The sequence below is a fragment of the Flavivirga rizhaonensis genome (genome assembly GCF_004791695.1).
Classification (GTDB): Bacteria; Bacteroidota; Bacteroidia; order Flavobacteriales; family Flavobacteriaceae; genus Flavivirga; species Flavivirga rizhaonensis.
Window position 1 is genome coordinate 1 of record NZ_SRSO01000009.1, and the last position, 115,343, is coordinate 115,343.

At 32.0% G+C, this 115,343-nt stretch carries 93 protein-coding genes, 2 tRNA genes, 1 rRNA gene and 1 pseudogene; 48 read left to right on the forward strand and 49 right to left on the reverse strand.

Annotation, left to right across the window (positions count from 1 at the left end; translation table 11 throughout):
* Positions 1-126, reverse strand: a 16S ribosomal RNA gene (locus tag EM932_RS08125); the annotation flags it as partial.
* A gap of 1,132 nt (positions 127-1,258) precedes the next feature.
* Here EM932_RS08125 and thrS point away from each other — a divergent pair.
* The 4 genes from thrS (at position 1,259) to rplT (ending at position 4,551) form a co-directional block, all read left to right on the forward strand.
* On the forward strand, positions 1,259-3,193 hold the full coding sequence (thrS, locus tag EM932_RS08130) for a threonine--tRNA ligase (RefSeq protein ID WP_135876692.1): 1,935 nt from the start codon (positions 1,259-1,261) through the stop codon (positions 3,191-3,193).
* A 71-nt stretch (positions 3,194-3,264) separates the two neighbouring features.
* Positions 3,265-3,774 (forward strand): translation initiation factor IF-3, encoded by a 510-nt coding sequence (gene infC, locus EM932_RS08135; protein WP_135876693.1) that lies wholly within the window; start codon positions 3,265-3,267, stop codon positions 3,772-3,774.
* A 93-nt stretch (positions 3,775-3,867) separates the two neighbouring features.
* Positions 3,868-4,065, forward strand: a complete 198-nt coding sequence (rpmI, locus tag EM932_RS08140) for a 50S ribosomal protein L35 (RefSeq protein ID WP_019388182.1) — start codon at positions 3,868-3,870, stop codon at positions 4,063-4,065.
* A 141-nt stretch (positions 4,066-4,206) separates the two neighbouring features.
* On the forward strand, positions 4,207-4,551 hold the full coding sequence (gene rplT / locus EM932_RS08145) for a 50S ribosomal protein L20 (protein WP_109308747.1): 345 nt from the start codon (positions 4,207-4,209) through the stop codon (positions 4,549-4,551).
* Positions 4,552-4,664: 113 nt separating this feature from the next.
* Here the strand turns inward: rplT and EM932_RS08150 are convergent, their stop codons facing one another.
* The gene (locus tag EM932_RS08150) at positions 4,665-5,087 is read right to left on the reverse strand and encodes a secondary thiamine-phosphate synthase enzyme YjbQ (protein ID WP_135876694.1); all 423 of its coding nucleotides are present in this window, start codon (positions 5,085-5,087) and stop codon (positions 4,665-4,667) included.
* A 280-nt stretch (positions 5,088-5,367) separates the two neighbouring features.
* Between EM932_RS08150 and EM932_RS08155 the strand changes: the two genes are divergently transcribed.
* Positions 5,368-5,811, forward strand: a complete 444-nt coding sequence (locus EM932_RS08155) for a hypothetical protein (RefSeq protein ID WP_135876695.1) — start codon at positions 5,368-5,370, stop codon at positions 5,809-5,811.
* A 6-nt stretch (positions 5,812-5,817) separates the two neighbouring features.
* Here EM932_RS08155 and EM932_RS08160 read toward each other — a convergent pair whose 3' ends face one another.
* The 6 genes from EM932_RS08160 to tgt form a co-directional block, all read right to left on the reverse strand.
* Positions 5,818-7,002, reverse strand: coding sequence for an asparagine synthetase B (locus EM932_RS08160; protein ID WP_135876802.1), 1,185 nt, complete (start codon positions 7,000-7,002; stop codon positions 5,818-5,820).
* Between the two features lie 415 nt (positions 7,003-7,417).
* Complete coding sequence (gene dnaB, locus EM932_RS08165) at positions 7,418-8,956, reverse strand: replicative DNA helicase (protein WP_135876696.1); 1,539 nt, start codon at positions 8,954-8,956, stop codon at positions 7,418-7,420.
* Positions 8,957-9,124: 168 nt separating this feature from the next.
* The gene (locus EM932_RS08170) at positions 9,125-10,078 is read right to left on the reverse strand and encodes an acetyl-CoA carboxylase carboxyltransferase subunit alpha (RefSeq protein WP_135876697.1); all 954 of its coding nucleotides are present in this window, start codon (positions 10,076-10,078) and stop codon (positions 9,125-9,127) included.
* A gap of 71 nt (positions 10,079-10,149) precedes the next feature.
* The gene (locus tag EM932_RS08175) at positions 10,150-11,046 is read right to left on the reverse strand and encodes a DMT family transporter (protein ID WP_135876698.1); all 897 of its coding nucleotides are present in this window, start codon (positions 11,044-11,046) and stop codon (positions 10,150-10,152) included.
* Positions 11,033-12,109, reverse strand: coding sequence for an LptF/LptG family permease (locus tag EM932_RS08180; protein WP_135876699.1), 1,077 nt, complete (start codon positions 12,107-12,109; stop codon positions 11,033-11,035). The genes EM932_RS08175 and EM932_RS08180 overlap by 14 nt, the downstream gene beginning before the upstream one ends.
* A 5-nt stretch (positions 12,110-12,114) precedes the next feature.
* Positions 12,115-13,245: a tRNA guanosine(34) transglycosylase Tgt gene (gene tgt, locus EM932_RS08185; RefSeq protein WP_135876700.1), complete on the reverse strand. Its 1,131-nt coding sequence runs from the start codon at positions 13,243-13,245 to the stop codon at positions 12,115-12,117.
* Positions 13,246-13,579: 334 nt separating this feature from the next.
* On the opposite strand from tgt, the gene EM932_RS08190 reads away from it, so the two are divergent.
* Entirely contained in the window at positions 13,580-14,104 is a 525-nt protein-coding gene (locus EM932_RS08190; protein WP_456236430.1) for a hypothetical protein, read from the forward strand.
* 48 nt (positions 14,105-14,152) lie between these two features.
* On the opposite strand, the gene EM932_RS08195 is transcribed toward EM932_RS08190, so the two are convergent.
* A complete protein-coding gene (locus tag EM932_RS08195; RefSeq protein ID WP_135876702.1) occupies positions 14,153-15,223 on the reverse strand; it encodes an FKBP-type peptidyl-prolyl cis-trans isomerase in 1,071 nt (356 codons plus the stop codon).
* Between the two features lie 191 nt (positions 15,224-15,414).
* Here EM932_RS08195 and EM932_RS08200 point away from each other — a divergent pair, with 191 nt between their 5' ends.
* Positions 15,415-15,798: an RNA-binding S4 domain-containing protein gene (locus tag EM932_RS08200; protein ID WP_135876703.1), complete on the forward strand. Its 384-nt coding sequence runs from the start codon at positions 15,415-15,417 to the stop codon at positions 15,796-15,798.
* A 108-nt stretch (positions 15,799-15,906) separates the two neighbouring features.
* Positions 15,907-16,410, forward strand: coding sequence for a phosphoribosyltransferase domain-containing protein (locus tag EM932_RS08205; protein WP_135876704.1), 504 nt, complete (start codon positions 15,907-15,909; stop codon positions 16,408-16,410).
* Here the strand turns inward: EM932_RS08205 and EM932_RS08210 are convergent.
* Positions 16,402-16,923, reverse strand: coding sequence for a shikimate kinase (locus tag EM932_RS08210; protein ID WP_135876705.1), 522 nt, complete (start codon positions 16,921-16,923; stop codon positions 16,402-16,404). The genes EM932_RS08205 and EM932_RS08210 overlap by 9 nt on opposite strands.
* 149 nt (positions 16,924-17,072) lie before the next feature.
* Here EM932_RS08210 and EM932_RS08215 point away from each other — a divergent pair.
* Both EM932_RS08215 and EM932_RS08220 read left to right on the forward strand, forming a co-directional pair.
* Positions 17,073-17,145 (forward strand) — tRNA-Lys (locus EM932_RS08215).
* 164 nt (positions 17,146-17,309) lie between these two features.
* Positions 17,310-18,830, forward strand: coding sequence for a sulfatase (locus tag EM932_RS08220; protein ID WP_135876706.1), 1,521 nt, complete (start codon positions 17,310-17,312; stop codon positions 18,828-18,830).
* A 44-nt stretch (positions 18,831-18,874) separates the two neighbouring features.
* Here the strand turns inward: EM932_RS08220 and EM932_RS08225 are convergent, their stop codons facing one another.
* The 7 genes from EM932_RS08225 to EM932_RS08255 all read right to left on the reverse strand — a co-directional run bounded on the left by EM932_RS08225 (position 18,875) and on the right by EM932_RS08255 (position 32,817).
* Positions 18,875-20,197, reverse strand: a complete 1,323-nt coding sequence (locus EM932_RS08225) for a DUF4185 domain-containing protein (protein ID WP_135876707.1) — start codon at positions 20,195-20,197, stop codon at positions 18,875-18,877.
* Between the two features lie 18 nt (positions 20,198-20,215).
* Positions 20,216-22,294, reverse strand: coding sequence for a glycoside hydrolase family 2 protein (locus EM932_RS08230; protein ID WP_135876708.1), 2,079 nt, complete (start codon positions 22,292-22,294; stop codon positions 20,216-20,218).
* A gap of 42 nt (positions 22,295-22,336) precedes the next feature.
* Complete coding sequence (locus tag EM932_RS08235; protein WP_135876709.1) at positions 22,337-23,029, reverse strand: hypothetical protein; 693 nt, start codon at positions 23,027-23,029, stop codon at positions 22,337-22,339.
* Positions 23,030-23,033: 4 nt separating this feature from the next.
* A complete protein-coding gene (locus EM932_RS08240; RefSeq protein ID WP_135876710.1) occupies positions 23,034-26,024 on the reverse strand; it encodes a beta-galactosidase in 2,991 nt (996 codons plus the stop codon).
* 209 nt (positions 26,025-26,233) lie between these two features.
* Positions 26,234-27,898, reverse strand: coding sequence for a hypothetical protein (locus EM932_RS08245; RefSeq protein WP_135876711.1), 1,665 nt, complete (start codon positions 27,896-27,898; stop codon positions 26,234-26,236).
* 8 nt (positions 27,899-27,906) lie between these two features.
* The gene (locus tag EM932_RS08250) at positions 27,907-29,688 is read right to left on the reverse strand and encodes a RagB/SusD family nutrient uptake outer membrane protein (protein WP_135876712.1); all 1,782 of its coding nucleotides are present in this window, start codon (positions 29,686-29,688) and stop codon (positions 27,907-27,909) included.
* A gap of 6 nt (positions 29,689-29,694) precedes the next feature.
* Positions 29,695-32,817, reverse strand: coding sequence for a SusC/RagA family TonB-linked outer membrane protein (locus tag EM932_RS08255; protein ID WP_135876713.1), 3,123 nt, complete (start codon positions 32,815-32,817; stop codon positions 29,695-29,697).
* Between the two features lie 294 nt (positions 32,818-33,111).
* On the opposite strand from EM932_RS08255, the gene EM932_RS08260 reads away from it, so the two are divergent.
* The gene (locus tag EM932_RS08260; protein WP_135876714.1) at positions 33,112-34,263 is read left to right on the forward strand and encodes a helix-turn-helix domain-containing protein; all 1,152 of its coding nucleotides are present in this window, start codon (positions 33,112-33,114) and stop codon (positions 34,261-34,263) included.
* A gap of 17 nt (positions 34,264-34,280) precedes the next feature.
* Here EM932_RS08260 and EM932_RS08265 read toward each other — a convergent pair whose 3' ends face one another.
* Entirely contained in the window at positions 34,281-36,926 is a 2,646-nt protein-coding gene (locus tag EM932_RS08265; RefSeq protein WP_135876715.1) for a glycoside hydrolase family 2 protein, read from the reverse strand.
* A gap of 163 nt (positions 36,927-37,089) precedes the next feature.
* On the opposite strand from EM932_RS08265, the gene EM932_RS08270 reads away from it, so the two are divergent.
* The 9 genes from EM932_RS08270 to EM932_RS08310 all read left to right on the forward strand — a co-directional run bounded on the left by EM932_RS08270 (position 37,090) and on the right by EM932_RS08310 (position 44,175).
* Positions 37,090-37,174: transfer RNA gene (locus EM932_RS08270), tRNA-Leu, on the forward strand.
* A 212-nt stretch (positions 37,175-37,386) separates the two neighbouring features.
* Positions 37,387-38,214 (forward strand): sigma-70 family RNA polymerase sigma factor, encoded by an 828-nt coding sequence (locus EM932_RS08275; RefSeq protein ID WP_170179760.1) that lies wholly within the window; start codon positions 37,387-37,389, stop codon positions 38,212-38,214.
* 61 nt (positions 38,215-38,275) lie between these two features.
* Positions 38,276-38,893: an FMN-dependent NADH-azoreductase gene (locus tag EM932_RS08280; RefSeq protein ID WP_135876717.1), complete on the forward strand. Its 618-nt coding sequence runs from the start codon at positions 38,276-38,278 to the stop codon at positions 38,891-38,893.
* 165 nt (positions 38,894-39,058) lie between these two features.
* Complete coding sequence (locus EM932_RS08285) at positions 39,059-39,574, forward strand: cupin domain-containing protein (protein ID WP_211344267.1); 516 nt, start codon at positions 39,059-39,061, stop codon at positions 39,572-39,574.
* A 178-nt stretch (positions 39,575-39,752) separates the two neighbouring features.
* The gene (locus EM932_RS08290; RefSeq protein ID WP_135876718.1) at positions 39,753-40,652 is read left to right on the forward strand and encodes a MerR family transcriptional regulator; all 900 of its coding nucleotides are present in this window, start codon (positions 39,753-39,755) and stop codon (positions 40,650-40,652) included.
* Between the two features lie 44 nt (positions 40,653-40,696).
* Complete coding sequence (locus tag EM932_RS08295; RefSeq protein ID WP_135876719.1) at positions 40,697-42,166, forward strand: phytoene desaturase family protein; 1,470 nt, start codon at positions 40,697-40,699, stop codon at positions 42,164-42,166.
* Positions 42,163-43,002, forward strand: coding sequence for a phytoene/squalene synthase family protein (locus EM932_RS08300; RefSeq protein WP_135876720.1), 840 nt, complete (start codon positions 42,163-42,165; stop codon positions 43,000-43,002). The genes EM932_RS08295 and EM932_RS08300 overlap by 4 nt, the downstream gene beginning before the upstream one ends.
* A gap of 9 nt (positions 43,003-43,011) precedes the next feature.
* Positions 43,012-43,461, forward strand: coding sequence for a sterol desaturase family protein (locus tag EM932_RS08305; RefSeq protein WP_135876721.1), 450 nt, complete (start codon positions 43,012-43,014; stop codon positions 43,459-43,461).
* A gap of 3 nt (positions 43,462-43,464) precedes the next feature.
* The gene (locus EM932_RS08310; RefSeq protein WP_135876722.1) at positions 43,465-44,175 is read left to right on the forward strand and encodes a lycopene cyclase domain-containing protein; all 711 of its coding nucleotides are present in this window, start codon (positions 43,465-43,467) and stop codon (positions 44,173-44,175) included.
* Here EM932_RS08310 and EM932_RS08315 read toward each other — a convergent pair.
* The 7 genes from EM932_RS08315 to EM932_RS08345 form a co-directional block, all read right to left on the reverse strand.
* Positions 44,153-44,737 (reverse strand): TlpA family protein disulfide reductase, encoded by a 585-nt coding sequence (locus EM932_RS08315; RefSeq protein WP_246040972.1) that lies wholly within the window; start codon positions 44,735-44,737, stop codon positions 44,153-44,155. The genes EM932_RS08310 and EM932_RS08315 overlap by 23 nt on opposite strands.
* A gap of 60 nt (positions 44,738-44,797) precedes the next feature.
* Entirely contained in the window at positions 44,798-45,694 is an 897-nt protein-coding gene (locus EM932_RS08320) for an anti-sigma factor (RefSeq protein ID WP_135876724.1), read from the reverse strand.
* Between the two features lie 73 nt (positions 45,695-45,767).
* Positions 45,768-46,439 (reverse strand): Crp/Fnr family transcriptional regulator, encoded by a 672-nt coding sequence (locus EM932_RS08325; protein ID WP_135876725.1) that lies wholly within the window; start codon positions 46,437-46,439, stop codon positions 45,768-45,770.
* 97 nt (positions 46,440-46,536) lie between these two features.
* Positions 46,537-46,968, reverse strand: coding sequence for a DUF5606 family protein (locus EM932_RS08330; RefSeq protein WP_135876726.1), 432 nt, complete (start codon positions 46,966-46,968; stop codon positions 46,537-46,539).
* Positions 46,969-47,025: 57 nt separating this feature from the next.
* Positions 47,026-47,616: a peptide deformylase gene (def, locus tag EM932_RS08335; protein WP_135876727.1), complete on the reverse strand. Its 591-nt coding sequence runs from the start codon at positions 47,614-47,616 to the stop codon at positions 47,026-47,028.
* A gap of 90 nt (positions 47,617-47,706) precedes the next feature.
* On the reverse strand, positions 47,707-48,117 hold the full coding sequence (gene ruvX, locus EM932_RS08340; protein WP_135876728.1) for a Holliday junction resolvase RuvX: 411 nt from the start codon (positions 48,115-48,117) through the stop codon (positions 47,707-47,709).
* Positions 48,118-48,318: 201 nt separating this feature from the next.
* Positions 48,319-48,627 carry a hypothetical protein gene (locus EM932_RS08345; RefSeq protein ID WP_135876729.1) on the reverse strand — a complete coding sequence of 103 codons (309 nt, stop codon included), beginning with the start codon at positions 48,625-48,627 and terminating at the stop codon, positions 48,319-48,321.
* Positions 48,628-48,958: 331 nt separating this feature from the next.
* Here EM932_RS08345 and EM932_RS08350 point away from each other — a divergent pair, with 331 nt between their 5' ends.
* Both EM932_RS08350 and EM932_RS08355 read left to right on the forward strand, forming a co-directional pair.
* Positions 48,959-49,774, forward strand: coding sequence for a 2,3,4,5-tetrahydropyridine-2,6-dicarboxylate N-succinyltransferase (locus EM932_RS08350; RefSeq protein ID WP_135876730.1), 816 nt, complete (start codon positions 48,959-48,961; stop codon positions 49,772-49,774).
* 78 nt (positions 49,775-49,852) lie between these two features.
* On the forward strand, positions 49,853-50,899 hold the full coding sequence (locus EM932_RS08355) for a glycosyltransferase family 9 protein (RefSeq protein ID WP_135876731.1): 1,047 nt from the start codon (positions 49,853-49,855) through the stop codon (positions 50,897-50,899).
* 3 nt (positions 50,900-50,902) lie between these two features.
* Here EM932_RS08355 and EM932_RS08360 read toward each other — a convergent pair whose 3' ends face one another.
* Positions 50,903-51,946, reverse strand: coding sequence for a beta-1,6-galactofuranosyltransferase (locus EM932_RS08360; RefSeq protein WP_135876732.1), 1,044 nt, complete (start codon positions 51,944-51,946; stop codon positions 50,903-50,905).
* Positions 51,947-52,013: 67 nt separating this feature from the next.
* On the opposite strand from EM932_RS08360, the gene glf reads away from it, so the two are divergent.
* On the forward strand, positions 52,014-53,111 hold the full coding sequence (gene glf / locus EM932_RS08365) for a UDP-galactopyranose mutase (protein WP_211344268.1): 1,098 nt from the start codon (positions 52,014-52,016) through the stop codon (positions 53,109-53,111).
* A gap of 30 nt (positions 53,112-53,141) precedes the next feature.
* The gene (locus EM932_RS08370; protein ID WP_135876733.1) at positions 53,142-53,897 is read left to right on the forward strand and encodes a glycosyltransferase family 2 protein; all 756 of its coding nucleotides are present in this window, start codon (positions 53,142-53,144) and stop codon (positions 53,895-53,897) included.
* 7 nt (positions 53,898-53,904) lie between these two features.
* Here the strand turns inward: EM932_RS08370 and EM932_RS08375 are convergent, their stop codons facing one another.
* Complete coding sequence (locus EM932_RS08375; protein ID WP_246040974.1) at positions 53,905-54,723, reverse strand: glycosyltransferase family 2 protein; 819 nt, start codon at positions 54,721-54,723, stop codon at positions 53,905-53,907.
* A gap of 129 nt (positions 54,724-54,852) precedes the next feature.
* Positions 54,853-55,617: a lipopolysaccharide kinase InaA family protein gene (locus EM932_RS08380; RefSeq protein WP_135876734.1), complete on the reverse strand. Its 765-nt coding sequence runs from the start codon at positions 55,615-55,617 to the stop codon at positions 54,853-54,855.
* 84 nt (positions 55,618-55,701) lie between these two features.
* Between EM932_RS08380 and EM932_RS08385 the strand changes: the two genes are divergently transcribed.
* Positions 55,702-56,778 (forward strand): glycosyltransferase family 4 protein, encoded by a 1,077-nt coding sequence (locus EM932_RS08385; RefSeq protein ID WP_135876735.1) that lies wholly within the window; start codon positions 55,702-55,704, stop codon positions 56,776-56,778.
* Here the strand turns inward: EM932_RS08385 and EM932_RS08390 are convergent.
* Positions 56,764-57,612 (reverse strand): FkbM family methyltransferase, encoded by an 849-nt coding sequence (locus EM932_RS08390; RefSeq protein ID WP_135876736.1) that lies wholly within the window; start codon positions 57,610-57,612, stop codon positions 56,764-56,766. The two genes, EM932_RS08385 and EM932_RS08390, sit on opposite strands and share 15 nt — an antisense overlap.
* A 272-nt stretch (positions 57,613-57,884) precedes the next feature.
* Here EM932_RS08390 and EM932_RS08395 point away from each other — a divergent pair, with 272 nt between their 5' ends.
* The 5 genes from EM932_RS08395 (at position 57,885) to EM932_RS08415 (ending at position 62,094) form a co-directional block, all read left to right on the forward strand.
* Positions 57,885-58,445 carry an L-threonylcarbamoyladenylate synthase gene (locus EM932_RS08395; protein WP_135876737.1) on the forward strand — a complete coding sequence of 187 codons (561 nt, stop codon included), beginning with the start codon at positions 57,885-57,887 and terminating at the stop codon, positions 58,443-58,445.
* Positions 58,446-58,583: 138 nt separating this feature from the next.
* Positions 58,584-60,002, forward strand: a complete 1,419-nt coding sequence (locus tag EM932_RS08400; RefSeq protein WP_135876738.1) for a CCA tRNA nucleotidyltransferase — start codon at positions 58,584-58,586, stop codon at positions 60,000-60,002.
* 1 nt (position 60,003) lies between these two features.
* Positions 60,004-60,456, forward strand: a complete 453-nt coding sequence (locus EM932_RS08405; protein WP_135876739.1) for a GNAT family N-acetyltransferase — start codon at positions 60,004-60,006, stop codon at positions 60,454-60,456.
* A gap of 83 nt (positions 60,457-60,539) precedes the next feature.
* Entirely contained in the window at positions 60,540-61,556 is a 1,017-nt protein-coding gene (locus tag EM932_RS08410) for a COX15/CtaA family protein (RefSeq protein ID WP_135876740.1), read from the forward strand.
* 25 nt (positions 61,557-61,581) lie between these two features.
* The gene (locus EM932_RS08415) at positions 61,582-62,094 is read left to right on the forward strand and encodes an IS1096 element passenger TnpR family protein (protein WP_135876741.1); all 513 of its coding nucleotides are present in this window, start codon (positions 61,582-61,584) and stop codon (positions 62,092-62,094) included.
* Between the two features lie 6 nt (positions 62,095-62,100).
* Here the strand turns inward: EM932_RS08415 and EM932_RS08420 are convergent, their stop codons facing one another.
* Positions 62,101-63,177 carry a hypothetical protein gene (locus EM932_RS08420; RefSeq protein WP_135876742.1) on the reverse strand — a complete coding sequence of 359 codons (1,077 nt, stop codon included), beginning with the start codon at positions 63,175-63,177 and terminating at the stop codon, positions 62,101-62,103.
* A 126-nt stretch (positions 63,178-63,303) separates the two neighbouring features.
* On the opposite strand from EM932_RS08420, the gene EM932_RS08425 reads away from it, so the two are divergent.
* The 6 genes from EM932_RS08425 (at position 63,304) to uvrB (ending at position 80,303) form a co-directional block, all read left to right on the forward strand.
* Positions 63,304-64,200, forward strand: coding sequence for an ABC transporter ATP-binding protein (locus tag EM932_RS08425; protein ID WP_135876743.1), 897 nt, complete (start codon positions 63,304-63,306; stop codon positions 64,198-64,200).
* Positions 64,201-64,219: 19 nt separating this feature from the next.
* Positions 64,220-65,044: an ABC transporter permease gene (locus EM932_RS08430; RefSeq protein ID WP_135876744.1), complete on the forward strand. Its 825-nt coding sequence runs from the start codon at positions 64,220-64,222 to the stop codon at positions 65,042-65,044.
* A gap of 27 nt (positions 65,045-65,071) precedes the next feature.
* The gene (locus tag EM932_RS08435; protein ID WP_135876745.1) at positions 65,072-67,840 is read left to right on the forward strand and encodes a T9SS type B sorting domain-containing protein; all 2,769 of its coding nucleotides are present in this window, start codon (positions 65,072-65,074) and stop codon (positions 67,838-67,840) included.
* Between the two features lie 143 nt (positions 67,841-67,983).
* Positions 67,984-72,933, forward strand: a complete 4,950-nt coding sequence (locus EM932_RS08440; protein ID WP_135876806.1) for a T9SS type B sorting domain-containing protein — start codon at positions 67,984-67,986, stop codon at positions 72,931-72,933.
* 191 nt (positions 72,934-73,124) lie between these two features.
* Positions 73,125-78,272 carry a T9SS type B sorting domain-containing protein gene (locus EM932_RS08445; RefSeq protein WP_135876746.1) on the forward strand — a complete coding sequence of 1,716 codons (5,148 nt, stop codon included), beginning with the start codon at positions 73,125-73,127 and terminating at the stop codon, positions 78,270-78,272.
* Positions 78,273-78,299: 27 nt separating this feature from the next.
* Positions 78,300-80,303, forward strand: a complete 2,004-nt coding sequence (gene uvrB / locus EM932_RS08450; RefSeq protein ID WP_135876747.1) for an excinuclease ABC subunit UvrB — start codon at positions 78,300-78,302, stop codon at positions 80,301-80,303.
* 75 nt (positions 80,304-80,378) lie between these two features.
* On the opposite strand, the gene EM932_RS08455 is transcribed toward uvrB, so the two are convergent.
* Positions 80,379-80,786, reverse strand: coding sequence for a TerB family tellurite resistance protein (locus EM932_RS08455; RefSeq protein ID WP_135876748.1), 408 nt, complete (start codon positions 80,784-80,786; stop codon positions 80,379-80,381).
* A gap of 368 nt (positions 80,787-81,154) precedes the next feature.
* Between EM932_RS08455 and EM932_RS08460 the strand changes: the two genes are divergently transcribed.
* Positions 81,155-81,469, forward strand: coding sequence for a DUF1456 family protein (locus EM932_RS08460; RefSeq protein ID WP_135876749.1), 315 nt, complete (start codon positions 81,155-81,157; stop codon positions 81,467-81,469).
* Positions 81,470-81,502: 33 nt separating this feature from the next.
* Here EM932_RS08460 and sucC read toward each other — a convergent pair whose 3' ends face one another.
* The gene (sucC, locus tag EM932_RS08465) at positions 81,503-82,693 is read right to left on the reverse strand and encodes an ADP-forming succinate--CoA ligase subunit beta (protein WP_135876750.1); all 1,191 of its coding nucleotides are present in this window, start codon (positions 82,691-82,693) and stop codon (positions 81,503-81,505) included.
* 204 nt (positions 82,694-82,897) lie between these two features.
* On the opposite strand from sucC, the gene lysA reads away from it, so the two are divergent.
* From lysA to EM932_RS08485, 4 genes are all read left to right on the forward strand, one after another.
* Complete coding sequence (gene lysA / locus EM932_RS08470) at positions 82,898-84,133, forward strand: diaminopimelate decarboxylase (protein WP_135876807.1); 1,236 nt, start codon at positions 82,898-82,900, stop codon at positions 84,131-84,133.
* Between the two features lie 294 nt (positions 84,134-84,427).
* The gene (locus EM932_RS08475) at positions 84,428-85,612 is read left to right on the forward strand and encodes a DUF1624 domain-containing protein (protein ID WP_135876751.1); all 1,185 of its coding nucleotides are present in this window, start codon (positions 84,428-84,430) and stop codon (positions 85,610-85,612) included.
* 1 nt (position 85,613) lies between these two features.
* Positions 85,614-86,912: an APC family permease gene (locus EM932_RS08480; RefSeq protein ID WP_135876752.1), complete on the forward strand. Its 1,299-nt coding sequence runs from the start codon at positions 85,614-85,616 to the stop codon at positions 86,910-86,912.
* 121 nt (positions 86,913-87,033) lie between these two features.
* The gene (locus tag EM932_RS08485) at positions 87,034-90,309 is read left to right on the forward strand and encodes a S41 family peptidase (RefSeq protein WP_135876753.1); all 3,276 of its coding nucleotides are present in this window, start codon (positions 87,034-87,036) and stop codon (positions 90,307-90,309) included.
* Positions 90,310-90,369: 60 nt separating this feature from the next.
* On the opposite strand, the gene EM932_RS08490 is transcribed toward EM932_RS08485, so the two are convergent.
* The 4 genes from EM932_RS08490 to EM932_RS08505 all read right to left on the reverse strand — a co-directional run bounded on the left by EM932_RS08490 (position 90,370) and on the right by EM932_RS08505 (position 93,617).
* Positions 90,370-90,927 carry a hypothetical protein gene (locus EM932_RS08490; protein ID WP_211344269.1) on the reverse strand — a complete coding sequence of 186 codons (558 nt, stop codon included), beginning with the start codon at positions 90,925-90,927 and terminating at the stop codon, positions 90,370-90,372.
* 2 nt (positions 90,928-90,929) lie between these two features.
* The gene (locus EM932_RS08495; protein WP_246040976.1) at positions 90,930-91,178 is read right to left on the reverse strand and encodes a hypothetical protein; all 249 of its coding nucleotides are present in this window, start codon (positions 91,176-91,178) and stop codon (positions 90,930-90,932) included.
* Positions 91,179-91,263: 85 nt separating this feature from the next.
* The gene (locus tag EM932_RS08500) at positions 91,264-92,676 is read right to left on the reverse strand and encodes a M20/M25/M40 family metallo-hydrolase (RefSeq protein WP_135876755.1); all 1,413 of its coding nucleotides are present in this window, start codon (positions 92,674-92,676) and stop codon (positions 91,264-91,266) included.
* Positions 92,677-92,765: 89 nt separating this feature from the next.
* A complete protein-coding gene (locus EM932_RS08505) occupies positions 92,766-93,617 on the reverse strand; it encodes a PPK2 family polyphosphate kinase (protein ID WP_135876756.1) in 852 nt (283 codons plus the stop codon).
* Positions 93,618-93,750: 133 nt separating this feature from the next.
* Between EM932_RS08505 and EM932_RS08510 the strand changes: the two genes are divergently transcribed.
* Together EM932_RS08510 and EM932_RS08515 are read left to right on the forward strand one after the other, a co-directional pair.
* Positions 93,751-94,266, forward strand: a complete 516-nt coding sequence (locus EM932_RS08510; RefSeq protein ID WP_135876757.1) for a flavodoxin family protein — start codon at positions 93,751-93,753, stop codon at positions 94,264-94,266.
* Positions 94,267-94,425: 159 nt separating this feature from the next.
* Entirely contained in the window at positions 94,426-95,196 is a 771-nt protein-coding gene (locus EM932_RS08515; RefSeq protein ID WP_135876758.1) for a hypothetical protein, read from the forward strand.
* 74 nt (positions 95,197-95,270) lie between these two features.
* Here the strand turns inward: EM932_RS08515 and EM932_RS08520 are convergent, their stop codons facing one another.
* The 9 genes from EM932_RS08520 to EM932_RS08560 form a co-directional block, all read right to left on the reverse strand.
* A complete protein-coding gene (locus EM932_RS08520) occupies positions 95,271-96,434 on the reverse strand; it encodes a sigma-54-dependent transcriptional regulator (protein ID WP_135876759.1) in 1,164 nt (387 codons plus the stop codon).
* Positions 96,435-96,518: 84 nt separating this feature from the next.
* Positions 96,519-97,454: a mechanosensitive ion channel family protein gene (locus EM932_RS08525; protein ID WP_135876760.1), complete on the reverse strand. Its 936-nt coding sequence runs from the start codon at positions 97,452-97,454 to the stop codon at positions 96,519-96,521.
* A 1-nt stretch (position 97,455) separates the two neighbouring features.
* On the reverse strand, positions 97,456-98,769 hold the full coding sequence (locus tag EM932_RS08530; protein WP_135876761.1) for an ABC transporter permease: 1,314 nt from the start codon (positions 98,767-98,769) through the stop codon (positions 97,456-97,458).
* Between the two features lie 5 nt (positions 98,770-98,774).
* On the reverse strand, positions 98,775-99,701 hold the full coding sequence (locus EM932_RS08535) for an ABC transporter ATP-binding protein (RefSeq protein WP_135876762.1): 927 nt from the start codon (positions 99,699-99,701) through the stop codon (positions 98,775-98,777).
* Between the two features lie 309 nt (positions 99,702-100,010).
* Positions 100,011-101,132 carry a molecular chaperone DnaJ gene (gene dnaJ / locus EM932_RS08540; protein WP_135876763.1) on the reverse strand — a complete coding sequence of 374 codons (1,122 nt, stop codon included), beginning with the start codon at positions 101,130-101,132 and terminating at the stop codon, positions 100,011-100,013.
* 9 nt (positions 101,133-101,141) lie between these two features.
* Positions 101,142-101,693 (reverse strand): nucleotide exchange factor GrpE, encoded by a 552-nt coding sequence (locus EM932_RS08545; protein WP_135876764.1) that lies wholly within the window; start codon positions 101,691-101,693, stop codon positions 101,142-101,144.
* 382 nt (positions 101,694-102,075) lie between these two features.
* The gene (locus tag EM932_RS08550; RefSeq protein ID WP_135876765.1) at positions 102,076-102,981 is read right to left on the reverse strand and encodes a TIGR01777 family oxidoreductase; all 906 of its coding nucleotides are present in this window, start codon (positions 102,979-102,981) and stop codon (positions 102,076-102,078) included.
* 211 nt (positions 102,982-103,192) lie between these two features.
* Positions 103,193-103,882, reverse strand: a complete 690-nt coding sequence (gene mnmD / locus EM932_RS08555; protein ID WP_135876766.1) for a tRNA (5-methylaminomethyl-2-thiouridine)(34)-methyltransferase MnmD — start codon at positions 103,880-103,882, stop codon at positions 103,193-103,195.
* Between the two features lie 2 nt (positions 103,883-103,884).
* Entirely contained in the window at positions 103,885-104,388 is a 504-nt protein-coding gene (locus EM932_RS08560; RefSeq protein ID WP_135876767.1) for a DUF4920 domain-containing protein, read from the reverse strand.
* Positions 104,389-104,482: 94 nt separating this feature from the next.
* Between EM932_RS08560 and EM932_RS08565 the strand changes: the two genes are divergently transcribed.
* A complete protein-coding gene (locus EM932_RS08565) occupies positions 104,483-105,550 on the forward strand; it encodes a branched-chain amino acid aminotransferase (protein WP_211344270.1) in 1,068 nt (355 codons plus the stop codon).
* Between the two features lie 162 nt (positions 105,551-105,712).
* Here the strand turns inward: EM932_RS08565 and EM932_RS08570 are convergent, their stop codons facing one another.
* Positions 105,713-106,099, reverse strand: coding sequence for a pyrophosphohydrolase domain-containing protein (locus tag EM932_RS08570; RefSeq protein WP_135876768.1), 387 nt, complete (start codon positions 106,097-106,099; stop codon positions 105,713-105,715).
* A 423-nt stretch (positions 106,100-106,522) separates the two neighbouring features.
* On the opposite strand from EM932_RS08570, the gene EM932_RS08580 reads away from it, so the two are divergent.
* Together EM932_RS08580 and EM932_RS21490 are read left to right on the forward strand one after the other, a co-directional pair.
* Complete coding sequence (locus EM932_RS08580; RefSeq protein WP_135876770.1) at positions 106,523-107,605, forward strand: hypothetical protein; 1,083 nt, start codon at positions 106,523-106,525, stop codon at positions 107,603-107,605.
* A gap of 696 nt (positions 107,606-108,301) precedes the next feature.
* A pseudogene (locus EM932_RS21490) lies at positions 108,302-108,406 on the forward strand (IS982 family transposase); the annotation flags it as partial.
* Between the two features lie 409 nt (positions 108,407-108,815).
* On the opposite strand, the gene EM932_RS08585 reads toward EM932_RS21490, so the two are convergent.
* A complete protein-coding gene (locus EM932_RS08585) occupies positions 108,816-110,855 on the reverse strand; it encodes a dipeptidyl-peptidase 3 family protein (protein ID WP_135876771.1) in 2,040 nt (679 codons plus the stop codon).
* 183 nt (positions 110,856-111,038) lie between these two features.
* On the opposite strand from EM932_RS08585, the gene EM932_RS08590 reads away from it, so the two are divergent.
* Both EM932_RS08590 and crcB read left to right on the forward strand, forming a co-directional pair.
* Positions 111,039-112,061 (forward strand): SRPBCC family protein, encoded by a 1,023-nt coding sequence (locus EM932_RS08590; protein ID WP_135876772.1) that lies wholly within the window; start codon positions 111,039-111,041, stop codon positions 112,059-112,061.
* Between the two features lie 91 nt (positions 112,062-112,152).
* Positions 112,153-112,518, forward strand: a complete 366-nt coding sequence (crcB, locus tag EM932_RS08595; protein ID WP_135876773.1) for a fluoride efflux transporter CrcB — start codon at positions 112,153-112,155, stop codon at positions 112,516-112,518.
* 114 nt (positions 112,519-112,632) lie between these two features.
* Here crcB and EM932_RS08600 read toward each other — a convergent pair whose 3' ends face one another.
* Positions 112,633-113,280 (reverse strand): DUF1684 domain-containing protein, encoded by a 648-nt coding sequence (locus EM932_RS08600; protein WP_135876774.1) that lies wholly within the window; start codon positions 113,278-113,280, stop codon positions 112,633-112,635.
* Between the two features lie 298 nt (positions 113,281-113,578).
* Positions 113,579-114,985, reverse strand: a complete 1,407-nt coding sequence (locus tag EM932_RS08605) for a cytochrome P450 (RefSeq protein WP_135876775.1) — start codon at positions 114,983-114,985, stop codon at positions 113,579-113,581.
* Between the last annotated feature and the right edge of the window lie 358 nt (positions 114,986-115,343).

Sequence of the window (115,343 nt, forward strand, 5' to 3'; positions counted from 1 at the left end):
TGTATACGCGTTACGCACCCGTGCGCCGGTCGTCATCTGGTGCAAGCACCAATGTTACCCCTCGACTTGCATGTGTTAGGCCTGCCGCTAGCGTTCATCCTGAGCCAGGATCAAACTCTTCATCGTTGTTTTTTGTGCGTCTTCTATATTTGATATAAAAAACAGCTCTTAACAACCAATAGGAATCTCTAATGCTCAAAATGGTCTATTCTCTTTGTTTGATTAATACCGTTTCCAGTATCAATCTTACGCTGTCAATTCAATATGTTTATGAACTTCTTTTTTACTTCTCTAAGCTCGTTTCCTCGCTTAGCGGGTGCAAATATAAAACCCTTTTTTTAGTTCCGCAATACTTTTTTGATCTTTTTTTAGAAAAAATCTTCAGGCCTTTTCTAATATCCGAAAATCATTGATTTTTAATGGACCCTGCCCAACAAGCTACTGCCCGTTTTGGCGGCTGCAAACATACAACCTTTTTTATTCTCACAATACCTTTTTTGATCTTTTTTTGAAAAAAAATTTTAAGCCTTTTTCTTTGTATAAATCGCAATGTTTTTATGAACGTTTTGCCTCTGAGCTAATGCCCGTTTTAGCGGCTGCAAACATACAACCTTTTTTATTCTTTAAAAGCTTTTTTTAAACTTTTTTAATTTTGTCTTTTATGACCTTTAAGGAACGTCGCATAACTGCCGATTCTTTCAATCTTAGCCGCTAAGCGGGTGCAAAGATACTCCCCATTTTTACATATCCTAACCTTTTTTTAATATTCTTTTTATATTCTTTTTTATACCCTGAATTACAAGCCGTTATAAACACCCTTTTTTTACCACACCTTTAGCTTTTTTATATCAAATGAAACATACTCCCTTTTTATTCCCTTCTCCTTATTATTATACCTAATCTTTTAAATCACTTACTTGGATTAATTTTTATTAAACATTATTAAAATATTACCTCTTTTCTTCCCTCCTACCTAAAACCGAATAACCTTATATGAAGCACATAAGAAAACTGTTTTTGGAACCTTTACAATATACTTTGAAATACCTACTTCAGAACAACTAAATACTATATATCTCTTTTATTAATATTCTATAGGCTTTTAATTACTTATCAAAAAAGTACAATGGATTTCAGCTGGGCTATGCAAAATACGGAGTAACACCAAAAATTTAATCACATATTAAATTATACATATATATATATTGTGTGGATTTGTTTATACTATTATCTTTGCATTCTGATTTTAAATTATTTTATGATAGATATAACATTACCCGATGGAAGTGTAAAGCAGTTTGAAAAAAATGCTACACCTATGGATGTTGCTAAAAGCATTAGTGAAGGATTTGCAAGAAATGTCATTTCGGCTAGTTTTAATGGTACAACTGTTGAAACTGTTACTCCATTAACCACTGATGGCTCTTTAGTTTTATATACTTGGAATAACGACGAGGGTAAAACTGCTTTTTGGCATTCTTCTGCGCATGTATTAGCACAAGCTATTGAAGAATTATATTCTGGTGCAAAACTTACTATCGGTCCTGCGATTGAAAATGGGTTTTATTATGATGTAGACTTTGGTGATCATGTAGTTTCTGAGAAAGACTTCAAAGCTATTGAAACTAAAATGATAGAAATTGCACGTGGGAAACATGAGTTTAAAATGCGTTCTGCAACAAAAGCTGAGGCTTTATCATTATATAGTGATAACGAGTTTAAAACTGAACTGATTGAAAACCTAGAGGATGGTACAATCACTTTTTGTGATCATGCTACTTTTACAGATTTATGTCGTGGGGGTCATATTCCTAATACAGGTATTATTAAAGCTGTAAAAATTTTATCGGTTGCTGGAGCTTATTGGAGAGGTAATGAAAACAACCCACAATTAACACGGGTGTATGGCATATCTTTCCCAAAACAAAAAGAGCTTACTGCTCATTTAGAATTATTAGAAGAAGCAAAAAAGCGTGATCATAGAAAATTAGGGAAGGAACTAGAATTATTTACGTTCTCTAGAAAAGTTGGTCAAGGTTTACCATTATGGCTACCAAAAGGCGCTGCTTTACGCGAACGTTTAGAAAACTTTTTAAAAGCAGCCCAAAAGAAAGCGGGTTATGAAATGGTTGTTACGCCTCATATTGGACAGAAAGAACTATATGTAACTTCGGGACATTATGCAAAATATGGTGAGGATAGTTTTCAACCAATACATACACCTAAAGAAGACGAAGAGTTTTTATTAAAACCTATGAACTGCCCGCATCACTGTGAAATATATAATAGTGCACAATGGAGTTATAAAGATTTACCTAAACGTTACGCGGAATTCGGAACGGTTTACAGATATGAACAAAGTGGTGAATTACATGGTTTAACAAGAGTTAGAGGTTTTACACAAGATGATGCGCATTTATTTTGTACACCAGACCAGTTAGATGAAGAATTTAAAAATGTTATAGATTTAGTTCTTTATGTTTTTGGTTCTTTAGGATTTGAAAACTTTACTGCTCAGGTTTCATTAAGAGATCCTGATAATTTAGAAAAATATATAGGTAGTAACGAAAATTGGGAAAAGGCAGAAAAAGCCATTTTGAATGCTGCTATCGATAAAGGGTTAAATTATGTTGTAGAAACTGGGGAAGCTGCTTTTTACGGTCCTAAGTTGGACTTTATGGTAAAAGATGCCTTAGGGAGACGTTGGCAACTTGGTACTATTCAAGTAGATTACACGTTACCTGAGCGCTTTGATTTGACTTACAAAGGCAGTGATAATGAGCTACACAGACCAATAATGATACATCGTGCTCCTTTTGGAAGTATGGAACGTTTTATTGCTATTTTGTTAGAACATACGGCTGGTAATTTTCCACTTTGGTTGATGCCAACACAGGCTGTTATATTATCAATTAGCGAGAAATACGAAAAATACTCTGAAAAAGTTTTAAATTTGCTAGAAAATCACGAAATTCGCGCCCTTGTAGACCATAGAAATGAAACTATTGGGAAGAAGATTCGGGAATCCGAAATGCAGAAACACCCATATATGATTATCATTGGGGAGCAAGAAGAGAAAGAAAACAAAATAACTGTGCGTAAGCATGGTGGAGAGGATTTAGGAATGATTACCATTGAAAGATTCTCTGAAATTATAAAAGAAGAAGTAAGTAAAACGTTAAAATCGTTCTAAAAAATAAAAGTTTAATTTAAAACCATAACGTCATAGCAATTCGAAGAAGAAATCAACCCAATAGAAGGGTTATACAAGAGGATAAACATAAAATAAACTCTAAGATTAGTGCACCTAACGTACGTCTTGTTGGAGACAACGTAGAAATTGGTGTTTATTCTACCAGAGATGCTTTAAAAATAGCTGATGAGCAAGGATTAGATCTTGTTGAGATTTCACCAAATGCTGATCCTCCTGTTTGTAAGGTTATGGATTATAAAAAGTTTCTTTATGAACAAAAGAAACGGGATAAGGCTTTAAAATCTAAAGCTACTAAAGTTATCATTAAAGAAATTCGTTTCGGACCTCAAACAGATGACCACGATTATGAATTTAAAAAGAAACATGCTGAGAAGTTCTTAAAAGAAGGTGCTAAGCTTAAAGCTTTTGTGTTTTTTAAAGGACGATCCATTATATTTAAAGAACAAGGTCAGATCTTATTACTGCGTTTAGCGCAGGATTTAGAAGAGCTTGGTAAAGTAGAGCAAATGCCACGTTTAGAAGGTAAACGTATGACCATGTTTATCGCTCCAAAAAAATAAGAAGAATATATATAAGTTATATTAAAGATATGATGCTGAAACGAGTTCAGCACTAAAGTAATTAAGCGAGATAATTAAAACTAGGAAAAGAAAATGCCTAAAATGAAAACAAAATCTAGTGCCAAGAAACGTTTTAAGTTAACGGGTACTGGAAAGATTAAAAGAAAGCACGCTTTTAAAAGTCACATCTTAACAAAGAAGTCTAAAAAGCGTAAACTTGCTCTGACTCATGATACATTAGTACATAAGGCAGACGAGGACAATATTAAAACGATGTTACGTTTAAAGTAATATTGTTTTAATCGGTTAAACAAATTTATAAACCCTGGAGTTAGGCTTATTGATTAACGATTGTAGATTTTAAATTTACGGTTTTAAAAAATAAAAAAAGTGTCGATTATCGACCGCCTACTACAAAAAACAATTAAAATTATGCCAAGATCAGTAAATTCTGTAGCAAAAAGAGCCAGAAGAAAAAAGGTTCTTAAACAAGCAAAAGGTTACTTTGGAAGACGTAAAAACGTTTGGACAGTAGCAAAAAATGCGGTTGATAAAGCGATGCAATACTCGTATAGAGATCGTAGAAACAAAAAAAGAACATTCCGTGCTTTATGGATTACGCGTATTAACGCAGGAGCCAGAGAACATGGTTTATCTTATTCTCAATTTATGGGGAAATTAAAAGCTAATGATATTGAATTAAACCGTAAGGTTTTAGCAGATTTAGCTATGAATAATCCTGAAGCTTTTAAAGCTGTTATAGAGAAAGTAAAATAAGGCGTTTTGCCTATTGTAAAAACATATTATTCGCTTAATAAAAAATCTGATTCTTAATTGAATTGGATTTTTTTGTTTTTAGCAGTTTAACAAATGTTTGGATACTGTCAACTTTATACTCCAAAAGCTGTGATAACAATGTTTCTTGAGCTTCCATAATCTCTATGTTCACATAAATAAATACCTTGCCAAATTCCTAAATTTAATTGCCCCTTTGTAATAGGTATATTAACCGATGCTCCAAGTAATGATGTCTTAATATGTGCTGGCATATCATCAGCCCCTTCATTGGTATGTTTATAATAAGATACGTTTTCGGGAACCATGACATTAAAATGGGATTCAAAATCTAATCTCACAGTAGCATCTGCATTTTCATTTATAGTTAAACTTGCCGATGTATGCTTAATAAATACTTGTAATTGTCCAATGTTTATTTGCCCTATTTCTGGAATAGCATCTAGAATGCTATTGGTAATTAAGTGAAATCCTCTTGAACAGGGTTGTAATTTTATTTCCTTTTGAAAAAACTTCATGTTAAATAATTTCTACGCTTAACTATTTATAGCCAAATTATATATTATAGTACTTTTAATAAAATTATAACGCAACCATTTTAGTTTTTTTTCATCTACATATATAAACCCTATATGTAATTAATCATAAAATGTTTGCCACCCTGAACTTATTTCTGGGTCATATTTTGATAAATCGTTGATTTTCAAAAATTATGAGATACTGAAACAAGTTCAGCATGATGTGTAAATATGCAATATGATACAAAACGGATATTCATTATCCTAAATTAAAAAAATCATGAAAAAGTATTTTGTAACCATAATATTTAGTCTGTTATTATTAACTGCTTGTTCTGTAAAAAATGATATTGATATTCCAGAACCTCAAACTGTAATTGCGCATTGGAATTTGATTAAGACCACAGGTGGTGTAGCAGGTGTTAATGATACTTTTCCTTTAGAAACTGTAGTCTGGACTTTTAATGAAGTAGACTTTGAAATTGAAATTGAGAACAGTAATACTGATGATACAAAACAAGATGCTCTGGATTCAGGAACTTATGCTTATTCTGTAATAGAAGCTAATGGAGATACTTTTCTTAGTATTGATGGTGTTGAATTTGGTTCGTTTACAATTTCTTCAACAGCTGTGCTTACCATAGATCAAAATAATCTATCAGATAGTAGCGGTGCAGACGGCTTTATATACACATTCGAAAGAACTCTTGAAGTCATTGAATAGCAGCTTTTAAGTTTTCTGTTTCTTTTTCCTTGCAGCCGGAAATAGTACATTATTTAAAATAAGTCTATACCCAGGAGATGTTGGATGCAAATCTAATTCTGTTTTTGCGTCCCCTACTCTATGTTGATAATCTTCAGGGTCATGTCCTCCATAAAAAGTAAAGAATCCTTTTCCTTTTATACCATGAATATATTTGGCTTCACCATTAGATTTTGTCTCCCCCATTACTAATACATTCGATTTTATTTCATCTCTGGTAAAAGATGTTGTCTGCCCCATAAAACCTTTCACTAAAGCTGTATGATTTTGGCATAACATCGTTGGAATGGGATCCCATTTTGCAGAAAATTCCATTAATGAAAAATAATCGATTGTTTTAGGAACCCTACGTTTACTGGTCATATCTATTGAGGAAAACTCATATACAATAGGGCTTCGTTCTAACGTGAAATTAGAAAATGCAAAGGTTTTGTTATAATCTATCTTATTTTGATAGGCCGGATCGCTTCCATCGCCATCAAACATAGGCTCACAGATATCTACCCCTTCAGCAGATAAAGCAATATCAAAACTATCTGTTGCACTACACATAGCAAACATAAACCCGCCACCAACAACATAGTCTCTAATCTTTAAAGCGACATCAGATTTTTCTTGAGACACTTTATTATAACCCAATTTTGTTGCTAACGCTTCTGCAGCCTTTTTTTCTTGAATGTACCAGGAAGCAGCTCTATAAGCTCCATAAAATTTGCCATACTGTCCTGTAAAATCCTCATGATGTAAATGTAGCCAGTCAAAGAGTAACAAGCCATCATTTAACACTTCTTCATCGTAAACAGTTTCATAAGGAATTTCAGCATATTTCAACACCATTGTTACAGCATCATCCCATGGTAGCTTTCCCTTTGGAGTATATACAGCTATTTTAGGCGCTTTTTCTAAAATGACTGCTTCCATATTTTTACTAGGACTGCTTATCTCTTCTAAAATACTTTCCACTTTAGAATTTGAAATGACTTCGAAAGAAATTCCACGAATTTGACATTCTCTTTGAATTTCATCGGTATCTGGTAGCAAAAATGAACCTCCCCTATAATTTAAAAGCCATTTTACTTTTAATTCCTTATTGAGTGTCCAATAGGTAATACCATATGCTTTTAGATGATTTTTTTGACTTTCTGCATCCATGGGTATAAGAATATAGGATGCATAGGTATTAATACCGAGTAATATAAAGAGTAAACTTATAAATAACTTTTTCAAAAATAGATTTGTTTAGAACCAAGAATAAAGACCACTTCACTTTTAGAATATAGACTTTTAACTATGACTTCATTTCAAATTGAAAGATACTTAAATTTTCTTCCGGTTAAAATGATTTAACATTTTGTTCGAACAATATTTTATAAAACTTATATTTCTCTTTCCAATGTAAATCTTCCATGTTCCTTATCTTATAATATGATGATAATGAGTATTAATTTTACTTTAAAACCATTTTCGCCTTTTCTATTTATGCATGTTCCAGCTTCTTGAACGTTTAGTAAATCAAAGGTTAAAGTAGAAGTAGATTCCTGCCTACGCAGGAATGACAGATTAATTTTTAAAATGGTACGTCATTGTCATCATCATTAAACGAACTTCCAAAAGCTTGATCTGGGCTTGCTTTAAAGTTATCTGCTTTAAAAGTATCATCATTCGCAGCTGCATTCATTTTAGAGTGAAACTCGAAAGGTGAATCAAAATCATCTAGATTATCAAACTTACCTAAGTGACCAACGAACTTTAATCGTATGTTTTCTAAACCACCATTTCTATGTTTTGCTATAATAAACTCAGCTTGCCCTTCTGTTGGAGAACGTTCTTCATCATCCCATTCATCAATTTTATAATACTCTGGTCTGTAAATAAACGATACAATATCGGCATCTTGCTCAATCGCACCAGATTCACGTAAATCTGATAATAACGGACGTTTACTCCCTCCACGTGTTTCAACAGCACGAGATAACTGTGATAAGGCTATTACAGGTACCATTAATTCTTTAGCTAATGCCTTAAGGTTTCTGGAAATCATAGAAATTTCTTGCTCACGATTTCCTCCATGACTATTACCCCCAGTCATTAACTGTAAATAATCAATCATGATTAATTTTATACCATGTTGCGATGATAAACGACGTGCTTTCGCCCTTAAATCAAAAATTGAAAGTGATGGCGTATCATCAATAAAAAGTGGTGCCTTTTCTAAGCCTTTTACTTTTACATTAAGTTGCTCCCACTCGTGTTTTTCAAGCTTACCTGTACGTAATTTTTCAGAAGATAAACCTGTTTCACTGGAAATTAAACGGGTAATTAATTGTACTGAAGCCATCTCTAAAGAAAAGAATGCTACAGGTATATTTTGATCTACAGCAATATTTCTTGCCATAGAAAGTGTTAAAGCCGTTTTACCCATACCTGGACGAGCTGCTACAATAATTAAATCAGATGGTTGCCAACCAGATGTTAGTTTATCTAATTTATTAAAACCTGTTGGTATACCACTAAGTCCTTCTTTATTCGAAATTTCTTCAATTTTCTTTTTGGCTTGAATAACTAAATCTTGAGCTGTTTCACTCGATTTTTTAATATTTCCTTGGGTAACTTCATATAATTTTGCTTCTGCTTTATCTAATAAATCGAAAACGTCTTTAGTTTCATCATAAGAGTCTTCAATAATTTCGTTAGAAATTTTAATCAAGCTACGTTGAATAAACTTTTGCAAAATAATACGCGCATGAAACTCAATATGTGCAGAAGAAGATACTTTTTGTGTTAAAGAAATAAGGTAAAAATCGCCACCAGCAAGTTCTAGCTTTGAGTTTTTCTTTAACTGCGTGGAAACGGTTAATAAGTCTACAGGTTCACTGTTTTCAAATAACAGAAAAATAGCTTCAAAAATATATTGATGTGCCTCTTTGTAAAATGCTTCGGGGCTTAAAATATCGATCACTTCGTCAACCCCTTTTTTATCAATCATCATCGCCCCAAGCACAACCTCTTCTAAATCAAGTGCTTGCGGAGGTATTTTGCCTTTTTCAAGACTAATAATGGTACTTTTATCTACTTTATATCCTTGAATTTGGTTAGGTTGCTTCATGCTTACGAAAGTAATTAAAAAGAAAGATTTTTAAATCAAAAAATGAATTAGGATTACTCACTAGTCATTAACAATTTAACTGTTAACAACTTAAAAATATTGTTGATAAGCATAAAAAAATCCAAAACTTTAAGTTTTGGATTTTTTTATGTTATGGTTTTAAAAGGCTTACCCTTTATACACTCCCATATTTGCATATTTTTCCATACGCTGGGATATTAATTCTGTTGGTGATAAGTTTTTTAATGACTCATAAGATTTCACGATAGCATTACTTACTGCCAAAAATGTTTTTTCACGATCTCTGTGTGCTCCTCCAAGTGGTTCTTTAATAACACCATCCACTACTTTTATCTTCATAGCATCAGTTGCAGTTAATTTTAAAGCTTCTGCAGCTTGTTCTTTATATTCCCAACTGCGCCATAGAATTGAGGAACAGTTTTCTGGTGATATTACAGAATACCAAGAATTTTCTAACATTAATACGTTATCTCCAACACCTATGCCTAAAGCACCTCCAGATGCTCCTTCTCCAATTACTATGGCTATGATAGGAACTTTTAAACGTGTCATTTCTAAAATATTTCTAGCTATAGCTTCTCCTTGTCCACGCTCTTCAGCTTCCAAACCAGGGTAAGCTCCAGGTGTGTCAATTAAAGTAACAACTGGAATACCGAATTTTTCAGCAGACTTAATTAAACGTAATGCTTTACGATACCCTTCGGGATTAGCCATTCCGAAATTTCTATATTGTCTGGTTTTTGTATTGTATCCTTTTTGCTGGCCAATAAACATAAAACTCTGATCGCCAATTTTTCCCAAACCACCAATCATCGCTTTATCATCTTTTATATTACGATCTCCATGTAATTCTAAAAATGAATCACCACAAATAGCTTTAATATGATCTAATGTATATGGTCTATTTGGATGACGAGATAACTGTACCCTTTGCCAAGGCGATAGGTTTTTATAAATATCTTTTTGGGCTGCTTTTAACTTCTTTTCAATTTGAGAACACGTTTCAGTAACATCTACTTCACTTTCTTCTCCAATCACTCTACACTTTTGTAGTTGATCTTCTAGCTCTTTAATAGGGAGTTCAAATTCTAAGTATTCCATAAGAATTTTGTTTTAGCTATTTAATTTTAAGGTTAGCCTACAAATATAAAAACTTTAATTTTCTTAAACTGTTAAGTATGCTTTCTTTTTAATTTTCTTGAGTTTTTTAAAACTCCATTCAAAATGACTGTAACTATAATAACTATAGCTCCATAATAGAATGATGTACTCATCTTTTCTTTTTCTGGAAACAATATAATGGCCATAATAATACCGTAAATAGGCTCTAAATTATACGTTAACACAACTGTATATGGACTAATCAGTTTCATAACATAAACTGATGCAATAAAAGCATAGGCTGTACAAATAGATGCTAATATAAAAAGGTATCCAAAATCGGAGGTTTTTAAATTGAAAAAGTCTAAAGAGAATCCTTCACCAAAAAATAACATATAAATAGAAATGAATATGACACCGCTAATAAACTCATAAAATGAAATAACTGTTGCTGTATGCTTTGTTAAAAATTTCCCATTTAATACTGCAAATAGTGAAGAAAAAAATGCTGAAGAAATTCCAAGAAGAATCCCTGTTAGATATTTTATTTCACTTTGTGTAATTATAAAAACGCCTATTATTACTATAATTCCAAAAAGGATTTCATACCAGATGATGGTTCGCTTGTAAATAATAGGTTCTATAAAAGAAGCAAAAAAGGCTCCTGTAGAAAACATAGCTAATGCTATGGATATATTAGCTGCATCTATCGCTCCAAAAAAAGTTATCCAATGCAATGCTATTATAATTCCTGCTATGGAAAGCCTAAGAAGAGATTTTAGTGTGATTTTTAGTTTGACTTTGGCAATTTTAATGTAAATAAACATTAAAATAGAAGCCATCACCATTCTATACCAAACTAAAGGAACTGCTTTTATTGTAATTAACTCACCAAGAATAGCGGTAAAACCTGCTATAAAAACTAAAAAATGTAAGTGTAAATAGTTTTTAATTTTAGCGTTTGGCATTGTATAATAAATAAGCTGCTAAAATACCGAAAATGATATTAGGAAACCATACTGCAACTAACGGTGGAAAATCGGACTGTTCTGCCATAACACCAAAGATCTTATCGAAGAACACAAAGACCATAGCAATACAAATACCGACGGCTAAATTAACTCCCATACCTCCTCGCCTTTTTATTGAAGACACTGCCACTGCTATTATTGTTAAAATAAATACTGAAACGGGCAAACTCCATTTTCTGTATAAAACCAATTGAAAACGACCAACATTGGAAGAACCACGGGCTTCTTCTTTTTCTATAAACCGTTTTAAATCACCGTACATTTTTGTTTCGGCAGCATATATAACAGGAATCAAGTGGTCTACATGAAAAGTAAAAAGGGTATCTTTTTTTTTGATTTTTTCTATTTTATCTTCATCTATTCCAATATCTCTTCTAACATAATCAGTTAGTTGATACATGGTATCTTTTTCTATGTATTTTATTTTATTGGCCGTTATTCTAGAAACAAGTTTGTTACCTTCAAAATGTTCAAAAGTAAAATATCTTCCTTCCTTATTTTTTACATCAAAATCACTTACATAAATAATGTCATTATCGTTTATTTGCCTAAACACATTTTTGTTGTCTACAGCACTCCTACCCTTTTTTAAATATTTATAACTAAAATTATTAAAACCTTCACTTGCTTTGGGTGCTAGAAATAACCCCAGAACAATTGCCAATACAGCAACTACAGAAGCGCCTATCATATAAGGTCTTAAAAAACGTGTAAATGAAACACCGGAACTTAAAAAAGCAATAACTTCTGTGTTATTAGCAAGTTTGGACGTAAACCAAATAACCGATAGGAATAAAAATAATGGAAAAAGTAGGTGAGCAAAATAGATTGTAAAGTCCAAAAAATAAACCATGACTTCCCAAAAAGGGACTTCATTTTCTAATATTTTACCAATTTTTTCAGCAAGGTGTACTGTTATTCCAATAGGAACAAACAGTAGTAACATCATTAAAAATGTAAACAGATAACGTTTTAATATATACCAATCAAGAATTTTCATAAATACTATAAACGATTATCCATTTGTTTTACCATTTTGGCTTTCCATGTTTTAAAATCTCCTGCTAATATATGTTTTCTTGCTTCTCGAACCAACCATAAATAAAAACCTAAATTATGTATGGTTGCTATTTGCTTACCTAGCAATTCATTAACTGTGAATAAATGTCTCAGATAAGCTTTACTATATTCGGTATCTACAAATGTTATGCCCATATCGTCTATTGGCGAAAAATCGTCTGCCCATTTTAAATTTTTAATATTTATGGTGCCATGTGCTGTAAATAACATGCCATTTCTAGCATTCCTTGTGGGCATCACACAATCAAACATATCTACTCCTAACGCAATATTTTCTAAAATATTGATTGGTGTTCCTACTCCCATCAAATAACGTGGTTTATCTTCTGGCAAAATAGCACAAACAACATCCGTCATTGCATACATTTCTTCAGCTGGTTCACCAACTGATAAACCTCCAATAGCATTGCCAACTGCTCCAGAATTCGCAATATATTCTGCAGATTGCTTGCGTAAATCTTTATAGGTACTCCCTTGTACAATTGGAAAAAACGCTTGGTTATACCCATATTTTAAAGGTGCCTTTTCTAAATGATTGATGCATCTATCTAACCAGCGATGCGTCATATGCATAGAACGTTTTGCATAGTTATAGTCACATGGGTAAGGGGTACACTCATCAAAAGCCATAATAATGTCTGCTCCTATAGTTCGCTGAATTTCCATGACATTCTCTGGTGTAAAGGTATGGTAGCTACCATCAATATGTGATTTAAACTTAACACCTTCTTCTTTAATTTTTCTATTTGCAGATAAAGAATATACTTGGTATCCTCCTGAATCTGTTAAGATATTTCTATCCCAATTCATAAACTTATGAAGTCCACCTGCTTTTTCTAGAATAGGTGTTTGAGGTCGTAAATATAAATGATAGGTATTACCTAAAATAATGTCGGGATTTATATCCTCTTTTAGCTCACGTTGGTGCACTCCTTTTACAGTGGCAACTGTTCCTACAGGCATAAAAATAGGCGTTTCTATAACACCATGATCGGTAGTTATTTTACCTGCTCTTGCTTTACTTTGAGCATCTTTCGCTTTTAATTCAAATTTCATCTCTACAACATTATTAAGTTGACAAACCTACATATTTTTTTAATTTTAAATTAGTTTTATCAAGTTAATGTAGGTTCATTGATTCCAATTTATTGAAATAAAGATGGGGATTAAAGATAAATAACCAAAAATCTATAACAATAGTTACAAAAAGAAAATAATATCCTTTTGGCAACGTTTTTGATATAATAAATCAAATCTAAAAACGAATATTATGAAAAGTTTAAAAAACTTTCACGAATACCTTAAAAACAAAAGTGACGTGAGTAAAAATCTATTTTTTATTTTGGCAATTGCCTTAATCATTCCAGCTTCAACAATAGCACAAAGTCAAATGGTAACCGGTTTAGGAATTAAAGCCGGATTAAATTACAATGCTAATGGTCATTATATTGAATCTATTAATACAAACGCAGATAATCCAGATAGAAATATTGGGTACCATATTGGTTTATTTGGAAAAATTGGAAACAGTAGACTTTATTTCAAACCGGAATTAGTTTATACTGCTACAAAAAGTGATTATAGTGACGATAGTTTTGAAATGCAAAAAATTGATGCCCCTTTATTAGTTGGCACAAGAATAATAGGGCCTATTAGTGTATTTGGCGGTCCATCTCTTCAATATATTTTAGACTCTGAATTTGACGGTATTTCTATTAATGATATTGAAAATGATTTTTCTGTTGGTCTTAATTTTGGTGTCGGGTTTACTCTTAAAAAAATAGGCATAGACTTACGTTATGAGAGAGGCTTTAGCAAGAATGAAGCTACTTTTTTGAATAATAACAATGTTAATACTAGTAGACTTGATACAAGACCTGATCAATTAATTTTAAGTTTATCTGTTATTTTGTAAACTAAAACAATAAAAAAGAGCCATTTTTTAAGTGGCTCTTTTTTTTATTTATTTGTTATAATTAGTGGTTATATCTTTATCTAAATAATCACCATCACCATTATTATCAGAATCTACGATCTTTAATGTTTTAATAGTAATCACACCTGCATCATCAGATCTTTCTATTTCAAACTCATTTTTTTCATCGAGTACAGGTTCCTCTTCTCCCAGATTTGTATTTACCGTATAAGTTATTCGTTCCAGTTCATTAATGGTTAAAACACCATCACCATCATCATCATTATCTAAGTAATCAGGCAAAGAATCACCATCTGTGTTATCATCTATGGACAACAATATTCCGTCTTTATTTAAGTCTTCTAAATAGGAAGGAACACCATCATTATCATGATCATTCTGTGACATTTGTAATAATTCAAATTTAAAAATTATTGGTGAGTAAGCTGGAATTCCTGTTCGAGAGGAAGAAAAATACGCTAAACCAGACGGCATAAACATAACTCCTATACCTTGATTATAAAAACTAATAGTTCCATCGTCATTTTCATCAAAACCTTCTGCCACATTAAAGTTTGGTAGTGCTAGCTTCCACCCTTCTATTGTTCCTGGGTTTATATTAGTTCCATCACCTATAAGATCAAAACCAGTTGGATTTACTGCACTATCAAACACTGCATCATCTAAAGTAAACCCCTCATAAACCACAACTACGTTATCTGCAAAAGTCGGTGATTCATTTCCTGTTCCATTTTTTAACCTGAGTATGTAGTACTCATAATTTGTATCTGCAAAAACTACTGTTTTTGTTTCTAGCATAGGAGCATCGCCTTCAAGTAATTTTTCAAGCAATGTACCATCAGCAGGAGGCGTTGTTCCTTCTACAAGTTTAGTAATTTTTAAATCATTAATTGTTGGATTTGTAAGTGCTTCAAATTCGCTTGAATTATAGTAATGTGTAGCAAAATATTCCAACAGATCAGCTTTATCCTCAACCTGTTGTTCGTCCCTATCCCTATCTTCAACAGGAGCAGGTATGTCATTATCGTCATCTTTATTACAAGATAAAAAACATGTAGCTGAACATAATGCAATTAAAGCTATTTTTCTTAGTTTCATATTTATTTTTATTTGCTTTTTGAACGACCTCAATTAGTAATGCGTCGTACATAGGTGTAACATCCATTTAATTAGCTTTCATTTAAAATTTTAAGCCCAGAATGTTTCTTTATTGCCTATTTTTGGCATGCAAGATACAATTTTAAAATAATTTTGCACAAGAACATTAACGTAGTTTTTAGAATAATTGTATGCGAATTGATAAGTATTTATGGTGTATTAGATATTACAAAACAAGAACCCTAGCAACAACTGCTTGTAAAAAAGGACAAGTACGTGTAAATCAGGAAATTGTTAAGCCTAGTAGAGAAATTTACCCACTGGATACCATTGAGTTAAGAAAGAATCAAATAAACTATAAGATTACTGTAAATGACATCCCTGAAAGCAGGGTTGGTGCTAAACTGGTTGATATTTATAGAACAGACATGACACCTAAAGAACAATTTCAAGCCCAAGAGCTTTTAAAGTATTCTAAAGATTATTATAGAAAAAAAGGTGTTGGTAGACCTACAAAAAAAGATAGAAGAGATATTGATGATTTTACTGATGAAACATCCATGACGGAAATTTAGTCGAACTGAAAATGGTTTTTATTGGTATTAAATCTGACCTTTGAAAAAAAATAAAATAAACAGATAAAAATGAGTAATTTTATCGTTTAATTTTAGAATTAAACAATTATGACTGTTAAGAATAATATCATCCTTAATCATAACGAGATCAATCATAAAATTAGGCGTATTGCTTTTCAGATATATGAAAACAATGTGAATGAAAAAGAAGTCATTCTTGCAGGTATTGATAAGAATGGTTATGTATTTGCAAAAAAATTAAAAACGGTACTTCAAAAAATCTCTGATATAAACCCTATTCTTTGTAAAGTTTCTATTGACAAAAAGCATCCTCACTCTGATATTGAAACCTCAATTTCATCAGACGATTATAAAAATAAGTCTTTGGTACTTGTAGACGATGTTTTAAATTCTGGTACAACTTTGATTTACGGTGTAAGACATTTTTTAAACGTACCTCTTAAGCAATTTAAAACAGCCGTTTTGGTAAATAGAAATCATAAAAAATATCCTGTAAAAGCAGACTTTAAAGGTATTTCTTTATCTACTTCCTTGCATGAACACGTCAATGTAGTTCTAGAAGGTAAAACTTTTGAAGCTGTTTTAGAATAGTTTCAAAACTAATTCTTCGATTATATCTTCTTCTTTTTTATTATCGGTTGTTATAGTGATTTCTGATAAATTATAAAACTGAGAACGCTCAAAAAGGTGCTTTCCAATAAACTCTGCCAGTAATTCATCTGTTTCAATATGAGCAATTAATGGGCGTTTACTTTTTTCATTTTTTAACCTTGTTACTAAAGTAGGTATTGAAGCTTTTAAATAAATGCTTTTTACATTGGGATTGTTTGTGAGTAAATCCATGTTATTGCTGTAGCATGGTGTCCCTCCTCCTAATGATAAAATTAAATTAGTTTTATTATCTAAAAGTTCTTTTAGGTAGAACGTTTCCTTCTTTCTAAAATATATTTCTCCTTTAGATTTAAAAATATCGCTTACTGATAATTGTTCTTTTTCTTCTATATAATCATCCAGATCTATAAAATCATAGTTTAGTTTCTTTCCCAAAATTCTTCCTAAAGTCGACTTTCCCGAAGCCATATACCCAATTAAAACTAAAATCATTTTCTCTCTATAAATTGATTATTAAAAACATACGTTTTAGTGACGCAAAAAAACAAAAAAATCTTTTAAAAAAGTATTGTTTTATTAATAAAACATTCTATATTTGCACCCGCTAACAACAAACAAAGCAACGTTAGTGTTGAAATAATGACCTGGTAGCTCAGTTGGTAGAGCATCTCCCTTTTAAGGAGAGGGTCCTGGGTTCGAGCCCCAGCCCGGTCACTAAGAAAAGCCTGAAACTTTTGTTTTGGGCTTTTTTTGTGATCTATTTTTAGTTTATTCCTTTTCTATAATTTAGAGTCGAAAATACTTCTAATTAAGCCATAAATACGTTAACTTTATAGCTTAAAACATCATATTCTACACCATTATTTCCTAAAATTCACATGACACTTATTAAAATAGTATTTAGTAGTTTATTTATGGGGCTATTGCTTTTTAATTGTGGCAATTCAAATATCCAATCTAAAACAACAGAGCCTGATGGTCTTAAAAGCAAACCAAACGTTTTATTCATTGCTGTTGATGATCTTCGACCGCTTTTAGGCTGTTATGACGTAGCATTTGCTCAAACACCTGAAATAGATAAATTGGCTTCTGAAGGACGGTTGTTTAAAAACCATTATGTACAAGTGGCTACTTGTGGCGCATCAAGATCTTCAATGCTTAGAAGTAGATACCCTAGGACTAAAAATGAACTACATAACAAGGAAGCTTTTAATGCTATACCTCGTGGGGCTTCTAATTTAGCCAGAACTATGCCCGAATTGTTTAGGAAAAATGGTTATGAAACTGTTTGTATTGGAAAAATTTCACATTCTGATGATGGGTGGTTAAATAAAAATGCTATAAGAGATAGTACTAATCACGATTTACCAAATGCCTGGGATAAAGTATTAACTCCTTTAGGCAATTGGAAACAATCTTTAGTTGTAGCCTATCCTAATGGCAAAGATCGTGATGATGGTTCTGGCTATATGCCTTATTCATTATTTCCAGATATTAAAGATAATGAACTACCTGACGGGATGTTTGCAGAAACTGCTATAAACCACCTCAAAACTTACAAAAAATCAGACAAACCCTTTTTTATGGCTTTAGGTTTTTTAAAGCCTCATTTACCATTTGTTGCTCCAAAGAGATATTATGATATTTATAAAAACGTAGAAATTCCTTCTAAAAACGCCATGAAAAAAGGGCAAACCAGAAAAGCTAACAAGAGTGCTGAATTCTATAAATACAAAACTAATCGCCCTTTTGAAAGACCTCAAGGTAAAGAAACATTATCTGAAAAAGACGCTCAAGATATTCGTAGAGCTTATATGGCTTGTGTAAGTTACATTGACACTCAAATTGGTAAAGTCCTAAAGGTCCTTAAAGAAAATGGGCTTTCAGAAAACACTGTTGTGGTACTTTGGGGCGATCATGGTTGGCACCTTGGAGAGAATAATGTCTGGGGGAAGCATACTCCTCTAGAAAGAGCTTTACATAGCCCACTAATTATAAAAACACCTCAGCCACAAAAACAAGGCATAGCAACTAATGCTTTGGCTGCTTCAATTGATCTTTACCCAACATTAATAGATGTATGTAACTTACAAAACACAGCTACCTATCTCCCTTTAGAAGGCATATCTCTACTCCCTGTTATTAATAACCCTAAGATTAAAGTTAGAGATGATGTCCTAAGTTTTTGGAGAGGTTCTGCAACAGTCGTAGACAACCAGTACAGACTTATTGTATCTGGAAATGCTCCTAAGTTTAATTATGAGTTATATGACCACAAAACAGATCCTGGCGAATTAAAAAATATTTCAAAAAAACATACAACTGCTACAAATAAACTTATGGAATCATTAAAAAAGACTTACCCTTCTGTTCTTGTAAAGCATAACAATTCTAATTAATGTGAGTTTCTATGTTAATTAGTTATTAATCCTTTTTAAGTATTTCATTTTCCATCAACCGAAAGTTTAATTTCCTGCAAACACAAAGAATAAGCACTTCCTATAGGTTTTGTTTGTTTTAAAAAAGTCTTGTTATTTCTTTTTTTCTCTAGCATATAATTTGCAGAATAACATAACCACATTGTTTTGCCGTTTTCACTAATAAACTTTGAAGGGATGTTTACAAAATAAGCTTGGGGACCAAAATCTTCCATATAAGTTACCATATTCCATGGTCCTGTAATGTTCGTCGACTCTAAGATATAAGTGTCATATTTTTTTCGAGTGGTTATACCTTTATGTCCATTAGTAATACACATTAAATACTTATTTAGTGGCTTTACATAAGTCATAGTTACAATACCACAATAGTTATTCCACTCAAACACTGGTTTTATTTCTGAAAAATTTTTAGTCCATTTTTCACTTCCATCATTATTAAAACCACAAAAATATTCGTACTTAGATCTATTATTCATGTTTTCAATAGAAGGTGTAACTCTAGCCATAAAAACGGCATCAGCTGAATTCCATGAGTTATTAGATATTCGAGGTTTAGAGTCTGGATTTAGAGATCCGTGACCAATCAAATATGCTTTTCCATCTGGAGAATGTTGCATGTTTTTACCAAAATCGACAAAATGAGGTGCTCCCATTTTTATAAATGGTCCCTGTTTACCAGCTTCCAAATCTAATTCGTTTCTTGAATGTTCAGGGAATAATGGTTTACTTGGAGTATGTTGTGATTCAACCCAAGTTTCTCCATTATCACTAGAATACCTAAACCCAACAAATGGTCCTTGAACATACCATCCGTATTTTTTTCTAATTTCTAGTTTTGGTTGATCTATAGTGTAAGATCCATAATACCAAACACCATTATAAAATAAACTTCCACAAGGGTATCGTCCCTGATAAGGTAATGCTGAAGATTTAAATATTTTATAATCCTCTATCTCTAAATGCATGGGGTCATTACCAACAATTTTTGCTTGTCCTCTTTTGGAATTCTCTCCTGCTCCAGACCACACAAATTTCATATTACTTCCTATGGTACCGTCTGTCCAAGGTGAGTATAAATTACCATCTGATGCCCATGTAGGATACCAAGTATCTGCCTTAGTATAATTAGCAAACCTTTGTGTAAAAGCTAGACTTTTTATTGATGAAGAATACGTTACAGGACAAGATTTAGGTAGACTATCATTCCATACCAAAAGTGAATCTTTAAAAGGAAGTTCTGTACTCTTAAAAGTCCAAATATCATTTTTAGTCTGTCCCCATAAAACTTGTGAAGCAACTAAAAGTAATACACCTATTTGTTTCATTTTATGGAACTTTAGGTTTTATTCAACTTTTAAAGCTAAACCAGATTTTTTTAAAGTCCAAATAACACTATCTTCTAATTTCAAAGAATTTCCTTTTGAGATTACTTTAATGGTATTTTTTCCATCTTTAAGTCGAATATCATTAAATGTGATACTATTAATATCTGAAGTTAACTTTTTCGTTTCAATCTTCTTATCATTCACATATAAAGTAACTTTTTCTAAGTTTGTATACACCTTTACAGACGTTTTTTCTTGAGTTCTATCTTTATGTCTTCTTTCGGCTATATATAGAACTGGTTTATCACTCCAATTGGCTTTGTAAAAATAAAAAGCATCCTTTTTTACTTTCCTGTCAAAAGTAATAAGCCCCTTATGATTTAGGTTTCTTACTCCTCCACGATTCCATCCGGCAACAGAGAAATCAAACATATTCCAAACAAAAGAACTCCAAACAAACGGACGGTTTTTTATTATTCCCCAACTCTTCTCATGATATTCTGTTTGAAACTGCTCAGGGAAATACGCTCCTTTAGGTCTCTCCAACCTATTTATATCTTGATGTTGAATATTTCCTCCTGCACCATATTCACTAATACTAATTGTTGTATTTGGGAATTTTTTATGGGATGAATCTAACCAATTTGAAAGCCCGTCAATAGATGGCGTGTACCAGCCAAAATATTTATTCCATGCTTGCAAATCTGTAATTCCGCCCATAGTCGATACAATATCTCTATCGCTAGCAGAAATAGTTAATCTAGTTTTATCTAATTCATGAGATAACTTCTTTAATTCTTTAGTTAAAACTACAGGTGGGGTCTTTTCTCCACTCCATGCACGTACTTCATTCCACAAACCCCAAACAAATATGCTTGGATGATTATAGTTTTGTAAAATAAGTTCTTTCAATTGTTGTTTTGCATTACCTCCTTCTCTTCCACTCCAATCATGAACATATGGAATTTCTGTCCAAACTAAAATTCCTTTTTCGTCAGCTAGTTCATAGGTTCTATCAGAATGCTGATAATGTGACAATCTTAAAACTGTAGCACCAATTTCATCAATGAGTTCCATATCTTCAACTAACTGCCCTTCACTCATGGCTGGACCAACTTCTTCTTGTTCTTGATGCTTACATACCCCATGTAAATTATAAAGTTCATCATTCAAAATAAAACCTTTACTACTATCTATTTGGTATGTTTTTACTCCAAATTTTTGAGTGATTTTATCAATAGTATTTCCACAAATCAACTGAACTTCTAAACTATATTGATATGGATTTAGTTTTCCATTCCAGAGTATAGGATGATCTAGCTCCATATGATTTGTGGCAATTAAATCTTTTCCAATTGTCTGAAATAACTTCTCAGCTTCTCTCACAATCTCGTTTGCCTTATTTCTTATAATATATTTAATCTTTACTTCATTTAACGAAGATTGATTAGAAATATGGGTGCGTATTTCTAGCTTAGCTCTATTTGATTTTACCTCCGTAGCTTCAATAAAAACACCTGAAGATGCAAAATATGTTGGCGTTATATTGCATTTAGGTGTTGAAAACACTAGAACAGGCCTATAAATACCTCCATAATGATTGAACAAAGCATCGTCAACTGGAATCCGCTTAAAATTGGGAGCATTAGTCACATTTACAGCTAACACATTTTTTCCTTCAAACTTTATTTTATCAGTTACTTCAAAGCAAAATGCTGAGTATCCGCCAATGTGCTTTCCTATTTTTTTGCCATTTAAATAGACTATTGCTTCTTGCCCTACACCTTCAAAGCGAATAAAAACACGATCCTCTTTCATAGATTCCGGTACCTTAAGTACCGTTCTATACCATGCTTGTCCCTTGTAATACCCAATGCCTTTAATGGCATCCATGGAGTATGTATGTGGAACAATCACATCTTGCCAACTCGAATCACTTTTAGTCAATAGATGTCCTTGATTATCTATTCCTTTTGAAAATTTCCAGTGGTCTAATTTCACAAAACTTCTATCTTGAAAAGCGGGTATTTGAGCCGTTAATTGTATATAAGATAAAAAAATAACTACCGTAAAGACTCTTTTAAAAAAAATGTTCATAAATACCTTCAAAATTTAATTCAATTTATTTAATAATAAAAATCACTGGGTGGAAAAACTCCAAACTTGACCTATAGTTTGACCTCCATTACTATCTTTCACAATAACTTTCCAATAATAATCTGTTGAAGCATTTATATTTACGGTCAAATTATTTTCTCCTTGGTTATCTCCTTCTTTATTAACTGGTGGATTTTCAGTACCAAAAAAAACATCATAAGTTAAAGAATCATCATCTACATCATTGGCTTTCCAGTTCAAATTAACAGTACCACTACTTATAGTAGTATTTAACTCTGGCGATAAGAGTTCTGGCGCAAACGGTAAATGATTTAAACTCCCTTCACCTTCAGTATAAAACTGATAAACAGAAGAGTAATCACTACTTAAGTTTTTACTATCTGTTGCTTTGACCCTCCAATAATAAGCAATTCCTTTATCTAAAGTTACCGTTTTATTGGTATTTGATACTGTAAAGGATTCATCTATTGCCGTAAATCCATTATCCTGCGAGATTTCCAATACATATGAAACCGGATCACCATCAGGATCTGAAGCAGCTTCCCACTGAAAATCTAAAACATTTGTAATGCACAATAAGTTATTTGTTGGATAAGTCAATGTTGACACTTTTGTTGGTGCTTTGTTTTCAGCTTGTGTATCTGAATCATCTCCTCCTCCTGAGCAAGAATACGTCAAAATGCCTATGATTATTAAATATATTACATTCTTCATCAAACTAGTTTTTAATAATTTTAATATTTATAGGTTCATTTAATAATACTTTCGCAAAATAAATTCCAACTGGTTTATCTTTTAAACTTAAATGAACTTTACCTGATTTTACAGGATATACTTTTGAAGAGATTAACTGCGATTGAATATTGTATATATTTACAGTTACCTGTTTTTCTTTAGTTGGTATCATATACTCCACCATTCCTTTTGTTGGATTAGGAAATGCTTTAATATGACCTGAAAAATTAATGGTTTTAGTGAATGCCCCTTCGCATGACTTACTAGATTTTACTTGCATGACATCACCATGATTAACTTCTAAAGAAAAAGAATCAGAATACGTTTCATAAACCAATTCACCATTAACATTAACCGTAAAAGGTGCCGTTCCTTCCTCTATTTCAACTGAAATTTTATTAGCATTATATGAAGATTTTCCTGTGATTTCTGATGCCGATTCAACTTCTAAAGTGTAACATTGATTAAAAGTGTCACCTACAACTGAAATACACAAATCATAAGTTCCTGGAACAATATTTTCCAAGTCCAATTCTTTATTGAAATTTGTACTGGTACCATTAAATGTAACTTCATAGTTTTGTTCTACATCTGCAACAATACTAATCTTCCCATTTTTTTTTTCAGGACAAGTTTCACCATTAACACCTATGGTAAATTGGCTATCTTCAGCTGTTTTCTCTCTTACTTCCAAAAGCAAAACGGCTTCTGGATTCATTTCAAAATTCGCATCTAACTTTTGTCCTGTTAAAAGGTTCTTGCAAATTATGGCATTTGAAGCGCCTTTTAAACCAAGAGTTATTGATGCTTTGGTTTTTCCAATGTTAACTATAGATATAATTTCTTTATCTTCTGAACTCGTATAAGCTCTCCACACACATCCTTTTAAACCTAAATCATTACTTTCAGACAAAGTAATATTAGGAAATCTTTGTTTTGTGTTAGCAACGCTTTTGGCTTTATTAGCAAAATCAGATACATCTGAAGCAGAAATAATTACTCCTCCACTATTGGTATTCAAAGTAGTACTTCGTGTTCTTCCATACTCATCTTTTTTAAGACTCACAGCATCTATAACAACGGTACCTCCTCCATCTAGATATTCTTGTAAAGCATTAAACTCATCATCAGTAACAAAATCCGTTTTATAAACTAGAATAGCATCCCAAAGCGAATTATTTTGCTTTCTAATAATATTTTCTGTGGCGAATCCAATAGAAAGACCATCAAAAAACAACGACTCATATAAATGAAACGTGTCATCCATATTTCCTTCCTTATTGATACCGGTTGTATTTGTATTAAATATTCTAATCGATTTTCTTACATTTTGAAGTGCTGCAATATGTTCAGAATGCGCATTCAAGTCAATAACAGTAGCCTCTAATGCATTGACTGTTCTAGGTTGTTGATTATTTGATCCGGCATATCCTGTTCCTGCTTGAGATCTAATAGACATATTACCATTTCCATCATCCTCTCTAGCCCAAAGCCATGTTTGAATTACATTAAGCCCTTGAATATAAGCTAGCCAATAAGCCATTCTTGTATAAGAAGGTTTTAGGTATAAATCTCTAAACCTAGTTGTTGAAAGAAAGTGTCCCTCTGAATTAAAATTAATACTATTAGGACTTACAGATTTGAAAAAATCATAAGACATGCACATTTCTCTCCACTCAAAATTATAGCGCGACTCCCATTCTTGTTTTGGTCCCCACATATATGAATTATGAGAAGCTGCATCATTACCGATAATAGTACTAAGTTCCGTAAGCGCTTCAAAATCTAACCCATGATCTCTTCTATTACCTGTCCACATGCCAGGTATTAATTTAATATGCACTTTTGCTTCTGGGTCATGTTTATTTATTTCATCTTTCAAAAATTGATACCATTCAGTAACCCTATCCATGTTAAAACGTTGCCAATCATACCATTTAGGAGTGCCTTTGAGTGCTTTTTCAATAGGAATATCTATAGTTATGTCATTAAATGAAGGAAAACTTGTTCCCCACAAAGTATTTAAGTTGGCTATAGAGCCATGTTTTGTTTGTAACCAAGTTTTAAACTTTGCTATTGAATGCTCTGAGACAGGACCCGAAGCCCATACATTATTGGTTCCATCTTTTGTGGTGATAAAATGAGGTTCATTACAAAGCATATAACCTAAATCTGTATATTTTTTGCCCTTCATTAAAGGTACTGTTCCTCCTAAAAGAAAGCTTTGCATTTCACGTGCTCCAGGATTATCTATATCATAACCTGTAAAAGTATCTTCACGCATTCTAAAACCTGGTCCATATTTTGTTTCTGCCCAATCTGGAACTCCTTTATGGTTTAAAAAAATAAATCCAAAAGTACTATTAGTTTTACCGTTTATGTTATTAAGTAATGATGATCTAATTGAACCCGAATCATTAAACACATCTCGAGGTGTCATAAAAACACCATCTTTATTACCAAAAAAATCTGTTAACTTTGGAATAGAAGGTTTCCAGGAATAATCGCTCATAAAAACGGGTTTTCCTTGAAACAAAATTTGATTCCCACTAATAGAAACATCGGTCCAATCCACTTTTGGACTTGGTTTTCTTTTAATTTCGCCACTAATCAATTTATTTGCCGTTTCAATGGCTTCATCCAACATTAAAATAACTTCACTTCGCTCAAAATCTGGAAGGTCATTTGCTAATGTAGAGGCATTACTTTTATAAATTGAGACTTTATTAAAGAAGTCTGTATTAATTGTAATGTTATTTTCGTCCCAATTGGCATATTCTAAAAATACCTGTGCAGTTCTTACTGTCATTTTCTCCTTCAAAACATCAATACCTTTAGTTTCTGCTTGGATAATTAAAGCCTCTAATGCTGAAATTTTATCCAGAGCTGTTTGCTCTAATTGAGCAAAACACGTATGTTGAATACCCAACAAAACAACGAAAACAAATAAGAGTTGTTGTATTTTCTTTTTCATAGTATTTATTTAAAATTTTAATCATTGATTTAAAATAAGAAAAAATAATAACCTTTTTTTACTTTTTGTTACCTTATTTTAATGTAATATAATAATCTCTTCAACACCTTTAATAATCTGTAACATAATTAGTTTTGAAAAGGCTGCCGAACAAACAAACGACAGCCTCATACTAATTAGCTAACTAAAATTAACTAACTCAAACTAAACTATGGTCTTTCTTCTAATAATATTAAAGATAAATCATCCCAATACATGATCTGTTCTCCTGTTACACCAGAGTTGTCTCCAGATGTTACTGATAAATTAATCTGTTGGCCGCTAGGAATATCACTACCCGTTGTAACCACTCTATTTACTTCAACCCATTCACCTCTAGGCAAAGTCTCTAAGTCCCATGAAAACACACCAAAAGGTGACCTTGATGTACTAAAACCTTTCATTGTATTTCCTACCTCCAAATAAACTTGATAAGACATTAAATAACTCCCTGCTGGTATACCATTAGGGCTTGATAGGCTATAACCTTGTAAAGTGATGTTTCTATCAATCCCATTTGGGTTGGAATATCTTAAAGAAGCTGACCCTGATACAAATTTTTCAGTATTTCTAAAAAAATACTCGTTAGGATCATTAGCCCCTCCTGCCCAGTATCCATCTAGACCAGCTTTTCTTGTAATATTTCCTGTTGTAGCAGCTGTTTCAAACCCCCATTTAGGGTTGGTTAAAATATTAGCTCCAAAATTTATTTGTACATCAATGGGTCCAAAACCTTGTAAAACCCTAGTGTCAACAGATTCTATTACATTTCCTGCATAAGCTACTGTTATTTCGTCAGTATTATAAACAGGTTGAGAAAGTACTAAGTCTATTTTCGTAGCATCTGAAGGGTTAATTGTTGCACTCAATACTGGTATCTCTTCATCAAAACTAGCAGCCGTATTAACAACGCGTACGGTAAAACTATCTTCTGCTCCAACAAATGGTTCTATTTCTCCAGTAACACCTATTGTAATAGAATCATCGTTGTTTTGTTTTATGCCACCTGCTTCGTTATAAATAAAGGGTTGCGAGGAAGGGATTACCTCTATAACCAAAGGTATTAATTTTTTAACCCTTTCTCCTGGAAATTCATCCCCTTCTCTTATAGAAGTAATATTACCTGCATTAAAACGACCAAGTGAAAAATAACCAACAGCATTTATAGAATCATTTGAGGACGCAGGTTTCCCTATGGGGTTAACCCATGCTCTTCCCGTTGGTCTATCTTCACTTGTCAAATCAATATAGGTTAGAGCATCTCCAGCTTCTACTTGTATAACTGGCCATGTATCTTTATCTTCAATTGAAATTTCTTCATCTCCAGAGATATTAACAACTTCATTGTCATCTTTATCTAGCACTTTAAAAGCTGGTTTTAACGGCCCAAACACATCAACAGTCCAAACATTTTCTATAACCCAAACACCATTCTCTTGAAATGCAGGAATAGGAACAGCACCTTGATAAGTTACAGAATCTTTAAAGGTATTTCTGAGTTTTACTTCATTAATTCCTGGGTTTAAAAATAATACATGTGCATCTTTATCTGTTGAGACCGTTCCTAACTTATCATTTACGAAAAGTGGTAGTGAATCATTCTCCCCAAACCCTGGGTATAAATATTTATTTCCTTCCTCTATAATAAATTCATGTGATAAGGCACCTTGTGACAAATCTCTAAAGCTTACAGATTGTCCTTGATTGACTACATATGCATTACCAGGACGAATATTAGAAACCCATGTAGCATCCTGAAATTGCTCCGGCAAGGTTTCATCTTCACACCCAAAAACAAGGGTGATTACTAATATTAAATATTTTAAATTTTTCATCTTATTTTCTAATTAATGTTTGGATTTCTCATAACTTCATTTAGTGGTATAGGCAAATAGTCATGGATAATTGGGTCGTAATTATTAGCTGCTTCATCATACTCATAATCTATAGTATTCAAACGAATATTTAAATTAGCACCAGCAGGGTCTGTACTTATTGAAGTGTTTTGCCTATTTCTAGTAGTACCATCCACTCTCTCAACGGTTGCCGCCTTAGCGTAATAGGTTTCATTTGATAATTTATTAAAGTTATCTCCTATTATACCCCATCTTCTTAGATCATTCCAACGTATTTGGTGTCCCTCCATTGACATCTCTAAAGGTTTCTCTATAAACATTAAACGCTCCATAAGACTATTTTCATCATAGCTTTCTAAATCAAAAAGTGAACCAGCCCATTTAGGGTTTACAGGTCCCAACAAACGAAGTGCCCATCTGTGTCTTACTGCATTTATATGCTCTAACGCTCCTGCTACATCTCCTGTTTTTATTAAACATTCTGCTTGCATTAGGTAAACATCTGCTAATCTATTCACTACTATATTTTTCCCTGAAGCCCTTGAGCCTCTAGGGTCTCCCCCTTCGCCAGTGCCTATATCATGATTCGTGTATTTTTTATATCTACCAAAGCCCCAACCATTGTTTCCTAAAACGACTTTATTCCCAGTTAAATCTCCATAATAAGGAGAGTGCGTATCATCAACTATAGCAATCATAGATGATGTCCTTAACGATACAGGACGAAGCGTTAAACCAGATGGAGAATCTGGATCTTCATAAAAGTTTCTTTCATCTGAAGGATCCATTTGATCTGTTTTATAGGCATTGATTAACCATGCAGGTAAGTTAGGCCCTTCATTATTAGTAGTTTTAAGCCCTAATTGATTTGTTAATACATTATCTTGCCATACACCTATATCTGTTCTGTAATCTCTAGTATAGTTTAGTTCAAAAATAGATTCAGCATTAAACTCTCCTGCTGTTGTAAATAATAGACTGGTATCTTCAACTAACTCATAACCGTAATCTGCTGTTACGTTGTTTATAACATCATTAAAGTAAACCATTGCCGTTGTATAATCTTCTTTATACAGGTAACTAGTACCTAGAATAGTGGCCGCTGCTCCTTTTGTAACACGTCCTAAATTTTCATTAGGCGTATCATATCTAGCGGGTAAATTTTCATAAGCATATTCTAAATCTGACCTAAAGAATGCAACAACCTCTTCTGCTGGAGACAATGGAAGATTAAACTCCTCATCCTCAACAGGAACGCGATCTCTTATAATAATACTCCCGTTGTTATATGCTGTGTGCAAATAAAAATGCATTAAACCTCTAAAAAACCTAGCTTGTCCCATCTGCTTTGTCCACTCTTCAAGGGCTTCTTCTCCTAATGTAGATTTTATACGCTCAAGGGCTTCAATAACCTGATTTGCTCTAAAAGCAACCGTGTAACATGCATCCCATTTATTTTGAACTAAACCGCTACTATTATTGTAAGTTTTTTCGTATAATATTTTAAGACCATCTCTATTTGTTACTGGTCTTCCAAAACCTGGCCAGCCTTCATCAGACCTTAAAGATTCATCTAGAATGGACAGTACATTTTCGTGTAACATACTGTTGTAAGTTGCTGCTAAGCCTGTTTCTGTATCTTTTAAATTCTGCCAAAATACGCTTACTGAAAGTTGATTTGGATTTGTCTCGGTCAAGCTATCGTCATCACATGCTATAAAGCACATAATGAAAACTAATAATAATTGTTTAATATGTGAATTTTTCATGCTTTCTTAAAAATTTAAATTTAAACCTAGTAAATACTGCGAAGTGATAGGATAATTCCCTTTGTCTAAACCTCTAGCACTAATACCACCTCCTACTTCTGGATCATAACCAGTATAGTTAGTAAACGTTAATGGATTTTGTGCTGAAACATAAAGCCTAAATCTAGTTAAACCAATACGCTCGGTAAGTTTTTTTGAAAGACTATACCCCAAGGTTACTTGTCTTAAACGTAAATAATCCCCTTTTTCTAACCATAAATCTGTATAACCTCTATAATTAGGGTGGTTTTTAGAAATACCTCTAAATGTTGGTATATTTGAACTTGAATTGACTTCAGACCATTGATAAACTAAATCTTCATGTCTCCCAAATGCAAATGCAGAAGCTTTAGATCCGTTCATAATTTCATGTCCTAATGCCGCATACCAGTTCATAGACAAATCAAATCCTTTATAGTCAAGATTCAAATTATACCCTATTTCATATTCAGGTAAGCCACTTCCCTTATAAACCCTATCAGCTTCACTTATTCTACCATCGTTATTATTGTCCTCATATATCAAATCCCCAAATTTTGCTTGTTCCCCTAAAGCATTATAAGCATCTAGTTCTTCTTGCGTATTTATCACGCCGTTAGTGGTATATAAAAAGAAAGCCCCAGCCTCATAACCTTCTGCTAAAGCTGTAATTGTTGAAAAACCGCCATCTTGACTTACTAGCCCATTATCGTTTGTAAGGATAAATCCACCGTTACCCTCTATCCTTGTGATTTCATTTTTATTGGTTGAAAAAATACCGTTCATTCTAAACTTTAAACCACCAATATTCCCTCTATATCCAGCGCTGACCTCTATCCCCTTATTAGTCATATTACCAATATTCAAAGTTCTTGTAGCTCTACCACTTCCTCCAGCTGAACTTGGAGTTACTATTGGAAATAGCATGTCCCTATTGGTTTTATCATAATATTCTGCAGTAAGGGTCAGTTTGTTTTTGAAAAAGCCTAAATCTATACCTAGATTTGTTTGAATTGATGTTTCCCATTTTACATCACTATTTGCAAAACCTGTTTGAATAGCACCATTAACCAATACATCTGTGCTACCAGTGTTTATATTATTTGTTCCAAAAACGTAGTCAATATTTGGTGTAATTGTAGCATCATATGCATAATCACTAAAGCTTTCATTTCCAACTTCTCCATAAGTCGCTCTAAACTTTGCACTACTTATGGTATTACTTATTGAATTCCAAAATGGTTCATCAGAAATATTCCAGGCAAAGGCGATTGAAGGAAATAGATTTGATCTATTTTCTATACCAAACCTAGATGAAGCATCCCTTCTAACACTAGAACTTAATAAATACTTTCCTTTATATCCATACTGAATACGTCCGATAACCCCTTGTATTCTATGACGAAAATCAGGACCAGATCCTACATTAGGATTTTCGCTGGTACCATTAAGTACCCTAATTGAGTTACTTAAAACATTTGATCTGGAGGCAGAAAACCTTTCTGTATGATAATCTTCAAAGGTCATACCACCAGTAAATGTAAAATCGTGAGTATTATCAATGTTAAAATTGTATGTAGCATAAAGGTCTAAACTATAATTTTTTCGCTTTAGCGCATCATTTCTCACACTACTACTAGTTGCTGGACTCAAGTCTCTTCCATCTGGACTAAAAAATTGACGAAACGGATTAAATCGATGTTCAAATTGATTGGTAGTAGAAAACCCAAACCTAGTGGTTAACCTTAGACCTTTTATTAGATCATAATTCAAACTTAGATTTGTCTGTGTTCTAACATCTTCTCGGGTTCTTTCGTTTTCAAAACTCTCTAACACCCAATTTACCCTGTTTGAATCGTCACCAATTGGTGTGATAATAGCCTCATCTGGACCAACTCCTAATAAATCCTGTCTATTGGGTTGATATCTAATAATTTGCCCCACTAGCACGCCAGGAGTAAATTCTCTTTCTTCTGAAATAACAGAAACATTAGCTCTTACTTCAAGTTTTTTGTGCTTATAAGTTGTGTTAGCTCTAATATTAAACCTATCAAAACTAGAATTTACTAAAGTTCCTTTATTACTAAACAAACCTGTTGTAACACTATAGGTTATATCATCTGTCCCTCCAGAAATATTCACAGAGTAATCTTGTACTGGTTGGTCATCAATAACTATATAATCAAACAAATCGGTATCATTCTGAAGCTTATTTGGTGATAAACGAATAATATCAATTTCATCGTCAGGACGAACATTTGTTTGACTAGTCCTAGCACCTGATAACTCAAAATACGTTTGTTGATTTGCATTCATTAAACGTGTCGTTTCACCGTTAAGCCTTTTAATACCATAACTAGCACTAGCTCTAACTGATAAAGAACCAGCTTTACCTTGCTTAGTTGTTATTAAAATAACTCCAGCAGCACCACGTGTACCATAAATTGCTGTGGATGCGGCATCTTTTAAAACATCTATAGATTCAATTTCATTAGGACTAATTCCAGGATCTCTTTCTTGTATTAATCCGTCAACAACATAAAGCGGGGAATTACTCCCAGAAATTGTAGTGATACCTCTAATTAGAATTTCAGCTTGAGCTCCTGGTTGTCCTGAGCTAGAAATCACATTTACCCCAGCCAATTGACCTTGCAATGCTGTACCTAAATCTGAAGTCACAATTTGCTCTATATCCTCTGCCTTAACACTCGATACAGCACCTGTAACTTCTTTCTTCTTTACTTGGCCGTAACCGATTACAATAACCTCATCTAAATCCTCTAAGGAAGAAGACATTGAAACACTAATTTGATTACTAACTATCTTTACATCCTTATCTTCCATGCCCAAATAGCTGAAACTCAAAACATCGCCTATCTTGGCGTCAATGGTGAAATTACCATCAAAATCTGATACGGCTCCTGTACTAGAACCCTTTACTATAACTGCTACACCAGGAATAGGCAACCCATCCCCTGCATTGGTTACAGTACCATTAATTGTTGTTTTTTGTGATTGTGCATTGGCACAAAAACTTACTGAGAAAATAAAAGTAAATAGCCACAATTTAGCTAAAGACTTTACCCTCTTTTGTCTTTTGTTTAATCTCATTTAAGTATTAGTTTATTTAGTTATTATTATAAAGATTCTTTTAAGTAATTTGATAATTTGAATTACTCAAAAACCCTTTAAGTATTTTTAATTTCTTCCAACCTTTTTAGTAAAATGAAACGAGTGATTGTGAGTAGTCAACATTCAATTTGAAGTGGTCAATTTCAAATAAAAGAAATTAAAAACATGTTTTAAAATTAGTTAATAAAAGACATTAATGTTATATTTAACGGCTGTTTAACGGTATTTGTAACCGTTAATTTTTTAGCAAATTCTCACAAAAACTAAAAACAAATGCTTTCTAAAGAAAAAAAACTACAGATTTGTGATAACATTACAAATAGTGACGTTTTTAAAAAAGCACCTAAGAGTTCTGCCCTACTTAAATACCTTGTTAAATCAACTTTGGCAGGAAACTATTTAAAAGAAGATATTATAGACCTTGAATTCTTCGGAGAAAAAGATAATTTAAACAATTCGAGCCCTAGAATAAGGGTTAACATTTATAATCTTCGAAAAAAAATAGACAACTATTATGAAACCGAAGGCGCAAATGCCACTTGGAGGCTTTGTATTGATAAAGGACAGTATAGTGTAAGTTTTGAGAAACAAGATTTACGAAAAACGAAGTTTAGAAATGTTAGATTAAAGCAAATACTACCTTATATTTTATTATTACTTGTATCTCTTTTTTATATCATTTCAAACTCTAAATCTAAACCTCCAAAATTATGGGGCTCCTACTTTAAAAGTGACAAAAAAAAATCAATACTTGTTATAGCCGATTTCTTTGGCATGCAAGGTAAAACTGTAACTGGTAGACATGGCTGGGTTAGGGATTATAGCATTAATTCTTCAGAAGAATACTACGAATTAATCGAGGATAAACCTGAATTAAAAGAAACTATCCAGCCAGCTCATTACCATTTTACAACAAGCATGGGAGCAGAAGCCACTCATTACATTTCAAAACTATTTTACAATCACAACTTTGATTTTGATGTACGTTTTACTTCTAATACTTCTGTAGTAGATTTGAAAAAATGGAACCTAATTTTTGTAGGTCCTTTTTTAAACAAAGACAAGTTTATATCACTTTTTAATGACTTCAATCCTTATTTTAAGTTAGAAGGAGAAAAACTACTACTAGAGAGGCATCCAAAACTGAAGGACACAATCTTTACTACATATTTCAAAGGTGAAGACAGAGATTTTTCAATAGTTTCCAGATTTAAAGGTCCTAATAAAAATGAATGTTTTTTATTCTTTTCAAATCATGACATAGGTGTAAAAGCGACTGTTGAACACTTTACAAATAAAGATTCTCTAGATGTTTTCAACAAAAAATATATGAGTGAAAAAGAAAACTTTACGGCTCTTTATGAGGTTAATGGAAAAGAAAGAACAAATCTTGGTTTAAAAAATATAATGGTAGTACCTTTTTAAACCAAGGCTATTTTTACCTAGTCCTCTTCCTTTTTAGGGTTACTTCTTAATTCCATAAACGCCTGGTTTTCTCCAACTAACTCTAACCTTAATGCTCTAACTTCTCTTTGTAATGCCTTCACGTCTGTAGGTAAATCATCATTATCGTATTTTCGCTCCTCGATCATTACCATATCCTTATTACCAACTTTAGAATACTTCATATAATTATCATTATAATACAGCGGTATTCTTACTGGTTTTGATTCAAAAGTTATTTCGTCCGATTCTAAACCATTTACATAGGCTTTTACCTTAATAGTTCCTGGTTGAGTTGATGCTCTAATTAACGCCGTAGCAATCCCAAAAGATGATTTGGCTGGGTTACCAAAGTTCTTAATTCCCCCAATAACCTGAGCAGGTCCTTCAACCTCAAAGTAAACATATTCTTCGGACAATACTTTCTTTACACCTCTCTTATCAACTATCGTTGCTCTAATAGGAACAAAATCAGAACCATCTGCTATTAAATCTAAGCCTTCGTCATCTATACTTAATTTTAGTTTTTCTGAACGTTGGGCATATACCTTTACCTCTTCAATGACTTCTTTACCATTAACAAAACCTTTAGCTATCATTTTTGAAGGTAAACTTCTTTCTTCTTTAGTTCTATGTTTCAACTGTTTCAAATTAAAAATATCTTTAAAAACAAAGGGAGGGTGGGGCAAACCACTATATATAGAATCTTTAGAAGGTTTCATAGTACCATAATCTTTACCCATCCAAGTTAACTGTATTTCATCACAATTACTGTAAATAATTATGTCTTCAGAAGATAACTGAGTTAATTCATTAACGATATAAAGCATTGGACCAGTATTAATTCCTTCAAGTTTATAGTTTGGGTCATACTGGCTTTGATACAAATAATAGGTGTAACGAGGCAACCTGGCAACGTTTAAATGTCCTCCCCAAAAAGGGTCTGGATGATACCCTCTTTGATGATCTATACCAGCCCACATAGCTCCTCCAATACGTATCTTATCAGTCTTAAATCTTGCTGACAATTCTTTAGCTTGCCGCAATGATTGATCTATCATGGCTTTTTCTCCCCACTCTCTCTTCACCCTAACTACTGAGTTTTGGGAATACCAATCATCCACTTCATAACCATCTCCAAACTCACGGTTAAAAGAGTTTACTTTTTTATCATGACCATGATAGTACACATCTAACCCTCCTTTTTTAGCTTCTTCATAATCTGTAACCGTAAACATTCCAGGAAATGGATATTCGGAATGCGCTGCTTTATGCATATTATTCATAACATGACCAGGTTGAGAGGGTGTTTCATTTAATGCCGTTTCCCAAAGTAAGATTGATGGTCTGTTTCTATCTTTTCTAACTAAATTACGGGAGTCTTCGTACAGTCTGTCTTCAAATATTTTTTCTTTGAAATTAAAAAAGTGCCAACCAGGATTAGCACTAGTGGTTATCATACCTAGCTCATCACAAGCGTCATAAAATGCATCATCTTGAGGATAATGTCCTACTCTTATAATACCACTACCACCTTCCCTTAGCAGTTTAACGTCCCTATAATGTGACGAATTTGGTAAGGCATTCCCAACATATACATAATCTTGGTGACGATTAACTCCAATTAATTTTTTTCCAATATATTTCTTATTAACAAACAAGCCGTCTGGCCCTTTCATTTCATACAAACGAATACCTATCCTTGTTCGCATTTGGTCAACTACTTTTCCATTTACCAAAATATCCGTTCTTAGGTAATGTAAATAAGGATTATCGGGATACCATAAACGTACATCATCTACGGTAAATCGCTTTTTTAATTGCCTACTTTTATTTGGCTGCAATTTAAAATTCTGTTCTACTGTTTTAAGAACCTTCTTATTTGCATCCTCTAAGCTAGATTTTACAGTAATAAATTGTGACCTATTCGTTTCATTAACTACTTCTGTTCTTACTTCTAATTTTGCTTTATTTTCATCTACATTTAAAGTCCCAACAAAAACACCTCCTCCTGCCACGGTATTACTTAATTCTGGTAATGTTACATGTATATTATTCGTTTTTATTAAAAAAACATCTCTATAAATACCTCCTAAATAGCTAAAGTCTAACCCTGATTGATTTTTACCTGGGGGATACAATGTACTATCACTATTGTCTGCCATTACAGCAATAACATTTTTATCTTCTTCATTCAAAACACCAGTAATATCTATAGCAAAAGGCAAATACCCACCATAATGCTCAGCTACTTGCTTACCGTTAACCCATACTCTTGCCTCTCCCATAACGGCTTCAAAATACAAAAACACTTTACCATTTAAGTCTTCTTTTTCTACAGCAAATTCTTTCCTGTACCAAGCTTTTCCTTGATAATTTCTACCTCCACTAGCATTTTCAGGCAATATCTCTAATCCATGTGGCAGATTTACTCCTACCCAATTTGAATCGTCAAAATCTTTAGTTTCAGCAGCTTCTACATCTCCTTTATAAAAGCGCCAACCTGGGTTAAAGTTAAAAACCTTTCTATTACTATTCTCCACTTCAAAAAAGCCAGCTGTAGAAAATGATTTCTGACAATGAACTTTATTTGCACCTAAGAGTAGTATTATAAAAATTAATTGAACTAATACAGGTTGCTTCATTTTTACGCCTATTTTGATTTTTAAATCTCAAATATGAATTAAACTCTGGTAAAAAACAACTTTCAAGTGCTATATACCGTATTTGTAACTGATAAGTAACGGTTAAAAAACACAAATTTCCTTATGTCACACATAAAACTTCTGTATATTTACGCGCTGAAAAGCGCACGTGGCGGAATTGGTAGACGCGCTGGCTTGAGGGGCCAGTATCCGTTTAGGATGTGGAAGTTCGAATCTTCTCGTGCGCACAATTAGTTTTAATAAATCCTAGGACTATTATTTAGTTTCGCTCAATTTATTTTTCTGGAAATAAAAATTTCTTGAAAACACTAACCACAAAGCTAATCATAGCAATATTTCAGATAAAAAAACAAAAAGTCTTTTGGAATTTAATTTATTTAAAATGTCACGTTTTTATCGCACTATTTGTCATACTCTATAGAACATTACAAATTTAACATTGAAAAATTACCAGAATATACTATTCCCTTATGCTTATAATATTTTGGGCTCTGTTGAAGATGCTAAAGATGCTATACAGGATGTTTTAATCAAACATCTTTCAATTAACAAAGACCACATAGAAAATGATATTGGTTACTTAGTCAAATCGGTTATAAATCAATCTATCAATATAAAAAAGAGACGTAGCAAAATAACCAGTAACAGGTTATGGCTACCTGAGCCATTATCTACCGAAACTGCAGACAATAATATTGACAGCGAGGAAATCATATCATATTCCATACTTGTTCTTTTAGAAAAATTAACAGCAAGCGAGCGTGCCGTTTTTATCTTAAAAGAAGCTTTTGATTATCCACATAAAGACATCGCAAAAACCATTGACATTACCATTGAAAACTCTCGAAAATTATTAAGTAGGGGGAAAACTAAGTTAGCCAATTACCAAACAACAAACCTTAGTTATTCTGCTCCCTTGCCTTCTTACATGGAAAGTTACATTCAAACAATTAAAAATGGTGATATGAAACGTTTGGAGAAAATGCTTTCTGAAGACATTTCATTACATGCAGATGGTGGAGAAAACATTAAAGTTGTAAGAGAGTTAACAGTCGGAAAATCTGCCTCTTTAAAGTTATTATTTTATGTATATAAAACCTATCTGGAATTATTATCGATCAAGATCACGCAAATTAATCATCAACCGGCTTTATTGTTTTATAATAAAGACATTTTAATTAATTGTCAGGTGTTTGATTTCGAAAATAATAAAATAAAAAGCATATTTTCTATCGTAGACCCCAATAAATTAAAACTACTTTTTTAATAGACCTGTCACGTTTTCCTTATCTGTTTTGTCATTCTATTGAAATTAAAAAAATCAATAAATGAAAACATTATTAAGAATAGATTGTAGCTCCAGAACTAAAGGGTCACACTCTAGAACATTAGCTGACTACTTTGAGGAAAATTGGAAGGCTGCTAATCCAAAAAGCACCATTATTTACAGAGATTTAGCAAAACACGTGTTACCACACATTCAAAACAATACGATTGAAGGATTTTACACGCCTATTGAGCATATGTCTCCTCAAATTAAAGAGGCTACTGCTTTATCCGATGAATTAATAGATGAATTAAAATCTGTAGATGACATCCTAATTAGTAGTCCTTTATATAATCTAAATATTCCATCTAACCTCAAAGCGTATTTAGATCAAGTAGTAAGAATTGGACATACGTTTAATATTAATGAAAAAGGTTATTACGGTTTATTAGAAGGCAAACTAGCTTACCTAATAACTGTTAAAGGAGGTGTATATAAAGGTACTTTTATGGAACCGTATGATTTTCAAGAACCCTATTTAAAAGCCATCCTTGGACATATGGGTATAAAAATCCAGGAATTATTTTCACTTGAAGGATCAGCAGATCAGCAAACTTTAAAACAAAACAAGGTCATGGTAGAAAGCACAATTGATCAATCATTCAATGAACTCGTTTAAACTTTTTCTATTTCCTAAAAAATGGCCGAAATTTACCCATATTTTGTTACTTTTCTTATGCGTAGCTCTGCTATGCCTTGCAAAAAGTGCCTCATCTGAATAAATTTCATCTCATTTTCGGTTAAAAACAAAAAGTTTAAACGAGTTCAATAAATAAAACAAAATATGATGATTGCAAAAGAAAATTATTTTGAAGATGAATTGGAGAATAAAGCATCTATAATTAAAGCTAATGAAGGAGAAAAGCTTGAATTAAATACCATTTCAATTACATTTAAAGTTACTAGTGAGATCTCTAACGATCAATTAGGTATTTATGAGATTTCCCTCCCTCCTATGGCTATAGGTGCAAAACTACACTATCACAGGTATATGGACGAAACCTTTATAGTTAATGAAGGCATTTTAACCATTCAAGTTTCAGATAAAGAATATAATGCGGAGCCAGGAACCATTGTTTATGTCCCTCGATTTACTCCACATGGATTTAGAAATGATACGAATGAAACTGTAAAATTGACATTGGTTTTCAACCCATCTCAAAAACGTGAAGGCTTTTTTAAAGGCTTATATGAAACATTAAATAGTGTTCCTATTGATCCAGAAAAATATTTAAAACTATATAATAAATATGATAGTTTTCCTGTAGACATTTCTAATATGATACCAATAAGAGAATAAAAAAGGATATATTAGTAATAGTGACTTAAATTAAAACCTAAATCACTATTACTAATATATTTTTGATTTACTATCCTCAATAATTATCTATCTACCCCACAAATTTGATTAGTTTTTTAATTTTTTAGCACTTTGTAGATTAATTTATGTAATTTTGTTTAACTTAAATTAAAAATTAATGAACAACATAAAGGTTAACTTTAGTATAAAAGACTTAGAAAACCTTACAGGCATTAAAGCTCATACTATACGCATTTGGGAAAAACGTTATAACTTATTACGCCCAAATAGATCGGACACCAACATTAGAAATTATAGCTTAGCTAGTTTTCAAAAGCTATTAAATATATCATACTTAAATAATAACGGATTAAAAATTTCAAAAATTGCCAATCTAAAAGAAGAAGAAATCCCTATTAAGGTTAGGGAAATTGCATCTCGAGCTAGAGTTGAAGATCATGCTATCAATGCATTAAAAATGGCCATGATTAATTTTGATCAGGTACTATTTTATAGCACCTATAATAATTTGCTAGAAACTAAATCTTTTAGTGAAATTTTCTATACTGTCTTTTTACCTCTCTTAAATGAAATAGGACTTCTGTGGCAAACCAATACCATTACGCCAGCTCACGAGCATTTTTTATCTATTCATATAAAACAAAAGATTCTCTTAAACACTGAGAGACTACAAATTTTGGAACCTAAACCTGTTTCTAAAACCTATGTGTTATTTTTACCTGATAACGAAATTCATGATATTGGCCTTTTGTTTATCAATTATCAATTAAGAAGTAAAGGTTACCATACTATTTTTCTTGGAGAAAGCGTTCCTATGGAAAGTCTTACAGATTTGCTAGAATTTTTTGATGAAATTACCTTTATATCCTACTTTACAGTTCACCCTACAGAACAAGAGATTCCTGGTTACATTAATAAATTTAATGAGACACTATTAAACAAAGAAAATACAAAGCTTTTATTGCTAGGTAAAAAAGTGTCTGATTACAACCTTTCTGAACTTCCAGAGAAAATAAGTATATTTAATTCAATAGAAAATTTAGTTAAAGATTTATAAAGGCTTTTATTTTGTTTAACTTTTAACTATATTTGTTAAACAATATGAAATCAACTGCAAATATAATAGGTTCTGGATTTTCGTCTTTAGCTGCTTCGTGCTACTTAGCAAAAGCCGGATATGATGTTACTATTTTTGAAAAGAACAAAACTATTGGAGGAAGAGCCAGACAGCTTATAAAAGATGGGTTTACTTTTGATATAGGACCAACGTGGTACTGGATGCCTGACGTTTTTGAACGTTTTTTTTTAGATTTTGACAAGTCCCCAGAAGACTATTATTCCTTAGAAAAATTAAACCCTGCCTATAGTGTATATTTTGGTAAAGATGATTTTATTACTATAGAAGACACCTTAGAAAAAATAACTATTGCTTTTGAAAAAGAAGAGCCAGGAAGCTCAAAAAAACTTAAAAAGTTTATTAATCAAGCAAAAAGCAACTACGATATAGCTATTAAAGATCTGGTTTATAATCCAGGTGTCTCTCCGTTAGAATTAGTAACCTTTACAACTCTTAAAAAGTTTGATCAATTTTTTAGCAATATAAAAAGAGATGTTAGAAAAGAATTTAAGAGTGAAAAACTTATTAAAATTCTTGAGTTTCCGGTTTTGTTTTTAGGTGCAAAACCAAGTGATACACCATCTTTTTATAGTTTTATGAACTATGCAGATTTTGGACTGGGTACATTTCACCCTAAAAAAGGCATGTATGAAGTGATTCTAGCTATGGAAAAACTGGCTAAAGAATTAGGAGTCGCTATCAAAACCGATTCCCCAATAGAAAAAATTGTTGTAAAAAATGGAGAATACAAAGAACTTGTTTCAAATGGAAAAGCATATACGTCTAACATCGTTGTAAGTGGTGCTGATTATCACCACACCGAAACGCTTTTAGATAAGCCCTATAGGCAATATTCAGAAAACTATTGGAACAAAAGAACGTTTGCACCTTCTTCCCTCTTATTTTATGTTGGATTTGATAAAAAACTAAAAAACGTCAATCATCATACACTCTTTTTTGATGTCGACTTTGATGTTCATGCAGAAGCTATTTATGATCATCCGAAGTGGCCAGAAAATCCATTATTTTATGCTAGTTTCCCAAGTAAAACAGATTTAAATTCCGCTCCAGAAGGAAAAGAGGCTGCTATTTTTTTGATTCCATTAGCTCCAGGGTTAAATGACTCTCCAGAGTTAAGAGAAGTCTTTTTTGATAAAATTATAAACCGTTTTGAAAGTCTAACCTCTCAAAATGTAAAAAAACATATTATCTTTAAAGAGAGTTTTTGTATTAACGATTTTATTAATGATTACAATTCGTACAAAGGAAATGCATACGGAATGGCAAATACGTTAACGCAAACGGCTTTTTTAAGACCAAAATTAAAAAGTAAAAAAGTGAAAAACTTGTTTTTTACTGGTCAATTAACTGTACCTGGTCCTGGAGTGCCTCCTTCATTAATATCAGGAAAATTAGTAGCAGATTTAGTAACAAAATACCATCACTCATTATGAAATTATTATTTGATACGGTCTCTTATAATTGTAGCAAACTTGTCACAAACACATATAGCACATCTTTTTCTTTAGCTACAAAAATGCTTTCTAAATCTATTAGAATGGATATTTACAATATTTACGGCTTTGTTCGTTTTGCTGATGAGATTGTTGATTCTTTCCATGACTATAATAAAGAGCTGCTATTTAATAAATTTTCTGACGATTTAGAACTTGCACTAAAAGACAAAATTAGTTTAAACCCTATACTTAACTCTTTTCAACATACATTCCATAAATATAGTTTAGACAAAAGTTTAGTAGATGCTTTTATGAAAAGCATGCGTATGGATTTACACAAAACTAAATATCTTACAGAAGAAGAATACAGAGCTTATATTTATGGATCTGCTGATGTCGTGGGACTCATGTGCTTAAAAGTTTTTGTAAAAGGGGACTATATTAAATATAAAGCACTTAAAAATACTGCTATGTCATTAGGCTCAGCTTTTCAAAAAGTAAATTTTTTAAGAGACTTGAAAGCCGACCATGATGATTTAAACAGAACTTATTTCCCTAAAACGGATTTAAACAATTTAGATGAAACTGCTAAACAAAATATTATAGACGATATAGAAACAGACTTTGCAAAAGGTTTAAGTGGTATAAAAAAATTACCTATAGAAGCCAAATTTGGTGTTTTTATGGCATATAGGTACTATCGTCAATTATTAAAAAAGTTGAAAAAGACTCCAGCTTTACAAATAAAAAATACCAGAATACGAGTTTCTAACCCCAAAAAAATAGAACTTTTAATGCGAAGTTATGTAAAGTATCAATTAAATTTAATGTAATTTTATAATATGCATACGGTATATTGGATATTGATTTTTTTAGGGACTTATTGTTTTATGGAGTTCATGGCTTGGTTTACACATAAATATGTGATGCATGGCTTTTTATGGTCTTTACACAAAGATCACCACCAAAAAGATCATGATAGCTGGTTTGAGCGAAACGACGCTTTCTTCTTATTTTATGCTGTTGTTAGTATTGCTTTTTTCTTGCTATGGAAACACACAAGTTTTTGGGCAGGTTTGCCAATAGGTATAGGTATATTTGTTTACGGTTTATCTTATTTCATGGTGCATGATATCTTTATACATCAGCGTTTTAAGTTATTTAGAAATGCCAATAATTGGTATGCTAAAGGCGTAAGGCGTGCCCATAAAATGCATCATAAACATTTAGGTAAAAAAGATGGAGAATGTTTTGGAATGCTGTTTGTTCCCTTTAAATACTTCAAAAAGTAATAGATGAATTATTTATATCTGTTACTAAATTTAGGATCTTTATCTGTTCCTTTTTTATTTAGTTTCCACCCTAAGCTAATGTTTTACAAACGCTGGAAATCTTTATTTATAGGCCTCTTAATAAGCATGTCCATATTTATTCCCTGGGACATTATCTTTACTATAAATGGTATTTGGGGGTTTAATCAAGATTATTTTCTGGGTCTCAAGATATTTTCTTTACCTATAGAAGAATGGCTTTTTTTTATATGCATCCCCTACGCTTGTACTTTTACACACTATGCGTTATTGTATTATTTCCCAAATCTAAAATTACCACAGACAACAGCTAAAACTATTAGCTACTTACTTATATTTTTATTATTAATAATTTCAATTTATAATAGTAGTAAATGGTACACATTTATAAATTTTGTACTAGCAACTATTTTAATTGCCATTGTAATAAAAAAGAATCCTGATTTATTAAGCAGTTTCTACCTAACATTTTTAGTAATGCTTATACCTTTTTTTATAGTAAATGGTATATTAACCGGTAGTTTTATTTCTAATGAAGTTGTTTGGTATAATAATTCAGAAAATTTGAATATTAGATTATTTACAATTCCAATTGAAGATACCATATATGCATTTTCTCTTATTCTCTTGAATTTATTTATAATGACTCGTTTTGAGAATGAAAGAAAGCTTTCTATTTCAGCAAGTCATCAATAGCACTTCTAACTGTATCACTATTCCAATTTGCAGCGCCGTTTTTATCAATTATAATATGGCCTTGAGTATCAATTAAAAATGTTCGTGGAATACTTGTAACATCAAAAGGCTCTGGATACTTAGTTAATGGGTTATACACTTTAAAAGTATAGCCGTTTTTATTTAAAAATTGATTGATTACTGTGTGATCTTCATTAGAAACAAAGACAAATTCAACTTTATCCTTATAATCATTGTAAAGCGATTGCATACTAGGCATTTCTGCGATACATGGTGGACACCAGGTTGCCCAAAAATTCACTAAAACAACACGTCCTTTTATTTGATCAAAATCTAAAGTTCCACCTTGGTCATCTTTAAGCCTCCAATCATAATTTATCAAACTTGCTTGTTTCTCATTACTGATTACCGATGGACCAAAAAGTGCCAGCCCTTTATGCAATAGTATTTGTATAGGTTGTCTGGTTTGTGGAATAATTAAAATAGCAATAATGACTAGGTATATAAGATTCTTTAAGCTATTTTTTTTTCTTCTTCTTAACATATATAAATTAAAAGGCATAGTTTCTATGTCGAAACTATGCCTGAAATCTAATTAAAATAAAAATATTTTATACTATTTTTATCGTGAAACTTTTCCAGATAAAGCTACTACTGGTCCTGTTCCCATAGATATAACTGTATGATCTGCTGCATCATCTGGTACAACATGAGCCAACGGTTTTAACGTAAATGGTGCTGCGTTATCATCTGGACTTGGTTCTATAGAAATAACAATAGTTGCTCCTTTTAAGTCTGTTGGGAATGTTACTCCATTAGGTGCATTTTCTAAAAAATCTTCTCCTGGAAAAAATCCATCTGCTCCATTTGGTGTTGGTAGAGCAACATTTCCACTAAAAGGCGCCGCATCATCAGTTGCTGCTACTTTAGTAAATGTACCTGTACTTATTGGAGTACCATTAATTACTGCCCATCCTTCATATTTCCACCCAGCTCCTAATGTTGGTAAATCTAGTCCTGCTACTGGAGGCGGTGCATTTGTATTATCTAAAAACCAAACACCGCTAGATTCATTTGTGTCATCGCTATCTGTGGGGGTCGCCAAAATATACTTACCTGTAGCATTACTAAAGTCTCCTACAATACCTGTACTTACATTCGCTGTATTTCCAGAGAAACCTCCTGCTAATAATTTTGTTTCTGCTGGTGTTGCAGCTTCAACTCCAGTTTCACCTGCAGGTTCAATTGATAGTACAAAATCTGTTGCATTTTTTAATAGAGTTGCATCCACTGTAAAAGATTGTGGGAATGAAACCGAGCTAAACGTTCCTGTTGAAACTGGTGCTCCATTTACAATTATCCAGCCTTCGTAAACATAGCCACTACCTAAAGCTTCTAAACCATCTAATTCCAGAGTTAAACTAGCAGTCGATGGTACATTATTATCGTCATCATTGCTACAAGAACTAGCTAATAATCCTATTGCTAATACTGTAACTATAAACATTTTCTTAATCATTGTCTTTTTTTTAAAGTTTTTAATACTTCAAAATTAAAGCATACAGATTTTATAAAATGTTAGCTATCTAACATTAAGCGATATTTTTATGAATTCTTATTTCTTTTCTAGAGAATTGGATTACTTTTTCTTCCTTTAATTCGTTTAAAAGTATATTCAACGTAGGTCTGGAAGTTCCTATTAAAGATGCAATATCTTTTTGTGTATACGGATGATGAATTACTTTATCACCTGTTTTTTCACAATCGTATCCATAGTCTGAGCATAACTCATCTAAAAATTCTATAAGGCGTGTTTTGGTATCTTTAAATAGTAGTAATTGTAATCGTCGTTCTAATTTTTTTAATTTAAAACCGATGACTTTATATACTTTAAAACTAAAGGTTTGATTATTTCGCATTAAATCATGCATAGTATCAACGCCTATAGGGCAAATACTTGTCGTATTGTCAATTGATTGGGCAAATTCTTCTCGTTTGGACTCTCCAAGAATAGCAGTTTCACCAAATAACTCTCCACGTGTTAAAATAGCTTTAATAACTTCGTCTCCTTCTTCACTGTAATACCCTATTTTAACTTTACCTTTTTCTATAAGATATACTTTGTTTGCAGAGTCTTCTTCAAAGTATATGTAGTCTTTCTTTTTGTAGGCATCAAAATCGTGATTGGCTTTGTAAGCTTTAAATTTGTGGGGACAAAGCACCTTGAAAAGATTGACATCATCAAAAAACCAAAGTGATTTCATTAATTTATTATTTTTTGTTATCTTATTTACAGTCGAGAGAGACTAAAAAAGCTTACAAATAAGTATAAAAAAACCTCCAATTAGGAGGTTTAAAATTTTATTCTTCTTCGTCTGATACTGTTTCGGTTTCTTTTTCAGAATCTAAAAAATCCAGCATATCATGTTTCTGTAGTAAATTATACCATTGTATTATTTTTTTAATATCGCTTGCATATACCCTATCCTCATCATAATCTGGCAATACATCAAAGAAATATTCTTCTAATTTATCTTTACTATCTTTAGGTTTTACAGAAGCTTGTTTTCCATTTTCCTTTTCCTTAATATTCTCAAGAACTTTCTTTAATGGTATTTCTTCTGTTAAAGTGTAGATTGCAATTTCACTTAAAATGCTAATATTATTTTGTACACTTACAGAAATACGTTTGTTATCTATTAACGACTCTGCAACAAAACCTCCTCGTGTTTGTGCTATTAATTTATATAATCCTGGTTTTCCACCTATTGATAGTACTTTATCTAAACTCATAATTATTTATTAAAAGAGAGAGGCAAATATCAACCGTTTATTAATTGCTTGCAAATATTATCGCTTCTTTTTTTGATCAGGAAAACGCATTCTATAATCAACACTAATCTTCCCTTTAGATATATTAGTTAACCTTCCTTTTATTAATCGTTTTTTTAAACTAGAAAGTTTATCTGTAAATAAAATACCTTCAATATGATCATATTCATGTTGAATAACTCTGGCTATCAATCCATCAAAAACTTCAGTATGTGGTTTAAAATTTTCATCAACGTACTCAACAGTTATTTTTGGCTGTCTAAAAACATCCTCTCTAACATCTGGAATGCTTAAACATCCCTCATTAAAAGCCCACTCATCACCTTCTTCTTTGGTTATTTTGGCATTAATAAAAACACGCTTAAAGTCTTTTAATTTTTTTTGTTCTTCTGCAGTTAAATCTTCATCTTCCGCAAAAGGTGTCGTATCAACCAAAAACAGTCTAATAGGTAATCCTATTTGAGGTGCAGCAAGACCAACACCATAGGCATTATACATAGTTTCAAACATATTGTCTAAAAGCGTATCAAGTTTTGGATACTCTTTAGTGATGTCTTTTCCTTTCTTTTTTAAGACTGGGTCGCCATAGGCTACTATTGGTAAAATCATTATTTGCTCAGTGTTTTATGTTTGCAAAAATACTAATACTATAATTTACTGGTATAATTTATATAAAATTTATTCTTAATGAAGCTCTACTTATTTGGAATACAAATAACTCTGTAAAATAAGTGTGGCACTAATTTCGTCTATTAATGCTTTATTTTTTCGCTGGTTCTTTTTTAAACCGCTATCAATCATCGTTTGAAAAGCCATTTTTGAAGTAAATCGTTCGTCTACTCTTTCTATTGGAATATTAGGAAATTCCTTTTTTAAATTATCAATAAAAGGCAGTATGTGAATTTCACTTTCTGAAGCGGTATTATTCATTTGTTTTGGCTCACCAACTAAAAATAGTTCAACTTCTTCCTTAATAGTATAATCTTTTAAAAACTTTAAAAGTTCTTTTGTATTAACAGTAGTAAGTCCAGAAGCTATAATTTGTAATTCATCTGTCACAGCTATACCTGTTCTTTTAGTACCATAATCTATTGCTAATATGCGAGCCATATAAATATTTTGTACAAAAATAGTTTAATAAACTACCTCGGGGCAAGTCCAGAAGGTATTAAATTCAAAAAAAAGAAAAACGGGGTAAGTAGCATCGGGGTATTAATCCTAAAAGCTTAATAAAATAAGAAAGGCTGCCTTTTCAGACAGCCTACTCAACTTTAACTTTAACCTTGATTAATAATATTTAAAATCTATATGTTAAGCCTTGACTGGCTTGTTTATTTTTGGAAATAAAAACTTAATATTTTCAACATTTCTTACTCTATTAAGATATCGTCTAATATCACTAGTACGTGCAATAGATTCTCTTAATTCTTTAGCATCAATTAACACGGTGTCATTTTCTTTTACAGTTTTAACTGCATTATCTTTAACCGTAGTTACTTCCTCTCCATTTACAGATACTGATATAACTTTATTTTCTTCTATCTTATTAGTATCGCTTTGAGCTATCCCGAAAGAGAAAGAAAGTAATAAAATTAATAGTATGTATGTATTTGTTTTCATTTTGTTTATCATCGTTTGCATATTCCAAATATATGCTCATACCAAAGCTCAAACACAAAAAATTAGTTATAAGCCAACGTATTTTCGTTTAGTAGTGGAGCTACAAATTTTTATCGATAAACAGATTAAAGGTCTTTTTTAAAAGACGAAATACAACAAAAATGCATTTCGTCGATTTATTTTTTTCTTTCAAAGGAAAAATAGACTTTTGTTTTTGTTAAGTTTTGCAGGAATCGACGAAAAGTTTGAGGTTCTTCATAATTGATATAATGACTTTTTCGTTCTATTTTTTAAATGATACCTATTATATTTGCTCAAAATTTAAATATCAATGACAGAATTACAACAAATCATAGAAAAGGCTTGGGAGAATAGAGATCTTTTAAAAGAAGAAACAACAACTTCTGCTATAAGAAAGGTTATAGATTTATTAGATAAAGGTGAATTGAGAGTAGCGGAACCAATCGAAGGTGGTTGGCAAGTTAACGAATGGGTAAAAAAAGGAGTTGTTTTATATTTTCCAATTCAGAAAATGGAAACTATTGAGGCTGGTCCCTTAGAATTTCATGATAAAATTCCATTAAAACGTGGTTATGCAGAAAAAGGAATTCGTGTGGTTCCTCATGCAGTTGCAAGACATGGTGCTTATATTTCTAGTGGTACTATATTAATGCCTAGTTATGTAAATATTGGTGCTTATGTAGATGAAGGTACTATGGTAGATACTTGGGCTACAGTTGGTAGCTGTGCTCAAATAGGTAAAAATGTACATTTATCTGGTGGTGTTGGTATTGGTGGTGTTTTAGAACCTTTACAAGCTGCCCCTGTAATTATAGAGGATAATGCCTTTATTGGATCTAGATGTATCGTTGTTGAAGGGGTACGTGTTGAAACCGAAGCTGTTTTAGGTGCTGGTGTTGTTTTAACAATGAGTACAAAAATTATTGATGTAACTGGTGATGAACCTATTGAATATAAAGGTAGAGTACCTGCCCGTTCTGTAGTTATACCTGGTAGTTATGCTAAAGAATTCCCTTCTGGTAGTTATAATGTACCTTGTGCTTTAATTATTGGTAAACGTAAAGAGAGTACTAATAAAAAAACGTCGCTAAACGATGCTTTAAGAGAGCATGATGTAGCTGTTTAAACTAGTAGCAGTATGCAGTTGCAGTAAACAGTACCTACTCATTTGCAAAAAACACATAAAAAATCGAAGTTGTAAATTTTGAAAATCTTAATCATACAACAAAAAATGATTGGCGATGTGCTTACAAGCAGTATTCTGTTTGAAGCACTTCGCTTAAAATATCCAAAGGCTCAATTGGACTATTTAATAAATGAGCATACATTTCCTGTTGTAGAAAACAACCCAAACATTGATAACTTCGTTTTGTTTACTAAACAGGATGAGCTTAGTAAATCCAATCTTCTAAAATTTGCCAGGTCTGTAGGAAATAAAAAGTACGATATAGTAGTTGATACTTATTCTAAGTTATCTAGTAATTTAATAAGTCTTTTCTCTGGGGCAAAAACTAAAATTTCATACCACAAATACTATACAACCCTTTTTTACCATTATAATATAAAAAGGGAAAAGCATAATGATGGTAAAGCTGGATTAGCCATTGTTAATAGGATGCAGCTACTAGCTCCTTTAGGTATTGAAACATCGTTTATAAAGCCAAAAATATATTTAACTGAAAAGGAAATTTTTAACAGTAAGGAGTTTCTGGAAAGTTATCAGATAGATTTTAGTAAACCTTTATATATGATAAGTGTATTGGGCAGTGGTAAAAACAAAACATATCCTTTTAATTATATGGCTGAAGTTATTGATACTTTAGTTAAGGAAACTTCTGGACAAATATTATTTAATTACATACCAAAACAAGAAACCGAAGCCAGAGCTATATTAGATTTATGCAAACCAGAAACTCAAAAAAATATTCACTTTAATATATTTGGAAAGAGTTTAAGAGCGTTTTTAGCCATAACATCCCATTGCGATGCATTAATTGGAAATGAAGGCGGTGCTATTAATATGGCCAAAGCATTAAACATTAAAACCTTTGCTATATACTCCCCATGGATAGATAAAGCAACCTGGAATCTTTTTGAAAATGATAATAACGTTAGTGTTCATTTAAAGGATTTTAAGCCGGAGCTATACACTAAGGCTGAAAAAAAATATAAAAAGGAAACAGCCGAGCTATATAAAAAATTTGAACCACAGCTTTTTAGAGATAAATTAAAGGCGTTCTTAAAGTTATAATTATTAACCATTCACTTTTTCCAATGCTTTCTTAACTGCAGTTTCTACAAATTGTCCTTTCATTACTTTCTCTTGAACACTTAAAACATTGTTTTTCATTAATTTATAATCGTCCTCTGTTAAACTTTCTAAGACAGCATTCAAATCTTTTAAGTTAGATATACTTATTCCTAAGTTATTATCCACAATAAAGGATGCTATGGCTGCTTGATCCCAAACTATTACTGGAAGTCCGCACAAAAGATATAAAGATGTTTTATGGGGGTTATTATATTTTAAATATTCCCCCAAATCTCCACTACAAGATTCTGTTGATATACCATCCCACACCAATCCGAAATCAGCTTCTATTTTATAAGCTACTTGATCTGATTTAAAGACGCCTTGATAATGAATAACAGATGTTTCTTCACTTACTTTTCGTTTATTAGCATCGAAACCTATACCATATAACCTTAAATTGTATTTACTATGCTCCAGGATATCAAAATCAAAAATGTATGAATTTTTACCATGAGCAACCCCCCCTGCATAGGCAATTCTATAAACATCGCTTTTATTAATATCTTTATTTTGAAGTGGCTTTTCTTCAGAAACATAATCAAAAATGCCTAAAACTATGATAGGTATAGTCGTATTTTGTTCTAAAAACCATGCTTTCATAGCCTCGTTATGAACAATAATGACATCCGAGCATACAATTTTTGATAATTCCGCTTCAATATCCTTAACTCTCCCTTTTAAACATCTAACATCATGAACTATTGTTATAATTTTACAACGTTTTAATTTTGCAAAAAATAAGATCAATTTTCTAAACTTATTATTAGGGTATTGTGTACATATGGTAGATTTAAATGGCAATCTTAATAAAGCCATTGAAATACCAAAAAAATTCTTGATAGCACCTATTCCAGAGTTTGGTATGGACGATTGTTTAAATCCTAGGTTTTTAAACCCTAATGCTTCTAACGAAAATTCACAATCCGTTTTTGCTTTTCCCGCAGCATTGAATAACGATTTATAGTTTCTGGAAATGTAATACATTATATTGAAAAGTTTTTTTATAGATAATTTATATCCTAGTTTTGCTAAAAATTATAAAAGTATACAAATGTATGATTATTTAATTGTTGGTGCAGGGTTATTTGGATGCGTATTTGCTCATGAAGCAACTAAAAAAGGGAAAAAATGTTTAGTCGTAGACAAAAGGGATCATGTAGGTGGCAATGTATACTGCGAGAATGTCGATGGCATCAATGTACACAAATATGGAGCACATATATTTCATACTAATGATAAGGATATTTGGGACTATGTAAATCAATTTGCAGAGTTTAATAACTATGTAAATTCCCCAGTTTCTATATCTAAAGGTAAACTATACAATTTGCCTTTTAATATGAATACTTTTTATCAGCTTTGGGGAACAAAGACACCAGAAGAAGCTAAAACAATTATAGAAAGTCAAATTAAAGAGTTTGGTTGCAAAAACCCTGAAAATTTAGAAGAACAGGCATTATCTTTAATTGGAAAAGATGTTTATGAAACGCTTATAAAAGAATATACCGAAAAGCAATGGGGCAAAAAAGCCACCGAGTTGCCAGCTTTTATCATTAAACGCTTACCCGTACGTTATACATTTAATAATAATTATTTTAATGATGCTTATCAAGGTATTCCAATTGGTGGCTATAACAAAATAATTGACGGTTTATTAGAAGGGATAGATATAAAAACCAATGTCGACTTTTTTAAAGATAAAGACGCATTGAGTAGTCTAGCTAAAAAAATAGTATTCACTGGAAAAATAGATGAATTCTATGATTATAACTATGGGAACTTAGAATATCGCTCTTTAAGATTCGAAAATACAAAGTTAAACACAGAAAACTTTCAAGGCAATGCTGTTGTAAATTACAATGATTCTAATGTTCCTTATACAAGAATAATAGAGCATAAACACTTTGAATTTGGCAAGCAAAAACACACCGTGATAACTAAAGAATTCTCTGAACAATGGACCACTGAAAAGGAAGCCTACTACCCTATTAATAATGAAGAGAATCAAAAAAAATATCAAGCGTACAAAGCCCTTTCATTACAAGAGCCTGACGTTATATTTGGTGGCAGGCTTGCAGAGTACAAATATTATGACATGCATCAAATAATAGCTTCTGCTTTACAAAAAACTAAAAAAGAGTTTAACTAATCTGTTTAAAAATTATTTATAGCGTATCAAATGATTAAAATTTCTGGAGTCATAATTACATTTAATGAAGAAGAGCATTTAGAAAAATGCTTAAAATCCTTAGTGGGGGTTGTAGATGAAATTGTTGTTGTAGATTCTTTTTCTACCGACAAAACCCCTGAAATATGTGAGGCATATAATGTGAATTTTATTCAAAATAAATTTGACGGTTATATTGAACAAAAAAATTACGCACTTTCTCATGCAAAGTATGATTACATCTTGTCCCTAGATGGCGATGAAGCACTATCTGATACACTCAAAAAATCCATTTTAAAAGTAAAAGAACATTGGAGTTTTGATGGTTATTATTGTAATCGATTAAATAATTACTGCGGACAATGGATTAAACATTCAGATTGGTACCCAGATAAAAAACTAAGATTATTTAAAAAAGGAAATGGCGAGTGGAAAGGCATAAACCCCCATGATAGATATACATTAAAAAAAGGTTTAAAAGCTGGAAAGCTTAAAGGGGACTTATTGCATTGGATATACCGAGATTATAAGGAACATAATTTAAAAGTTGAAAACTTTTCAAGTATTGCTGCTCAAGCTTATTATGATTTAGGAAAAAAATCGTCTCTCTGGAAAATACTATTCAATCCTACTTGGGCCTTTTTTAAAGCTTATTTTTTAAGATTAGGTTTTTTAGATGGTCTAAACGGTTTCATTATTTGTGTACAAACCTTTAACGTTACTTTTTTAAAGTATATTAAGCTTTATAGGCTTCAAAAAAACAACTAATCATTTTTTATGATTTATCCAAGTATTTATCTATACCATTTTCACAACACATTGATTTATTTTTTAAGGTATCTTCTTGAATCTTATCGTTAATATTTAATTTTTCATAAGAGTTTTCCTTATGCCAAATATGGTAAACAATAGCTTCAAACCGTAATCGTTTGCCCAATATTTCGTTATTAAGCATCCTTATAATAAGCTCAGAATCCTCTCTACCCCATCCAGTTATATCTTCATTATAGCCATTCACTTTCACAAAGTCTGCTTTCCAATAAGACAAATTACAACCTCTCAGTTTTCTGGATAACTCATTTTTCCTCTTATAAAGCATCCTTCCTAAAAATGGCAAGTAGATATTCTTATTTCTCCTTTTAATGCCTTTTGAGAAAAAAGAAAACTCAACAATTTTATTTTTAAATAAATTCTTTAAAAATGGTTCAATAATTAATGCTCTCGATCCATATAAGTAAGTATCCTTCTCAATGGAAGCTAAATGATCTTTTACAAAGTTTTTATGTAGAATGCAATCTCCATCTACATGAATTATATAATCTACATCTGTTTTAGAAATAGCCAGATTTAATATAGCTGACCTTCTAAACCCATCATCTTCATGCCATATATGCTTCAATGGAACAGGGAAATCATTTTGAAAACCTTCAATTAAATGCTTTGTTTCTTCTTTAGACCCATCATCTGCTACTATAACTTCTGTTGGAAGTACCTTTTGATTTTTAACACTCTTTAAAACCAACTCTAAAGCTTCTGGCCAATTATAAGTGGTTATAACTAAAGCTGATTTAATATTTTTATTTTTAAATTCCATTAATTAGTATAAATAGTTTACAAATAATGTTTTAATTGTTTACAATGAAACTACAGTTATAAACAAATCTAAAAGTCTAGTTATTTGTATAAGGGAGCTGCAAAGTTACTTTTTTAAATTATTATAGACTTAATACTTTTTCCAAAACTTCAGCTTCTTTTTTAAGCGTTTTTTGCGATAAAATTTAGCTTGAAAATCTTCAGTTTCTTTCCACATTAAATCAAATATCCTGTTATAATCTTCACCTGTACACTTAGCATATTCATCACTCATAACTTCTATCATAGATTTATGAATAGTTAATTTGGAAAAATTCTTAATTCTTGTTTCAAAATCAAGCGATTTAAATTCCATCCTATTTAAATCAACTAAAAAGAAATTATAGCCAGTATCTGTTTTCTTTATCAATGTATTTCCTGGGGAATGATCTAAAAAGTGAATTCCTTTTTCATGTAAATCAAAAGTGAATCTTGTAAAAGCTCTAAGTATTTTTTCGTAATTAGGATAATTAAAGTTAGTTGTTAATTCCCTATAAGTTAATTCACAATCCAACTGCTTACTTATATAATAACTTTTCTTAAACAAAAAAAGTGTTTTGTATTCGTAATAAGCAACAGGCTCTGGAGTACCGACATGTAATGCTTTAAGTTTATTAGCATATTCATAGGAACGCTGTGCTTTACTTTTTCTAAAAAACTTATAAGCGATCTGATTTACAATATTAGGAACCCTAAAAGACTTTACATTAATAACTTTTCCGTCTAAATCAAACAACTTTAAAGAATTTCTATCTTGATTACCAAAAGGTTCTCCTTTAGTATCGAAATTTTTAATAATGCTATCAAGCACCAATTTGTGGCTCTGAAATTCTGCTTTAATCTCTGAATGCTTCATAGAACAATATTACAATTACTTTTTATCTTTTTAAATAATTGTATCTATATATTATAGCAATTTGTTACTTTGCCAAAAAGAATTATGAAGACTGTTTTTTTAGAATCTCACAACATTAAGAACCAACATTTTGGTTTTGGTCAATTTAATTACCATTTAATCAAAGGGCTTTACAATGCAGATGTGACAGATTTTAAAATGACCCTTCATTCAAAAAACACTAATGCATTAAAATCTGAATACAACTCATATTTTAACTACAAAACCTATCATTCTATTAGAAGACATAAACCCTTTCGTATTAGAAAAAAATACGATATATGGCATTGTCTTAATCAAAATATAAAAATTGAACCTTATCACAATATCCCATATGTTTTAACGGTGCATGATGTTAATTTCATTCAAGAACAATCCAGCGACATGTCCCACAAGCGTAATCTGAAATTTCAGGAAAAACTAAACAGAAGCCATGCTATTACTTATATATCAAATTATGCAAAAACTTCTACTCATAAATACTTCAAAGTCCCTGATGTTCCGGAATATGTAATTTATAATGGCAATCCTATTTTAGATATTAAAGTTCCGAAAAATTACAAACCTAAACGAATATCTAAACAGCCTTTCTTGTTTAGTATTGGAGAATTTACAGAACGCAAAAACTTTCATGCTTTAGTTGAAATGCTAGAATTTTTACCTGAATACAATCTAATCCTTTCTGGTAATAACAACACTGACTATGCCAACAATAAACTACAAAAAACAATACAACAATTAGGGTTTGAAAATCGTGTATTAATAACTGGTAAAATATCTGAATTAGACAAACAATACTATTTACAAAATTGTGAAGCTTTTGTCTTTCCATCATTACGAGAGGGGTTTGGCATTCCTCCTATTGAAGCCATGCGCTTTGGGAAACCTGTGTTTTTATCAAATAATACCTCACTTCCCGAAATTGGAGGAAAACATGCTTTTTACTGGAATAATTATAATCCAAATGATATGGCAGAAGTACTAGAAAGTGGATTAAACACTTTCAATAAAAATAAAGATATATTATCCCATAACTATATAAATCATGCTAAAAGTTTTAATTGGGATACATCTGCTTTAGAATATATTAAGGTCTATAAAGACATCCTATTCGGAAAATAATATGTTATCTGATTTCCCAGCTTCTTTCAATTTATTAACATAAGAGAAAAACTCCTCTCTATTGTTATTAATATCAAAAGACTTAGATTTCTCATTCATAAATCTAGCGGTATTGTAATGAGGCAGTATTAAACTAAAAAAGTCTTCATTACTCGTAGTTGAAACATTTTCTAAATGATGTGGTACATATTCAATATATAAAAACTTACTAGCCTTTAATGTATTAGTCATACCCTGTAAAGCATAATATTCAGCACCTTCAATATCCATAATGATTCCCTGAGCATCATCCAGATTATTAGCTTTTGCATGATCATCAATAGCAATCATATCAACTTCGATTGTATCAGGATTATCATATTTGTACATATACTTATCTATCTTCGGCTTTATTTTACTGCCCCCAGTATTAATGGTACTTGTATAAAATTTCACTTTTTTAGAAGCATCACCTGCTGCATTATTAAATAGCGATACATTATCTATTCTATTAATCAACAAATTGGTTTCTAAAAAGTAAAACGTTTTAGGGTTGGCTTCGTAACCTATAACTTTTTTACAATATTTAGAAAGTGGTATAAGCAAAGTTCCCCAGTGCCCCCCTACAATGTAAATAGTATCTGTTGGTTTTATAAAATCTTTTATGGTGTTAACCTCAGACATATCATACTCTCCTTTCTTTCCTAATTTTTTACCTACCATAAGGTCATTTACAGGAGCTGCTATATTTCCATTTTTCGTTTCATATATGACACCAATAGCATATTTTCCTAAGATTTTATTCCTTAATGAAGATTTTAACTTTAAAAGCGTATATTTTAATTTTTTACTCATTTATATAATTAAAATTATTTTGACGACAATATAAACATAACTTTTTAAATATATTACAAAGTTTAAATAAAGTAAAACTTTAAACATAAACACCTACAATAATAACAATTAAATACTTACAACATGTTCATTGTTTTATAACTTAATTTTATATATATTTTTTTTACAATTTTATCTCTCTATATTAATAATCGCTTTATTTTTAACAACTGTAATACCTTTGTCAACAATGGTTTTAAAGTATAAATCATCAAATACAAGTATTGGTAAATATGCAAGCAGAAATAAATAAAGCTATACAGGTTTTAAAAAAAGGTGGACTCATACTCTACCCTACAGATACAGTTTGGGGCATTGGCTGCGATGCAACAAATGAAGAAGCGGTTAAAAAAATTTACGAACTAAAACAACGTGAGGACAGTAAAGCTTTAATATGTCTTGTAGCAGATGATAGAATGCTAACAAAATATATAAAAAAAGTACCAGAAGTAGCTCTTAATATTATAGATATCTCTGAAAAACCTACGACTATTATTTACGATAATGCTCAAAATTTGGCTAAAAACCTAATTGCAAATGATGGCACCATAGCTATTAGAATTCCAGATGATGAATTTTGCTACCAACTTTCAAGAAAGCTTAATATTGCTATCGTTTCTACTTCAGCAAATATAAGTGGGCAACCTACTCCAAAATCGTTCAAAGAAATAGCTCCAGAGGTTTTAAAAGGTGTAGACTATGTTGTAAATTTGCATCGCGAAAAAACCTGCAATAAACCATCTTCAATTATTAAATTGAGTAATAGTGGTATTGTTAAGATAATACGTGAGTAAAATTAGTCGCTAATACACGGCTATTTATGGCTAACATTATTGGCACAGATGAAAATTCTAGCTAACTTTCATAAAATATCTATTAAACCACAAAAGAATCGTATTATAAAATATTCGTGAATTCGTGGCAACAAAAAAATGAATTACAAAAAAGCATTACAACATAACATCTTCAAAATTATATCTCAATCTGCTAAAGAATTAAATTTAGACAGCTATGTTATTGGTGGTTTTGTACGCGATTATATATTAAACCGAGGCAGTGCAAAAGATATAGACATCGTTGCTGTTGGAGATGGTATAAAACTAGCAAAACAAGTTGCTAAAAACCTTCCTACCAAACCAAAAGTGCAGGTTTTTAAAACCTATGGCACAGCCATGCTTAGATACGATGATATTGAAATTGAATTTGTTGGAGCTCGTAAAGAATCTTATAGTGAAAATAGTAGAAACCCTACTGTAAAAAATGGCACTTTAGAAGATGACCAAAACCGTCGTGATTTCACTATAAATGCATTAGCGTTAAATTTAAACACCACTAATTTTGGTGACTTACTAGATCCTTTCGATGGAATTAATGATTTAGAAAAACAAATTATTCGTACGCCTTTAGCACCAGACATTACTTATAGTGATGACCCATTGCGAATGATGCGTGCCATACGTTTTGCTACTCAATTAAATTTCGTAATAGAAAATGAATCATTACATGCGATTACAAAAAATAGTCATCGAATTAAAATTATAACCAAAGAACGTATTGTTACAGAATTAAATAAAATTCTTGAAAGTAAAAAACCATCTATTGGCTTTCTTTTATTAGAAAAAATGGGATTATTGGAATATATAATGCCTGAACTTATAGCATTAAAAGGCATAGATGAAGTTGAAGGGCAACGCCATAAAGACAATTTTTACCATACTTTAGAAGTCGTTGATAATATTGCAAAACACACAGATAATCTTTGGTTACGCTGGGCCGCTTTATTACACGATATTGGTAAAGCACCAACAAAAAAGTTTAGCAAAAAAATTGGTTGGACGTTTCATGGGCATGAGTTTGAAGGTTCAAAAATGGTCTATCATTTATTTAAAAGGTTAAAAATGCCATTAAATGACAAAATGAAGTTTGTTCAGAAAATGGTATTTATGAGTTCTCGCCCTATTGTATTAGCTCAAGATATTGTAACAGATTCTGCTGTACGTCGCCTGATTTTTGATGCTGGTGATTATGTTGAAGATTTAATGACACTTTGCGAAGCAGACATTACAACCAAAAACCCTAAAAAATTCCAGAAGTACCATAACAACTTTAAAATAGTTCGAGAAAAAATTATTGAAGTTGAAGCACGCGATCATATTAGAAATTTTCAACCACCAATTACTGGAGAAGAGATTATGACTACGTTTAACCTAAAACCATCTCGTGAAATAGGTTTGATAAAAGAAGCTATTAAAGAAGCTATTTTAGAAGGAGATATTCCAAACGAATACGATGCTGCATATAAACTAATGCTAAAGGAAGGTGAAAGATTAGGATTAAAAACGACTCCTTAAAATGATTAAACTCGTTAGAACCCATTCTGATAATACCGACTTTGTTTATTTAGTGAAATTATTGAACGACTACTTAAAAATAGTAGATGGAGCTGATCATGAATTTTATAATCAATATAACAACATTGATGCATTAAAACATGTTATAGTAGCTTACATGGATAACAAGCCTGTTGGTTGTGGGGCTTTTAAAAAATATACAGAAAAAGAAACTGAAATAAAACGCATGTTTACACTTCCTGAAACTAGAAACCAAGGTGTCGCTTCTAAAATATTAAAAGCATTAGAGGCATGGTCTAAAGAATTAGGTTTTGAAGCATGCCTATTAGAAACTGGAAAACGCCAAGTAGAAGCTGTTCAGTTTTACAAAAAAAATGCTTACACAGTAATATCAAATTACGGACAGTATAAAGGCGTAACGAATAGTGTTTGCTTTAAAAAAAGTATCACTTAAAAACATAATAATCACCTCGAATACCACTGAGAGATTAACCTTATTAGATAAAGAGAACGACTGCGGTCGACAACATAAAAAAGATGAAAAAAGATCATAAAAAAGTTATTTATTGGTTACTTACCGGATGCCTGCTTATTTTTATTATGGTAGTTGTTGGAGGTATTACAAGATTAACCCATTCAGGATTATCTATATCTAACTATAAACTTATTTCCGGAACGATTCCACCAATGAATGATGTTGAATGGCAAGAAGCTTTTAACTTGTATAAACAATACCCAGAATATCAAAAATTAAATAATCAATTTACGCTTCAAGATTTTAAAGATATTTATTTTTGGGAGTGGCTACATCGTGTTATTGGCAGATTTATCGGGCTTGTATTTTTTATTCCATTTTTATACTTTTTAATAAAAAAACAATTATCAAAAGCCACAATCAAGAAGTCTATCATCCTGCTCTGCCTTGGAGCCTTTCAAGGTTTTTTGGGCTGGTATATGGTTAAAAGTGGCTTGGTAGACAATCCAGATGTGAGTCATTATCGTTTAGCAGCACATTTAACAACCGCTTTTATAACGTTTGCTTATACTTTTTGGGTAGCACTAGATTTAATATTTCCACATAAAAAAGACGTCAATATTGCATTTAGAAACCTCATCCGGTTAAGTTTAGCCATTCTATTGCTTCAAATTATATATGGTGCTTTTGTTGCTGGATTAGATGCTGGTTTTATACATAACCATTGGCCTATGATGAGCGAAGGTAAATTTATGCATCAAACCGTCTATATAGAACAAAATCCATTATATAAAAACTTTATTGAAGGAAAAAGTGGTGTTCAATTTGTTCATAGAATCTTAGCATACATTGTGGTTTTATTCATTCTATTAATTTGGAAAAAATCAAAAAAACTAAACCTCACGATATATCAGTCTAAAGGAATAAATATTTTGCTAATCGTATTATGCATTCAGTTTTTACTAGGTGTGTTTACTATATTATTACAAGTCCCGGTTTGGTTAGGTGTAGCACATCAAATAGGCGCTTTTTTCTTATTAAGTGCCATGACTTTTACAATGCATCGTTTTTCCAAATAACTCAAAAAAAGCATACCTTTGCAACATGATTTACAGATTTAGAGTTATTTTAGATAATGATACTGACGATGATATTTTTCGCGATTTAGAAATTCGCGAAACTGATTCTCTTGAAGATTTACATAATATCATTACACAATCCTTTGGATTTGATGGAACAGAAATGGCGTCTTTTTATTTAAGTGATGACCAATGGAATCAAGGCGAAGAAATTTCGTTGTTCGATTTAAGTGAAGATAACTCTGCTCGTTTAATGAACGAAACAGAAATTAGCAGTGTAGTACATGAAGTACAGCCAAAAATGATTTATATATACGACTTTTTAAGCATGTGGACTTTCTATGTTGAATTAGCCGAAATTGTTGAAGAATCTAAAGGCGCAGATTACCCTAATTTAATGTTTGTTCAAGGTCAGGTACCAGACGAAGCTCCTGATAAATTATTTGAAGCAGATACCGATGATGATTTTGGGGAGTTTGAAGATGGTATTGATGTTGATGATTACAATAATTTAGATTTTGATGAGAACTGGAATTAATTAATATCAATCTTCATCATAAGATCTTAAATTCTCTAATTTTACATTTTGATAATTACGCGTTATAAATTCTAACGAGTACTTTAATATTTCCCCCATATTTTTACTACGCTTAAAATTAACATCATGCGTATAATTAAAGATTGTAGTTTTCAATAAGTTTATATTATCTTCTTTTGAAATAACGTCATGCTGCATACAATCTAACAATTTATTTATCCTTGCAGTAAAACTCTTCAATCGTTTTACTAAAATAGAGCGCTCTTCTGTTTTGTATTGATCTATAGATAATTTCTGTATACTCTCAGAAACTAGTTCTACCATTTTTAAATTTTCTTTAAAAAACTGAGGTCTGTAAATATTAAACTTACCTTCATAAGACTGTTGATCAAAATCAATAGCCCTAATTTTATAAACCACATGGTCAAAATCATGAGTAGGTACAATAACATAATTATAAGATCGCATATCTCCTAACAACCTAATCATGCAACGTTCATTAAACTTTACAAACTCCTTTGCTATTTGAGCCTTTTCAGATTTACTACACTTAGGTAACATATTTTTTATAAACTCATCACCAGGGATACCAGATATATGTTCTTCAATAAGTGTGTTTTTATAAACCAAAAAGTTAAGGTTATGAGGAGATAACATATGTTCTAGTTCCAAACCATAAATACGAGACGCATCGGTCGTTTTTATATAAAAATAAGTAAAGTTGTCATTTAAAATATTTCTAATCTTTACTCTAAAAGGTTTAGAATTTCCGAATGTACAGAAATCAATAGCATCAACATTTAAAAAAGGGAGTACGTCCTCATTACCATCAGAATGCAAAATAGTATACACCTTTTTTAATGAGGAGTCTATTTCTTCTCTTTCAAATTCATTATAATAAACTCGAATCCAAAGTGTATCGTTATCATCCTTATCGTAGACTACAATAGAACCTTGAAAACGCAATAAATCATCATAAAAAATAGGTATTTTAGTATTCCTATCATATCTGGTTAAATAATCATGTAATTTAGGAATTACAGGATACGATGGTTTTCTTTTAGATATCTTTAAATCTTGCATAATTGAATAATTATTCAAATTTAAAACTTTTATTTAACAAGCCTGTAACAAAATAACCCGACTATCGTCATACTTTATAATAAATAACCAATGCCATTTTTTAAAAGGCAGTAAAAATTTAACAACTTGGAGTCTATACTTACAATTAACAATCTCACTAAAAAATTTGGGTATTTAACAGCAGTAAAAGATTTATCATTCACCATAAACAAAGGCAACGTTTATGGTATTTTAGGGCCTAACGGAAGTGGAAAATCCACAACTTTGGGTATCGTTTTAAATGTTGTAAATAAAACACAGGGCGATTTTCATTGGTTTGATGGAAATATATCAACCCATAATGCTCTTAAAAAAGTGGGAGCCATTATAGAACGTCCAAATTTTTATCCGTACATGACAGCAACTCAAAATTTAAGGCTCGTTTGTAAAATTAAGGGGGTTGATTATAGCAAAATTGAAGAAAAATTAGAAGTGGTGGGACTTCTAGAACGAAAAGACAGTAAGTTTAGAACGTATTCGTTAGGAATGAAACAACGTTTAGCTATCGCATCTGCACTTCTAAACGATCCTGAAATTCTTATTCTAGATGAACCAACAAATGGACTAGACCCCCAGGGGATTCACCAAATTAGAGAAATCATAAAACAAATTGCTGCAAAAGGCACGACCATACTTTTGGCATCGCATCTATTGGATGAAGTCGAAAAGGTCTGCTCCCATGTTGTTGTTCTCCGTAAAGGTGTTAAACTATACTCTGGTCGGGTAGATGAAATGATCTCTAGCCATGGTTTTTTCGAATTAAAAACAAATAAACAGAACGAGTTAATAACCTTACTAGAAAACAATACGTCATTTAAAAATATTAAAGTGGAAGATGATTTAATAACAGCCTTTTTAAACACGCCTATGGAATCTGAAGATTTTAATAAACACTTATTCGAAAAAGGTATTATACTCACACATCTTGTACAACGTAAAGAAAGTTTAGAAGAACAATTTTTACAATTAACAGACAACAACTAAAACAACCAAAATACAGCACATGTTACGACTTTTAAATTTAGAATTACAAAAACTACTTCTTAATAGAACAAGTAAAATACTCATATTTATTTCATTTGTTTTACCATTTTTTGTTATCCTTTTATCATCCCTAAAAATTAATGTATTTGGTTTTTTTACTTTAGAATTAGGTGAGTTAGGCATTTTTAATTTTCCTATAATTTGGCATTTAACCACTTTTTTTGCGTCTCAATTTAAGTTCTTTTTTGCTATTGTCGTAGTAAGTATGATTGGCAATGAATACAGTAATAAGACCATAAAACAAAACCTTATTGATGGCTTAAGTAAGAAAGAATTTATCCTTTCAAAATTTTACACGATTGTTTTCTTTTCTTTGGTTTCAACCATACTCATAAGTTTAATTTCTCTTTGTATCGGACTTTATTATTCAAGTTATACAGAAGCTTCTATAATTTTTAGAGAAACCGAGTTTTTATTAGCCTATTTTGTAAAACTAATTGGTTTCTTTAGTTTGTGTTTATTTTTTGGAATGCTTGTAAAACGATCTGCTTTTGCTTTAGCATTTCTTTTTATCCTTTACATTTTAGAGTGGATACTATTCGGACTAATGGCTTGGAAATTAGACACTAGTTTAGCTGAAAAAATACAAAACTTCTTTCCTTTAAAATCAATGTATAAACTAATTGATCAACCGTTTCAAAGAATTGCAATGACTAAATTTCCAGATAAGGTTGATTTATCATATGACTATGGAGCGCACTGGTATGAAATAGCCATTGTTATAGGTTGGACAGCTCTATTCATCTTTTTATCGTATAGATTATTAAAAACGCGCGATTTATAATATCTTTGGTTGCTTTGCTACTCTAAGATGAAAAAAATTATCATATTCGGAATACTTTGTTTTAGTCTATATTCCTATACTCAAAATGAAGCTTCAAACTGGTATTTCGGCGCCAATGCTGGTATTCGTTTTAATCCTAATGGAAGCATTACAGAGCTTACAGATGGTCAATTAAATACAGATGAAGGCTGTACTACAATTTCTGATGTTGATGGTAATTTATTATTTTATACAGATGGTATAACTGTATGGGACAGATCCCATAACCCTATGCCTAATGCAAATGGCCTTACAGGAAATGGCTTATATGGAGATCCTTCAAGCACGCAATCGGCAATCGTAATCCCTAAACCTAAAGACCCAAATATATATTATATTTTTACAGCAGACACCTCTTTAAACGGTGATCCAGATCGTGGATTTCACTATTCTGAAGTGGATATGAGGTTAAATGGAACATTTGGAGACGTTACATCAAAAAACATTAATTTATTACCCAATAGTACCGAAAAAATTAGCGCTGTTGTAAAAGATTGCAATACACAAGCTCTTTGGGTAATTACGCTCTCTTCTTTAAATGGAAACCCTGCTGATTTTACTTTTGATACATTTCATGCTTATGAAGTCACTGATACAGGCATAAATACAACACCCGTTTCTTCTACTTTTAGTGGCCTCACTATATTTGATCAAAGAGGTTACTTAAAATTATCTCCAGATGGCACCAAACTGGCATGTGCAAATTCAATTGACGGTTTATTTCTTTATGATTTTGATGTTAATACGGGTATTGTTAGTAATCAAAAACAAATAAATATCAATTTTTCCCGTCCAGGAAAAAGTCAGTCCCCTTATGGTGTCGAGTTCTCTCAAAACAATAATATTTTATATGTCTCAACATATTACAATCCTGAAACAAATGAAGAATTAATAGACCCAACAGAACAATACGGAGCACTATTACAATACGATTTAGCTGCTACAGATATAAATGCCACTGAGGTAGTACTAGACAGCAGACAAACATATAGAGGAAGCCTACAACTAGGTCCAGATGGTAGAATTTATAGGGCCATGAGCATTACCTACCCCCAAGGCTCTCCATTTTTATCTGTTATAAATAATCCTAATGTTTTGGGGCCCTCGTGTGATTACAAGCATAATGAAATTAGTTTAAGTCGTAACTCAAGGCAAGGTTTACCACCATTTATAACATCCTTCTTTGCTCAAAAAATAGATATTATAGGCAATAATTCCACATCTACAAGATTACAGTTATGTGAAGGAGACTCCTATACATTAAAAGCTGATAATATTCCAGGAGCCATTTACTCATGGTCTTTAAATGGGACGCCTTTATCAGAAACAGATTATTATTTAGAGCTTTCACCTTCTGGGCTATATGCATCAGGATTATATAAGGTATTTATTGACTTAAATACAGGTAAATGCGATGATACATTTGAAGGTATCGCAACTGTTAGTTTCAATCCAAACCCTATAGCATACGATGCCGTACTTACGCAATGTGATGAAGATGGTGTTTTAGGAGGGTTAACAAGATTTGATCTAACTCAGGCTAATAACGATTTAACAGGAGGAATTCCTGAATTGGCTACTAGATTTTTTACTGATAGTGGTAGAACATCTGAAGTTCCAAATAGTAGTGATTATACTTTCAATGCAGATACTCCAGAACCTATTTATGTTGAAGTTTATAATACAAATACAAACTGTTACGATACTTCTGTATTAACTTTAAATTTAAGTACTACATATTTAGCTCCATATAGTTATAGTGACTGCGATGAATTGGAGTCTGAAGATGGTATTAATACATTTCATTTAGATGATATTGCTACCGACATTCAAACTATTAATAGCTTTACACATCCAATAATTTTTCACGAAACCTTTGTAGATGCGCTTTTAGAAGAAAATAATATAGAAGAGCCATCTTATACTAATAATGATAGTCCTTACAATCAAACAATTTATGCACGTATAGAAAACAACAATGCATGCTTTGGTATCTTGGAAGTAACACTTATTGTTAATGAATTACCGGATATAGATACTGAGGATTTAACTTATTATTACTGCCTAAACGAATTACCTCAAACCATTTCAATTAACGCACTTATTTCAAACAGCCTTCAAAGCGATTATACATACAGCTGGTCTACAGGCGAAACCTCCTATAACATTCAAGTAAATGAAACTAAAGACTATACAGTAACAGTCACAAATAATAGCGGTTGTTCTAAAAAAAGAACTATTATTGTTCAACCTTCAAACGTCGCAACCATCCAAGAAATTAATGTCGTTGATGCTTCGCAAAATAATACGATTACCGTAATTGCCACTGGTGAAGGTGCATATGAGTATAGATTGATTGATGAAAATAACACGGTCGTATTTCCTTATCAGGAAAGTCATGTTTTTGAAAATGTTTCTCCTGGTATTTATACCGTAACGGTCAATGATGTAAAAAATGATTGCGGGCCGCCAACTAATGACAAAGCATATGTGATTGGTTTTCCAAAGTTTTTTACACCTAATAATGACGGTAAGCACGATACCTGGCAGATATATGGTGTTTCAAATATGTTTCAGCCAAACACTAAAATTCGTATTTTTAACAGATATGGCAAGTTAATAAAACAAATAACCCCTACAGGAGAGGGCTGGGACGGTACCATTAATGGCCAGAAGCTTCCTGTTGATGATTATTGGTTTGATATTGAACTACAAGATGGAAGAGTCTTTAAAAATCATTTTACCTTAAAATACTAAAAAAGACCTTAAAACTAATTAAAATGCATTTCATTGTGTTTTTTTGTCTTTCACTTAAAAAACATCTACTTTCCGACCATAATTAACCCCGATTTAGATAAATATTTTTCTTGGTGGAATCAAAAAAAGAAAGCCTACAAGCTATGAGATCCATTTACTACATCTTGCTTATCATTATTTGCGGTAATAACCTTGTGTTTTCGCAACAAATATCTGTAGACAGCAGTGTTGGTTTACAACAACTTATAGAAGATAATTTGATAGATGGTTGTGTAGATATTTCTAATATAACCTCATCGGTTAACGGTAATGCACATGGTTTACCTAGTTATGGCTATTTTGAACGTGCAAGCTCTAATTTCCCTTTTGAAAATGGTATTATACTTTCAACTGGTAGTGCTGAATCTGCCGGAAATGGTTTAATTACACCACCACTTAGCGAGAGTTCTACAACTTGGGGTACAGATCCAGATTTAGAAACCGCTTTAGGTATTACCAACACGCTTAATGCGACGTCTATAGAATTTGATATCGTATCCATATCCAATCAAATTCAATTTAACTATTTATTTGCTTCAGAGGATTACGATGGTATTAATCCTTGTTTACCAATTTCTGATAGCTTTGTTTTTCTTATTAGAGAATCCACAAGTACTGGTCCTTATCAAAATATTGCCTTAGTACCTGGTACTTCAGACCCTATTAATACAAACAACATACGTCCAAATTTATTGCCAGCTTGTTCACCTCAAAACGAACAATATTTTGAGGGATATAATATAGGTGACACAAATTATATTGGGCGTAGCAATGTGCTTACAGCTTCTACAACAATTACTCCTAATGTTCAATATCATATAAAAATAATTATTGCAGACCAAAACGATGGTACTTTTGACTCTGCTGTTTTCATTGAAGGCGATAGTTTTACAATTTTAGACTTAGGTTACGATATAGAAACGTGTGCCAGTGCAACACTTTTAGATGCAGATATAGCAAATCCATTAGCTACTTACGCTTGGTATTTAGATAACAACTTAATAGCTGGCGTTAATGCCCCTACATATAATGCGATAGTAAGCGGTACTTATAGAGTTGTTGTTACTGTAGATTTAAATGGTACGAGTTGTCCTGAAGAAGATGAAATAAATGTCATATTAAATTCAGAAGAACCTATTACCCCTATTAGTGATTATGAATTATGTGATGATGCAAGTGGTGATGGTACCGAAATATTTGATCTTTCGACAAGAGCCTCTGATTTAGCAGCTAATATTTCTTCCATTTTTTCCAATTACACCTTTTCCTATCATTATTCTGAGGCAGAAGCAAGAGCTAATATCAATGAAATTACTGCCCCCATCTCAAATACAATCAGTCCACAACCAATTTATGTTAGAATTGATGATTCAGATAGTAATTGTTTTGCTTACACCTCTTTTAACCTCGTAGTAAATGAGCTTCCAAATATAAATACACCTTCTGATGTAGATGTTTGTGATACCGATGATTCTCCAGATGGTATTACGATAATAGAAGTTAGCGATTTAACCCAAAGAGATGATGAAATAACCAATAGCCAAAGTAATCTTATAGTATCTTATCATCGTAGCTCTGCAGATGCAGATACAGGTGATAACCCCATAACATCACCAATTGCGAATACAAATGCTACAGAAGTCATTTATGTTAGAGTCATGAATTCATTAACAGGGTGTGTCAGTACGACTACATTATCGGTTAATATTACAATAAGTCCAATAGTAAACAGAGATACCCAATATTTAGATGCCTGTGACAGAGACATGGACGGTACTGCTAATTTTAACTTAGAAAGTGTTCTTAGTGATATAATAGGCGGATTAGGAGGCGTAACCCCTACATTTCATGAAAGTCTTGATGATGCTAATGCTGGTGTCAATCCTATTGCAAATACAACAAATTATCAAAATATAAACCTTGAACAACAAACTATTTATGTAAGGATACAAGATGATACAACTGGTTGTGCCTCTATTGTTCCTCTAGAAATTCATACGAACTTACTAATAACTGGTACAGATTTAGGGGATTTTGCTTTATGTGATACAAATGATATAGAAGGAGATACTCTTGAGTTTAATTTAACTACCCTGGAATCTTTTATCTCTAACGATTTACCAAACCCCGTGACGGTTACCTTTTACGAAACCGAGCCAGATAGAGATGGTAATGCAAACCCTATTACTAAAGGCGTACCATATGAGGCTACAAGCCCTACAACATTATATCTTACTTTGAATGATGGTAATTGTACAGAAATAGGCGATATAACCCTTCTAGTAAACCCCATATTACAATTTAATCCAGCAAACCCAATCCCGTATTGTGATACAGACGATGATGGTATCGTTACCATAGATTTACATTCATTAGATAATCTTGTAACTAATGATAACACAAATTTTTCAGTCACTTATTTTCCTAGTTTTACTGATGCAGATACTAATAACATAACCAATCAATTACCCGATTTTTACACCAATACAAATCCGATAGAAGACATTTACGCTAGAATCGCAAATAATGATAGTGGATGTGCCACAACTAATTTTTTTCAGATTCAGGTTTTTTCAGCACCACCAGCGAATACCCCTTTACCAATTATTTTATGTGATACTTCAGACGGTAATCCAAATGGTATAGTCACTATAAACTTAAATGATATTATAAATGATGTCGTTACAGATCCAACTAATCTTGAAATAGACTTCTTTACAACGTTTGCAGATGCTGACTCTACAACACCAACTAATGCACTTTCCGACTCAGAAAGAATAGCGTACGAAGCAAACTCTCAAATTATTTACATAAGAGTAGAAAACACGTTAACATCTACTGACTGTTATAATATAGTAGAACAAGAAATTATTGTAAATACAGAGCCCGTTATACCAACGATTACTCCTTTTCAAATTTGTCAAACAGGAGGCGGTAATACAGCTGACTTCTTATTAGTTGATAAGGATATTGAAATTTTAGATGGACAAACAGGTAAAGCCGTTTTTTATTTTGTAAATGAAATTGATGCCACATCTGGAAACACTGCTAATGCTATAGATAAAAGCATCATATATCAAAACTTATCTAGTCCTCAAACAATTTACGTCCGTGTAGAAAACATAACAGATCCAACCTGTTTTGATACATCTTCTTTTATAATACAAGTCTCTCCAGACCCTGTTTATAATGTTCCTACACCATTTTTAACTTGTGATGATACTAGTAATGACGGCATAGAAGTTTTTGACTTAAATGAAAAAATCATAGAAATTCAAGGGCCTAACCCACTCGAAGTTTTAAATATCACCTTTCATTTAACCTTTCCAGAAGCCGAAAATGGTATCAATCCATTGCCATCTACTTATACAAACACTATAAGAAACCAACAAACTTTATTTGTCAGAATCGAGAGTGATGATTCATTATGCCATGTTGTTGAAACTATTAACATAAATATTACTGCAGCTCCAAATATCAATCCTCCTACTACAGCTTTAATACGTTGTGATGAAGATTATGATGGTAGTACAACTTTCGATTTAGAAACATCAGATTTAGAAATTTTAGATCAAAGAGAATTAAACTTAGGGATTTTAAGCATTAATTATTTTGAAAATTTTGAAGATATAAACCAAGATGATGGCTTAGATAACACAAATGAAATCCCCAATCCATCAAATTTTAACTCAAGCGCTAAAACTATCTTCATTAAAATAGCAAATACTTTAACCGAATGTTTTAGTGTTGCTCCACTAGAACTAAGAGTAAACCTCCCACCTCCTATTAATACTATAACAACGATTCCTATATGCGATAACGATACAAATACGTTCGATTTATCTACTGTAGATGCAATGATTGTAGATGATCCGAGTTTAGTGAATATCTCTTATCATAGTTCCCAAAGCGACGCAGATAATAATACAGCATCCTTAAATAATATATTTAATTACACAGCAAGTAGTCATACCATATTTATAAGAGTTTCAGATATAACGACAGGCTGTTTTATAGCCCCTTCATTTAATTTACAAATAAATCCAAATCCAATTGCAAACCCTATACCAGATCTAATTACTTGTGATGATGACTTTGATGGTTTTTTTGAATTTGATTTACTCTCCTTAACTGAAAATGCTATTTTAGGAACGCAAAACGCTTCAGATTTTAGTATTACATTCTATAATGATTTAGCTGATGCTGAAAGCGGCACAAACAGTATAGACAATAATTATCTCGCATTTGATAGTGAAACCATATATGCCCGGATTGAAAACAATAATACAGGGTGCTTTGATATCACAGCATTTAATACACGTATAAACCCTTTACCCGCTGTTCCTATAGATGATGTGGTGCCACTATGTATAGACAATTTACCTTTAATAATCAGTGCAGAAACTGGCAATCCAGACGATACATATTTCTGGTCTACGGGGGCAACAACGTCAGAAATATTGTTAGATGATATCAGTGATGTTGGTAATTACTCCGTAACAGTTACCAGACCATATTTAATAGGCGGGGATTGCCCGTACACACATTCTTTTTCCGTTATAGAATCTGAAGCTGCTACCATTAACTTTACCACAACAGTTGATTTTGCAGATCCAAACAGTATTACTGTTGACATTGATACTAATAATATTGGCGATTATGTATTCATACTAGATGATGGAGCCCCACAAACATCCAATATCTTTGAAAATGTAACATTTGGTAAACATACCGTTACTGTTAGAGACCTAAATGGATGTATGGATATATCAGAAGATGTTGTTGTTATAGATATCCCAAAATTTGTCACTCCAAATAGTGATGGTTTTTATGATACTTGGCATATTGTAGGCATAGAACTGTTACCAGGTACGATTGTACATATTTACAATAGACATGGTAAACTCCTTAAAACATTACCGCACACATCTACAGGATGGGACGGAACTTATAATGGGCAGAACATGCCTTCTGATGATTATTGGTTTTCAGCCGATGTCATTCAAGATGGTAATACTTTTAATCTCACAGGACACTTTGCACTAAAACGTTAATATTATTATCAAACAACCTTGTTTACTAATAAAGTAAGATAATTTTAACAGTTATTTTACGAAATAGCCGTCTTTTTCACGCTCTTTATCTAAAAAAATTAAACCTTCCTCATTTTATAAAGTCTAAATGAACTAAATACTATATTTTAGTATTTAGTTCATTTAGACTTTTATCTATTAACAGTAGACATATGCATTTATTAGCTTCTTATAAAAAAATATTGTTAATATTCATAATTGCCTTTACCACACAAGCCTATTCGCAATTAAGTAAAACACATTATATACCGCCATTAACCAGCGCGGAATTTGGAAATGCCAACCCAGAAGATCAATATATCTATGTATCAACACCTAGTGCTTCAGACATTCCATTTACTATAAAGCCTGTGGGGCAACCCAACTCTAGTTATATAACGGGTAACGTTTCTAATGCAAATCCACAACAAATATCTTTAGGTTCCGGAAACGGGCAATTATTTATTCCTTCATCACAAACCAGTACAGTAGTTAATAATAAAGGTTATATTATTGAAGCAGAAAGTACCATTTATGTATCTGTAAGAATGAATGCAGGAGGAGGCGCACAAGCTGGAGCTTTAGTTAGTAAAGGACTTTCTGCCTTAGGAACTACTTTTAGAGTGGGTAGTTATACCAATGAAAATCCTCAAGACAACTATTTAAATTTTGTCTCGGTTATGGCAACTGAAGATAATACCCAAGTTACTTTTAGCAATCTTCCCGCTGGTCTTGTTATAAAAAATTATAGTGGGACAACGCCTATAAATACCACTTTAAACAAAGGAGAGAGTTATACCATCGCTACAAATAGTAGTTCCGCAGTTATTAACCGTGATGGATTAATAGGAAGTTTAATAAGTTCTGACAAACCTATCGTAGTAAATTGTGGCTCTGCAAATGGTAGTTTTGGCGGCGGAGGCGGAAGAGACTATGGTATTGATCAAATTGTTGATGTTTCAAAAGTAGGCACAGAATATATTTTTGTTAGAGGAGATGGTAGTAATGATTGGGAAAATGTTTTAATCGTAGCACATACAGATAATACAAGTATTAGTGTTAATGGAAATGTACCAATTGCAACTATAAACGCCGGGAACTACTATGTTATTGAAGGCAATCAATATAATACAAATGGGAATATGTATGTTGAAACTTCCCAACCAGCCTTTGCCTATCAAGGCGTAGGGGGATTAGGAAATAGTGGAACGTCTAATGAAGCCAACCAAGGGATGTTTTTTGTCCCTCCCTTAAGTTGCGAAGCCAGGGGAAACTTAGATAATATTGCTAATATTCAAAATATTGGAAATACTATTTACGCTGGGGGTATTACCATTGTTACAAAAGTCGGAGCAACTGTCACCATTAATAATGCCCCCATTTCTGTGGCCTCGAATACAGTGCCTGGAAAACCTGATTATATTACTTATAAAATAAAAGGCCTTTCCGGAAACATATCCGTACAAAGTTCTGACGAATTATACTGTGCCTATTTTAATTATAATGGTGCAGCAACCTCTGGAAGCTTTTATTCCGGTTTCCCTTCGGCTCCGGAAATTAATTTTGATGCCCAATTTGCAACTTTAGGAAACTGTATTCCTAATATCACCTTAGAAGCTGCCAATACTCAGAATTTTGACAGTTTTGAGTGGTGGTTTGATGATGGCACAGGGTTTCAAAATCAGTTTATAAGTACTCCTATATTAACCCCTATGATACCTGGAAAATACAAACTAATTGGTATAATAACTTGTACATTAGAAAGATTAGAATCAGCAGAAGTACCTGTAAGCATATGTCCTGATGATATTGATAATGATGGTATTATTGATAATATTGATATCGATAATGATAATGATGGCATCCTTAATTGTACAGAATCAAGAGGTGATGTTACGATAAATATTGCTAACATAAATTCACCACAATTAATATTTCAAGATAGTTCTGTTGATACATCCATAACCTCTTCATCTTTCAGTCAAAATAATAGCTCTGGAAGTACAACAAACACGATAACGGGTACCAATGTTGGTGGTTTTACAAGTATTGTTCAACCTGCATCTAGTGCAGAAAGCACATATGCATTGGCCTTTACAGAACCTGTAAATGTGAAATTAGAAGAAGATACAGCAATCACACATGTGATCACTTCTGGCGAATCTTTTATTGCAAAAATATTACCCGTAAATAAAAACATCACACTTATTGATCCAGACAACCGTTTGCTAATCGATTCTAATTTTGATGGTGTTTTTGAAACTGGTATCACTCAAATTTCAGGATCTGAAATTCATTATAAAATAAACCCTTCACCTTTAGGCAATACCCCTTATCAATTTTTTGCCAATCAAGTTGATGGATTTTCTTTTATTCATAAATTATCAAATACAACGAAAGCTTCTACATACAGCGGTACAATATCTCTTACCTGCTTTAAAAAAGATACTGATTTAGATAATATAAAAGATGAACTTGATTTAGATAGTGATAATGATGGTCTTCCAGATATTATTGAAAATAGTGGGACACTGGTAACATTATCAAATACAGATGTAGATACCAATGGATTAGATGATATTTTTAATATCAATGGCATTCCTTTAGATTCTGATTCTGATACTATTTTCGATTTTTACGATTTAGACAGTGATAATGATGGCATATACGATTTAATTGAATCTGGGCAATTAGGCACACTATCAGACACTAATTTAGATGGTATAGAAGATGGTCCAACCTATGGTATAAATGGATGGGCTGATGCTGCCGAAACTGCCCCCGACAGCAACATTATTGGCTATATACCTAATGATCTAGATAATGACTCGGTGCTATCTTACATTGATTTAGATAGTGATGGAGACACATGCAGCGATGTTATTGAAGCTGGTTTTTCTGATGCCAATAGAGATGACTTATTAGGGGATGATCTAGTCACAACAAATGCTTTTGGTTTAGTTACAAATGCCAGCGATGGCTATACCATTCCTAATAGTGATTATTTGGATTATGCGCCCATAACCATTACAACACAACCAGCCGATACCGAGGTTTGCGAATCTTCAAATACAGTAATATCTATAGCAACGTCACCTATTAGTACCATTCAATGGGAAGTGAGTTTTGACGGTGGTGTAAATTGGAATACGGTTACTGATAATGCGACATACAGTGGTTCTCAAACCACCAATCTAAATATTACAGCGACACCACTTTCATTTGACACGTATCAGTACAGAGCCTTTTTAAATCTAGCTGGCAATACGTGTGGTTTATATTCAAATGCCATTAGGTTAACAGTCCACCCCTTACCTATTATAAACTCTCCTGTAATATTAATACAATGTGATGATGAAGACCCTACTACACTTGGTTATAGCCCTTTTAATTTAACTGAAGCAAACAATGAAATTTCTGCAAATGCTTCTAATGAAACGTTTACATATTTTTTAACACAAACTGCGGCTATTTCTGGAGACACTACAAGTCCAGATTATATTGGTGATCCCACTACATTTATTAACAGGTCTATTAGCTCGGATGCTATTTGGGCACGTATAGAATCATCATTTGGCTGTATACAAACTTCCGAGATTCAACTAAACGTATCAACAACAGTCATTCCCTCAACATTTCTGGTAACTTTTAATCAATGTGATGATTTTCTAGATATCAATGGTCTGGATACTGTAAATAATGATGACAGAGATGGTATTGCAACATTTGACTTTAGTAGTGTAACAAATGCTATTGCAGGTTTTATACCATCTTTACAACCTCATTATTACAGAAATGAAACCGATGCATTGGCAGAAATTAATGAAATCACAAATATTACAAATTATAGAAATATAGGCTATCCAGGATCACAATTTATATATGTAAGAGTCGATAGCAATATAACCAATGATTGTTTAGCCTTAGGGGCGCATGTATTATTAAACGTAGAAGCTTTACCTGTTGCAAATGATATTTCTGATTTTATAGTGTGTGATAATGATACAGACCCCAATAATGGATTCCTTTTTAATACAGCCAACTTAGAAACAGATTTACTAAATGGACAAAGTTTAACAGATGTATCGGTTGCTTACTTTGATTCCTTAGGAAATCAGTTAACAGATTTTGATGGAAATTTAATACCCAGTCCATTTCCAAATACATTTCTATCGACCTCGCAAACCATTACAGTTCGGGTTACCAATAATAATACAGCAGCCCCAGATGGCCCTTGTTATGATGAAACAACCATTGAGTTTAGAATAGACATTCAACCTATAGCAAATCCGATACCAGCACAAATTGTTTGTGATGGTGATCTAAGCGACATCGATAATGATGGTACTTATCCTTTTGATACTTCAACATTTAGTAGTACCATTTTAGGAACCCAAACGGGTATGGAAATCTATTTTGATTACATTAATGAAAATGGAAACTTAGTTACAGATAGTACATCTTTACCCAATCCTTTAATTTCAGGAAATCAAACTATAGTGGTTGAAGTTATTAACCCTTTCAACAGATCTTGTATCACAACCACAACTTTTGATCTCATAGTAAATCCTTTGCCAGAATTCACCATTAACCCAGAAGAAATTGTTTGTACTTCTGATCCGACATTTTCCATAGTGTTAGATCCTATGGAAGCTAGTATTACGGAATCGTTTTCCTATGAATGGATTTACGAAGATGGCACAATACTTTCTAACGATCCAACATTATCAGTTTCAACACCAGGAATTTACTCAATTACTTTAACTAAAACAGATGGTACCTTTTGTTCAAAAACTTTAAATGTTGATGTGAAAGCTTCAGAAATAGCAACCATTACTCAAGACGATGTTACTATTATAGACCTATCTGAAAACAATTCAGTCACTATAGATCCAACCAACCTTGGACTAGGTAATTATGAATATGCTTTAAGAGAAGAAGGTTCTTCTTTTATAATTTATCAAGAAGAACCTATATTTAATAATATAAGAGCAGGATTTTATACCATATATGTTCGAGATGCCATTTGTGGGGTTTCTACACTACCTATTTCAGTGATTGGGCATCCAAAATATTTCACGCCTAATGGTGATAATATTAATGATTATTGGAAAATTAAAGGCATAAGCACTTCAATACAACCAAATAGTACTGTTTTAATTTATGATAGGTATGGGAAATTACTAAAGCAATTATCTATTCAATCTGATGGTTGGGACGGCACTTTTAATGGCACATTATTACCAACTGATGATTATTGGTTTAAAGTTTTTCTTCAAGATGGCAGAGAATTTTCAGGACATTTTACTTTAAAGCGATAGCATTCATATTTTGCTTAATTTTGTAGAATGCAGTTTAAAATTGAATCCGAATTTAGTCCTACAGGCGATCAGCCACAAGCCATAAAACAACTTGTTGATGGTATTACTTCTAATGAAAAATATCAAACATTACTTGGTGTAACAGGTTCTGGAAAAACCTTTACGGTTGCTAATGTTATAGAAGAAGTACAACGTCCAACTTTAGTCTTAGCACATAACAAAACGTTAGCAGCTCAATTATATTCAGAGTTTAAACAGTTTTTTCCAGATAATGCTGTCGAGTATTTTGTGTCTTATTATGATTATTATCAACCGGAAGCCTACATTCCTGTTTCTGGGGTATACATAGAAAAAGATTTATCCATAAACGAAGAAATTGAGAAGATGCGTTTAAGTGCCACATCTGCGCTACTCTCTGGTCGTCGCGATGTGCTCGTAATTGCATCGGTTTCATGTATTTATGGTATAGGAAATCCTATTGAGTTTCAAAAAAATGTAGTAGCTCTAAAACGTGATCAGGTTATCTCAAGAACAAAATTATTGCATCAATTAGTACAAAGTTTATATTCTAGAACTGAAGCCGATTTTAAACATGGTAACTTTAGAATAAAAGGTGACACGGTAGACATCTTCCCTAGTTATGCCGATGATGCATTTAGAATTCACTTCTTTGGAGATGAAATCGAAGATATTGAATCTTTTAATGTTCAGACCAATGAAGTTCTCGAAAAATACGATCAACTAACCATCTATCCTGCAAACATGTTTGTGACTTCGCCAGAAGTATTGCAAGGAGCTATTAAAGATATTCAGGACGATCTGGTAAAACAACATGATTACTTTAAAGAAATAGGTAAACATTTAGAAGCAAAACGACTTAAAGAACGCACTGAATTCGATTTAGAAATGATTCGGGAATTAGGCTATTGCTCGGGTATAGAAAATTATTCACGTTATCTTGATGGTAGATTACCTGGTACGCGACCTTTTTGCTTATTAGATTATTTTCCTGATGATTATTTAATGGTTGTAGATGAAAGCCATGTCACTATTTCTCAGGTACATGCTATGTATGGCGGTGATAGAAGCAGAAAAGAAAATCTGGTTGAATATGGTTTTAGACTTCCCGCAGCGATGGATAATCGTCCGTTGAAATTCGAAGAATTCGAAGCCATCCAAAATCAAGTGATCTATGTAAGTGCCACTCCTGCTGATTACGAACTACAAAAAACAGATGGTATATATATCGAGCAAGTCATTCGTCCAACAGGTTTATTGGACCCTATTATTGAAGTACGCCCAAGTTTAAATCAAATCGACGATTTAATTGAAGAAATACAACAACGCATTGAGAAAGATGAACGCATATTGGTTACAACACTTACCAAAAGAATGGCCGAAGAGTTAACCAAATATTTAGACAGAATACAAGTGCGCTGTCGTTATATTCATAGCGATGTAGATACCTTAGAGCGCGTTGAAATTATGCAAGATTTACGTAAAGGATTATTTGATGTTTTAGTTGGAGTAAACCTTTTAAGAGAAGGTTTAGATTTACCAGAAGTCTCTCTTGTTGCTATTTTAGATGCCGACAAAGAAGGCTTTTTACGTTCTACACGTTCTTTAACACAAACTGTAGGTAGAGCTGCAAGGAATTTAAATGGAAAAGCCATTATGTATGCAGACAAAATAACTAATAGTATGCAAAAAACCATTGATGAAACGAATTACAGACGCGAAAAACAAATTGCTTACAACACAAAAAATAATATGACGCCCAAAGCGCTCAATAAAAGCTTAGATAATGCTTTATCTAAAAATTCGGTAAGCACATACAGTTACGAATTAGAAGCTTTAAAAGCTGCAGAGCCAGAAAGTGACTATTTAACGAAACCAGAACTAGAAAAGAAAATTCGAGAAAAACGTAAATTAATGGAAGAAGCTGCAAAAGCTTTAGATTTCATTGTTGCAGCAAAATTACGTGACGAAGTTAAAAGTTACCAAGACAAACTAGAAAAGCTAAAAGTTTAAACTTTTAGCTTTTCCATAACCTCATAATGAGGTCCTCAAATAAAATACACATTAATAAAACTTAGCAGATTATTATTAATTGTATTGCGTTTTAAAAATATCAATCAACACATCTGGTGGTACAATTTTATTTGGAAAACTTTCCATTAAATATAGTACCTTAGTAATGGACTCATGACTTAGTCCCATACGTAAACCGAAATTATATAATTTTATAGCTCCTGCTGAATTATTATCATCTTCCTGATCAATATTCATTAATAATACCAATCTATGAAACTGTACAATACGCTCACTATGAGATTTTAAATGCGTGTACATAACAGGGTGCTCTATCAAATAATCAAAATCTTCTCTTGTTATATCAAGCTGTTTTGCAACACCTAATAAAAAGTTATATTCTATTTCCTTTATGTCTTTATCATATTTAGCAAATGCTATCATTTCGGATAAAAGACTCAATTTCTCTACTCTATTAATCATTGTTTAGGGGATTAATTAATTATACTATAAAGGTACATAGAAGAGTAATTTAATAATCGTGTATATAATGTAACTTATCGAAAAACGGGAGGTATTTGGTCGTAACTTTTATTTATTTCATCAATAACTGTATTTTATTCATCTAATAAAATTGCATTTCGTCATTTAGATAAATTTATTTTCAGTGAAAAAAATAAACATAAATACCTGTAAAACAAATAATTAAATACAAAAAACTTATCTTTAATACAAGTCATTAAAAATTAATATTTAAGGTATCTTTGTAAATGCTAAGAAAACGCGAGAAAGATATATTCTGACAAATTAATTGAACAATTTAAGTATTAAAAAAAGTAGAAATCAATCTTATGACAAATAATGATATTTTAAAAAAATTACGTGTTGCTTTAAAACTTCGCGATGATGATATTGTAAAAATTTTAAGTCTGGTTGATTTCAGAATATCTAAAAGTGAACTTGGGGCCTTTTTTAGAAAAGAAGACCATCCCAAATATATGGAATGTGGCGATCAAATTTTACGTAATTTTTTAAATGGACTTGTTATCCATTTAAGAGGTCCGATGCCCGAAAAAAAATTAAATTCAAAAACTTCTAAAGCACCAAATTCCAAAAAGAAACCTGTAGAAAATAAATCTAAACCACAAAAAAAGAGCAACAATTAATTGTTGCTCTTTTTATTTATATAAAGCAAAGTACTAAGCTAAAACTTGTTGTACCTTATCTGCTGCTTCTTGAAATTCTGTGGCACTCATAACGTCCAAACCAGAATTATCTATTAAATCTTTAGCGATATCAGCATTCGTTCCTTGTAAACGTACAATGATAGGCACATTTATAGTTCCCATGTTTTTATAAGCATCAATCACACCTTGTGCTACACGATCGCAACGCACAATTCCACCAAAGATGTTAATTAAGATCGCTTTTACTGCTGGATCTTTTAATATAATCTTAAAAGCAGCTTCCACACGAGCTGCATCTGCAGTACCACCAACATCTAAAAAGTTAGCTGGCTCCCCGCCTGCTTGTTTGATTAAATCCATAGTAGCCATGGCTAACCCAGCGCCATTTACCATACAACCCACATTTCCATCTAGATCTACATAGTTGAGCCCTAGCTCTCCAGCTTCTACTTCTATCGCGCTTTCTTCACGTACATCACGTAAATCAATGTAATTCTTATGTCTGTAAAGTGCATTGTCATCAATAGTCACTTTAGCATCTACAGCCATTATTTTATTATCACTTGTTTTTAAAACAGGATTAATTTCAAATAAAGAAGAATCAGACTTTACGTAGGCTGTATATAAAGCAGTAACAAATTTTGTCATTTCTTTAAATGCTAACCCTGATAATCCAAGATTAAAAGCGACGCGTCTCGCTTGAAATGGTAATAAACCAACGGTTGGATCAATCTCTTCTGTAAATATTAATTCTGGAGTTTCTTCTGCTACAGTTTCAATATCCATACCGCCTTCAGTAGAATACATGATCATATTGCGTCCAGTACTTCTATTTAACAATACAGACACATAAAACTCATCTGTTTCACTTTCACCTGGATAATAAACATCCTCAGCAACTAAAACTTGATGTACTTTTTTACCCTCTGCAGATGTTTGAGGTGTAATTAAATTCATTCCAATTATTTGTCCTGCTATCTCTTCAACCTCTTGCAAGTTTTTGGCTAGTTTCACACCACCACCTTTACCACGACCACCTGCATGAACTTGTGCCTTAATAACATGCCAACTTGTTCCAGTTTCGTTTGTTAATTGTTTTGCAGCAGCTACTGCTTCATTAGCATTTTGAGCTACTATACCACGTTGTATACGTACTCCAAAACTATTTAATATTTCTTTACCTTGATATTCGTGTAAATTCATAATTCGCGTAATCGTTTTAAGAAAGGCAAATGTAAATAATAGCAATTACTTACCCTAATATTTAATTATGAAAACTTACCCACAGTAAATTATGGTAAAACACATATGTTAAATAATTAACATATTGTTTAATTTGTATAATTTTTTAATTAATTATTTTTTATTTATTCGAATAAAATATCTTTGAAGAAAATTAGAAAAATTATGTTAGAAAATCAATTGCTGAAAATTGCACAAGATTTTGGAAGTCCCGTTTATGTGTATGATGCTGAAAAAATTGAAAATCAATACAAAAGACTTACAAATGCTTTTAAAAATGTAAAAAAACTTAAGATTAACTATGCAGTTAAGGCGCTTTCTAATATATCTATATTAAAACTTTTAAACTCACTAGGATCAGGTATAGATACGGTATCTATTCAAGAAGTTCAACTTGGCCTCGCTGCTGGTTTTTTACCAGAGCAGATTATTTTCACGCCTAACGGTGTATCCTTATCAGAAATAGAAGAAGCTGCAAAACTAGGTGTTAAAATTAATATTGATAACCTTTCCATATTAGAACAATTTGGAACAAAACATCCAAAAACACCTGTATGTATCCGTATTAATCCACATGTTATGGCAGGTGGTAATAGTAATATTTCAGTTGGACATATCGATTCTAAATTTGGAATTTCTATTCATCAAATACCACACATATTGCGTATTGTAGAAAATACCCAAATGACTATTAATGGTATTCATATGCATACGGGTAGCGATATCTTAGATATTGAAGTCTTTTTATATGCCAGTGAAATATTATTTGAAACTGCAAAACAATTTAAAAATCTAGATTTCATTGACTTTGGCTCTGGTTTTAAAGTGCCTTACAAACAAGGTGATATTGAAACCAACATTGAAGAGTTAGGAAAAAAATTATCCGCAAGATTTAACGAATTTTGCAAAAATTATGGAAAAGATTTAACCCTAGCTTTTGAGCCTGGTAAATTTCTAGTGAGTGAATCCGGAAGCTTTTTAACCAAAGTAAATGCTGTTAAACAAACAACCTCTACGGTATTTGCCCAAGTAGATTCTGGATTTAATCATCTTATTAGACCAATGTTTTATGGATCTCACCATGATATTGTAAACATTTCGAACCCTAAAGGACGTGAACGTTTTTACACCGTTGTAGGTTATATTTGCGAAACAGATACTTTTGGAAATAACAGACGTATCAATGAGATTAATGAAGGTGATATTTTATGCTTTAAAAATGCTGGCGCCTATTGCTTCTCTATGACTAGTAATTACAATTCCAGATATCGTCCTGCAGAAGTTTTATGGTATAAAAACAAAGCACATTTAATTAGAAAAAGAGAAACTTTTGAAGACATTACTAAAAATCAAATTGAGGTCGATTTTAGTACAAAAAAAGAAAAAGTTTTAGTAAAATAATGACATAACACCTTGTTCTTAATAGTTATGAGACTGTCTAAAAAGTGGTTAATCTTGTCATTCAGAGCAACGCGAAGAATCTTATTTCACTCATAATCAGAGTCATATATTTTAAAGAGATTCTTCACAGCTTCGCTGATACCTTCGAAACAAAATATATTTTGTTTCGAAGGTAATATTCAGAATGACACTTTTTAGACAGCCTCATTTTTTTATATGCAATAAATTTTAACATTGATATGTCTTCGATTTATTTTATCTTTCCTACTTACAGCGATTAAAAAACAACAAAGAGTGGTTCAAATAAAAACTACCCGTATTGAATCCATAGACATATTAAGAGGAGTTGTGATGGTCATTATGGCATTAGATCATGTTAGAGACTTTTTTCATTTAGGTGCTTTTAGTAGTGATCCCACAAACTTAGACACGACAACTCCCTTTTTATTTTTTACTAGGTTTATAACTCATTACTGCGCGCCTGTTTTTGTATTTTTAGCAGGTACTTCTGCTTTTCTATACGGTACAAAAAAAACCAAACCCCAGTTATTTAAATTTTTATTGACCAGAGGCATATGGCTTATTCTCTTAGAAATAGTATTAAATAATTTATTATGGTGGTTTGATTTAACATATAGCTTTATGGTACTTCAGGTAATCTGGGCTATTGGTTTAAGTATGATTTTTCTATCTTTTTTAATTTATCTACCCATAAGAGTTATACTAATCATTGGTATCCTATTAGTAGCTGGTCACAATACTTTAGATGGTATAACTGTGCAAGGAAACAATTTTAAATCCATACTATGGTATATATTGCACCAACAACAGTTTCTACCCATTAACTCTACTCGTATTCTGGTTTTTGCTTACCCGATTATTCCATGGATTGGAGTCATGGCTTTGGGTTTTTGTTTTGGTTCTTTTTATAAGAAAGGTTTTAACGTTGCTGTTCGTAAAAAATGGTTAGCTATTTTGGGTATTAGCTCTATAGTTTTATTCTTTATCCTAAGAAGCCTCAATATTTATGGTGATTTAGTACCTTGGTCAACTCAAAATACTACAATAAAAACTATATTATCTTTTTTTAATGTAACTAAATATCCGCCTTCTTTAGTATATGTATTAATAACTATTGGACCTTCGTTATTATTCTTATATGGCATAGAAACTGTTAAGAATAAAGTCTCAGACTTCTTTTTAGTATTTGGACGTGTGCCATTACTTTACTATTTCCTTCATATATTCACTATTCATATTTTAGCCATTGCTGGTCTTGTAATTTTAGGAGGGAACTGGAAAGACCTAATATTATCTTCAAACGCTTTTAGTAACCCTAATCTTGCTAATTACGGGTATTCATTATTTGTTGTTTATCTAGTATGGATAAGTGTTATAGCGCTTCTTTATTTTCCATCTAAAAAATACATGATATATAAAGTAAATAATAAAGATAAATGGTGGTTAAGCTACTTATAATATGAATAATAAAGAAGAAGGATTAAAAAGAAGTGTTGGTGTTTTAGGTTTATCTGCCAATATTATCAATATCATTATAGGTGCAGGTATTTTTGCTCTACCTGCTGTTATAGCTTCTAAAATGGGAGCTTCTAGTATTGTCGCTTATATGTTTTGCGGTATTTTAATAGCACTTGTTATGTTATGTTTTGCTGAAGCAGGTAGCAAAGTAACTAATACTGGTGGTCCTTACACTTACATTGAAACAGCTTTTGGTAATTATGCTGGTTTTTTAGGGGGTATTTTTGCTATTATTGGCACCTTGTTTGCAGATGCAGCTGTATCCAATGCTTTAGTAAATATATTAGCATCGGGGTATCCTATTTTTGAAAATGACTGGGTTCGATTATCATTTCTATTTATAATTTTCTTTGGATTAGCTTATATCAACATTATTGGATTAAAGCAAGGTATAGGCCTTGTTAAATTCAACACGCTTGCCAAATTAATCCCTTTACTTTTACTAGTACTCATAGGCTGGAAAGAAGTCTCTTTTAGCAATTTGTATATTGATACTATGCCAAGTATTAAAAAACTAGGAGAAACATCGCTTATTCTATTCTTTGCCTTTCAAGGTGCTGAAACTGGTCTTGTTGTAGGTGGTGAAGTTATAAACCCAAAGCGTACAGTTCCTAAAGCTATCTTTATTAGTATTTTAACTGTAGTTGGTGTCTATATTTTAATACAAACAGTATCACAAGGTGTTTTAGGTAGTGATTTACCAAGTTTTAAAGCTGCACCACTTGCCGAAACTGCTAAAGTAGTTTTTGGACCTTTTGGATACACCTTATTATTTATTGGAGCAGTTGTTTCTATGTTTGGTTTTTTAAGTGGTTCCATACTTAACAATCCCAGAGTCATATACGCGCTATCAAGAGATAAAGTTATCCCATTAAAAACATTCTCTAAAATTCATAAGTCATTTAAGACTCCTTATATAGCAATCATCATATATGCCGTTATTGGCTTTACACTCTCAGCTACTGGCAGTTTTGAAAAATTAGCAATCATTGCTAGTAGTGCTATGTTAATTATTTATTTAGGCGTGGCATTATCAGTTATGAAATTACGCAAGTCACAACAATATAAAGAAGGTGAATTCAAAATCCCAGGAGGCTTTATAATCCCTATACTTTCAATCAGTATTATTTTATATTTTTTATCTAATTTATCTATTGATGAAATGATAGCAACGGGTGTGTTAATAGCTGTTTTAACTATTATTTATGGTATATTTAAAAAACTAAATATTAAAAATTAAAAGAGTCTTTAAAAGCGAAACTGATTTCTATTTAAAAACTATTCAAATCAGAAAAAACAAGTCAAATTGTACTAACCAACATATAACCATTTTCTAGTATAATTATTAAAACTATATCTTAATGAAAACATCAATCAAAACCTCATCAGCTCTAAGTATAATCTTTGCTATGACATTATTTTCATCAATAAAAAGTCATGCTCAGGGCACTCGCTTATTATCTCAACCAGCTATAAGCGATACACATATTGCTTTTATTTATGCCGAAGATCTATGGGTAGCCAATAAAGATGGTTCTAACCCCAAACGACTTACTATTGATGAAGGGATTGAATCAACTCCTATATTTTCACCAGACGGTACTAAAATAGCATTCAATGCTCAGTATGATGGTAATACAGACGTTTTTATAGTACCCGTTTCCGGAGGAATCCCAAAAAGACTTACTTGGCACCCCTACAATGACTTAGTTCGTGATTTTTCTGCAGACGGTTCTAAAGTATTATTTGCTTCTCAACGGAATAGCTATAATAACAGACATTTTAAGCTTTATACCATATCAACAAACGGTGGTGCTGTAACGCAACTGGAAATCCCTAATGGGTTTTGGGCTAGCTATTCAGGTAATGAAAGTCATATAGCTTATACACCGCTTTACGATGCTTTTAACCAATGGAAACACTATCGTGGCGGCATGATTTCCCGTATATGGATTTATAATACAAAATCACATAAAGTAGAAGAAATTTCAAAACCTACAGGAGGCAGTAACGATAGCACGCCACAATGGTCTGGAGATCATGTATATTTTAGAAGTGATAGAGACGGTGAATTTAACCTATATAGTTATAACGTAAACACAAAGTCAATTAATCAATTAACCCAGTTTAAAGATTTCTCTATTATTAATTTATCTGCTGGTAAAAATGATGTCATATTTGAACAAGCAGGCTATTTACATGTTTACAATATAGCATCTGGAAATGCAACGAAGCTTAACATCAATATTACTACAGATTTATTAGAATTAAGACCTCGTTATGTATCTGGCAATCGTTATATAAGAAGCGGTTCTATTTCTCCTTCTGGTGTGCGTTTTGTTGCAGATTTTAGAGGAGATATCATTACCATTCCAGCAAAGAAAGGCGACCCTAGAAACATTACCAATACGCCAGGAGTTCATGAAAAGTATCCGGCCTGGTCTCCAAATGGAAAACAGATTGCCTATTTTTCTGATGCTTCTGGTGAATATGCGCTACATATTCAAAATGTTAGTAACGGAAACACTAAAAAAGTACCGCTGACAGGTCATGGCTTTTATGCCAATATATATTGGTCGCCAGATAATAATAAAATAACTTTTGTTGATAACGGAAGAACGTTATATGTACTAGATTTAACTACTGATAAAACAAGTAAAATAGCATCAGATGCGTTATATACTCCCGGAGTTTTTAGAGAGCTTTTTGGAGATTGGTCTGCAGATTCTAATTGGATTGCATACACCACAATTACCGAAACCAATTTTGAGCAAGTTCACCTCTATTCACTTATAGAAAATAAGTCTTTCACACTTTCTGACGGTTTATCGAATATATCCGATCCTGTTTTCGATCCCAGTGGAAAATATCTTTATATGATTGCTTCTACCGATGCAGGCCCTGTGGTTAATTGGTTTGATCAATCTAATCAAGATATGGAATTAAGCAATTCTATTTATTTGGTAACACTTCAAAAAGAAACAGTATCTCCTTTCGCAAAAGAAAATGATGTTGAAGAAATTAAAGAGGATTCGCCTGAAGATGATGAAGAAAAAGAAAAAGAGAACAAGAAAAAGGGAAAGAAAGATCAAAAAGAAGAAACTGAGACACTTAAAATAGATTGGGATGGTATACAAAACAGAATTGTAGATATTCCTATTTCTTCAGGTATTTATCAAGATTTAGGCATTGCAAAAGAAGGGCAACTATACTATTTATCAAGAACACCACATGCAAACACTACAACGTTGCATAAATATGATTTAAAAGAAAGAAAAGATGAAAGTATCATGCCTGCAGATTATTATGAAATTGCAGCCAAAGGTGATAAAATGGGGTATAGAGTTCATGGTAAAATAGGAATCACAGACACTGGTAAAAAACCTGAAGACGGATTAATAAACATATCTAATGTGCAAGTAAAAATCGACCCTGTTGCAGAATGGAAAAACATCTTTAATGAGGCTTGGAGAGTAAACCGAGATTATTTTTACGATCCAGGAATGCACGGTGTAGACTGGAATGCTATGAAAACCAAATATGAAGTTTTTTTACCACATGTTGCTTGTAGAAGTGATTTATACAGAATGATGGGTTGGATGTTTAGCGAATTAGCTGTTGGGCATCACCGTTTTCAAGGCAGAGGTGACCGCATGAATAATCCGCAAAGGATTAATGGCGGTCTGTTAGGAGCTGATTATGAAGTAAAAAACAATCGCTATCGCATTAAAAAAATATATGGTGGTTTAAATTGGAATCCAAACATGCGTTCTCCTTTAACAGAACCGGGAGTTAATGTAAACACTGGAGATTATATACTTGCTGTGAATGGTAAAAATGTAAGCTCTAAAGATAATCTTTATAGTTTTTTCGAAAATACAGCTAATAAAATCACAACACTTAAAGTTAGTTCAAACTCAAACGGATCAAACGCACGTAGCGTAAAGGTAACTCCGATAAGAAATGAACGATCTTTGAGAAATAGAGCATGGATTGAAAACAATATTAAAAAAGTTGACAAAGCGACTAACGGTCAAGTTGCTTATGTGTATGTGCCTAATACAGCAGGAGCTGGACATGAATACTTTAAACGCTACTTCTTCCCACAAGCAAATAAAAAAGCAATCATTATTGATGAACGCTTTAATGGTGGAGGACAATTGGCTGATTATTATATAGACATGTTGAAAAAACCTGAACAGGCATATTGGAACTTCCGTTATGGTAAAGATTTAAAGTCGCCTAGTGCCTCAATACAAGGGCCTAAAGTTATGATAACAGATGAAACTGCTGGTTCTGGTGGTGATTATTTACCATGGTTATTTAGAAAATTTAAACTAGGAACTATCGTCGGTAAACGTACCTGGGGAGGCTTGGTAGGTGTTTTAGGATATCCAGAATTTATTGATGGCGGTAGCGTTACTGCTCCAAACGTGGCTTTTTATACAAAAGATGGATTTAGAGTTGAAAATGAAGGTGTTGCTCCAGATATTGAGATTGAACAATGGCCAGAACAAGTTATAAATGGTAAAGACCCACAACTTGAAAAAGCTATTGAAGTCGCTTTAAAAGAGTTAAAAGAAAACCCTCCGAAAACTATGGAGCGACCTAACTATCCAATAAAAACAAAAAATTAATTAAAATAAAAAGGCGTTTTTAATGTATGTTAAAAACGCCTTTTATCTTTTGTATATAAATTATTCTCTCAATTTCCCAGTAAAAACACTCACCTTGGAATTAAAAGGATTTCCTGAAGCACGACGAAGCAGAACTACCTGACCACAATGCCATAAAGCGTCAGCTATCGGCCCGTTAATAATATTCCAGAATGGAAATCTGTCATTATCAAATTGAGACACATCATCCATGTTTCTTAAAATATCAGAGGCTTTCTTAAAATTCAATAGGGTCTTCTTTCTTTTTTCTTCAAATGAAGTTTCTTTATCTTTATTTCTTTCTCCTTTTTCTAATATTGAACTAAGAATAAAGTTAGAAAGTCCTAAAATATGATCAATAGTCTCTGCACTGGTACGTCCAGTCTCACTAGGCTTATATGCAAGATCTTCGCTACGTAAGTCCTCTGTAGCCCAATAGTAGCGAAATCCCAATCCATCTACCATTCTAGCAGCCACAGTTCCTGCTGTATAGCTCTCTGGATGATTTGGTATTTCATAATAAGGTAATTTTTCCTCTTCGGATTGTGCCATTACAAATGTTGAAAATAGTAAGGCAAACATCATAGTAAGTTTTTTCATTTTTATTTTGGTTCTAGTGACATTACGTAATCGTAGCTTTCATCTAAATAACGAGATACATTATCTAAATCCTCCAACATGTTTTCAGGGATCAATACATAGCCTTTCATAACCGCTCCGTAAGATTTATATATGGACGAATTGAATTCTTTTATGTATTTTTCTTGGACTTCTTTTGAAAATCTAATGCCTATTTCGCAATCTTTATTAAAGAGAGAAAACATATGGCCATTAGCAGAAGTATACGGCATTGTTTTTCCTTTGCGATCAAATCTCGAGCACTTCTCAACGAGTTGATCATAAACTTTTAGTTTCTCGTCCCACATAATTTGTATATTATTTTTTTATTTGTTTCTCATTTATAATGGGATTAACGCCATATTTATCAAATAAGTAAACTAATGCTGTCATCGTTGCAGCTCCTAACTCTAATTCGCGCTTATTAACAGCATCAAATGTATCATTGCTAGCATGGTGATGATCAAAATAACGTTGCGAATCTGGTCTTAACCCTGCTAATACATTGGTTTCTGTTTTAAGAGGTCCGACATCTGCTCCACTGTGTCCTTTCTCAAAATAATGGATTAAATACGGTTTAAATAACGGTTGCCAACTTAAAACCTGATTAAAACTTGCATCATTACAATCAAAAGAGAATCCTCGCGGTGTAAAACCACCTGCGTCACTCTCTAAAGCAAACACATGATTTTCTCCTTTTTGTTTGGCTACTTCTGCATATTTTTTTCCGCCCCTTAATCCATTTTCTTCATTCATAAACAGTACAACTCTTATACTTCTTTTTGGTGTTATTCCTGATTCTTTTAATAAGCGCAGCACATCCATAGATTGTACTACACCAGCACCATCATCATGAGAGCCATCACCTAAATCCCAAGAATCTAAATGTCCGCCAACAATCATATATTCATTTGGAAATTCACTTCCTGTTATTTGCCCAATAACATTATAAGACAAGACATCCTTTAGCTGTTTACAGCTTTGTTTAAAATAGAATTTTATTGATTTGTCAAGTTTTAGCATGGTGCTCAATAATTCAGCATCATTAGTGCTTATCGCCGCAGACGGTATCCTATCTGTTACAGGTATGTCTCCATAAGTCATGCTTCCCGTATGAGGAAAATCATCTAATCTTAAATTCATAGATCTAACAATAACACCAGCAGCTCCGTACTTTGAGGCTTCAATAGCCCCTTTATAACGTTGGTTAACACATCCGCCATAAGCTTCAAATGTATCAATTAAATCAGCCTGCATCGGTCTGTTATAAAACACTATTTTGCCTTCAATATTTTCTTTTCCTAGCGTTTCTAATTCCTCAAAGTTTTTAACCTCTACGACATTTGCTTTTAAGCCAAGTGCAGCAGTCGCAACGGAGCCTCCTAATGCACAAATATTAACAGTTGTCGTTTTTCCTTTCTCAGATTCTATAAATGCATGTTCTTTAAAACCACGTACCCATTTAGGAACCATGACTGGTTGTAACCAAACTTTATCCAAACCTAATTTATCGAGTTCTTCTTTGGTATAATTAACTGCTTTCTCTGCATTCAAAGACCCCGATAGGCGTCCTCCTATTTGATTAGACAGGTGATTTAGCCAATCATAGCTTTTACCATTAGTTAAAGCGTTTTTATAGATTTTTTTCAGGACTTCTGCATCATTTTGAGCGTATGTATTAACTGAAAATATGATCCCTAAAAGGCAAAGCAACAATTTTAATTTACTCATATAATATTTTTTAGGTTTAAAGATACTACTTATTAAAAGCTAAAAATCTAAAAGAAATCATAAAACAATTGTTACTTCAAGTAATATGCTTACTCGTTGTTTAATTCTTCTTTATACATTTTAAGATTTGCCTTAATATCATCATCAAGCTCAGGCTCCTGTATATCTTTATATGTACTTAAAACATCATACATTATTTTTGCTACCATGTAACGTGCTGTTGGTTTGTCATCAGCTGGAATAGTATACCACGGAGCATGCGGTTTAGAGGTTCTGTTTATGGCATCTTCATAACATTCTTGATACTTTTCCCAAAGTTTACGCTCTTTTAAATCACCAGGAGAAAACTTCCAATTTTTTTCTTGTTTTTCTAAACGACGTAATAGCCTGTTTTTCTGTTCTTCTTTGGAGAGGTTTAAGAAAAACTTAAAAATGATGGTCCCACTTTCTGCTATATACTTCTCAAAATTATTAATTTGCTCGAAACGTTTGTCCCAAAAAGCATCATCAATATCATCAATAGAATTTACTGTTGGAATATTTTCTCCTAAAATATAACCAGGGTGCACTCTTGTTACTAATACATTTTCATAGTGAGTTCTGTTAAAGACACCAAATTTACCACGAGCAGGTAGAGCTATATAATGCCTCCAAATATAATCATGTTTAAGTTCTAATTGTGTAGGAACTTTAAAGCTATGAACCACAACGCCACGTGCGTTGAAATCTTTAAAGACTTCACGTATTAAACTGTCCTTACCCGAGGTATCCATACCTTGTAAACATACTAAAACTGCATATTTACCGTGTGCATAAAGCGTATCTTGAAGTTTACCTAATTTTTTTCTAACACTTTTTAATTCTTTTTCAGCATTATCAATTACAGCTCTAGTTTCAGAATTTTTTAACGATATGTTTGTAGTTACTTTGTAATTGTCCATTTTTAAAATTTTATATGGATTAAATATATAAAATGCAATCGATTATATCATATTAACTATTAATTGTTTCTATTGAAAACTGTTAAACGGGCTCCTTTAAAATTGTTATTTTGATTATATATTTTTAATAATTATGAAAAAAAGCGTCATAATACAAGCAAGTTCCAGAAGCCACGGAGACACTAATAAAATAGTTAATTACATAGCTAAAAATAACGATATGGACGTTATTGATTTAAGAACAAAAAACATTGGTCATTATGATTATGAGTATAAAAATAAAGGCGATGATTTTTTAGGTTTAATAACACATATTATTGAAACCTATGACACCATAATTTTTGCTACACCTGTTTACTGGTATAGTATGAGTGGTATTTTAAAAGTATTTTTTGATAGAATTTCCGATTTAATACGAGTACATAAAGACACTGGAAGAAAATTACGTGGTAAAAATATGACCATGATTAGTAGTAGTAATTCTGATGACTTAAAAGAAGGGTTTTCTATGCCATTTGTAGAATCTGCAAACTACTTGGGTATGAATTATTTAGGAGATATTCACGTATACATTGAAAATGATTTTATCAATAATGAAGTAAAACTTAAAATAGATACGTTTATAGAAACCATAAATAATACCATATAAACAATTTTATAAATTTCAATTTTGAAATCTTAATCTTACAAAAAATTCGTTTAAATGCATTTTATCGTATTAAATTTATATTATAACGGTAAAATTCATTGTTTTTTATAATGTTTTTAATACATTGCAACCCCTATTTATCGTATAAAACCAAATGTTATGAAAAATTATTACTTTATACTATTTATAATCACGTCGTTTGTTGTTAACGGACAGGGTGATTGTGACTATGCCAATTCATATCTAGTTAGTGCCTACTCACATGTTAAGGATTCTTATGATTCCAATAATATAAATCATTTACAATATTATGCTAACAGGTCTTTAGAATCTTTTAAACTTGCTAAAAAGGAGTTTACTAATTGTAATTGTAAAGCTGCATTAGAACTTACAGATAAATGTATAGAATTATTAGCAAAGGTAGATACTGCTGAAACTTTTGAAAATGGTCGTTTTTTTGTAAAGCGTGCTAGAGATTACAGTAAAAACAGTGTTATAGAAATTGATAAATGTTCTGCTGCTATTCCTTCTAATGAAGATAATGGAGATCTTGCTGTGGCTCAAGTCCAAGGAGGTGATGACCTTACCGACTTACAAAACGAACAGTTAAGACTAAAACAGCAACAAGAAGCTTTAAAGCTTAAAGAACAGCAAATCAAAATGAAACTAGCTGAGCAAAAAGAAAAAGAATTACTAATAAAGAAGAAAAAATTAATCCTTTCTTACGAAAATGCTATTTCATCAAACATTAATACTTACAACGAAACCTTAAATATTTGCGGATGTATCAATTACAAACCTTTTAGGGATAATAAATCTTTAGAAGATATGACAGAAAAAAATATTGAAGAAGTGAAAGCACATTACATGATTCGCATTAAAACTATGGCTTCTGAATACGTATCATTAATAAATGATTGCGAAGAATAAGTAAAATCAAATTCAAAAAAATAGGCTATTTAAATTATTTAGATAGCCTATTTTTTTATAAATAATTCTATTATTTACTTAGAAGCAAATAATTTAACATCTTCTTCACTTACTTCTTTACCTCCAAGAATAATTAAACGCTCAACAACATTACGTAATTCTCTTATATTTCCTGTCCAATCGTAATCCTGTAATAATTTAATAGCTTTATCTGAAAACGATTTTTTAGCTGTTCCCTGTTCGCTAGCAATCTTTTTTGTAAAATGATTTACTAATAAAGGAATATCATCTCGCCTATCATTTAAAGCCGGAACTTTAATTAATATAACAGCTAGTCTGTGATATAAATCTTCACGAAATCTTCCTTCAGCTATTTCTTTTTTTAAATCTTTATTAGTTGCTGCTACCACACGAACATTCACTTTTATATCCTTATCGCTCCCTACGCGTTGAATACGACTTTCTTGTAAAGCTCTAAGTACCTTAGCTTGAGCAGGTAAACTCATATCTCCAATTTCATCTAAAAAGATAGTCCCTCCATTTGCTGCTTCAAATTTACCAGCTCTGTCTTTAACGGCACTTGTAAAAGCGCCTTTAACATGACCAAATAGCTCACTTTCTATAAGTTCGCTAGGTATTGCAGCACAATTAACCTCAATCATAGCACCTTTAGATCTGTCACTTTTTTGATGTAACCAATGTGCTACCAACTCCTTTCCTGTTCCATTAGGTCCAGTAACTAAGACACGGGCATCGGTCTGTGCCACTTTTTCAATGATATTTTTTATATGAGAAATCGCTTCACTTTCTCCAATCATCTCAAAGTTCTTGCTTACTTTCTTTTTAAGAAGTTTGTTTTCAACCACCAATTCTTTTTTATCTAAAGCATTACGAACTGTATTTAACAATCTGTTTAAATCTGGTGGTTTCGATATATAATCAAAAGCCCCTAAACGCATGGTATTAACAGCTGTGTCTAAGTCTCCATGCCCAGAAATCATAACAATAGGTGTTTCAGGTTTAATCTTTTTTACAGCTTCTAAAACTTCAACACCATCCATTTTTGGCATTTTAATGTCGCAAAGCACTAAATCGAAATCATCACTTTTTATTTTTTCAATTCCCAATAAACCATCTTCAGCTTCTTCTACCTCATAGGTATCATTTTCTTCTGAAAGAATTTTAACTAGTACACGTCTAATCGCTGCTTCGTCTTCTATTACTAATATTTTCGGCATTTTCTTTAAGTTTAAAAGAATATAGATGGGAATATACACCATCCACACTCAAATTTTATATATTTTTTAAATCTTTCTCATTTTCTATAGCTCTTTTTGCTGAGAAATGACATGTATATCTCTTTGGGGGAACGGAATAGTTATATTATTTTCCCTGAATATTTTATCGATCGAAAATCTTAAATCACTTTTCGGAATAGCGGCTTGAAAACTATCATTAATAGTAACAATTAATTTAAAATTGAGTGAACTGTCTGCAAAATCTGTAAAAAGAACTAGAGGCTCAGGATACTTTAAAACATTTTTATTTTCTGAAGCTACTTGTAAAAGTAAATTTTTTACAAGTTCCACATCACTACCATAAGCTACGCCAACTTCTACACTTTCTCTTGTAATGGTTCCATTTTGTGTCCAGTTATACAAACTATTGGTTAAATATAAATGGTTGGGAATCACTAATACTTTATTATCAATAGTCACTGCTCTTGTTGTTCGAAGTTTAATCTCTTCAACCCGTCCAACTTTACCTTCTAACTCAATAATATCCCCTACGTGTACAGATTGATCAATAAGGATAAAAACACCTGAAATAATATCTTGAAATAATGTTTGTAATGCTAAACCAACGCCTATTAATAAAGCGGCAGATGCAGCAAAAATAGCTGTAACATTAACACCTATTGAATCAAAAACAATAAGCATGACGATGATATAAATGATCCACCTAGCAAAAGAAAAAACGGAATTAAATTTTGCTTTATCTTCAACCGGCATTTTTCTGGTTACCAATTTTTTAACCCATCTTAAAAGATACGTAGTAATAATAATAACTGCTGCTACGAGTAATACATATTTTACCCTAAGAACAATATCATGCACATCATCCCCAGTACCATATGTAAAATCTATAATCTTGAATTCCAGAAAGTCAACTACCTTTTCCCATGCAGAGCTTTTTGTAATAACATCTCCTATTTCTTCTACACTTTCTTCTATTTTATTAGTTACTTCTTCTTGCATCTTAGTATTTAATCCATTTTATCAATTCTTTATAACTTGGTTTTTTACCATACATTAAAATACCTACGCGATAAATTTTTGCTGCAAACCAGACTGTAAACATAAATGTACCAACCAATAGCAATAATGACACCAATTGTTGCCATAGAGGTACTCCAAAAGGAATCCGCATAAGCATAACCACAGGAGATGTTAATGGTATAAAAGAAAATACCGTAGATACTGTGCCATGTGGGTCTTCAATTACTGTAAAGATACCAATATAAACTGCCAAAATTAAAGGCATCATAATTGGTAATAAAAACTGCTGGGTATCCGTTTCGTTATCTACTGCTGCTCCGATTGCTGCATAGAGCGAGCTGTATAACAAATATCCTCCTATAAAGAACAATATAAAGGCTATTATAAGGTTCATTAATGGTAAATTTTGCAGTGCTGTTTTAAAAGATTCAAAATAAAAATTAAAACCAGAGCCTTCTGATGCTAATTGTATTAGTTCTTGTTGAGGTCCTGCTGAATCAAATAGGTTGATACCGATAACTAATGAAACGACAGTCATTAAAAGACCTCCAAAAATCATCCAAATAACAAATTGTGTAATTCCTGCCAAAGAGGTACCAATTATTTTTCCTAGCATTAATTGTACAGGTTTTACAGATGAAATAATAATTTCAATAATTCTACTAGTTTTTTCCTCAATAACACTCCTCATAATCATATTACCGTAAATAATAATAAACATGAATAATAAATACCCTGCAGCAATACCGAAACCAAGTCTTGCAAAACTATCCAGTTTTGATGTTTTCTCACCCTCAAAACTTTCCTGAGCTATATCTATTTTTATTTTAGAAGCATTAATTAAATCAACATCTATACCTTGCTGTTGTAGTTTTATATTTGTGAACGTCTTTTCTAACTTACTTTCTAAACTAGAAATTAATGTAAGCGAAGGTGTTTCTTCTGAATAAAATTTAATATGCATTGAAGCGGATTCTACAGAATCAAGCTTCCCCACATGTAGTAGTCCATAAGAGGCGGTTTCCTCTGATATATTTTTAGCATCTTCTAAAGATATGTTCTCTAGAATGTGATAGGTTGTTTTTTCTGAATTTTTGAAAATGTCTTGTACAAGTCCTGATTCATCTAAAACAGAAATCGTACGCACTTTATCATTATTTAATTGTGATAAATAAGCAACAACTGCAACCAGTGCTATCATTATAATTGGACTTAAAATAGTCATCACTATAAATGATTTATTTTTAACCTTCGTTAAATATTCACGCTTAATTATGAGAGATAAATGGTTCATACAAATTAATTATTCTGTACTGTTTGAATGAAAATATCGTTTACACTTGGTATTAATTCAACAAAATGAGATATCTCTCCTTTTGAAGTTAAATAACTTAATAAATCATTTGGTGTATCCGTTTGAGATAGTTTTATGTTTAATTTTAATTCATCTTCTAACGTTTTAAAATTAGCTTCAGAAATATCAAATTTATTTGCTAATTCCTGTTCTAAACCTTCTTTATTATTTATCCGAATACCAACTTCATAAGTATTTATTTTATAATCTCGTTTTATATCAATCAATTTTCCATCAAGAATTTTATTCGATTTATGGATCAATGCTATATCATCACAAAGTTCTTCTACAGATTCCATCCTGTGGGTTGAAAAAATAACAGTGGCACCTTCTTCTCGTAGACGTAAAATTTCATCTTTAATTAAATTGGCATTTATAGGGTCGAAACCTGAAAATGGTTCATCAAAAATTAAAAGCTTAGGTTGATGTAGCACAGTGACCACAAATTGTATTTTTTGAGCCATTCCCTTAGATAACTCTTGAATTTTCTTGTTCCACCAATCTCCAATTTCTAAGCGATCAAACCAATATTTTAATCGTGCTTTAGCTTCTGCTTTGCTTAAACCTTTTAATTGGGCCAAATATAAAGCCTGCTCCCCTACTTTCATAGATTTATAAAGCCCTCTTTCTTCGGGTAAATAACCAATATCTTTTATATGAACAGGGTTAAGTAATTCGCCATCTAAGTGTACTTTCCCATAATCTGGCATAGTTATTTGGTTAATAACTCGTATGAGTGTTGTTTTACCTGCTCCATTAGGTCCTAACAAACCAAATATGCTGCCCTTAGGAACTGTAATTGACACTTTATTAAGTGCTTTAAAGTCTCCGAAGTTTTTAGAAACTTCGGAGACTTCTAGTAAGTTCTTCATTCTTATTTTTTAATTGACTTGATTGATGTAAATATATTAAATGTTATAAACTAACATATTAAATAATACTATAAAAGACTTTAAATAAAAGGATTAACTTTATAAAAACAAAACCCACCCTTAAACGATTTAAGGATGGGAAAAAAATTGCTATGAAAAAGAAAAATTACCACTAAAATAAATTAGTGATAATTCAAATATAGTTATTTTTTACATAATAATAACAAAACTATAAGAGAACTTTCTTTTGTAGTTTAAAAAATTTGCGTGCATAATCCTTGTCCTTATTACTAAAAAATGTTCTTCTTATTACGAGAACATATCTTTCACTTTTTCAAAAAATGATTTATCAGAACTTTCTGGTTTTGGCTCAAAATGTTCGTCATTTCTCATAGACTCAAAAAATTCTTTTTGGTGTTTATTCAACGTTTTTGGTGTCCAAACATTTACATGAACTAATAAATCTCCTTTACCATAACCATTTATACTTGGTATACCTTTTCCGCGTAAGCGTAAAATTTTGCCAGATTGTACACCTGCTTCTACTTTAATACGCACTTTACCGGTTACGGTATCGATTTCTTTAGAAGTTCCTAAAACAGCATCTGGATAACTTACATATAAATCATAGTGTAAATTATCGCCTTCTCGCTGTAATTTATCATGATTTTCCTCTTCAATAACGACTATAAGATCTCCAGAAACACCATTTCCTGGTGCTTCATTACCTTTACTAGACACTTTAAGTTGCATACCATCTACAACACCCGCGGGTATTTTTATGGAAACCGTTTCTTCGACAACTTTTAAACCTTGTGAATCGGCATCATTTGGCTTTTTATCGAGAGTTTGCCCTGCTCCTCCACAAACATTACACGGTGCTGATGTTTGCATCCTACCAAGAATAGTATTTGCTATACGTGTTACTTGACCGCTACCATTACATGTTGAACATGTTTTATAGGTTGTTCCTGGTGCTTGAACTTTACGCTTAACTTTTACTTTTTTCTCTACGCCATTAGCAATTTCTTCTAAAGTCAATTTTACACGAATACGAAGATTACTTCCTTTTACACGACGTTGGCCTCCACCACCGCCAAAACCAGAGAATCCACCGCCACCAAAACCACCACCAAAAATATCTCCGAATTGACTAAAAATATCATCCATATTCATGCCGCCTCCACCAAAGCCTCCACCGCCATTTTCAAAGGCTTGATGACCAAATTGATCGTAACGTGCTTTTTTATCGGCATCACTCAACACCTCATAGGCTTCCGCTGCTTCTTTAAATTTAGCTTCTGCTTCTTTATCATCCGGATTCTTGTCTGGATGAAATTCTATAGCTTTTTTTCGGTAAGCTTTTTTTATTTCTGAAGAGGTTGCTCCTTTGCTAACTCCTAAAACCTCGTAATAATCTCTTTTAGCCATGTTTATATTTTATTGCCCTATAACAACTTTTGGAAAACGAATCACTTTCTCACCAAGTTTATACCCTTTTTCGATAACATCAATAATTTTTCCTTTTAAATCGTCACTAGGAGCTGGTATTTGAGTCACAGCTTCATGATCGTCTGCATTAAAAGCATCTCCTTTTTCAACTTTTACAGCTGTTAATCCTTTTTGTTCTAAAGTTGTTACCAACTTTTGGTAAATTAACAAAACACCTTTACGTAACTCTTCTGCTTCTTTATCTTCTTCTATATGAGTTAATGCACGCTCAAAATCATCAAGAATTGGTAACAACGTTTTCATAACGTCTTCGCTCGCTGTCGAAAATAACTCAACGCGCTCTTTTGAAGTACGACGTTTATAATTTTCAAATTCAGCAAATAATCGTAGAAACTTATCTTTCTCTTGTTTTAATTCTTCTTGAAGCTTTTCTTCAACAGTTTGTTCTTCAACAACCTGTTCTTCAACATCAACAGTTTCGCTTTGTACACCGTCTATTTGATCGTTTTCTATATCGTTAGTTTTTTCTTTCTTACTCATTACTGCATTTAAATTTTATACAAATACTAAAATTAGTTGGCAAAAGTACTGCCAATATTATAAAAATGTCATAATGTCATTAAATATTTTTTCAATATTAATTCAAGGGGCTTTTTGTCCATAATTAACTGGAGAATTATTTTTCCTGACTCAAGTTTTTATTGGAATGTAAATTTTTACGTTAATACTAATTTAAATCCAAAAACAACCTGTTTATTAGATTTGGGATTAAGAGGAAAAAACTATTTTGCATTTGATATAGGCTATAAACTTAATAATAAAATAAGCTTAAAAAGCTAGATTTTCCTCAAATCAAACAATAATAACAAATAGTTTTTTTGATACAAGTTACCCTAGGACATCAATTATTTTTGGGTATACTCTATTTTAATAAGTCCTCTAGAGCAGACAACAGGTGATGATATTTAAAAACAAACCCCTTATTTTCTATTTTCTTAGAACTAACCCTTTGGCTTTCAAATAGCAATACATGCATCTCACCTAATACTAACTTTAAAAAGGGTTTAGGAATATTAGGCAAAAACAAAGGTCTACGTATCACATTAGACGCCATTTTTATTAACTCATTGTTTGTAACAGGGTTTGGTGCTACGCCATTATAAACGCCTTTTAAGTTATTTTCTAAGACATATAAAAACATATTTGCTAAATCCTGAATATGAATCCAGGACTGCCATTGTTTACCGTTACCAAAAGCTGCACCCAATCCAAACCTAATAGGCTTGACCATTTCTTGAAGTGCTCCACCATTTTCAGCCAGAACCAAGCCTATTCTTATTTTGGAAACAGTAATATCCAATTTGTCAAACGCATCAACCTCTTGTTCCCATATCTGAACTACCTGGCTTAAAAAAGATTTACTAAAATCTTTAGAGCTTTCTTCGTAATAATTAATTAAGGAATCTGAGTAAATTCCAATAGCACTAGCAGAAATGACTTGTTTTATAGTATGACTCTCTCCTTTTAAAGCATTAACTAGTAACTGAGTTGTTATTTTCCTACTGGATAAAATGTCTTTTTTATAAGAAGGCGTCCAGCGTTTAGAAACAGTTGCTCCTGCCAGATGTATAATAGCATCAACATGCTTAAAACAATCCGTATCTATATCTTGACTCTTAGGATTCCAATAATACCCTTGATAACTTTCTTTTTGAGATATTTTAGTTTTACGTGTTGTTAAGTAATTAACCGCAATACCTTTCTCTTGACAAAGCTTTACAATCTCCTGCCCTATTAAGCCTGTCGCTCCTGTTATTAAAACTCGCATTTTCTTTTTTTATTAAAGTTACAAAAAGACATACCTGTATGCTAACGTTTTATATTAGGTTTAACAGTCTACAATCTGTAGACCAGGAAATTATAAGTGCCCTTTAGAAAACTATTAATATTGCTGAATAGCTTCTTTACAAGCGCGTAACATTTAACTTCGCTGAATACTAACCTTTCCTTTAATATATAGCATTTAACTTCGTTGAATGTCACGCTTCTTTACAAGCACGTAACATTTCACGTTTACCAGGTGGCCCAGGTAAACGCTCAACAACAAAGCCAACTGATTTCATAGCTCGGCGTACACTTCCTTTTGCTGAATAAGTAACCAAAACGCCTCCTACTTTTAATGCATTATACATTTTTAAGAATATGGACTCTGTCCACAATTCAGGCTGTACCCTAGCTCCAAAAGCATCAAAATATATAATATTGTACATGTTTTTTTCTGCGATTTCTGAAAAGAAACGATTTTGTTTCTCTATTGAAAAGTTTTCAGAAACTATATACTTTTTCTCCCAAGTTGCTTTATGTAGCTGTTTAAAAAGAAACGCTTTATTCTGTGCATTTAATTCAATCGGATAATTTAACTGATCAATTTCATCCATTAAAACTGGATAACCTTCTACTCCAAAATAGTTAATATTGATATTTAATTTTTCTGCTTCTAATAAGGTAATAAAAGCGTTTAATCCCGTACCAAAACCAATTTCTAAAATAGTTGCCCGCTTATTTAAGTTTTTGCTTTGTTCAACATTATAGAAGTGAAGCAAGCCATGTTTTATAAACACATGGTAAGCTTCTTGTATAGCACCATGTTTTGAATGGTATTGCTCATCCCAATCAGGTAAATGTATGGTTGATGAACCATCTGCTGTTATTACAACTTCTCGTTTCAAAATTATTGTTTTAATAATACGCCATCAGCTTCAAACGAATAGGTCCTTTTAGGTTCAGTAATTGCAGCTATAGCTTCAGTAGATTTACCTGCATCTTCAGCATAATGCCTCAATTCATCAATTGGTACTTCTTTCACATAAGCCTTTCCATTTACAATAACCTCTTTACCTGCAATGTTTTTAGGTACAAAAAAACCGTAGTCTTTAAATTTCACCATGACTTCATTACCGTCCTCTAAATTTAAGGTCATCCAACACCCTTTTGCCTGACAGACACTATTAACCTTAGCAAGCATTTTAGAATTAATAGAATCTCCTATATTCATAGTTTTGTAGTGTAATGCCATAGATGTGGCTGCTATAGCATCATCTGCAATTATCTCTTTTCCAAAAGATGTATATTCTACAGCTTCTTTTTTTGGTATTTTTTCAGATGATTCCTCATTTTTATTTCTGCAAGAATTTAACATTAAGACACATATAATTACTAAGATAATCGACTTCATGTTATGAATATTTTAATTTTAAACGATTTATATAAATATACCATTTTTTTAAAAACGTTTTTACCTAAATTTGTATCATTAAATAACTAGACTTATGAACTCTATAATCAACAATATTGAGATTATAAAAGCCAAAATTACTAAAATAAATGATGTAGATTTTGACAATTTAAAATTTGGGCATGTATTTTCCGATCACATGCTAGAATGCAATTTTAAAAATGGTGAATGGCAAGCTCCTAAGGTCATCCCTTACCAAGCTATTAGTTTAGATCCATCTGCTAAAATTTTTCATTATGGTCAATCTGTCTTTGAAGGTATGAAAGCCTACAAAGATGCGAACGAAGACATCTGGTTATTTCGTCCTATTGAGAATTTTAAACGTTTAAATATTTCGTCAAAACGTTTAGCGATTCCTGAATTGCCAGAAAGCTATTTTATGGATGGTCTTAAAACATTATTACAAGTTGATAATGAATGGATTCCGAAAAAAGATGGAAGCTCTTTATATATAAGACCTTTTGTTTTTGCTTCTGGTAACGGTTTTCATGCCTCTCCTGCCGATGAATATACGTTTATTATAGCTTGTGCGCCTTCTGGATCTTATTTTTCTGGAAAAGTGAGAGTTTTAATTGAAGAAAAATACTCACGTTCTGCTAACGGTGGTGTTGGTTTTGCTAAAGCTGGTGGAAATTATGCCGGACAATTTTACCCAACACAATTGGCTATAGAAAAAGGATACCAACAAGTTATTTGGACAGACGATAACACTCATGAATATATTGAAGAAGCTGGTGCTATGAATATTTTTGTTCGTATAAACGATACACTTATTACAGGACCTACTAGTGATAGAATTCTAGATGGTATTACTCGTAAGAGTATTATTGAATTAGCAGAAGCTAAAGGTATTCCTGTAGAAGTTAGAAAACTGTCCGTTCATGAAGTGGTTGCTGCTGCAAAAGATGGTTCTCTAAAAGAAATGTTTGGTGCTGGTACGGCTGCAGTTATTTCCCCTATTGCTGGCTTTGGTTATAAAGGTGAAGATTTTGACTTACCTGAATTAGAAGACACTTATGCTAGTTCATTAAAGAAGCGAATAACTGATATACAAACTAATAAAGCCGAAGATCCTTTTGGTTGGAGGTATAAAGTTGAATAAACGATTAGGTAGACATATTTATAAAAAAGAGGCTGTCTGAAAAGCAATTAATTATTGTCAAACTGAGCGCAGTCGAAGTTATAATGTTTTGAAAAATAAAGCATTTCGACTGCGCTCAATGTGACATTTAAACTAAAAACTTACTTTTTAGACAGCCTCTTTTTATTTATCTAATATAGATTCAATATTAGGTTTAAAATAATTAGGTCCTTTAAGCACCTTCCCATCTTCTCTATAAATTGGCTGCCCGTCTTCACCTAGTTTACTCATATTACTACGTTGTATTTCATCAAATACTTCCTCTATTTTATATTGCATGCCATGTTCAATAATGGTTCCACATAATATATAAAGCATATCTCCTAATGCATCAGCAACTTCAACCAGATCATTATTATTAGCTGCTTCTAAATACTCTTCGTTTTCTTCTTTCATCAAATTGAATCGTAACATATTTTTTTCTTTTCCTAAATCTGCTTTAGGGGATTCCCTATGCCCTATTTTAAATGCGGTATGAAACGCTTTTACAGCTTCTATTTTATTTTTCATTAATTATAATGTTTTTTAATTTCCTTGGAGAAAGAAATCTTTAGTGTTTTCTTAAATTTGCATAAAAATAACTATATGTTTAGTAAAGGTCAAATCATTTTCGGAGTTTTATTTTTTATTGCCTTCACCATTATAATAGGATATACTTACCGAAAAGATTTAAAACTTCATAAGCGTTTCTACGCTGGTAGTATATGGATTCTTCTTGCTTTTATCGCTTTTATTTTATTTATCGTTGCTATAAAGCTTTTATTTAAATAAACATATTTTCTGATCTTTAAGTCTTTTTATCGTATTTTTTAATCATTTCGTCGATTTTTTAGTCTTTTTCAACGTAATCTTATTCATATTTTTTGCATAATCAAACTAATATTTCTAGCTATGCACATTCAATTCTAACATTAACAAATGATAACAAATCTTATGAAAATTTTTAAACCATTATTTACACTAATTGTATTTTCAATATTAGTGTATTCCTGTTCTTCAGATGACAACAATAATGACAATGGAAACGAGCAACTAGCAAATGAGCAAAACCAATTGGAAGAGATTCCTGTTCCTTTAGCTAATTTAAATTCCGACATTTCCATCGATGGTGCAACAAAAAACCAAGGAACACCTCCAGCACCAAATAGCAATATAAATCTAGAAATAAGCTCAGATAAAGCAGAAGCTTTCCAAAGCTTTGGTTTTAATCTAAAGTTTTCTACTGTAGAAGCAAATGTTGCTGGTGCTTACTTATTATTTAAAGATTCAGATAACAATAATGCTTCTGACTATTTTGATATTCCTGTTTCTAGTTTCAAAACAAACAAATCTATTAAAAGTAACAAATCTAGAGGACCATTAAAAAAATCTAGCAAAACGCTTATAGATGATGAGTACGAAATTGATGTAGATTTTGGAAACTCTTTTCCTCCTGGAAAATTTTGTGCTGATTTATGTATTTATGATTCAGAAAATAACATTAGCCAAATTGTTACTGTTTGTATTGAAGTAGAAGCATGGGGTGGTAATGCAGCTATTACTGGAGAATGGGTCTTTGACAGATCTCTTGATGATAACGAAAATGATGAAAAAACAGAAGTTACATGTGAAAACGAAGAGACAATAATTGTTGATGAACATATAGGAGAGACAACGTGGACACTAGTTCTTAATGAAAATGGAAGTTATTATGAAACTTATAAAGGTACTTTTCAGTATTTAGATTATAAAGCAACTGTTACTTCTTGTACGGCAGAATATACAAATAAAGAAGAAGATGAGAAGTATTCTGGTAATTGGGCATATAATGAAGAAAAGGAAACACTTACAATTATAGATTTTAAATTTGAAGATTTTCTGGATTCATCAAATAACGAAACAAATGAAAATGGTGATATATATTTTGATGGTGAAAATGTAACAGCAAGTATTGTAAATGGGGAATTGGTAATTACTGGCACCTACACTGAAGCTGGGCAAACTTATACTGACACTTCTATTTTTAAAAGAAAGTAAATCGTAATTATAATATAATTTCGAATCATCTTAAAATAGATTAACAATTTTTATAACATTAAAAAGAGGCTGTCTTGATTTTTCAGACAGCCTCTTTTGTTTTATAAATTGATCATATAATAAATATATTACTAGATTGGTAGACCGAAAGCTTGCTTCGTGAAATACAGAAGTATAAAATAATAAACATTGTAAAACTGAATTAGTGTGAATTCATGTCAAAAGTTTTTAGAAGGTGAAAGCAAAATGCACTAAAGTATAGTATATATAAACTTAAAGTGAATACCATAGAAACACACCGAAAAATATAGTAAAAGATAATTTTAATTACCCTTAAGAAAATCTTTCTGCATTGATGCTCATTATTCAATTTTAATTTGAACTCGTTTAAACTTTTTCTATTTCCTAAAAAATGGCTGAAATTTACCCATATTTTGTTACTTTTCTTATGCGTAGCTCTGCTATGCTTTGCAAAAAGTGCCTCATCTGAATAAATTTCATCTCATTTTCGGTTAAAAACAAAAAGTTTAAACGAGTTCTTTGTTTACAAATTGACTTTAGGCATAATTATTGTTAAAATCTTCTTAAAAATAACGTGAATCTCGGATAAAAATCAATGTATTTTTTACTAGTGAAAAAAGCTGTTTTTGGGTAAATTAAAGTGTGAAATTTTAGTTTAACCTCAAAAAAACCTTCATGCTTAGAGATAAAATCACAGAATTCTTTATAGAACTGGATGATTTTCATAACGAATTTGATTCTCAGTTAAAAAATATTTTGGCTCTAGAATATTCGCCAGTCCTCAATTTCACTTATATATGAAAAGGAATGTTTTCAAATACGTTTCTTCCACCTAAAAAATATCATAACATAATTAAATTCTTTCATTAACAGCAGCTTATTTCTCATTTTTAATGAGATTTAATTACTTTAACCCACCCAATATCAGATATTTATTGTTTTTAAAGTAAGTGACTATAGTAGGAAAAAGAACATTTCATCTGTTATATAAATAGTTGTAAGATTTTCACGCAACCTTTTTAATTTTTGTGCATCTAATGTTTAACAAACAAACTCAAAAACAATGAAAATACTAATTATAATTAGCATCCTAATAGTTGTTAATTTAATTCTTTTGACTTTTAGTGTTAACAAAAAAACAGACCCTTGAATGAAGGGCCTGTTTTTTTTGTTTATTAAGTTAAATAATCTAGTTTACCTCTGGTAAGAAATTGTAGTTTTTACTATAATCTAACATCTGACTAGCAAAGGTTTCTGGCTGTGTCACTTTTACCCCAATTATTTCTCCTTCTTCATTTTTCTCAGCAATTAATACAGGATTCACAAAACCATTATAAGGTGCAGATAAAAATTGTTTATTACGTTCTAAAACTTCTGCATGTAAGGCTTGATCTACTTTTACACCATAACCTTCAACTAAGGCCTCTACTGCTTCATAATCCCCCTCAGATTTTATACGCTGTGTTTCACGTAATAACTGTCCAAAAAGGTCATGTAACTTTTCATAATTATTGATATTGAAGTATGTTTTTCCATCACGTACTACTTTTTCAATAACATTATCGGCTTTACCTTTTTCAAATACCCAAGCACTCACCCATTGTCTATTTCTCATATGTGCTTCTTCAACATCATCCCCTAAATTTAAACGAATTAGCTGCATTACTAGCCCATTTCTAATGTAATCATCATAAGCTGTTTTCCCTACACTTTTCCAATCGTCAACCAATCCTAGTTCTTGCAATTTAGCATCATATAAGTAATATAATCCAACTAAATCTGCACGCCCTTCCTCTAAGGTAGAAGCATAATTTTTCAATGTTTCTTTAGTCTCTCCTACCCCTGGATTTAACTGTCCTGAGGCATGTCCTATTACTTCATGTAATGCTGTATGTAATTTGTCAGCTAGTTGTCCATATTTTTCCACTAATTTTAGTTCTTCCACATCGTGAGCAAACTCTTTTAAACGTCCAGAACCACCTGCATTATTATAAGCATGGATAATATTCCCTAAAGAAACAGACTTACTTCCTACTTCTTTTCTAATCCAATTGGCATTAGGTAAATTCACCCCGATTGGTGTGCTTGGTGATGCATCTCCAGCCTCTCCTGCTACTGTAACAACTTTATAAGAAACACCAACAACGCTATCTTTTTTATGAGCATCCATTAAAGGAGAATTATCCTCAAACCACTGTGCGTTATCCGATAATACCTTCATTTTTTGAGACATATCAAAATCATTAATTTGAATAATTGATTCATAAGAGCCTCTATATCCTAACGGATCATTATATACTTCAATAAAACTATTTATATAATCAATATTACCTGCTGTCGCAGAAGTCCAAGCTACATTATAATCATCCCAGATTTGTAAATCACCCGTTTTATAATAATCAATTAATAACCCTAGAGCATTACCCTGAGCCTCGTTTTCTGTTACGCCTTTTGCTAATTCTAACCATTTAATAATTTCGTCTATTGCCGAACCATATAAACCTCCCGATTTATAAACACGCTCTTTTAATACACCATTTTCTTTTACCAATTGTGAATTTAATCCAAAAGACAATGGTCTTTTAGTATCTGGAGATTTCTTTGCAGCATAAAAACTTTGTACATCATTATTAGTAACGTCTGGCCCATAAAAGTTAACTGCAGAAAGTCCTACATTATCAACACCTTTGGCCTGGTTTACTTTTTTCGCATCTGCATTATTAAAAAGAACATCAAAAGCGTCTCTTTCTAAAGTAGTATTTGTATCTGCAAATAATTGCTTCAAATAGTCTGAAGAAAACCCTGGTTTTAATTTATCATTCGAATAATGGTGGTGTATTCCATTACTAAACCAAACACGTTTTAAATAGGTTTCAAAAGCGCTCCAATCTGCGGACGTTTTATCTCCTTTATAGTTTGAATATACATTCTCGAGCGCCTTTCTTATTTTAAGATTATGTCTATAATTTTGATCCCACATAATATCTCTACCTGCTAAACCAGCTTGAGTGAGATAATATACTAAAGTTTGTTCTTTTAAAGTTAAATTTTCCCATCCAGGAATTTGATAACGAAGAATTTTAATATCAGCAAACTGCTCTACATTATGGTCAAAAGCAGAGGTTTCTTTCACCTCTATGCTTTTTGTGTTTTCCTTAGATTTATCATGACCACATGATAAAAACAAAGTGCTAATTAGCACCAAATTAAGTATTGATTTTAGTTTCATTATATAAAAATGTTATTAATTATTGTTCAAAAAAGGGGTTCATAACTGCCTCTAAATTATTGATTAATCGAAAAAACAATTATTTTTTTAAGAAAAATTTATTTTCGGTGTAACAAATATAATAATTTATTAACTGAGGTTTAAAATGATTATATTTGATTTGTATTATTAATCAAAAAAACAATGAAAACTTTTAAGTACATTTTATTCTTATTACTTATCGCTCTTATAGGTACTGCTATTTATATTGCTGTACAACCAAATGAATTTGATTTTTCTAGAAGTAAAGTTATCAAAGCGCCAACTTCTCTTTTATTTAATAAAGTAAATGATTTTAAAAATTGGCCTGATTTTTCTCCTTGGATTGAAAAAGAACCAAATGCCACTTTAACTTATGGAGAAACCACATCTGGTATTGATGGAAACTATGGGTGGAACGGGGACATTTTAGGTGAAGGCCATATGAAAACGCTTGCTGTAGAAAAAGATAAATCTATTAATCAACACATTGTATTTATAAAGCCTTTCGAGTCTGAGTCTGATATAAATTGGACGTTTGAAAACACTGAAGAAGGTACCAAAGTAACTTGGGGAATGAAAGGGAAACAGGATTTTATGACTAAAATGTATACCACATTTGCTGGCTCTATTGAAGAAGCTACGGGTCCGGATTTTGAAAGAGGTTTATTTAAACTGGATAGTGTTGTTTCCGCTGATATGAAAAAGTATAGTATAAAAGTAGATGGCATCACCCAACATAGCGGTGGTTACTATCTTTACAACACAACATCTTGTAAAATCACTGATTTGAAGGCTAAAATGACCGAGATGATGCCTAAAGTTGGTAACTATGCTATGGCTAATAATATAACAATGGCTGGAGCTCCGTTTACAAGCTATCACAAATGGGATGTAGAGAATAATGCTGTTATGTTTTCATGCTGTGTTCCTACAACTGAAAAAGTGATTTCTTCGGATAGTGATATTCTTACCGGACAACTAAAACCATTTAAAGCTGTAAAAACAACACTCAAAGGTAATTATGAAAACTTAAAGGAAGCATGGGAAATAGCATCTAAACATATAAAAGATCATGGTTTAGAAGAATTACATGATCAACCTGCTCTTGAGGTATATAAAACGGATCCTATGAGCAATCCAAATCCTGCAGATTGGGTTACTGAAATATATATTGCTGTTAAATAATATGTGGACCTTTTGTGCCTAAACTCTCACTACTATAAAAAACATAACAAATGAAACATCAGACCATTAAAAACCTAATTAAATTGCACTGATGAAACAGCTTTTACTGGTTTTTTTAGGTGGTGGCTTTGGCAGCGTACTACGCTATATTATTGGAAAATATCTAAATAGTGCTGAAACAGGTATTCCTTATGGAACTTTTGCTGCCAATATTTTAGGAAGTTTATTTATTGGTATCATACTTGGCTTAGCGGCAAAAAATGACTCACTAACTCAAAACCAAACGTTACTCTTGGCTACTGGCTTTTGTGGCGGTTTCACCACTTTTTCAACTTTTGCATACGAAAATCACGTGTTTTTAAAATCGGGAGATTTTACAAGCTTTGCTTTTTATACCATTGCCAGTTTCATTGTTGGTTTTTTGGCTGTGTTTTTGGGGATGTTTTTGGTGAAGTGAAAACCTTGTCTTTGTAAAAATTTTCTTCCACCTTCGTTTAACAAATGATAAAGTTCATTAAAACGGAACTTTATCTAAGCATTAAACGAACATAATAACGAGAAACAAGTATACCTAATACTTACTAAAAGCCTTAACCCCTGCCTCAATTCTAGTTTTTAAATAATTTTTTCTGGGCACTATTGGGCAAGAATATCTATCATTATATGCACAATAAGGGTTATAAGCAGAATTAAAATCGATTACCATGGTATCCCCTTTAGGAATTCTGGCATCAATGTAACGGCCTCCTCCATAGCTTTCAAATCCGTTAGTTTCATCTAAAAAAGGTAAAAACAAATAATCTTCATAACCTTCTTTTTCCTTCAAACCTTGGTTTTGATAAATATTTAATGTGAAACTTTTTCCTTTTAAATTGAATGCTAGTTCTCCATATTTCACATACTCAGGAAGTCTTGCAGTTGTTGTTTTCATTTTAAAAGACTTCTCATTCGGTGTTCTTTTAAACTGTGCTTTTACAACATAAACAGAATCAAACTTAAAGAAATCTAAACCTTCAAAATGCTTTCTATCCTTATCTTTTAAAGGTGATGTTGTGGCATCTTTATACTCTGCATTAATTGTTCTTTGAAACTCGGTATCCCCTAGAAGAGGCTTCTTTTCCTGAGCACAACTAAATATAGTAGCCAAAAACAGTACCTGTAAAATACTTTTTTTGATTATGAATTTTAGCTTTTTAAAAGGGGTTGTACTATGTGGCATGTTATTATTTTTAATGTCTATAATTATTTAATCATGAATGGTTTATAAGACCTTGAAACAAGTTCAGGGTAATATTTATACCATTTCTTGTTTGGAATTACTGTAAAATAAAATAATGATTTTTTGCTTTATACAAAATATAAAAATAAAGCATAGCACAAGTTACGGTTTCTTTTTCTATTGAAGTAGAAGGCGAAAAAGGGTGTTTTATTACGGTTATTTCAAATGAGAATTGGTATTACTATAAAAAACACATATCGAATATCCTAACTCTTTTAAAATGCTTTTTAGTTTAATATTACTTTGCTGGAATAAATGTTACTTTTAAATTTTCTGGATACATAGTAAACTCAAATTGTTCTCTAATCGTTTCTGGCTTTACTTCCAATTTAAAATCAAAATACTTACATAACGTTGAAATTAAAACAGTCATTTCTGTTTTTGCCAAATGCATTCCAGGACAGTATCGTGGACCGCCTCCAAAGGCTCTCATAACATTAGGAGTGTGATTTTTTTGCATTGGGCACTCACTAGCTATCCACCTTTCTGGAACAAAACTATTAGGGTTAGAAAAATAATCATCGTGTGTTTGCGCTACTTTATTCTGTAAAATAATACTAGTTCCTTTAGGTATCGATACATTATCTATAATAACGTCTTCATTAGATTCCAAATACAATTGAGGCGTTGTTGGTTTTAATCGCATCGCCTCCTGAGCTACTGCATTTGCATATTTTAAATCTTCAACATTTTCATAAGTGTCCGGAGTATCTTTAGAATATACTTCCCTAGCTTCCCTTCTTACTTTAGCTACTATTTCAGGGTGTTGGGCCAAATAGAACATAGCCCAAGACAATGAGTTTGAAGTTGTATCTTCTCCAGCTAATAATATTGTGAATACATTTCCGTAAATCTCTTCATCTGTGAAATTTTCGTCTTTATTTTCTACTAATAAAACCTCTAAAAAATTAGAAGGTTGCTCTTTTAATTTTGGATTTTCTGCTATTCTTTTTTTAGCGTCATTAATAAATTCATAAATAACCTTTTCAATAGATTTTAAAGATTCATCAAGTATTTTATCTTTTTTTCTTTTGAAGTATCTCCATATGGGAATTGGTGCCGTAACACGGGAATTAATCATTGGAAAAATAACTTCCAAATGCTTTTGAAAACTATTTGATTTATTATTTATGGTATCTAATTTATGTCCGAAAGCAATCTCCGTTGTAATATCAATTGTAAACGCCATAAATTCTTTTTGCACATTTACTATCGTATTTAGCTGAGAATAGTTTTTAAACTTTTCAAGAATACCTTTAGTCTTATCCAGAATTATGGGGTAATATGTTTTTATATTTTTTACACTTAAAGCTTCTGCCGTTGGTCTTCTATGTCTTTTCCATACAGTTCCTTCTGCATTAAAAACACCATCGACTCCCATTTCTTTTAAAATTTCATCAATCTTAGAAAAACGTTTAAAAACTTCTGGTCTTAATCTGAGCATTTGGCTATTAAAATCTGGATTTGCAGATACCACAAATTGCTTTCCAACAAAATGTATTTTAAATAATTCTCCACATTCTTCAACCCAACGTTCTAAAACCTGATGCTTATTATAGGTGTTAAATTGTGGCAAATGCCCCAATAAAAATGCTCCTTTGGGGGATTTTAAACCATTAACTTCAATTAGTTTATTATCAGTCATATATGATTATACTTTAAATCAAAAAGTGCTTTAGAGTGCTATTACTAAGGTCCGACTCGACTCTATAGACATAAGACCGCTTCGCTATTAAAACTAAGGACAAAGACTTAGTAATAACTAACCGACAAGCAGCAACACAAAAAAATAACTATATATTTGAAAACTATATTTTTTTCATAGTTAAAAAATATTTTCATTTCAAAAATACAACTTAAGAATATTTTATATAGCTTTGTAGCTTCAAAAGAAATAAAAATGCGTTGTATCGTCACAATTTATAGAAAGCAATGGACCTCTTTAAAGAGAGTATGTTGGACTTGTCATATATTGTGGTGATATAAATATAAAATATTACAAT

Excerpts from the sequence above, each read along its gene's own strand:
- EM932_RS08320 (WP_135876724.1), bottom strand. The coding sequence starts at position 45,694 with ATGATTAAGAAAATGTTTATAGTTACAGTATTAGCAATAGGATTATTA.
- EM932_RS08245 (WP_135876711.1), bottom strand. The coding sequence starts at position 27,898 with ATGAAAAATTTAAAATATTTAATATTAGTAATCACCCTTGTTTTTGGG.
- EM932_RS08195 (WP_135876702.1), bottom strand. The coding sequence starts at position 15,223 with ATGAAACTAAGAAAAATAGCTTTAATTGCATTATGTTCAGCTACATGT.
- EM932_RS08405 (WP_135876739.1), top strand. The coding sequence starts at position 60,004 with ATGATTAAACTCGTTAGAACCCATTCTGATAATACCGACTTTGTTTAT.
- EM932_RS08220 (WP_135876706.1), top strand. The coding sequence starts at position 17,310 with ATGACACTTATTAAAATAGTATTTAGTAGTTTATTTATGGGGCTATTG.
- EM932_RS08155 (WP_135876695.1), top strand. The coding sequence starts at position 5,368 with ATGAAAAAGTATTTTGTAACCATAATATTTAGTCTGTTATTATTAACT.
- EM932_RS08570 (WP_135876768.1), bottom strand. The coding sequence starts at position 106,099 with ATGAAAAATAAAATAGAAGCTGTAAAAGCGTTTCATACCGCATTTAAA.
- EM932_RS08380 (WP_135876734.1), bottom strand. The coding sequence starts at position 55,617 with ATGAAGCATTCAGAGATTAAAGCAGAATTTCAGAGCCACAAATTGGTG.
- EM932_RS08370 (WP_135876733.1), top strand. The coding sequence starts at position 53,142 with ATGATTAAAATTTCTGGAGTCATAATTACATTTAATGAAGAAGAGCAT.
- EM932_RS08495 (WP_246040976.1), bottom strand. The coding sequence starts at position 91,178 with ATGCCGTATACTTCTGCTAATGGCCATATGTTTTCTCTCTTTAATAAA.
- EM932_RS08395 (WP_135876737.1), top strand. The coding sequence starts at position 57,885 with ATGCAAGCAGAAATAAATAAAGCTATACAGGTTTTAAAAAAAGGTGGA.
- EM932_RS08385 (WP_135876735.1), top strand. The coding sequence starts at position 55,702 with ATGAAGACTGTTTTTTTAGAATCTCACAACATTAAGAACCAACATTTT.
- EM932_RS08180 (WP_135876699.1), bottom strand. The coding sequence starts at position 12,109 with ATGAAAATTCTTGATTGGTATATATTAAAACGTTATCTGTTTACATTT.
- EM932_RS08240 (WP_135876710.1), bottom strand. The coding sequence starts at position 26,024 with ATGAAAAAGAAAATACAACAACTCTTATTTGTTTTCGTTGTTTTGTTG.
- EM932_RS08210 (WP_135876705.1), bottom strand. The coding sequence starts at position 16,923 with ATGATTTTAGTTTTAATTGGGTATATGGCTTCGGGAAAGTCGACTTTA.
- EM932_RS08200 (WP_135876703.1), top strand. The coding sequence starts at position 15,415 with ATGCGAATTGATAAGTATTTATGGTGTATTAGATATTACAAAACAAGA.
- EM932_RS08400 (WP_135876738.1), top strand. The coding sequence starts at position 58,584 with ATGAATTACAAAAAAGCATTACAACATAACATCTTCAAAATTATATCT.
- EM932_RS08310 (WP_135876722.1), top strand. The coding sequence starts at position 43,465 with ATGAATTATTTATATCTGTTACTAAATTTAGGATCTTTATCTGTTCCT.
- EM932_RS08520 (WP_135876759.1), bottom strand. The coding sequence starts at position 96,434 with ATGCCGAAAATATTAGTAATAGAAGACGAAGCAGCGATTAGACGTGTA.
- EM932_RS08565 (WP_211344270.1), top strand. The coding sequence starts at position 104,483 with ATGAACTCTATAATCAACAATATTGAGATTATAAAAGCCAAAATTACT.
- EM932_RS08505 (WP_135876756.1), bottom strand. The coding sequence starts at position 93,617 with ATGGACAATTACAAAGTAACTACAAACATATCGTTAAAAAATTCTGAA.
- EM932_RS08175 (WP_135876698.1), bottom strand. The coding sequence starts at position 11,046 with ATGCCAAACGCTAAAATTAAAAACTATTTACACTTACATTTTTTAGTT.
- EM932_RS08230 (WP_135876708.1), bottom strand. The coding sequence starts at position 22,294 with ATGAACATTTTTTTTAAAAGAGTCTTTACGGTAGTTATTTTTTTATCT.
- EM932_RS08420 (WP_135876742.1), bottom strand. The coding sequence starts at position 63,177 with ATGCAAGATTTAAAGATATCTAAAAGAAAACCATCGTATCCTGTAATT.
- EM932_RS08295 (WP_135876719.1), top strand. The coding sequence starts at position 40,697 with ATGAAATCAACTGCAAATATAATAGGTTCTGGATTTTCGTCTTTAGCT.
- EM932_RS08525 (WP_135876760.1), bottom strand. The coding sequence starts at position 97,454 with ATGCAAGAAGAAGTAACTAATAAAATAGAAGAAAGTGTAGAAGAAATA.
- EM932_RS08225 (WP_135876707.1), bottom strand. The coding sequence starts at position 20,197 with ATGAAACAAATAGGTGTATTACTTTTAGTTGCTTCACAAGTTTTATGG.
- EM932_RS08560 (WP_135876767.1), bottom strand. The coding sequence starts at position 104,388 with ATGAAGTCGATTATCTTAGTAATTATATGTGTCTTAATGTTAAATTCT.
- dnaB (WP_135876696.1), bottom strand. The coding sequence starts at position 8,956 with ATGAAGCAACCTAACCAAATTCAAGGATATAAAGTAGATAAAAGTACC.
- EM932_RS08250 (WP_135876712.1), bottom strand. The coding sequence starts at position 29,688 with ATGAAAAATTCACATATTAAACAATTATTATTAGTTTTCATTATGTGC.
- EM932_RS08150 (WP_135876694.1), bottom strand. The coding sequence starts at position 5,087 with ATGAAGTTTTTTCAAAAGGAAATAAAATTACAACCCTGTTCAAGAGGA.
- EM932_RS08280 (WP_135876717.1), top strand. The coding sequence starts at position 38,276 with ATGAAAACATTATTAAGAATAGATTGTAGCTCCAGAACTAAAGGGTCA.
- crcB (WP_135876773.1), top strand. The coding sequence starts at position 112,153 with ATGAAACAGCTTTTACTGGTTTTTTTAGGTGGTGGCTTTGGCAGCGTA.
- EM932_RS08375 (WP_246040974.1), bottom strand. The coding sequence starts at position 54,723 with ATGGAATTTAAAAATAAAAATATTAAATCAGCTTTAGTTATAACCACT.
- EM932_RS08300 (WP_135876720.1), top strand. The coding sequence starts at position 42,163 with ATGAAATTATTATTTGATACGGTCTCTTATAATTGTAGCAAACTTGTC.
- glf (WP_211344268.1), top strand. The coding sequence starts at position 52,014 with ATGTATGATTATTTAATTGTTGGTGCAGGGTTATTTGGATGCGTATTT.
- EM932_RS08415 (WP_135876741.1), top strand. The coding sequence starts at position 61,582 with ATGATTTACAGATTTAGAGTTATTTTAGATAATGATACTGACGATGAT.
- EM932_RS08605 (WP_135876775.1), bottom strand. The coding sequence starts at position 114,985 with ATGACTGATAATAAACTAATTGAAGTTAATGGTTTAAAATCCCCCAAA.
- EM932_RS08290 (WP_135876718.1), top strand. The coding sequence starts at position 39,753 with ATGAACAACATAAAGGTTAACTTTAGTATAAAAGACTTAGAAAACCTT.
- EM932_RS08535 (WP_135876762.1), bottom strand. The coding sequence starts at position 99,701 with ATGAAGAACTTACTAGAAGTCTCCGAAGTTTCTAAAAACTTCGGAGAC.
- EM932_RS08160 (WP_135876802.1), bottom strand. The coding sequence starts at position 7,002 with ATGGATGCAGAAAGTCAAAAAAATCATCTAAAAGCATATGGTATTACC.
- rpmI (WP_019388182.1), top strand. The coding sequence starts at position 3,868 with ATGCCTAAAATGAAAACAAAATCTAGTGCCAAGAAACGTTTTAAGTTA.
- EM932_RS08485 (WP_135876753.1), top strand. The coding sequence starts at position 87,034 with ATGAAAACATCAATCAAAACCTCATCAGCTCTAAGTATAATCTTTGCT.
- EM932_RS08260 (WP_135876714.1), top strand. The coding sequence starts at position 33,112 with ATGCTTTCTAAAGAAAAAAAACTACAGATTTGTGATAACATTACAAAT.
- sucC (WP_135876750.1), bottom strand. The coding sequence starts at position 82,693 with ATGAATTTACACGAATATCAAGGTAAAGAAATATTAAATAGTTTTGGA.
- EM932_RS08235 (WP_135876709.1), bottom strand. The coding sequence starts at position 23,029 with ATGAAGAATGTAATATATTTAATAATCATAGGCATTTTGACGTATTCT.
- thrS (WP_135876692.1), top strand. The coding sequence starts at position 1,259 with ATGATAGATATAACATTACCCGATGGAAGTGTAAAGCAGTTTGAAAAA.
- EM932_RS08500 (WP_135876755.1), bottom strand. The coding sequence starts at position 92,676 with ATGAGTAAATTAAAATTGTTGCTTTGCCTTTTAGGGATCATATTTTCA.
- dnaJ (WP_135876763.1), bottom strand. The coding sequence starts at position 101,132 with ATGGCTAAAAGAGATTATTACGAGGTTTTAGGAGTTAGCAAAGGAGCA.
- EM932_RS08455 (WP_135876748.1), bottom strand. The coding sequence starts at position 80,786 with ATGATTAATAGAGTAGAGAAATTGAGTCTTTTATCCGAAATGATAGCA.
- EM932_RS08460 (WP_135876749.1), top strand. The coding sequence starts at position 81,155 with ATGACAAATAATGATATTTTAAAAAAATTACGTGTTGCTTTAAAACTT.
- EM932_RS08315 (WP_246040972.1), bottom strand. The coding sequence starts at position 44,737 with ATGCCTTTTAATTTATATATGTTAAGAAGAAGAAAAAAAAATAGCTTA.
- ruvX (WP_135876728.1), bottom strand. The coding sequence starts at position 48,117 with ATGGCTCGCATATTAGCAATAGATTATGGTACTAAAAGAACAGGTATA.
- lysA (WP_135876807.1), top strand. The coding sequence starts at position 82,898 with ATGTTAGAAAATCAATTGCTGAAAATTGCACAAGATTTTGGAAGTCCC.
- EM932_RS08285 (WP_211344267.1), top strand. The coding sequence starts at position 39,059 with ATGATGATTGCAAAAGAAAATTATTTTGAAGATGAATTGGAGAATAAA.
- rplT (WP_109308747.1), top strand. The coding sequence starts at position 4,207 with ATGCCAAGATCAGTAAATTCTGTAGCAAAAAGAGCCAGAAGAAAAAAG.
- EM932_RS08550 (WP_135876765.1), bottom strand. The coding sequence starts at position 102,981 with ATGCGAGTTTTAATAACAGGAGCGACAGGCTTAATAGGGCAGGAGATT.
- EM932_RS08265 (WP_135876715.1), bottom strand. The coding sequence starts at position 36,926 with ATGAAGCAACCTGTATTAGTTCAATTAATTTTTATAATACTACTCTTA.
- EM932_RS08190 (WP_456236430.1), top strand. The coding sequence starts at position 13,580 with ATGGTAACCGGTTTAGGAATTAAAGCCGGATTAAATTACAATGCTAAT.
- EM932_RS08345 (WP_135876729.1), bottom strand. The coding sequence starts at position 48,627 with ATGAAAACAAATACATACATACTATTAATTTTATTACTTTCTTTCTCT.
- EM932_RS08170 (WP_135876697.1), bottom strand. The coding sequence starts at position 10,078 with ATGGAATACTTAGAATTTGAACTCCCTATTAAAGAGCTAGAAGATCAA.
- EM932_RS08410 (WP_135876740.1), top strand. The coding sequence starts at position 60,540 with ATGAAAAAAGATCATAAAAAAGTTATTTATTGGTTACTTACCGGATGC.
- EM932_RS08325 (WP_135876725.1), bottom strand. The coding sequence starts at position 46,439 with ATGAAATCACTTTGGTTTTTTGATGATGTCAATCTTTTCAAGGTGCTT.
- EM932_RS08305 (WP_135876721.1), top strand. The coding sequence starts at position 43,012 with ATGCATACGGTATATTGGATATTGATTTTTTTAGGGACTTATTGTTTT.
- EM932_RS08590 (WP_135876772.1), top strand. The coding sequence starts at position 111,039 with ATGAAAACTTTTAAGTACATTTTATTCTTATTACTTATCGCTCTTATA.
- EM932_RS08490 (WP_211344269.1), bottom strand. The coding sequence starts at position 90,927 with ATGAAAAAACTTACTATGATGTTTGCCTTACTATTTTCAACATTTGTA.
- EM932_RS08445 (WP_135876746.1), top strand. The coding sequence starts at position 73,125 with ATGCATTTATTAGCTTCTTATAAAAAAATATTGTTAATATTCATAATT.
- EM932_RS08350 (WP_135876730.1), top strand. The coding sequence starts at position 48,959 with ATGACAGAATTACAACAAATCATAGAAAAGGCTTGGGAGAATAGAGAT.
- EM932_RS08480 (WP_135876752.1), top strand. The coding sequence starts at position 85,614 with ATGAATAATAAAGAAGAAGGATTAAAAAGAAGTGTTGGTGTTTTAGGT.
- EM932_RS08600 (WP_135876774.1), bottom strand. The coding sequence starts at position 113,280 with ATGCCACATAGTACAACCCCTTTTAAAAAGCTAAAATTCATAATCAAA.
- EM932_RS08530 (WP_135876761.1), bottom strand. The coding sequence starts at position 98,769 with ATGAACCATTTATCTCTCATAATTAAGCGTGAATATTTAACGAAGGTT.
- EM932_RS08390 (WP_135876736.1), bottom strand. The coding sequence starts at position 57,612 with ATGAGTAAAAAATTAAAATATACGCTTTTAAAGTTAAAATCTTCATTA.
- EM932_RS08585 (WP_135876771.1), bottom strand. The coding sequence starts at position 110,855 with ATGAAACTAAAATCAATACTTAATTTGGTGCTAATTAGCACTTTGTTT.
- EM932_RS08435 (WP_135876745.1), top strand. The coding sequence starts at position 65,072 with ATGAAAAAAATTATCATATTCGGAATACTTTGTTTTAGTCTATATTCC.
- EM932_RS08510 (WP_135876757.1), top strand. The coding sequence starts at position 93,751 with ATGAAAAAAAGCGTCATAATACAAGCAAGTTCCAGAAGCCACGGAGAC.
- tgt (WP_135876700.1), bottom strand. The coding sequence starts at position 13,245 with ATGAAATTTGAATTAAAAGCGAAAGATGCTCAAAGTAAAGCAAGAGCA.
- EM932_RS08545 (WP_135876764.1), bottom strand. The coding sequence starts at position 101,693 with ATGAGTAAGAAAGAAAAAACTAACGATATAGAAAACGATCAAATAGAC.
- EM932_RS08360 (WP_135876732.1), bottom strand. The coding sequence starts at position 51,946 with ATGTATTACATTTCCAGAAACTATAAATCGTTATTCAATGCTGCGGGA.
- EM932_RS08205 (WP_135876704.1), top strand. The coding sequence starts at position 15,907 with ATGACTGTTAAGAATAATATCATCCTTAATCATAACGAGATCAATCAT.
- EM932_RS08430 (WP_135876744.1), top strand. The coding sequence starts at position 64,220 with ATGTTACGACTTTTAAATTTAGAATTACAAAAACTACTTCTTAATAGA.
- EM932_RS08255 (WP_135876713.1), bottom strand. The coding sequence starts at position 32,817 with ATGAGATTAAACAAAAGACAAAAGAGGGTAAAGTCTTTAGCTAAATTG.
- EM932_RS08330 (WP_135876726.1), bottom strand. The coding sequence starts at position 46,968 with ATGAGTTTAGATAAAGTACTATCAATAGGTGGAAAACCAGGATTATAT.
- def (WP_135876727.1), bottom strand. The coding sequence starts at position 47,616 with ATGATTTTACCAATAGTAGCCTATGGCGACCCAGTCTTAAAAAAGAAA.
- uvrB (WP_135876747.1), top strand. The coding sequence starts at position 78,300 with ATGCAGTTTAAAATTGAATCCGAATTTAGTCCTACAGGCGATCAGCCA.
- EM932_RS08515 (WP_135876758.1), top strand. The coding sequence starts at position 94,426 with ATGAAAAATTATTACTTTATACTATTTATAATCACGTCGTTTGTTGTT.
- EM932_RS08440 (WP_135876806.1), top strand. The coding sequence starts at position 67,984 with ATGAGATCCATTTACTACATCTTGCTTATCATTATTTGCGGTAATAAC.
- EM932_RS08580 (WP_135876770.1), top strand. The coding sequence starts at position 106,523 with ATGAAAATTTTTAAACCATTATTTACACTAATTGTATTTTCAATATTA.